Source organism: Pyxidicoccus trucidator, from assembly GCF_010894435.1.
GTDB lineage: Bacteria > Myxococcota > Myxococcia > Myxococcales > Myxococcaceae > Myxococcus > Myxococcus trucidator.
On sequence record NZ_JAAIXZ010000021.1, the window covers coordinates 115,344 to 215,649 of the forward strand.

The 100,306-nt window shown below is 69.7% G+C and carries 69 protein-coding genes and 1 pseudogene (1 of these 70 running past the window's edge); 43 read left to right on the forward strand and 27 right to left on the reverse strand.

Translation table 11 applies throughout. The annotated features are described in order from the left end of the window. On the forward strand, positions 1 to 434 hold the 3' end of the coding sequence (locus tag G4D85_RS40205) for a PQQ-dependent sugar dehydrogenase (RefSeq protein WP_164019555.1). The gene continues 868 nt to the left of window position 1, outside the view; only the last 434 of its 1,302 coding nucleotides appear in the window; its start codon lies off the left edge, out of view; it ends in the stop codon at positions 432 to 434. A gap of 64 nt (positions 435 to 498) precedes the next feature. On the opposite strand, the gene G4D85_RS40210 is transcribed toward G4D85_RS40205, so the two are convergent. After that, positions 499 to 1,236, reverse strand: a complete 738-nt coding sequence (locus tag G4D85_RS40210; protein ID WP_164019556.1) for a hypothetical protein — start codon at positions 1,234 to 1,236, stop codon at positions 499 to 501. Between the two features lie 110 nt (positions 1,237 to 1,346). Here G4D85_RS40210 and G4D85_RS40215 point away from each other — a divergent pair, with 110 nt between their 5' ends. Beyond that, positions 1,347 to 3,347 carry a CHAT domain-containing protein gene (locus tag G4D85_RS40215; protein WP_164019557.1) on the forward strand — a complete coding sequence of 667 codons (2,001 nt, stop codon included), beginning with the start codon at positions 1,347 to 1,349 and terminating at the stop codon, positions 3,345 to 3,347. Between the two features lie 2 nt (positions 3,348 to 3,349). After that, entirely contained in the window at positions 3,350 to 6,850 is a 3,501-nt protein-coding gene (locus tag G4D85_RS40220; RefSeq protein ID WP_164019558.1) for an nSTAND1 domain-containing NTPase, read from the forward strand. Here the strand turns inward: G4D85_RS40220 and G4D85_RS40225 are convergent. Further along, on the reverse strand, positions 6,793 to 8,283 hold the full coding sequence (locus G4D85_RS40225; RefSeq protein ID WP_164019559.1) for a hypothetical protein: 1,491 nt from the start codon (positions 8,281 to 8,283) through the stop codon (positions 6,793 to 6,795). The two genes, G4D85_RS40220 and G4D85_RS40225, sit on opposite strands and share 58 nt — an antisense overlap. A gap of 261 nt (positions 8,284 to 8,544) precedes the next feature. Between G4D85_RS40225 and G4D85_RS40230 the strand changes: the two genes are divergently transcribed. Then, positions 8,545 to 9,195, forward strand: coding sequence for a hypothetical protein (locus tag G4D85_RS40230; protein ID WP_205525913.1), 651 nt, complete (start codon positions 8,545 to 8,547; stop codon positions 9,193 to 9,195). Positions 9,196 to 9,237: 42 nt separating this feature from the next. Here G4D85_RS40230 and G4D85_RS40235 read toward each other — a convergent pair whose 3' ends face one another. Together G4D85_RS40235 and G4D85_RS40240 are read right to left on the reverse strand one after the other, a co-directional pair. Continuing rightward, on the reverse strand, positions 9,238 to 10,767 hold the full coding sequence (locus tag G4D85_RS40235) for a hypothetical protein (protein ID WP_164019561.1): 1,530 nt from the start codon (positions 10,765 to 10,767) through the stop codon (positions 9,238 to 9,240). 107 nt (positions 10,768 to 10,874) lie between these two features. Further along, entirely contained in the window at positions 10,875 to 12,071 is a 1,197-nt protein-coding gene (locus G4D85_RS40240; protein WP_164019562.1) for a macrolide family glycosyltransferase, read from the reverse strand. Between the two features lie 123 nt (positions 12,072 to 12,194). Between G4D85_RS40240 and G4D85_RS40245 the strand changes: the two genes are divergently transcribed. Next, positions 12,195 to 12,821, forward strand: coding sequence for a TetR/AcrR family transcriptional regulator (locus tag G4D85_RS40245; RefSeq protein WP_164019563.1), 627 nt, complete (start codon positions 12,195 to 12,197; stop codon positions 12,819 to 12,821). Here the strand turns inward: G4D85_RS40245 and G4D85_RS40250 are convergent. Beyond that, positions 12,777 to 14,366: a glucosyltransferase domain-containing protein gene (locus tag G4D85_RS40250; protein ID WP_164019564.1), complete on the reverse strand. Its 1,590-nt coding sequence runs from the start codon at positions 14,364 to 14,366 to the stop codon at positions 12,777 to 12,779. The two genes, G4D85_RS40245 and G4D85_RS40250, sit on opposite strands and share 45 nt — an antisense overlap. Positions 14,367 to 14,520: 154 nt before the next feature. On the opposite strand from G4D85_RS40250, the gene G4D85_RS40255 reads away from it, so the two are divergent. The 3 genes from G4D85_RS40255 to G4D85_RS40265 all read left to right on the forward strand — a co-directional run bounded on the left by G4D85_RS40255 (position 14,521) and on the right by G4D85_RS40265 (position 20,355). Further along, complete coding sequence (locus tag G4D85_RS40255) at positions 14,521 to 15,834, forward strand: glycosyltransferase (RefSeq protein ID WP_164019565.1); 1,314 nt, start codon at positions 14,521 to 14,523, stop codon at positions 15,832 to 15,834. A 177-nt stretch (positions 15,835 to 16,011) separates the two neighbouring features. Then, positions 16,012 to 18,540, forward strand: a complete 2,529-nt coding sequence (locus G4D85_RS40260; RefSeq protein ID WP_164019566.1) for a VIT domain-containing protein — start codon at positions 16,012 to 16,014, stop codon at positions 18,538 to 18,540. A 141-nt stretch (positions 18,541 to 18,681) separates the two neighbouring features. Beyond that, complete coding sequence (locus G4D85_RS40265; RefSeq protein WP_164019567.1) at positions 18,682 to 20,355, forward strand: ligand-binding sensor domain-containing protein; 1,674 nt, start codon at positions 18,682 to 18,684, stop codon at positions 20,353 to 20,355. Here G4D85_RS40265 and G4D85_RS40270 read toward each other — a convergent pair. Together G4D85_RS40270 and G4D85_RS40275 are read right to left on the reverse strand one after the other, a co-directional pair. Continuing rightward, the gene (locus G4D85_RS40270) at positions 20,348 to 20,686 is read right to left on the reverse strand and encodes a hypothetical protein (protein WP_164019568.1); all 339 of its coding nucleotides are present in this window, start codon (positions 20,684 to 20,686) and stop codon (positions 20,348 to 20,350) included. The two genes, G4D85_RS40265 and G4D85_RS40270, sit on opposite strands and share 8 nt — an antisense overlap. A gap of 214 nt (positions 20,687 to 20,900) precedes the next feature. Continuing rightward, the gene (locus tag G4D85_RS40275) at positions 20,901 to 22,529 is read right to left on the reverse strand and encodes a peptide-N4-asparagine amidase (protein ID WP_164019569.1); all 1,629 of its coding nucleotides are present in this window, start codon (positions 22,527 to 22,529) and stop codon (positions 20,901 to 20,903) included. 126 nt (positions 22,530 to 22,655) lie between these two features. Here G4D85_RS40275 and G4D85_RS40280 point away from each other — a divergent pair, with 126 nt between their 5' ends. From G4D85_RS40280 to G4D85_RS40290, 3 genes are all read left to right on the forward strand, one after another. After that, entirely contained in the window at positions 22,656 to 23,366 is a 711-nt protein-coding gene (locus G4D85_RS40280; protein ID WP_164019570.1) for a GNAT family N-acetyltransferase, read from the forward strand. A 124-nt stretch (positions 23,367 to 23,490) separates the two neighbouring features. Next, positions 23,491 to 26,982, forward strand: a complete 3,492-nt coding sequence (locus G4D85_RS40285) for a glycosyl hydrolase (RefSeq protein WP_164019571.1) — start codon at positions 23,491 to 23,493, stop codon at positions 26,980 to 26,982. A gap of 160 nt (positions 26,983 to 27,142) precedes the next feature. Further along, positions 27,143 to 27,409 carry a hypothetical protein gene (locus G4D85_RS40290; protein ID WP_164019572.1) on the forward strand — a complete coding sequence of 89 codons (267 nt, stop codon included), beginning with the start codon at positions 27,143 to 27,145 and terminating at the stop codon, positions 27,407 to 27,409. Positions 27,410 to 27,541: 132 nt separating this feature from the next. On the opposite strand, the gene G4D85_RS40295 is transcribed toward G4D85_RS40290, so the two are convergent. Next, the gene (locus G4D85_RS40295; protein WP_205525914.1) at positions 27,542 to 27,943 is read right to left on the reverse strand and encodes a hypothetical protein; all 402 of its coding nucleotides are present in this window, start codon (positions 27,941 to 27,943) and stop codon (positions 27,542 to 27,544) included. 149 nt (positions 27,944 to 28,092) lie between these two features. Here G4D85_RS40295 and G4D85_RS40300 point away from each other — a divergent pair, with 149 nt between their 5' ends. The 3 genes from G4D85_RS40300 to G4D85_RS40310 all read left to right on the forward strand — a co-directional run bounded on the left by G4D85_RS40300 (position 28,093) and on the right by G4D85_RS40310 (position 33,273). Then, positions 28,093 to 29,328 (forward strand): metallophosphoesterase, encoded by a 1,236-nt coding sequence (locus G4D85_RS40300; protein ID WP_164019574.1) that lies wholly within the window; start codon positions 28,093 to 28,095, stop codon positions 29,326 to 29,328. A gap of 109 nt (positions 29,329 to 29,437) precedes the next feature. Beyond that, positions 29,438 to 31,006 (forward strand): protein adenylyltransferase SelO, encoded by a 1,569-nt coding sequence (locus G4D85_RS40305; protein WP_164019575.1) that lies wholly within the window; start codon positions 29,438 to 29,440, stop codon positions 31,004 to 31,006. Between the two features lie 140 nt (positions 31,007 to 31,146). Continuing rightward, positions 31,147 to 33,273: a methyl-accepting chemotaxis protein gene (locus G4D85_RS40310; RefSeq protein ID WP_164019576.1), complete on the forward strand. Its 2,127-nt coding sequence runs from the start codon at positions 31,147 to 31,149 to the stop codon at positions 33,271 to 33,273. Positions 33,274 to 33,321: 48 nt separating this feature from the next. On the opposite strand, the gene G4D85_RS49980 is transcribed toward G4D85_RS40310, so the two are convergent. Then, the gene (locus G4D85_RS49980; protein ID WP_240359785.1) at positions 33,322 to 34,098 is read right to left on the reverse strand and encodes an FHA domain-containing protein; all 777 of its coding nucleotides are present in this window, start codon (positions 34,096 to 34,098) and stop codon (positions 33,322 to 33,324) included. 103 nt (positions 34,099 to 34,201) lie between these two features. Here G4D85_RS49980 and G4D85_RS49985 point away from each other — a divergent pair, with 103 nt between their 5' ends. Continuing rightward, positions 34,202 to 34,525, forward strand: a complete 324-nt coding sequence (locus G4D85_RS49985; RefSeq protein WP_240359786.1) for a hypothetical protein — start codon at positions 34,202 to 34,204, stop codon at positions 34,523 to 34,525. 104 nt (positions 34,526 to 34,629) lie between these two features. On the opposite strand, the gene G4D85_RS40325 is transcribed toward G4D85_RS49985, so the two are convergent. Then, positions 34,630 to 36,939 carry a thioredoxin domain-containing protein gene (locus G4D85_RS40325; protein ID WP_164019578.1) on the reverse strand — a complete coding sequence of 770 codons (2,310 nt, stop codon included), beginning with the start codon at positions 36,937 to 36,939 and terminating at the stop codon, positions 34,630 to 34,632. A 134-nt stretch (positions 36,940 to 37,073) separates the two neighbouring features. After that, on the reverse strand, positions 37,074 to 39,623 hold the full coding sequence (uvrA, locus tag G4D85_RS40330) for an excinuclease ABC subunit UvrA (RefSeq protein ID WP_164019579.1): 2,550 nt from the start codon (positions 39,621 to 39,623) through the stop codon (positions 37,074 to 37,076). A gap of 148 nt (positions 39,624 to 39,771) precedes the next feature. Between uvrA and G4D85_RS40335 the strand changes: the two genes are divergently transcribed. The 9 genes from G4D85_RS40335 to G4D85_RS40375 all read left to right on the forward strand — a co-directional run bounded on the left by G4D85_RS40335 (position 39,772) and on the right by G4D85_RS40375 (position 50,373). Beyond that, positions 39,772 to 40,293: a hypothetical protein gene (locus tag G4D85_RS40335; protein ID WP_164019580.1), complete on the forward strand. Its 522-nt coding sequence runs from the start codon at positions 39,772 to 39,774 to the stop codon at positions 40,291 to 40,293. Between the two features lie 238 nt (positions 40,294 to 40,531). Continuing rightward, positions 40,532 to 41,035, forward strand: a complete 504-nt coding sequence (locus tag G4D85_RS40340) for an RNA polymerase sigma factor (RefSeq protein ID WP_164019581.1) — start codon at positions 40,532 to 40,534, stop codon at positions 41,033 to 41,035. After that, positions 41,032 to 41,793, forward strand: coding sequence for a DUF4384 domain-containing protein (locus G4D85_RS40345; RefSeq protein ID WP_164019582.1), 762 nt, complete (start codon positions 41,032 to 41,034; stop codon positions 41,791 to 41,793). The genes G4D85_RS40340 and G4D85_RS40345 overlap by 4 nt, the downstream gene beginning before the upstream one ends. A 2-nt stretch (positions 41,794 to 41,795) precedes the next feature. Next, the gene (locus G4D85_RS40350) at positions 41,796 to 43,361 is read left to right on the forward strand and encodes a caspase family protein (protein ID WP_164019583.1); all 1,566 of its coding nucleotides are present in this window, start codon (positions 41,796 to 41,798) and stop codon (positions 43,359 to 43,361) included. A 13-nt stretch (positions 43,362 to 43,374) separates the two neighbouring features. Next, a complete protein-coding gene (locus G4D85_RS40355; protein ID WP_164019584.1) occupies positions 43,375 to 44,628 on the forward strand; it encodes a hypothetical protein in 1,254 nt (417 codons plus the stop codon). A gap of 95 nt (positions 44,629 to 44,723) precedes the next feature. Continuing rightward, on the forward strand, positions 44,724 to 46,586 hold the full coding sequence (locus G4D85_RS50470; RefSeq protein WP_164019585.1) for a hypothetical protein: 1,863 nt from the start codon (positions 44,724 to 44,726) through the stop codon (positions 46,584 to 46,586). Between the two features lie 82 nt (positions 46,587 to 46,668). Beyond that, a complete protein-coding gene (locus G4D85_RS40365) occupies positions 46,669 to 47,631 on the forward strand; it encodes a GreA/GreB family elongation factor (RefSeq protein WP_164019586.1) in 963 nt (320 codons plus the stop codon). A 256-nt stretch (positions 47,632 to 47,887) separates the two neighbouring features. Further along, the gene (locus tag G4D85_RS40370; RefSeq protein ID WP_240359787.1) at positions 47,888 to 49,660 is read left to right on the forward strand and encodes a serine/threonine-protein kinase; all 1,773 of its coding nucleotides are present in this window, start codon (positions 47,888 to 47,890) and stop codon (positions 49,658 to 49,660) included. An 86-nt stretch (positions 49,661 to 49,746) separates the two neighbouring features. Beyond that, a complete protein-coding gene (locus G4D85_RS40375; RefSeq protein WP_164019587.1) occupies positions 49,747 to 50,373 on the forward strand; it encodes a hypothetical protein in 627 nt (208 codons plus the stop codon). A 15-nt stretch (positions 50,374 to 50,388) separates the two neighbouring features. On the opposite strand, the gene G4D85_RS40380 is transcribed toward G4D85_RS40375, so the two are convergent. The 3 genes from G4D85_RS40380 to G4D85_RS40390 form a co-directional block, all read right to left on the reverse strand. Continuing rightward, positions 50,389 to 51,339 carry a pirin family protein gene (locus G4D85_RS40380; RefSeq protein WP_240359788.1) on the reverse strand — a complete coding sequence of 317 codons (951 nt, stop codon included), beginning with the start codon at positions 51,337 to 51,339 and terminating at the stop codon, positions 50,389 to 50,391. A gap of 100 nt (positions 51,340 to 51,439) precedes the next feature. Further along, a complete protein-coding gene (locus tag G4D85_RS40385) occupies positions 51,440 to 52,885 on the reverse strand; it encodes a right-handed parallel beta-helix repeat-containing protein (RefSeq protein ID WP_164019588.1) in 1,446 nt (481 codons plus the stop codon). 101 nt (positions 52,886 to 52,986) lie between these two features. Beyond that, on the reverse strand, positions 52,987 to 57,162 hold the full coding sequence (locus G4D85_RS40390; RefSeq protein WP_205525916.1) for an MG2 domain-containing protein: 4,176 nt from the start codon (positions 57,160 to 57,162) through the stop codon (positions 52,987 to 52,989). Between the two features lie 184 nt (positions 57,163 to 57,346). Here G4D85_RS40390 and G4D85_RS40395 point away from each other — a divergent pair, with 184 nt between their 5' ends. The 3 genes from G4D85_RS40395 (at position 57,347) to G4D85_RS40405 (ending at position 63,176) form a co-directional block, all read left to right on the forward strand. Next, complete coding sequence (locus G4D85_RS40395; RefSeq protein ID WP_164019590.1) at positions 57,347 to 59,482, forward strand: M13 family metallopeptidase; 2,136 nt, start codon at positions 57,347 to 57,349, stop codon at positions 59,480 to 59,482. A gap of 179 nt (positions 59,483 to 59,661) precedes the next feature. Beyond that, complete coding sequence (locus tag G4D85_RS40400; RefSeq protein ID WP_164019591.1) at positions 59,662 to 62,433, forward strand: YncE family protein; 2,772 nt, start codon at positions 59,662 to 59,664, stop codon at positions 62,431 to 62,433. A 200-nt stretch (positions 62,434 to 62,633) separates the two neighbouring features. After that, positions 62,634 to 63,176 carry a GNAT family N-acetyltransferase gene (locus G4D85_RS40405; protein WP_164019592.1) on the forward strand — a complete coding sequence of 181 codons (543 nt, stop codon included), beginning with the start codon at positions 62,634 to 62,636 and terminating at the stop codon, positions 63,174 to 63,176. 19 nt (positions 63,177 to 63,195) lie between these two features. Here G4D85_RS40405 and G4D85_RS40410 read toward each other — a convergent pair whose 3' ends face one another. The 3 genes from G4D85_RS40410 to G4D85_RS40420 form a co-directional block, all read right to left on the reverse strand. Beyond that, positions 63,196 to 63,738, reverse strand: a complete 543-nt coding sequence (locus G4D85_RS40410; protein WP_164019593.1) for a hypothetical protein — start codon at positions 63,736 to 63,738, stop codon at positions 63,196 to 63,198. A 7-nt stretch (positions 63,739 to 63,745) separates the two neighbouring features. Then, entirely contained in the window at positions 63,746 to 64,300 is a 555-nt protein-coding gene (locus G4D85_RS40415; RefSeq protein WP_164019594.1) for a hypothetical protein, read from the reverse strand. Between the two features lie 423 nt (positions 64,301 to 64,723). Then, positions 64,724 to 66,163, reverse strand: coding sequence for a M91 family zinc metallopeptidase (locus G4D85_RS40420; protein ID WP_164019595.1), 1,440 nt, complete (start codon positions 66,161 to 66,163; stop codon positions 64,724 to 64,726). Positions 66,164 to 66,453: 290 nt separating this feature from the next. Here G4D85_RS40420 and G4D85_RS40425 point away from each other — a divergent pair, with 290 nt between their 5' ends. Continuing rightward, entirely contained in the window at positions 66,454 to 71,523 is a 5,070-nt protein-coding gene (locus G4D85_RS40425) for a tetratricopeptide repeat protein (protein ID WP_164019596.1), read from the forward strand. Positions 71,524 to 71,560: 37 nt separating this feature from the next. Here the strand turns inward: G4D85_RS40425 and G4D85_RS40430 are convergent, their stop codons facing one another. Then, the gene (locus G4D85_RS40430; RefSeq protein WP_164019597.1) at positions 71,561 to 72,298 is read right to left on the reverse strand and encodes a competence/damage-inducible protein A; all 738 of its coding nucleotides are present in this window, start codon (positions 72,296 to 72,298) and stop codon (positions 71,561 to 71,563) included. 505 nt (positions 72,299 to 72,803) lie between these two features. Here G4D85_RS40430 and G4D85_RS40435 point away from each other — a divergent pair. From G4D85_RS40435 to G4D85_RS40455, 6 genes and pseudogenes are all read left to right on the forward strand, one after another. Next, positions 72,804 to 74,735, forward strand: coding sequence for a DUF1156 domain-containing protein (locus G4D85_RS40435; RefSeq protein ID WP_205525917.1), 1,932 nt, complete (start codon positions 72,804 to 72,806; stop codon positions 74,733 to 74,735). Continuing rightward, positions 74,732 to 76,108: a hypothetical protein gene (locus tag G4D85_RS40440; RefSeq protein WP_164019599.1), complete on the forward strand. Its 1,377-nt coding sequence runs from the start codon at positions 74,732 to 74,734 to the stop codon at positions 76,106 to 76,108. The genes G4D85_RS40435 and G4D85_RS40440 overlap by 4 nt, the downstream gene beginning before the upstream one ends. 5 nt (positions 76,109 to 76,113) lie before the next feature. Continuing rightward, positions 76,114 to 77,100: pseudogene (locus G4D85_RS50910) on the forward strand (SNF2-related protein); the annotation flags it as partial. 171 nt (positions 77,101 to 77,271) lie between these two features. Beyond that, positions 77,272 to 78,081, forward strand: coding sequence for a C-terminal helicase domain-containing protein (locus G4D85_RS49995; RefSeq protein WP_240359789.1), 810 nt, complete (start codon positions 77,272 to 77,274; stop codon positions 78,079 to 78,081). Positions 78,082 to 78,264: 183 nt separating this feature from the next. Continuing rightward, positions 78,265 to 79,263, forward strand: coding sequence for a hypothetical protein (locus tag G4D85_RS40450; protein ID WP_164019601.1), 999 nt, complete (start codon positions 78,265 to 78,267; stop codon positions 79,261 to 79,263). After that, complete coding sequence (locus G4D85_RS40455) at positions 79,260 to 79,757, forward strand: hypothetical protein (protein ID WP_164019602.1); 498 nt, start codon at positions 79,260 to 79,262, stop codon at positions 79,755 to 79,757. Before G4D85_RS40450 ends, G4D85_RS40455 begins: the two co-directional genes overlap by 4 nt. A 228-nt stretch (positions 79,758 to 79,985) precedes the next feature. Here G4D85_RS40455 and tmk read toward each other — a convergent pair whose 3' ends face one another. Together tmk and G4D85_RS40465 are read right to left on the reverse strand one after the other, a co-directional pair. Further along, a complete protein-coding gene (tmk, locus tag G4D85_RS40460; protein WP_164019603.1) occupies positions 79,986 to 80,642 on the reverse strand; it encodes a dTMP kinase in 657 nt (218 codons plus the stop codon). After that, positions 80,639 to 80,977, reverse strand: a complete 339-nt coding sequence (locus tag G4D85_RS40465) for a hypothetical protein (protein WP_164019604.1) — start codon at positions 80,975 to 80,977, stop codon at positions 80,639 to 80,641. Before G4D85_RS40465 ends, tmk begins: the two co-directional genes overlap by 4 nt. Positions 80,978 to 81,213: 236 nt before the next feature. On the opposite strand from G4D85_RS40465, the gene ribB reads away from it, so the two are divergent. Further along, a complete protein-coding gene (ribB, locus tag G4D85_RS40470; protein ID WP_164019605.1) occupies positions 81,214 to 82,365 on the forward strand; it encodes a 3,4-dihydroxy-2-butanone-4-phosphate synthase in 1,152 nt (383 codons plus the stop codon). Between the two features lie 7 nt (positions 82,366 to 82,372). On the opposite strand, the gene thrC is transcribed toward ribB, so the two are convergent. The 5 genes from thrC to greA form a co-directional block, all read right to left on the reverse strand. Further along, a complete protein-coding gene (gene thrC, locus G4D85_RS40475; RefSeq protein ID WP_164019606.1) occupies positions 82,373 to 83,704 on the reverse strand; it encodes a threonine synthase in 1,332 nt (443 codons plus the stop codon). 2 nt (positions 83,705 to 83,706) lie between these two features. Next, positions 83,707 to 84,279 carry a hypothetical protein gene (locus tag G4D85_RS40480; RefSeq protein ID WP_164019607.1) on the reverse strand — a complete coding sequence of 191 codons (573 nt, stop codon included), beginning with the start codon at positions 84,277 to 84,279 and terminating at the stop codon, positions 83,707 to 83,709. Between the two features lie 86 nt (positions 84,280 to 84,365). Continuing rightward, the gene (locus G4D85_RS40485; RefSeq protein WP_164019608.1) at positions 84,366 to 85,004 is read right to left on the reverse strand and encodes a protein-L-isoaspartate(D-aspartate) O-methyltransferase; all 639 of its coding nucleotides are present in this window, start codon (positions 85,002 to 85,004) and stop codon (positions 84,366 to 84,368) included. 89 nt (positions 85,005 to 85,093) lie between these two features. After that, positions 85,094 to 88,108, reverse strand: a complete 3,015-nt coding sequence (gene recG, locus G4D85_RS40490) for an ATP-dependent DNA helicase RecG (protein ID WP_164019609.1) — start codon at positions 88,106 to 88,108, stop codon at positions 85,094 to 85,096. A gap of 112 nt (positions 88,109 to 88,220) precedes the next feature. Then, positions 88,221 to 88,739, reverse strand: a complete 519-nt coding sequence (greA, locus tag G4D85_RS40495; RefSeq protein ID WP_164019610.1) for a transcription elongation factor GreA — start codon at positions 88,737 to 88,739, stop codon at positions 88,221 to 88,223. A 314-nt stretch (positions 88,740 to 89,053) separates the two neighbouring features. Here greA and G4D85_RS40500 point away from each other — a divergent pair, with 314 nt between their 5' ends. Beyond that, entirely contained in the window at positions 89,054 to 89,449 is a 396-nt protein-coding gene (locus G4D85_RS40500) for an FHA domain-containing protein (RefSeq protein ID WP_240359791.1), read from the forward strand. A gap of 23 nt (positions 89,450 to 89,472) precedes the next feature. Next, positions 89,473 to 89,871, forward strand: coding sequence for an ACT domain-containing protein (locus G4D85_RS40505; protein WP_164019612.1), 399 nt, complete (start codon positions 89,473 to 89,475; stop codon positions 89,869 to 89,871). 3 nt (positions 89,872 to 89,874) lie between these two features. Here G4D85_RS40505 and G4D85_RS40510 read toward each other — a convergent pair whose 3' ends face one another. Next, the gene (locus G4D85_RS40510) at positions 89,875 to 91,857 is read right to left on the reverse strand and encodes a WD40/YVTN/BNR-like repeat-containing protein (protein ID WP_164019613.1); all 1,983 of its coding nucleotides are present in this window, start codon (positions 91,855 to 91,857) and stop codon (positions 89,875 to 89,877) included. A 247-nt stretch (positions 91,858 to 92,104) separates the two neighbouring features. Between G4D85_RS40510 and G4D85_RS40515 the strand changes: the two genes are divergently transcribed. The 3 genes from G4D85_RS40515 (at position 92,105) to G4D85_RS40525 (ending at position 94,925) form a co-directional block, all read left to right on the forward strand. Further along, the gene (locus G4D85_RS40515) at positions 92,105 to 93,760 is read left to right on the forward strand and encodes a DUF2339 domain-containing protein (RefSeq protein ID WP_164019614.1); all 1,656 of its coding nucleotides are present in this window, start codon (positions 92,105 to 92,107) and stop codon (positions 93,758 to 93,760) included. A gap of 125 nt (positions 93,761 to 93,885) precedes the next feature. Next, a complete protein-coding gene (locus G4D85_RS40520) occupies positions 93,886 to 94,290 on the forward strand; it encodes an MGMT family protein (RefSeq protein ID WP_164019615.1) in 405 nt (134 codons plus the stop codon). Positions 94,291 to 94,373: 83 nt separating this feature from the next. Continuing rightward, positions 94,374 to 94,925: a M15 family metallopeptidase gene (locus G4D85_RS40525; protein WP_164019616.1), complete on the forward strand. Its 552-nt coding sequence runs from the start codon at positions 94,374 to 94,376 to the stop codon at positions 94,923 to 94,925. A 6-nt stretch (positions 94,926 to 94,931) separates the two neighbouring features. Here G4D85_RS40525 and G4D85_RS40530 read toward each other — a convergent pair whose 3' ends face one another. Continuing rightward, on the reverse strand, positions 94,932 to 95,354 hold the full coding sequence (locus tag G4D85_RS40530) for a peptidase associated/transthyretin-like domain-containing protein (RefSeq protein ID WP_164019617.1): 423 nt from the start codon (positions 95,352 to 95,354) through the stop codon (positions 94,932 to 94,934). A gap of 204 nt (positions 95,355 to 95,558) precedes the next feature. On the opposite strand from G4D85_RS40530, the gene G4D85_RS40535 reads away from it, so the two are divergent. From G4D85_RS40535 to G4D85_RS40545, 3 genes are all read left to right on the forward strand, one after another. Continuing rightward, positions 95,559 to 97,817: a DUF4139 domain-containing protein gene (locus G4D85_RS40535; RefSeq protein ID WP_164019618.1), complete on the forward strand. Its 2,259-nt coding sequence runs from the start codon at positions 95,559 to 95,561 to the stop codon at positions 97,815 to 97,817. Further along, positions 97,817 to 99,373 carry a mucoidy inhibitor MuiA family protein gene (locus G4D85_RS40540; RefSeq protein WP_164019627.1) on the forward strand — a complete coding sequence of 519 codons (1,557 nt, stop codon included), beginning with the start codon at positions 97,817 to 97,819 and terminating at the stop codon, positions 99,371 to 99,373. Before G4D85_RS40535 ends, G4D85_RS40540 begins: the two co-directional genes overlap by 1 nt. A 100-nt stretch (positions 99,374 to 99,473) precedes the next feature. Then, positions 99,474 to 100,181, forward strand: coding sequence for a hypothetical protein (locus G4D85_RS40545; RefSeq protein ID WP_164019619.1), 708 nt, complete (start codon positions 99,474 to 99,476; stop codon positions 100,179 to 100,181). The last annotated feature ends 125 nt before the right edge of the window (positions 100,182 to 100,306 follow it).

Consider the following 100,306-nt stretch of genomic DNA (forward strand, 5'->3'; position numbering starts at 1 on the left):
AGCAGCGCCTCTGGATTGTGGAGATGGGCCCGCGCGGGGGTGACGAGCTCAACCGCCCCGAGGCCGGCAAGGACTACGGCTGGCCCACCATCGGCTACGGCGAGGAGTACTCCGGCAAGCGCATCCACGAGAGCACCCAGGGCCCGGGCATGGAGCAGCCCGTGTACTACTGGGACCCGGTCATCTCCCCGTCGGGGATGACCATCTACTCCGGGGACCTCTTCCCCGAGTGGCGCGACAACGTGTTCATCGGCGGCCTCTCCAGTCAGGCGCTGGTGAGGCTGGTGATGAAGGACGACCGCGTCGTGGGGGAGGAGCGGCTGCTCACGGACCTGGATGCCCGCATCCGCGAGGTCGTCCAGGGCCCCGAGGGCGCGCTCTACGTGCTCACCGACGACTCCGACGGCAAGCTGCTCAAGCTCACGCCGCGCTGACTCCGCTTCGGCGTGCGGCCCGTCCCGGCACCCACCAGGGCGGGCCGCGGTACGTCGGGGGCGGCTACAGCGTGTGCGCGTCGGGGTTCTTCGGTGCCTCGCGGCGGAGGTTCTCGTCGAAGACGATGGCGGTGCCCGACACGACGGAGCCCAGCGTGGGCATGTCGTAGCTCTCCTGGGTGATGAGGACGGCGTCGGCGCCGAGGTGGCACGCCGCGGCCCGCAGCTCCTGCATGGCGCGCACCTGGTGGTTGGAGCCTCCAGTCTGGAAATGCGACTCCAGCTTCAGGTGGAGCCCGGCGAGCTCCTGGTAGCGCGCCTCGGGCTGCTTCGTGCGCAGGATGGCGAGGCGGCAGTCCGGTGGCTTGGAGGCGAGGTTGGCGAGAATGCCCGAATGTGAAATCTGCACGGGCGTGTCGAAGGCAAAGGCAATCGCCTCCACCTCGTCACGCTCTCCCTGACGCCCGTACTCCTCGGACTCGATGAAGACCCGCTCCGCGCCCACCCGGCAGGCATTCTCGCTCAGGAGTTTCTCGGCCTGTTGCCGGTCGAGCCCCGACCCCGAGAGCTCGAGCCTGGCCACCCGGCGGGTGTGACGCGCGCCCGTCAGGTCCTGCTTCACGAACTCCACGGCGCAGCCAGCGGGACGCGGAGAGAGGGACGCGGTGCGCTCCTTCACGAACACGGCGGGCGGCCGCTTGAGCAGCACTTCCTGGGCCCGGCTCGGGCCGGTGGTGGTGCAGCCAGTGCCCGTGAGCAGCGCACACAGGGCGAGGGGGAAGTGGGAGAACGGGAATCGCATGGGTTCCTACCTCGGTGAGGCGGGCTGTTTAACAGGAGGGCCCGGTGCGAATGAAGTGCCCCTTCGTCACACACTTCAGCCAGCCACTCTGCCTTTCGAGAGGGGGAAGCGTGTCCGCGAGAGACTGGCTGCAGATAGACATCGAGTGTGTAGGGGCCGAGATTCGAGCCAGGACCACGGGCAGCCGAAGCGAGCAGACCGAACCGCGCTCGTTTGGCCCGGAGCTCGCCGCCGAGAAACTGGGCCTGTTTGCCCAGCAGGTCCAGGACGCCGCGGCGCGCGCACAGCCGCTGGGGGACTCGCTGCATCAAGCCCAGGCACTCCACCGGGCCCTCTTCTGTGATGACACCCAAGGCGTCCTGCTGCGGCTGAGGGAAGCGGCGCAAAAAAGGCCGCTCCTCCTGCGGTTGATGCTCGGTCGCGATGCCTCACTCCAGGCCTTCCCCTGGGAGGCGCTTTGTGAGCCCGACACGACCGTGGGCTTCCTTGGCAACTCGGCGGACGTACTCCTGGCGAGAGGCGTGAGGTCGAAGGAGCCCTGGGCGCCTCGCGAGGTGACGGGTGCCGTCCGGATCCTGGTGATTGCGCCTTCGGAGGGGAGCGACCTGTCGGGGCTGCGGGGCGCGCTCGAGGAGCGCATCACCGCGGGAGAGGTCGAATGGCTCGATCCCCTGGTGGGCCCGCGCGCCCGCTTCTCCCAGATCTCCGAACGGATGAAGCGAGGGCCCATCCCCCACGTCATCCACTTCATCGGACACGGAACCGTGAACTCGGAGGGGGTGCCCCTGCTCCGGCTGGCGGATGAAGACGGCGAGGAGAAATGGACCGAGGTGGAGCTGCTGGCCCAGCAGCTCAAGGAGGGCTTTTGCAGATACCTGCGCCTCATCGTGCTCGAGGCGTGCGAGGGCGCCAGGCCTGGGGCCCTGGCCAGCGCGGCGGAGTGGCTCGTGCGCAGTGGCGCCGACGCGGTCATCGCCCACCTCTGGCCCGTCAAGACCGACATCGCCCGGGCCTGCTCGCGGACATTCTACCGGAGCCTCACCGGCGCGGGCTCGCGGCGAGGCGATGTCGCCCTCAGCCTCAATGAGGCGAGGCGGGGGGTGCTCGACGGATTCAGGCACAGCGCCGAGGCCTTCTCGCCGGTGCTGTACCTGCGCGGCAGCGACTCCATCCTGTTCGACTTCCAGGTCCAGCACATCGCCCCGCCGCTCCCCAGCGCCTCGGTGCCCCGGGCCGACACGCCCGCCCCCGCCCTGCACAAGCTGCTGCTCCAGCCCTTCTCGCTCGTGCTGGGAGACCGCTGGAAGGACGAGCAGGGCGTGATGGACGGCTTCAGCGAGCGGCTCCGCCAGGCCCTCGTCAAGAAGGTGGGGCCCATCCCCACTGGACTGTCCCTGAGCGCCCTCGCACAGCACTATGAGCTGCACTTCGAGGAGCAGGAGCTGGACTTCGAGATCCAGGAGGTCTTCGGGCACACCGCCGCACTGCCGCTCATCGACGTGCTGGCACGGAAGCTCACGCCCGGCGTCCACATCACACTGCTGCGGCTTCCCAGGCTGGAGCTGGCCCTCGCCGAGCAGCGGCCGGAGCTCACGCTCTATGTCATCCATCCGCCTGGGCCGGGCGGCAGCCAGGTGACGGTGCTACGGCGCGAGGGGGGAGACACCCGCTGGGAGAAAGTCCGGCAGCTGCCCGAGATCAACCCGCAGCAGCACGTCATCGTGCTCCGGCTGTACTCCGGCTACCTGCCACCGGACAAGTACATGCGTCCCCTCCTCACGGAGGACGACTATCTGCGGGGCATCCGCAAGCTGGAGCGCATGCTGCCGCTCGACCTCGCGGACTCGCTGATGGGGCAGCTGAACATGCGCCCTGCCCTCATCATGGGCCTGTCGATGCTGACCTGGCAGCACCGGATCCTGCTCTACCGGCTCTTCGGCGAGCGCCCGCTGCCGAGCGGAAGCCTGGTCGTCCTGGAGCCCGGTGAGGCGGAGCAGGAGTTGTGGGCGCGCGGGAGGATCCCCTCCGCCCGGGAGGGAGTGCAGACGCTGGAGCTGAGCGCCACGGACATGCTGAGGCCCTTGAGCGCGGCGGCCCAGGAGCAGGTGTGAACATGAATGGCGACGCGGTCCTCAATCCGTTCCCTGGCCCCCAACCCTTCCGGGCGGCGGACCAGGACCGCTTCTTCGGCCGCGAGGACACCGCCCGGAAGCTGATGAACCGCATCCTCGCCCACCCCTGCGTCATGCTCTTCGGCCCCTCCGGCTCGGGCAAGTCCTCGTTGATGCAGGCCTCGGTCATTCCCCTGCTGAAGGCGCGGCACGGCTTCCGCACCGTCCGCGTCGATGGCTGGCTGGCCGGCGAAGCCCCCCTCGAGCGACTGGCCCGGGACATGTTCGTGGACCTCGAGCTGGGCAAGACTCCCGAGGAGCTGGGCCCGCACGAGTTGCTCGGCGAGGCCATCCGGCTGGCGGAGCGGCGTTCGGAGCGGCCCATCCTCATCTACCTGGACCAGCTCGAACAGTTGCTCCTGTCGAATCGCTCTCCCGAGCAACTGCGCGAGCTGTTCGATGGGCTGGAGACGCTCGCGCGCGCGCCCGTGCGGGGACTGCAGATGGTCCTGGCGCTGCGAGAGGACTACCTGGGGCGCTTCCAGGACCGGGCTCGCGGTCACCGGGCGCTGCACGACCCGGGGTTCCGTCTGGGGCCGCTCACGGTGAAGGAGATGGCCCCGGTGGCGTGCCGGCTGGCGGCCACGGGAGTACCCCACCAGCAATGGAGCAGTGAGGAGCTCCGGGAGCTGATGCTCCAGATGCGGACGGCCGGGCAGTCCGCCACGGACGAGGCCGAGGTCCAGGCGGCCTTCGCGCAGATTGTCTGCCGCGCCCTCTGGGAGGAACGGCGGACCAGCGCGGGCATGGTTGGGTTGGTGGAGGCGGAGCCCATCCTGCACCGTTACCTGGACGCGACGCTGGACTCGCTGGGCCCCCTGAAGCCGGCCGCGCTGATGCTGCTGGAGGAGCATCTGGTCGCCAGGGATGGAAGCCGGACGCTGCTCACGCAGCAGCAGGCGGATGCCGCGCTCCCTCAGGGCGCCGCGGCGCCGGTGCTGAACAGCCTGGAGCGGTCGGCGGTCCTGCACGCGGAGCAGCACGAGGGAGGCCGCTACTTCGAGCTGGGACACGACTGGCTGGCGAAGAAGGTGCTGGAGCTCAAGCTGGAGCGGCAGAAACAGGAGAAGGCGGCTCGCGATCGTCAGACGGAGGCCCGGAGGCGCCGGCAGGAGCGCGTGGCCCGGCGCAAGCTGGTCATCATCACGACGGCGGCGGCCGGCGTGGCCCTGATGATGGTGGGCCTGTTCCTCTATGGACTGTGGGCCCGGCGCGAGGCGGAGGCGAACCAGGCGCTGGCGCAGGCGAGCGAGGAGCAGGCCATCAACCAGTCCCTCATGGCGGGGGCACGGGAGCAGATGCAGCGGGGGCAGCCCGCGATGGCGGCGAAGCTGCTCGCCGAGGTCAAGCACCCGGAGACCCTCGAGGACTGGCCTGCGCTCGCCCAGGAGGCCCTGGATTCAAACTTCCTGGAGATGACGCTCCAGGGCCTCAGCGGCGAGTCGTTCAACGCGGCGGCCTTCAGCCCGAATGGCCAGCGCATCGTCACGGCCTCGGACGACGGAACCGTCATGGTGTGGTGGACGGATGGCAGAGAGGAGGCTCAGTTGGTGGGGAGGCACAATGGCCCGGTCACCTCCGCACAGTTCAGCCAGGATGAGGAGGGCCGGTTCATCGTCACGGCATCGCGAGACGAGACCGCGCGGGTGTGGGAGCAGCGGTCCTCCGGTGAGTGGGAGGCGCGCGACTTTCCTCACAAAGGCTCGGTCCGCTCCGCCAGTCTCAGCCGGGATGGCAAGCGCCTCCTCACAGCGTCCCGGGATGGGAGCGCACGGGTGTGGAGGATCGAGGACACCAAGACGCCCCTCCAGGTGCTGCGCCATGGGCGAATCAACTTTGCCGCCTTCAGCCCGGGCGGCCAGCGCATCGTCACCACTTCGTGGGACCAGACCGCGCAGGTGTGGCGGGCGGATGGCTCGGGGCGCTTCTCCGTGCGGCAGACACTCGCGGGACACGCGGGGCCGGTCCAGTCCGCGGCCTTCAGCCCGGATGGGAAGCGCATCGTCACCGCCTCGCAGGACGGAACCGCCCAGGTGTGGCGGGCGGATGGCTCGGGGCGATTCTCCGCGCGGCAGACACTCTCGGGACACGCGGGGCCGGTCCAGTCCGCGGCCTTCAGCCTGGATGGGCAGCGCATCGTCACCGCCTCACAGGACGGAACCGCGCGCGTGTGGCAGGTCAGGGACTCGGACACCGCCGTCATGCTCATGGCCCTCGAGGGGCACATGGGCCCGGTCACCTCCGCCGCCTTCAGCCCGGGCGGCCAGCGCATCGTCACGGCCTCGCAAGATGGGTCCGCGCGGGTGTGGCACACCGACAGAATGAAGCAGCCCCTCGTCACCATGGGCATGGAGCACGAGCAGTCGGTCGTCGCCACCGCGTTTACCCAGAACGGAAAGCTCGTCACGGCATCCCGGGACGGTGTGGTGCGGATATGGCAAACCGAGCCCTCACCCCGGATGCTGGAGGAGCTGCCGAGGTCCGCGAGCGCACTGACCTCAGTGGCAATCAGTCAGGATGGGCAGCGCATCGTCACGACCTCCAGGGACCGGAGCGCGCCGGTTCGGGTGTGGCAGGCGGATGGCTCGGGGCACTTCTCCGTGGGACAGCCGCTCCCGGAACAGGCGGGGCCGGTCCACTCCGCGGCCATCAGCCCGGATGGGAAGCGCATCGTTACCGCCTCGCAGGATGGAGCACAGATGTGGTGGGCCGAGGGACGGGGACCCTCCTACGTGCTCGACAAGGTGAACACAGGCCCGGTCACCTCCGTCGCCTTCAGTCCGGACGGCCAGCGAATCGTCACGGCGTCGCGAGACAAGACCGCGCGGGTGTGGGAGCAGCGGTCCGGTGAGTGGAAGGAGAGAAGCGTCTTCCTTCACAAGGGCCCGGTCGCCTCCGCGAAGTTCAGCCAGCATGAGAATGGCCGGTTCATCGTCACGGCGTCGCAGGACGGAAAGGCGCGGGTGTGGGAGGAAGGTCGCTCGGAGCCGCTCCACGAGTTCCCGCACGAGGGTCCAGTCCTGTCCGCCGCGTTCAGCCCGAAAGGCCAGCTCATCGTTACGACGTCCTGGGACAAGACCGCGCGGGTGTGGCGGACCGACGAACAGGGACAGCCTCACGTGCTGAAAGGCCACGAGGGCCCGGTCCGCTCCGCCGCGTTCAGCCCGGATGGCCGGTTCATCGTCACGGCCTCCTGGGACAAGACCGCGAGGCTCTGGACCCTGCCGGAGGAGACGCCCACCTCCCAGATGCTCCCTCGGGAGCTCGCGGAGCGGAATACCCACTGCCTTTCCCCCGCCATGCGTCAAACCTATCTCAAGGAGGGCCCGGCGAAGGCGTGGCAGGGCTATGAGCAGTGCGAGCGCGACCACCTGCGCGTCCCGTCTCAGGCCGTGGCGCTCCGGAGTGACAGTCGCGCCGCGGGGTCTCCCAGCAGGATGTAGCCCCGGAGGTCGTTGCGGAGCATCCAACGGTAACCATGCCGCTCCGGCTCGACCGGGTCCGGCCGTCCCTCGAGGAGCGCATCCTGCCGGGTCTGGTAGTCCGCCATCAGGCCGTCGTTCACGTCCCGGTAGATTTGCATCAACGCCTCGAGCGCGACACCCGCGCGGCTCCCGTTCGCCATCACCTCCAGCACGGAGCTGATGCGCGAGGCGCGGCTCCGGGATGAGCCTTCGATTTCGGCGAAGCTGAACATCCAGGCCAGGTCGCTGTGACCGATGATGGCCAGCGGTCCCCGCGGGTTGGCCAGCGCGGCCTGGGGCAGCGCGGCCAGGAAGGGCCGCTCTCCGGGCCTGGGCAGGCTCCTCAGCACGTCCTGGAGCTGGGCCGCGTCCGCCGGCCGCTTGGCGAGCATGGACAGCCAGGAATGGAACAAGCTGCTCGAAGGCGTGGCGGCTCCGAAGCACGCGAGGCAGAACCACATCCCCCCGGGGAGGAACGGCGTGCCGCGGAGCAGGTTCGCGGAGAGCACCTGTCCGGCCCCGAGGTTGAGCGCGCCTTGCAGAGCCCGCTGCGCCTCCGCCGAGGCCCACCCCTGGGAGGGCTGCCCGAGGCCATGGCTCACCGAGAGCATCACGCCCGAGCGGGCCGCGCCCGCCGCGCGCAAGAGCGCCTCCAGGCCCGCCTGCGCATCCGAGAGGACCTGGAGGCCCATTCCCGGGCGCTTCATCCGCCACCGCGTCTCCACCTCCTTCTGGCAGGGCCCGACCAGCAGCGTCTGGCCCAGCGTCGTGGCGGCCGAGCCGTCGGGCGCGGTGTAGAGCAGGACGTCGGGTGCTTCCTTCACGGCGGCTTCCGTCTCGAAGGCCACCACCTTCTCCGCATAGGCGGTGTAGCCCCCGAGGTCCGGCAGGCCCGAGCGCTGCGCGATGTGGAGCCGGCCGACGAAGGCGCCATGGGCCAGCACGTGCTGGAGCTCGATGGAGACCTGGTGCAGGTCCCCCAGGAGCAGGAGGTACCTCGGCCGCTCCTCCTCGGGGACCGCCTCGGCGCGGTAGACCTCATCCCGCCAGCGCACCGCCGCCGCCGCGTCCTGGTCCGCGGGGACGAAGTAGCGGTACGCGGGCGCTCCCTGCTCTCGCTCCCTGTATTGAATGAGGGGAGCCACGGCCTGGAGCAGGGCCTCGCCCTCGGTGCCCTCCGGGGCGATGACGCCCCACCGCTGCGCCGGCAGGTCGTTCGGATGGGCATCCGTCCTCGCGAGTGACGGCACCTCGGCCCGCCGGGGGAGCTTCTTGGGTCTGGGCGCGTCCCACGCCGCTTCCGGCGCGAGCCCGCCGTCCAGGAGCGGTCGAAGCGTGTCGGCGCTGGCCAGCAGGAGTTGGAGGGCGGCCCCGGACCTCGACTGCGGCTCCGGCGTGCGGACGTGTGCCATGGGAAGCCTCCTCCAGCCGAAACCCATGGGCCTGGACGCCTCTTCTCGCTGGCCGCCAGAGAGGTTGGCCGGGGCACGGACGGCCCAGACCCGACCCGGCGTGCGAAGCCGCCCCCGCCCCGTGCGCGTCACACCGGGCCGTCCAGCACTCTCTCCATGTCGGAGGCTGAAATGGGAGACGCGGGAAGCGTGGCGCAGTGCAAGCAGCAACGAGCCCTCAGACTGCCCACGGTCTGCCCCGCATGCCACAAGACCCATTCGGTGGGGCTGACCCTGACGGTGGAGCCTCAGCCCCTCTTTTTTGGAGGGAGCTCGAGCGGGACAGAGCCCGCGCTCTGGACACTGACGCTGGCGTGTCCCCTCTCCGGCGAGCCCGCCGAGGTGACGTTCCAGCTCCCGGTTTCCGGCGGCGAGCGCATCCTGGATGTCCAGGTGGAGAGCGTCGCGGCGGCAGCCGACCCTGGGCCGGCCCCGGCTCGCCCCGTGGCTCCCGGCGCAGGTGGTCCCCCGGCGGACGCCTCGCCGTCGCCCGGTGGCTGGATGCATGACGAGGTCCAGGAGACACGCAAGGGGTCGGCGGCGCTGCTGCGCACGTTCGGGACGACCATGCTCTCGACGAGCACGGGCGCTGTCGCCATTCACTTCACGGTGCTGAGTTTCCTGGGGCTGGAGAGCATCGGGAAGACCTGGCGGGTGCTCACGCTCCTTCCCGCCATCGCGTTCCTGCTCTCCGCGGTGTTGTTCGTCATGACTCTGCGGCCCGTGCTCGCCTGGGTGGGGACGGACGAGCAGTTCGGTGAGCTGCGCAGGTCTCGCCTGCTTGCATGCGGACGCATCGCGAGCGCGGGCATCTTCCTGTTCCTGGGAGGAGTCGCGACGGCGATCGCCGCGTACGGAGCGCTGCTGTGGTGAAGGAGGGACGGTTCGACTCCGCTGCCTGTCCCTGAACCGCGCTCAGTACATGGAACGCCGCGTGAAGCCGGTCAGCGCGGCCAGTGGCAGCACCGAGCGCGTCAGGTACGGCAGGCGCCACATGCCGCCGTGGTTGGCGCCCTGCATGATGAGCTCCAGGGGGTGCCGCAGCGGCACCCGTGGGTCCGAGAGCGCCGCCGGGTTGCGCAGGTCATGCACCCACAGCGCCGCCATCAGCGCGTTGGTGGTCGCGGGCTCGAAGATCTCCACACCGAAGGCGGAGGCCCCCCGGAAGCCGGCGGCCAGCAGCGGGTTCTTGACCACCGAGTGCGTCGCGGTGGACGGCGCGACGTTGATGGACACGCGCTGCCCTGCCGCTCGCGAGACGATGGCGCGCCACTGTTGCAGCCGCTTGGCCAGGGCGTAGTTCGGCCCCTGCTGCAGGACGATGCAGTCCACCGTGCCGTAGCGCTGGCCATTGCTGCTCTCGATGATTCGGCAGACGTTCGGCTGGTACAGGGCGCCACGGCTCACGCCGCGCAGCGCCGCCTGTGCGACACGCCCGAGCGCCGCCCGCTGTCCGTAGCGTGAGGTCGCCGCGAGCGTGACTTCCTCGGGCACGGCGAACACGTCCGTCGGCGTCGCCATGTACGCGAGCGAGGTGCCCGGCCGCGCCTCCGTGAGCGCCGTCACGAGGGCATCCATCGCCACCGACACGCGCACGTGCCGCTCACCGTCGAGGTAGGCGAGCGAGGCCACGTCCAGGTCCCCGGAAAGGGAGCGCAGCCAGGCGGCGAGCTCCGGCGTCTGGGTGAGCAGGTCCGCGCCCGCCTCGGCGCGCACGTACTCGGCACCCTCCCCGGCCGGAGCCTTGGAGGCCACGGGTGCCAGGAGCCGGCCATTGCCCGTGGACGTGAGCTCGACGAGCCGCTGCCACACGCGGGGACGCTGGAGGTCCACGGCGGCCACATTCGCGCGCCAGCGCATCAGCCATGGAAACGGGCCCGCCTCCGAGGCCGCGCCGAGCAGCACCATCGTCCGGTCGGAGAGGTCCAGCCAGTCCGGGTTGCGCTGTACCAGTCGGAGGGCCTCGGCATGCGAGGGCTCCATTACCCCCGCGCGCTCCCACGCGTCCAGTTGCCGCAGGAGCGTGTCACCGGAGAGGCTCTGCCCCCGGTACGGCACCTCCCACGTCGCGGGCGCCGAGCGGTCCCGCCCTTCGAGCGTCGCGGTGCGGAAGCCCTCCGCCGAGGGCGTGGCCATCGCCGCGTCGACGGTGAGCGGCTGCCCGTCACGCCAGAACTGGAAGGCGCGCCGCGTCGCGTCCAGGCCGGCACGCGCGATGGCGATGGCCTTCTCGGGACTCTCCAGCGAATGCTCGACCAACTGCCGCACGTAATGCGGGTAGCGCTCGCGCCAGCGCCGCTCCGCGCGCAGCTCTCGCGAGGACCCGGCGCCCGTGGCCTCGAAGGCCGCCTCGAAGACGGCCCGCGCGGTCTCCGTCGTACTGCGTCGCCCGTCCGGGCTGGACGGGAACTGAATGCCGCTGTCACTGCCGCTCGCGCTCGTCATCCTGCCCCCTGTTCGCGGCAGCATGTACAGGCGCCGGTTGCGCCGTTCAATGGCGGAATACCCGCAGCTCCCTCCCGGGCCCGGTCGGCTCCCCGAGAGGGGCTCCGTCACCGTCGCGGGGGCAGCTCCGCCTCGATGAGGTCGGCCGCCCGCGCGGCTCCGCCTTCCTCGCGAAGCTCCTTTCGGATGGCGGCAAGGCGAGCCGTGACGCGGGCATCACCCGTCAGCTGGAGCAGGGCCCCGCGCAGCGCCTCCGGGGTGGCCTGCGCGGTGTCGAGCCGCACGCCGACGCCGAGCTCGACCAGCCGGTCGGCATTGGCGAACTGGTCGGCGGCCTGCGGCACGGCAATCATGGGCAACCCGCAGAACAACCCCTCCTGGGTGCCGCCCATCCCCGCGTGGGTGATGAAGGCGTTGGCCTGCGCCAGGACCGAGAGCTGCGGCACCCAGGGGTGCACCTCGAAGTTGGCGGGGAGCTCGCCGAGCACGGCGGGGTCGACGTGCCTGCCAATCTGCATCACCACGTGCCAGCCCGGCAGGTGACCGAAGGCGGCCAGACAGGCCCGGTAGAAGTCGGGCTGCTGGGTGAACGCCGAGCCCAGGGAGATGAGCAGCACCTTCTCCACCCCGGCCGGACGCTTCCACGTGCCCTGGTCCGAGCGGTCTCCGAAGCAGGGGCCGAGGAACGTGTAGCGCGTGGGGTCCACCCGGTCCGCGTTCGGCTGCATGGCACGGGGGATGAGCACGAGCGAGCGCCGTGGGCGGCCGACGAAGAGGTTGGAGTCCGTCTCGGCGACGCGATTCTCCGCCAGCCAGGAGGAGAACCGCTGGTAGTAGTCAACGCCGCGAGGGTCCGCCTTCAAGGCCTCCACCATGGGCGCCATGTCCTGCTCATAGCCGTCCCAGGCGACGAAGGCCGGAGAGAGCTGGATGGCGGGCCGCTCCCAGTTCTCCGCCAGGATGCGCGCCACGTAGCCGGCGATGTCGTAGAGGAAGAGGTCGGGGCGGTCCTTCTCGTAGGCGGCGCGGAGCTGCGGCAACACCGCGCGCGCGTCCTGGAGGAACACGTCGAGCTGGGAGATGGTGTCCTCCGGCCAGGCTTCGTTGGCGGTGCCCTCGCGGGGAAGAGTCGAGGTGTACGGCACCAGCTCGGCGCCCGTTCCCCGGATGCGGTCCGCGAACGAGGCGTCGTTGGCGTAGGTGACCCGGTGGCCCCGGGCGACCAGCTCGCGGATGACCTCCAGGCTCGGGTTGACGTGCCCATGGGCGGGGATGCTGACCATGGCGATATGCGCGCGGGGCATGGAATCTCTCCGGGGTAGCGGTGAGACGAGACGTTCCGTCTCGCCATGCCCAACCTTCGCCCTCGAGACCCTCCCCTGTCAAGACGAGACGTTCCGTTCCGCCTGTTGGTACGGTCCTCCCCGATGAGTGAGCCCCGGACACCGAACGCAGCCCGCCGCAGCGGGCGCTCCCAGCAGGCCATCCTCTCGGCGACCGTCGAGCTGGTAGGCGAGCTGGGCTACGCCCGACTGACCATCGAGGCGATTGCCGCCCGGGCCGGCGTCGGCAAGCAGACCATCTATCGCTGGTGGCCCTCCAAGGGCGCGGTGGTGCTGGACGCCTTCGTCGCGCTGAGCGGTGCGGACCAGGACACCGCGCTGCCCGATACCGGAGACATCGAGGCGGACCTGAAGGCGGTGCTGCGGGCCACGGCCGTGGAGTTGCTCAACCCGCGCTTCGACCTGCCGTCCCGCGCCCTGACCGCCGAGTCGCAGGCGGACCCCGCCCTGGCGAAGCAGTTCGTGGACGAAGTGCTGCGGCCCCATCTGGAAGCGATCAAGGACCGGCTGCGCAGTGCCCAGCGCGCGGGCCAGGTCGCGAAGGGCGTCGACCTGGACGTCGCCGTCGAGCTGCTCGTCGGGCCGCTCTACCACCGCTGGCTGCTGCGCACGGCCCCACTGAGCGAGGCGTACGCGGAGACGGTGGTGGACTATGCGCTGGCGGCACTACGGCCGGCGGGTGTGCTCGGCGGGCGGCGGGGACGGAAGTGACGGGCCTGCCTGCCGCCCGCGCATGTCGATGAGGACGTCGTAGGCCGGGGTGAAGAGGGTCGAAGCCGCGGCGAGGTGATAGAGCTGGCTCACGTCACGCTCCCGAGGGAAGCGCTCCCGCAGTACCGCCTCGAGCATCTCCCTGGCCACCCACTCGGCGTCCACGGACACGGAGCCGAACTCGTCCAGGTAGCGATGGGGCGCGGAGGTGTCGCGCTGCCGGGCGGTGAGGACGAAGACGCGGGGCCTCAGGCCAGGTCCGAGCTGGCTCGCGCCCTGCTCCATCACCGCCAGCTCGCGCCCCTGCGGAAGCGCGAACAGCTCCCACGCCTGCTGGTGCGCGAGCACCGCGCTCACCGCCACGAACACGCCCAGCAGCGCGGTGGCGACGCGTGGGCCGCGCGTGGGCCAGCAGCTCCCCAGCTTCAAGAGCGACGCGGCGAAGAAGACGCTCCACACGCCGCCGAGGGCATAGAGGGTGCGGTACGTGGGCCAGCGCTCGCCCGCGAGGAAGCTGACGGAGTACGCGGCGGCGGACAGGACGACCAGTCCGATGAGCCACTTCGCCGCGCCGACACGGCCCGCGCGGAGTCCCTCGACGAGCAGACCCAGCGTCACCACTGTCAGCGTCAGGACCACCATGGGCCAGTAGCCGCCCGGCGGCCCGGCGTCCGTGTCGTTGAGGGCGCTCAGGGCCAGCACGTTGGGCAGCACGTGCGCGAGGAACCAGCCCGCCTTGTCCACGAGGTGCTTCTCGAACACCATGCGCGGCGACGGCGTGAAGTAGCCCAGCGCGAAGGACAGTTTGGTGAGGACGTACGCCACGCCCAACCCGCTGCCCATGACGAACAGGTGCCGCGCCATCCAGCGCGCGGGGGCGCGCAGGTCCGTGTCCTCGCGCACCACCAGCGCCGCCGCGAGCAGCACGGCGTAGAACAGGCCACTGACCTGGTAGATGAGCGTCGCGGCCGCCATGGCCACCACGCCGCCCAGACACCAGGCCACGCCCTGCCATCCGCCACGGGAGGGCGCATCCAGCCCCCGCCGCGCCAGGGCGAAGGCCGCCACGCCCAGGACGAGGGCCACGGCCTGGGGCCAACAGATGCTCCAGGTGGCGACGACCTGGGCGGAGGGCGTGACGGTGAGGAGCGTCGCGAGCAGGGCCGCGGGGGTCGCGCGCCAGCCCTCCCGACGCAACAGCAGGAAGACGGAGGCCCCCAGCAGCCCCAGCCCCAGGACCGCCAGCATCCGCAGCCCGCTGAGCCCGTCGATGTCGACGGCCGCGCGCGTGGACACTTCCAGCAGCCAGCCGTACAGCGGGCGGCCCATGGCGGCGCAGACCCGGAAGATCTTCCCCGGCTCCTCGCGCGCCTCGCGCAGGATGGCGTAGTCGTCGCGCAGGCCGTAGCGCTGGGTGATGGCGCCGCCATAGATGACCCACGGCAGCAGGAACAGCAGGACGGCCGTACCCGTCACTCCAATGGCGCGTGTCGTGTTGCGTGTCAGCAGGGAGACCTCAAGGGACGGAGAGCCTAGCAGAGCCATGTGACGCGATGCGCCAGACGTCATCCCTCCGCCCTGCCCCCAGGTTCTGCCCGTCACTCCCGCGTCTTCTTCATGACGGTCGCCCCGACCTCGATGCGCCGGGCTCTCGTCATGCCGAGGTCCTCTCCACCGCCGCCGGGAGTACGGTCGCGCCATGGCCCGCTTCCTCCTCGCCACCATTCCCCTCACTGGTCACTTCAACCCCGGGGCGCCCATCGCCCGCCGGCTCGTCGAGCGCGGGCATGAGGTGCGCTGGCACACGGGCAGTCACTTCCGCTCCAAGGTCGAGGCCACCGGCGCGCGGTACGTGCCCATGCGGGCCGCGAGGGACGTCCACGACACCACCATCGGCGACGCGTTCCCCGAGCGCGCGGCGCTGAGCGACTTCGCGAAGCTCAAGTTCGACCTCACGCGCTTCTTCGTCGACTCCGCGCCCGGGCAGCTGGCGGACCTGGAGGCCGAGCTGCGCGACTTCCCCGCGGACGTCGTGGTCTGCGACACAGGCTTCCTCGGCGCCTCCCTCCTCCATGAGCGCCATGGGCTGCCTTGGGCCGCCTTCGGCATCACCGCCATGACTGTTGCCAGCGCCGACACGGCGCCCTTCGGGCTGGGTCTGCTGCCCGGAACTTCCCCGCTGCGCCGGCTGCGCAACCGCGCGCTCGCCTGGGCCGTGAACAACATCGTGTTCCGGGACGTCAACGCGCACCTGAATCGCATGCGAAGCGGGCTGGGCCTGCCCGCCTCGCGCAAGCCCATCTTCGACGTCCCCGTGTCGCCCTACCTCTACCTCCAGGGCTCGGTGCCGTCCTTCGAGTACCCGCGCAGCGACCTCCCCCCGCAGGTCCACTTCATCGGCCCGTTCCTCCCGGAGGCCCCGGCCGACTGGACGCCACCCGCGTGGTGGGACTCGCTGCGGGAGTCTCCGCGCCCCGTCGTCCACGTCACCCAGGGGACGCTGGCGACGGAGGAGCCCCACCTCATCCAGGCCACGCTCCGGGCGCTGGCGGACGAGGACGTGTGGGTGGTGGCGGCGACCGGAGGCCAGCCGCTGGAGTGGCTCGGCGCCGGCCCCTTCCCCGACAATGCGCGCGTCGAGCGCTTCATCCCCTACGCCCACCTGATGCCGCGCGTCTCGGTGATGGTGACCAACGGCGGCTATGGCGGAGTCCAGTGCGCCCTGGCCCAGGGCGTCCCCCTGGTGTGCGCGGGCACCTCCGAGGAGAAGCCGGAGATCGCCAACCGCATCGCCTGGTCGGGTGTCGGTTTGAACCTCAAGACGAAGACGCCCACGCCCGAGCAGGTGCGGCAGGCGGTGCGGACCATGCTCGACACGCCGGCCTTCCGGCGGAGTGCCTGGCGGCTCCAGGCGGAGATTGCCACGCACGATGCGCCCACCGAGGCCGCCATGCTCCTGGAGCGACTCGCGGAGACGCGCGAGCCGGTGCTCAACACGCGCCCGAAGGGCTGATGGGCTGAGCACCCGCCGTGTGGCCCGCCGGCCACGGACGCGTGTCCCCCGCGGACCACGGAGCCCCTGCTTCGCGCCGGAGAAAGCCTCGCGAGCGTGGGTGCCTCGCCACATTCCCCGCTGGCCCGGCGCCTGCAATTGCCTCGGACGCACCCCGAAAGCCGAGGCCTTCCCCACATGCGAGTCCTTCTCGCCACGCTCTCCGTCTGTCTGCTGTCCCTGACGGCTGCTGCCCAGCAGCCGCCCTGCCCCGCTCCCGCCGCTCCGCTCAGCACGGGCGCCATCTCCCAGGGCACGCTGGTGGCGCGGCTGCGCCAGAACACGCAACGGACCGGCTGCCCCGACTCCGCGCCGCGCACCTTCAGCCTCCAGCACACGGAGGTGGACGCGGAGGTGAGCGGCTTCCTCGCCTCGGTCACCGTCACCCAGGTCTTCGAGAACCCCTATACCGAGCCGCTGGAGGCCCTCTACGTCTTCCCCCTGCCGGAGCAGGCGGCGGTGGATGGCATGGAGCTCGTCATCGGCGAGCGCGTCATCCGGGGCGTCATCCAGACGCGTGAGCAGGCCCGCGCCACCTATGAGCAGGCGAAGGCACAGGGGAAGACGGCGGCGCTGTTGGACCAGGAGCGCCCCAACGTCTTCACCCAGTCCGTCGCCAACATCCTCCCGGGCGAGCGCATCCGCGTGCGCATCCACTACGTGGAGCGGCTGCCGTACGAGTCGGGCACCTACCGCTTCACCTTCCCCATGGTGGTGGGCCCCCGCTACATGGGCGGCGAGGCGCTGCCCTTCCGCCAGGGCGAGGGCACGTCTCCGGACACCACCACCGTCCCCGACGCCAGCCGCATCTCCCCGCCCGTCCTCCCGCCCGAGCTGCGCGCCGGCCATGACATCCAGCTCACCGTGCGGCTCGACGCCGGGCTGCCCGTCCAGGCGCTGCGCTCCACGTCGCACCGGGTGGAGGTGGCGCGCGAGGGCCGCAGCCGCGCCAGCGTCCAATTGGGCCGCGACGAGCGCATCCCCAACAAGGACTTCACGCTGGAGTACACCGTCGCCGACGCGCTCATCCGCCCCGCCGTCCTCGTGCACCGGGAGCCGGGCGCCGACCACGGCTACTTCCTGGTCATGCTCAACCCGCAGCTGAGCCCCTCCGACAAGGAGGTGGTGCCGCGCGAGCTGTACTTCGTGCTCGACACCTCGGGCTCGCAGATGGGCCTGCCCATCGAGAAGTCCAAGGCCATCACCGCCGAGGTGCTCCGCAACCTCCACCCCGAGGACACCTTCCAGGTGCTCAACTTCCACACGGAGGTGACGAAGTTCGCGCCCGCCGCGGTGCCCGCCACCCGCGAGAATGTGGCGCGCGCCCTCCCCTACGTCGCCAACTTCTGGGGCGGCGGCGGCACGGACGTGCGCATCGCCGCGCAGGAGGCCATGGTTCCGGCCAACGACCCGGCCCGGCTGCGCATGGTGTTCTTCATGACGGACGGCTACGTCGGTGGGGACGATGCCGTGCTCGCCTCCCTCCAGGAGCACCTGGGCGAGGAGACACGCATCTTCACGGCGGGCGTGGGCAGCAGCGTCAACCGCTACCTCGTCGCGAAGATGGCCGAGCTGGGCCGTGGCAGCTCCACCTTCGTCAACCTCCGGCGCCCCGAGGCGGAGGTGGCCCGCGAGTTCGAGGAGCGCATCCGCGGCCCGGTGCTCACCTCGCTGCGCGCGGACCTGGATGGACTGCCGGTGGCGGACGTGTACCCCAAGGCGCTGCCCGACCTGTTCAGCGGCCAGCCGCTGTTCCTGGTGGGGAAGTTCCAGGGAACGGGCGGAGGCGTGCTGCGGATTACCGGCCGCGTGCGTGGCGTGGAGCGTCGCTTCGAGGTGCCGGTGCGCTTCCCCGAGGCCGCCCCGGAGAACGGCGCCCTGCGGAGCCTGTGGGCCCGCCAGCGGATTGAAGAGCTGACGGTCCAGGGCTACCGGCAGGAGACGCCCGAGGTGGTGCAGGGCATCACCGCCACCGCGCTCCAGTACGGGCTGATGAGCAAGTACACCTCCTTCGTGGCGGTGGAGCAGGTGGCGCGCGTGGAGCCGGGCACCGACTCGGTGAAGGAAGTGGTGCCGGTGCACCTGCCCGAGGGCGTGTCCTACGCGGGCGTCTTCGGTGAGCTGAGCCGCGAGGAGATTCCGCCGGGCGACCCCATCATCAGCGTGCGCGCCCCGCGCGACGCTCGCCGGGTGACGGCGTACTTCCCCTTCGGCCTGGTGAAGCCGCTCACCTTCGACACGGTGTCCGGCGCCTGGCGGGGCCGCTTCCTGGTGCCGCTGGCGGTGAAGGACGGGTACTACGAGGTCATCATCGCCGCGGAGCTTGCGGACGGCCGCGTGGTCCGCCGCGAGGTGCGCTACCGGCTGGACTCGAAGGGCAATGACTTCGACGTGACGCTGTCCTCGGCGGAGCTTGTCCCAGGTGGCCCCCTGAAGCTGGACGTGGACGCGGTGGAGACCACCAAGGAGGTCAGCGTGTACGGCGAGCTGTTCGGCGAGGAGCAGCACCTGCTGGAGACGAAGGACGGCCTGCGCTTCTCCCGCGAGCTGACGGTGCCGGCGGAGGCCGCGCCGGGCGAGTACGAGCTGGTCTTCGTCGCCCGGGACAACGCGGGCAACCGCTTCGAGCGCCGCGAGAAGGTGCGGGTCCACGCCGCGGTGGAGTAGGCCCCTACCCGTCCGGGCCTCCTTCCAGGGGCCCGTGACGTGCTGGCCCCCGGCCGCACCTGTGGCCGGGGGAGGACACACCTGCCTTCGGCCTCACAGGGGCGCGGGCGTGGCCCGGAGTTCGCAATCGGAGGCGTCGCCATGTCCATTGCCCTCGCTGTCGTCACCGCCGCGTCCCTGGCCACCACCGTCACCAACACCGAGACGGTGCATGACCTGGAGTCCTTCTCCGGCCACGTCATCGCCTGCACCGAGGGGGGCCTGGAGCTGTTCACCCCCTCGGGCATGCCCGTCCATGTGCTCACCGTCGAGGACGGGCTGCCCAGCCACTTCTGCCGCGCGCTGGAGCCCGCCGGAGACCAGCTCTTCGTCGCCACGGACGAAGGGGTTGTCTCGCTCGATTTCCGCTTCCAGGTGCGGCCCGTGCTCGACGCGCGGTGGCACACGCTGCCTGCCGCGGACGGCGCGAGCGCTGACGCGTACGTGGCCCGGCTCGGCCAGCTTGCGGCGGCGCTCCCCCAAGGCTCCACGTACACCGCGCTGTCCCCGCGCTTCGCGGGCACGGCGGATGGGTACGTGCGGGAGCTGGGCACGGCGCGGATGTGGCCGGTCCCCGGGCCCGTGCGGATGCTCGCCGAGGAGCACCGGGGCCTGAAGGTGGGGACCAGCGAGGGCGCGTTCTTCATCGACGCCGGTGGGAAGCTGGCCTCCGCGGGCGACGTGCCCGTGGGGCCACTGGCCTATGCGCGCACCGACGGACTGTTCATCCTGGGCTCACAGGGAGATGTGAGCGCGTGGGACGGGGAGCTTCGCGTGGGCGCTTCCACGCGGACCGCCGGGCTGCCCGTGGGTGCCACGTCGATGAGCGTCTCTCCGGACGGCTCCACCTGGGTGGGGACCCGCGACTCGGGAGTGCACCTGCGCTCGAAGGCGGGCTGGCGCCGGGTGACACCGACGGGCCAGCTCTGCGGCAACCATGTCACCGCGCTCACCCGCCACAAGGGGCGGCTCGTCGTGGGGACCTTCGACCGGGGCGTGTGCTGGCAGCGCGATGACGGCCGCTGGCAGTCCTTCCGCACGCCCGCGCTCCCCAGCAACCAGGTGCTCGGCATCAGCAGTGACGGAGCGCGACTCTACGTGGCCACCACCTACGGGCTGGGCCTGTACGACGGGAAGGTGTGGACGCAGCTGGCGTTCGGCGGCCGGAACCCGGTGGGGCTGGGCAAGCTCTCGGTGCTCGCGGCGGCCCGGCTCGACACGGGCGTGGCGCTCGTGGACGGGCGTGGTGCCTCCGTCGTCGCGGAGGGTGGACAGACGCTCTCACTGGTGGAGCGACTGCCGCTGCCGGAGGGCTGGAGCGAGCACCCCTCCGTGGCGGATGGCGCCGGCCGCTTCCTGTGGGTGGCCAGCGAGGACCGGGGCCTGCTGCGCTGGGACGGCGCGCGGTGGCAGCGCTTCCATGACGGGCGCGACCTCACGGACAACTGGGTGACGGCGCTCTCCACCGACGCCGAGGGCCGCGCCGTCGCCGGCACCTGCCAGGACGGGTTCAACTACTTCGATGGCTCGAAGTGGACGCGGGTGGGCGCGGCGCAAGGACTGCCCTCTCGCGCCATCGTCGCCACGGCGCTCGTGCCCGGGGGCGCGCTCATCGGCACGCTGCTCGGCGCCGCGCACTACGACGCCGCGAGCGGCACCGTGCGGCCACTTCCCCGGCTCGCGGATCCGCGCGTCTATGCCATCCTCGTGGAAGGTGACTCCACCCTCTTCGGAACCGAGGGCGGGCTGTCGTGGCTGGGAAGGGACGCTACATGAGGATGGCCCTGAGCCAGTGCGCAAAGGGCCGGTAGATGCACATCAGGCACGGCGTAACGACCACCGAGGCCGTCAGCACCAGCCCGGCGATCGCAAATCCCCTTTGACCTGACCGAAGCCCATTGACTCCGAAGATGAACGCTCCCAGCAGGAATGGAAGCGCAAGGAACTCCAGAACAATCCCAACGGTGAAGCCGTATCCACCCAACAAGAAGAGGACGGCAGGAGCCCCCAGCATGAAGGCCAGCACCCCGAGGACGAAGCTGATGATGGCGCTATACGGCCACGCGACCGGGCCTGGCGTCTGGGTCTCTGTCATGTCACCGGCCATGAGCAAGCTCCGTACCGGTTTGTAAGTCCTTGAATCTCCATGCAAGCCAGGGCGGCCCGTCAACGTTGTTGTCACCCGGTGTCCGCGGAGGTGACACCGGGAGCGGTCCTGACGTCTCGAGGCGCGCACCTCGAGACGCCAGGCCCTTCACGCACCGGAGGTCAGCACTCGCTGCCCGGCACCACGCTCGCGGCCCTCCACGGGAGGGGCTGGCTCAGTCGCAGCGCTGGACGTCCGCGGTGACGAAGCCGTTCCGGGTGGAGATGCTCCGGTCGTAGCAGGCGCCGTGGTCCCCGGTCAGCGTGTAGCGATGGGTGGAGGTCCCCACCGCGTTCCGCTGCGGGCGTGGCACGCCCAGGTTGTAGGCGGCCTCGCCGGTGTAGACATCGCTGAATTTCCGATGCGCCAGGGTGAACGGTCCCCACTTCGTGCGCGTGTCCTCCGCGTCGTTGACGGTGATGGTCGTGGTGAGCCGGTTCTCCGGCGTCAGGCTGATGAGCCCGTCGAGCACGAAGCGCTTCTCGGACCGGTCCACCGTCGGGAAGAGCCCCCGGCCGTGGACCGTGACGGTGCTGGTGTCATTCCAGGTGGCGGTGAGCCCATCCGGGTTCTCCGCGTCGCCCAGCCAGCGGTGCATGCTCGAGTTGGACACGGACTGCTCCACGGTGGTCACCACCCTCCCGTGCGAGGTCCGCAGGTAGCCGGAGACGCGCAGGTGATGGCTGCCCTGCGTGTCCACCTGGTGCCAGCCGTCCACCAGCGTGTGCGTCGACACATTGGCCACCGGCCCCACCTGGTGCACGAGCAGGCCGCCCGTGACTTGCGAGGCGCGCGCGTCCCGCCAGACAAGCACGTTGGTGGGCAGGTCCCAGCCAGGGCGTCCCTCCGGGACACCGAGCACCCGCACCGTGAGCTGGTGCGGCTGGCCGTCGGTCAGCAGGCCGACGAACGGCGTGAGGTCATAGCGGATGGGGCGGATGTCGAAGGCGCGCGGCGCCGGCAGCACGTACCAGAGGAACGGGTTGGACCAGCCGCCCGTGTAGACGTGCGGGAAGGGCATGGCGATACCAGCCACCCTGCCGTCCACTTCAATCTGGACCTCGCGGTACGGGCCCGCGTCGGCGGGGCACGAGTACGGCACCACGGTGGGCGCGGTGATGTACCAGAACTCCTCGCAGCCTCCGCCCGAGCCCGTCGCGTACACCTCGGCGACGAGCCGCTCGGTGTTCCGGGGCACCGTCACTTCGCCAAGCTGTGCGCTGCCCTCGCGGCGCGGGTTGGTCAGCGGGAGCACGTCGCTCGCCGTGTCGGCGGGCTTGTAGCGGCCCTTCGCCGGGTAGAAGGTCAGGTAGACCTGCACGTCCAGCACGCCGGTGTACGTGTCGTTGACCACGTTGCCAATCAGCATCCAGACGGGCTGGGGCCGGGCCAGCAGGGGCGCGTAGGCGGTGACGTCCTTCTCCACGGACCAGGCAATGCCCTCACGGGAAGGCTCGGGCGTGGACGTCTTGAAGAGGGTGACGCCACCCACCTCCAGGTGCCCGAGCCGGTCGTACTGCACGCCCTGCACCTTGCCTTCCAGGCGCAGCACCACCTGATGCCAGGGACCGGGGCAGTCCGCGGGCGGGGTGAAGGTGCCGGTGTAGGGCGTGAAGTCATCGAACTGCTCGTTGACGATCTGGACGGTGCACGAAGGCGTCGCGGGCCGCTCCACCGGGGGCGCGGCGGTGCGCGGGTCGTCCCAATCGGTGCCGAACTCGGGGGGCGGCTCGGCGGCGAAGGCAGGGGGCACCGCGCAGAGCGCGAGGCCCGCGACGGCAAGCACAGCGGAGAGACGTTTCACGGGTTTCTCCAGGTAGACAAGGACTGCGGGGAGACTAGGCGCCGACGGATGCGGGGGCAACGCCGGACACTGCGCCCCATTTTCAGAGAATTTTGCATCAATCGTTGCTTCGCAGGCTCTCGCTCCATGGAGGCGGCGCTGCTGCCTTCCATCATCTCCCCGGAGCAAGCCCTGACGACCTTTTCCTCAGGCCATCAATCGCAAGCAATTGCACCCATCCGGACGCAACCGGACGCCATGACTCACGCCATTGAGGTAAGAGTCCTCACGAGTCAGGAGGATCTCAACAGCTACCGAAGGCTGCTTTTCGACGTGTATATCAACGAGGCCGGCTGGAAGTTCAATCCAACGAATCCTTCTGGAATCCGGGTCTCTGGCCATCAACTGCTTGATGACCGGGATGACATCGCCACCTGCTTCGGTGTCTTCAGCCAGGGTAGATTGGTCGGTGGCGCCAGGCTCTGCGGGAGATATCAGGATCGATTCGAGATTCATGGCTATCAACCCGAGCGGGACCTGGCCTTCCTCGACCTCCCCAACCTGGTCGAGGGGAGCAGAGCCGTCCTGCATCCCGGATTCAGAGGCACCGGCGTCTTCATGTTGCTGGTGCTGCATGTCTTTGAGTTCTGCAGGCGCAACCACTTGTTCATTTTTACAATCCCCAGCGCGCAGTCGGTGATGCGGCTCTACAAGCGGATAGGAATGCCGGCGATCGAGGGCTGCAGGTTCCGGTTTGAACCCGAGGACCCGGAAGAAGCGCAGTTGTTCCTCGCTGATTCAGAGGACGTGTTGGACACCGTCATCAAGAAGCTGGGTCAGCTCCTCCGCGCGAGTTGAGGGGCGGGGTCGGGTGTGGGCTGGGGCGCGGGACGCTTCTGGCGCGCGGGAATTCACACCTGGGCGCGGCGAGCGTCTCCACCAGGACAGCGTTCCATGAACGTTGACCTTCCCAGGAGAGACCATGAGCTCGGATGCGCCCCTGCGCGTCGGCAAAGCCAGCATCTTCAGCTCCTACCCCAGCTGGCTGCCCGTCAAGGTGATGCCGAACTTCGACGGCACACAGGGGCCCGCGAACCCGATCGCGGGACGCCCCGTACCGACGAACAAGTGGTTCTCGCCGCTGTTCTGGTGGACGAACAACCTGGACTACGACCCGTACGGTGACAACGGGTCGGCGATCGCACTCCGCCCCATGCCGGCCATGCTCCAGGTGTCTCCCTGGGGGCTCATGCTCACCTACCGGCACACCCCCGAGAGCAAGTGCGGTGGGGCGGGCGATGCCTCTCCCTGTGGTTGGCCCGGCAGCGCCTCGAAGATGGCGTGCAGCAACTGGACGAACTGGCGGTTTGATCGCGACCCCAACGCCATTTTTGCCTCGATGGTGATCTCCGTCGAGAAGCTCATGGTGGACCGGGAGAAGACCCCCTACTTCGTCAAGGCCTCGGACTTCGGAGACTGGGATGCCACCCTGGAGTGGAATGACGGCGAACGCCGACTCCAGCTCACCGGGTTGGCCGGCGGCCCCATGCTCTACGGCACCGCCTCCGGAGGGGAGCTGGAGTTCCAGCTGCCCGCCGCCGACAACCAACACCCGATCACCTTCTACGACGGACACGGAAACAGCCTGGGCCAGGCCTACATGGGCGCGACCGGCCCCAAGCTGACGGCCTCGACAGACGGCATCCTCGGCATGACGTTCAAGACGCTCGAGGGCGATGTCGTGTCCTATGCGATCTTCGCTCCCCGGGGGACCACCTGGAACTTCACCCAGGGCACCACGGACCACAGCAAGGCGCCCGAGCGTGGCGGCTATCTGTCCATGCTGAGGTCCACCAACCTCGCGGCGGGCCACCAGCCCATCCACTTCTCGGTCGCGGTGCTGCCGCCGCCCGCGAAGGACGGCATCTCCCTCAACGCGCTCAAGGCCTTCGCCGACGCCGCCGGCTGCCACATCTCCAGGACTGTCTTCACCTGGGATTCGTGGGACACGACCCAAGGGACCATCACCACCCACTACACGTTCGACGTGCAGGCACACACGAGCGCGCTGCCCACCCCGAACCCCTCCATCCTCACCACCCTGTTCAAGCCACACCAGGCGCTGCTGGAGGGGGCGGGCGGCCCGGTCGCCTACGTGCTGGACGAGGATGGCAAGCCGTACAGCTACAACTCTCCTCGGGGGCCGCTCAAGCTCGTGCGCCTGCCCGTGGACGCCGCCTCCAGCACCGCTCGCTACTCCGTCACCTATCCGTACTACGGCTATGTGCCGGCCCTTCCCGACCTGTCGTTGAGCTGCGACGAGCTGTCCGCGCTGAAGACCTACCTGTCAGCCGATTCCCGGCAGACTCCCTCCGGCACTGCTGACTTCCTCTCCGACGAGCAGCCGGATGCGTACTCGACGGGGACCAAGCTCTATTACAAGGTGATGCAGACGGTCCTCTGGCTGCAGCAACTGCAGCAGGTCGACAGCATCCCGGACTTTCGCGTCCTGGGGCAGACCGTGGGCAAGGAGCAGGCCATTGCCCTGCTCGTGGACTTCCTCAAGGCGGAGCTGGAGAACTTCTTCTCCGCGACCCGGCCCAGGGAGCTTGCCTACCAGTGGCACTTCTTCAATCCGGACCCGGGCGACTCCCGCGGCTTCGAGAAGAGCGCCGACGCCACCCCGCTGCCCCAGCGCTTTCCTTGCTGGCCCGGCGCGCACTGCAACCCCGATGGCGATCCACTGCTCGAGACGGGCCCCTCCTGGAAGCTGACGAAGCAGGCGCTGGTTGAAGCTCAGCGCGCAGGGAAGAACCCCTACCTCGTGCTGCGGAATCTCGACTTCACCGTCAACGCGTTCGCCGCGACGGGCCCAGCCAAGGACATGCTGCTTCACTACGCCTGGAAGGCAGGGAGCACGAAGCAGGCGCAGAACGTCAACATGTATGTGTTCTACGCGCCGTCCGGGAACAAGGCGTCGCCCGACAATCCGCGAGAGTGGACCCAATGCATCTGGGCGGACCAGTCCTGGGTGCTCAACAACCAGGGGATTGGCGCCTTCATGGACATCCCCAAGGCCGAGACACCGTGGCGGCTGGGCCAGCTCCCCTACAACGGGACGTCGACTTGCGCCCCTCACCAGATTCCCGCCGGCAAGTACGACCTCATGCTGGTGTTCGACTGTGGGGCCGATTGTGGCGCCTTCCCCAGCATGTGCGGCGCCGGCAACCCTCCGGTGAAGCCCAACATCGAAGCCTGGGGTGACTGGGAGCTGACGGTGGGCCCCGTCCACCTCCAGGGCAAGCCCTACAAGTTCATCGCCTACAACCGAGAGTGGAACTCCTTGCTGGGCAACACCTCGTGGTACGGGTCGATCGAAAATCTCGCCGACCACCACTTCGGCTGGGGCTACCTGATCAAGGCGGCGGCGCTGGTCGCCCAGTTCGACACCCGCCTCGACCCGGACACGAAGAAGCCCTGGTGGGACGTCGAGCAGGGCTGGGGCGGAATCGTCAACCTGATGGTCCGGGACGTGATGGACTGGCGCAAGCCCGGTGAGCCAGCTCCCGCCGGCCTGTCGTTCGCGCGCTGCAAGTACCTGAACCCTGTCGAAGGGCACATGTACGCCAACGGGCACGGCAACAGCGGCGATGGAAACGACGAGGAGTCATCGTCCGAGGCGGTCAACTTCGCGGACGCCTGCATCGAGTGGGGCGCGGCTACCGGGCAGAACGACATCCGAGACGTGGGCATCCTGCTGCGCTCCATGTACGCCCAGGCCGTGCCGATGTACTGGTTCAACGTCGATGGGGACGTGCTGCCGTCCACAACGGCGAAGGAGCCGTTCCCGATTGCCGGGCAGATCACTGGCGCCGGCAATCGCCATGACACCTACTTCTCCGGCGGCGACAGCGACGCGGGGTGCCCTTCGCGCAACAGCGACGTGGTCGCCATCGAGACCCTGCCCGTCACCGCGGGCACGCTCCGACTGAGCCTGTTTACTCCCCAGCTGAAGGTGGCCTGGCAGACGGTGGAGAACGCCGGCGGCCCCTACTGCGGCGCTTCGGCCAAGTGCTATCTCTCGACGTTGCTCTCCTTCCAGGCCCTGTTCGACGCCGACTCCGCGAAGGCGTCCTTCCTCGCGAGGGCGAGTCCGGACCAGCCGTTCACAGCCTGGTACAACTACCTCCCCAGCACCCAGGGGTTGAAGCAGCCCGAAGACCACTCCTATGCGACGACCTACGCCTTCATCCTGAGCCTGGGGCGGCTGGGCGCGGCGAAGGCCGAGCCGCTGGCGAGCCTGGACTCGAACCCCTTCTACATGCCAATGGCAGACGGCTCGCTGCTCGTCTACAACCCTACGTCGGCACCACGCTCGTACCGCATCGGTGGCAGGTCCGTGACGGTCCCCGCGCTGCGCTGTGCGCACGTCGACTCGACAGGCAATCCCGTGGACTCATCCAGGACCTGCTGACGTTGGCGGCCACGATGGCCGCAGGGTGTACGGAGCCCCCTGCGAAGTCGAGGGCGACCCAGCAGCGATTCCAGGTCCTTCTCCTCTTTCCATGAGTCTGTCTTGTCTTTCGAGGAGGGGTGGCTTCCCTTGCATGGGGTCGAAGTGGTGGAGTCCGCGCATGCTCGAAATCTTCGCCCTCATTTCGCTGTGTCAAAAACTGGCGGCCATCGCCAAGGAGAAGGGCCGCACCAAGGCGTGGGCGGCCCTGGGAGCCCTCTTCTGGTTCCTGGGAGAAATCGTCGGCTTCGTCATCGGCGAAGTCATGGGCCTGGGCATGGGCGGCTACCTGGTGGCCATCGCCTTCGCGTGCCTGGGTGCCTACGTGGCGTACACCATCGTCAAGGCGCTCCCGGAAGCGCCTGTCTCCGTCACCCCGGCCCTCTGACCGGCTCAGGGCTTGACCACGCGGTCGTATTCGGCGCCGAAGTCGCTCGGGCGGATGCAAATGTTCCCTCCTCGGTGGTGCAACTCAGGAACGAACGAACGAACGAGGCGAGCCATATTCCCGCCTGAGTGACTACGGCGTCACTTCGGGGCTGCTCGCGGCATTCATCACGAAGAGTACGCCCAGCACGAGCCCGACTACCGAGAGACCAATCGCGATCAGGTCCAGCTTCAAGCCCTGCCGGCCGCGCTTGTCGTTGGTCGCCATCGAGACCAGGTCGATGCCCGCGAGCAGGATGGCCACCAGCCCCAGGGGCGCGCATGCGAGGGAGACGAAGCCCAGGATGCCCGCGATGACCGCCAGCCACGAGCCGGTAAAGGCAGACGTCCGGCGCGCGCAGTCGGGGCATTGGCGCTCGTTCTCACGGAGGACTGCGCAGGCCGGGCACATGAACGTGCCGCAGCGTGGGCAGACTGCATCCGCGACGTTCTCAGGGTCCCGGGGGCAGCGGGCTTCGGGCATGGGCTCGGTCAACGCGGTCGCTCCAGGACTTCGCAAGGGACGGCATCGTAACGCCAGCGTCGCGGGATGCGCCTCATCCCCGGAGTGCGAACAGACGCCACGGCGCGGGGGTGGTGCAACGGGATCCATGACGTCCCGCCGCCGCATGGTAGAAGCAGCCCATGTCGACGCTCGTGCCTTCCGTCGCCTACCTCACCGACGTGGAGGGCCTCTGGAAGAAGCTGACCCGCTTCTGTGAGGACAATCCGCTCGTGTCCCTTGAGGACGGAGAGCGCCTGGTGGTGAAGCCGGGCGCGACCTTCGTCTTCGGGGGAGACGCCATCGACCGGGGCCCCGACGGGCGGCGCGTGGTGCGCACGCTCCTGGAGGCCCGGCGCCGGCAGCCCTCGCAGGTGGTGCTGCTGGCGGGCAACCGCGACATCAACAAGCTGCGGCTGGTGCGCGAGCTGCGGGGCCACCCGCTGGCCCGCACGCCTCCGGAGATGCGCAGCGCGCCCCGGCCCGTGCTGCTGCGGTGGATTTTCGAGAACACCATGGGCGCGCGCGGAGCCTTCGACTTCCGCAAGGCCGAGCTGGCCCGCTCCGGCGCGCCCGTGAGCGACGAGGACGTGGTGGACAGCTACCTCGAGGACCTTGGTCCCGGGGGCGCGCTACGTGACTACCTCTCCGCGTGCCAGCTCACCTTCCGCGTGGGCCCGACGCTGTTCCTCCACGGAGGACTGCACGAGGACAGCCTCGGCGCGGTGCCCTCCCGGGAGCGCGTGGAGGGCGTGGACGCCTGGAGCGAGGCCCTCAACCAGTGGTACCGCGACCAACTCGCGGCCTTCTCCGAGGAGCGCTTCGAGGCGGATGGCCGGCCCGCCTGGGAGGCCGTCATCGCCTATCAGGCGCCCACTCCGGGCCAGCGCATCAACACCGGCAGCGTCGTGTACGGGCGCATGGCCAACGAGCGCAACCACCCCACCCTGCCCTCGCCGGGCCTCATCGAGACGCTCGCGCGCTCGGGCATCCACCGGGTGGTGGTGGGCCACACCCCCAGCGGCGACTGTCCCTCCCTGCTGATTGACGACGGCTTCGAGCTGCTCCTCGCGGACAACTCCTATGGCCGGGTGGAGGGCGCCTCGCGCGTCTTCCTCGCCGGGGACCGGGTCCAGATAGAGGGTGAGGTGAAGCTGGACGATGGGCGGCTGGAGCAGCTCCGCTTCGAGCACGTGCTCGGCGACACCGCGGGCCCCCTGGGCCGGCAGCTCGCCGACACCGGGCACCTGGTGAAGGGGCCCCTCCTGAGCGGGGAGTGGCTGCTGTTCCGCGCGCTGCCGGAGTTCCGAATGGAGCAGCTCGCGGTGGATCCAAGCACGCTCGTGGGGCGGGCACTCGGCCCGGCACGCGCCCCCTGAGCGAGCGTTTCCTCCACCGCACACACCCCGAGCGTGCGGGCGGTGGAGTGGAGGTGATACAGCGGCCCTTCCCCCGCATCTCCCGGGCCGCTCGGGCATCAGAGCTTCCATGCCGCACTTCCACTCCCGCTTCGTCGAATCCACCCCCGGAGACCCGCTCAGCGACCGCCGCCCGCGTCAGGTGCAGGGGGCGCTCTGGTCCAAGGTCCAGCCGACGCCCGTGCCCGCCCCCCGGCTGGTGGCCTGGTCGCCCGAAGTGGCCCGGCTGCTGGGACTGGACGAGGCCACGCTGCGCTCCCCCGAGGCAGTGCAGGTGCTGGCAGGCAACGCGCTCTGGCCGGGAATGGAGCCGTACTCCGCCAACTACGGCGGGCATCAGTTCGGCCGGTGGGCCGGGCAGCTCGGGGATGGCCGCGCCATCGTCCTCGGCGAGCTGCTGACGCCCGACGGCACGCGCCAGGAATTGCAGCTCAAGGGCGCGGGGCCCACGCCCTACTCCCGCCGTGCCGATGGCCGCGCGGTGCTGCGCTCGTCCATCCGTGAGTTCCTGTGCAGCGAGGCGATGCACCACCTGGGCGTGCCCACCACCCGCGCGCTGTCGCTGGTGGCGACGGGCGAGCCGGTCATCCGGGACATGTTCTACGACGGCAACCCCGAGGCCGAGCCCGGCGCCATCGTCTGCCGCGTCGCTCCGTCCTTCCTCCGCTTCGGCAACTTCGAGCTCTGCGCGAGCCGCGGAGACGTGGCGCTGCTGAAGCAGCTGGCGGACTACACGCTCAAGCACTTCTTCGCGGAGCTCGGCGCGCCGTCGAAGGAGACGTACGCGGCCTTCTACCGCGAGGTCGCGCGACGCACGGCGAAGCTCATCGCCCACTGGCAGGCCGTCGGGTTCGTCCATGGCGTGATGAACACCGACAACATGTCGATTCTCGGCCTCACCATCGACTACGGCCCCTACGGCTGGGTCGACGACTTCAACCCCGGCTGGACTCCCAACACCACCGACGCCGAGCAGCGGCGCTACCGCTTCGGCAACCAGCCCGCGATTGGCCTGTGGAACGTCGAGCGGCTGGGCGCGGCGCTGATGCCCCTCTTCGAGGAGGACGAGTCCCTCGTCGAGGCGGGACTGCTGGAGTACCAGCGCACCTTCGAGGTGGAGGCCGGCAGGCGTTTCGCGGCGAAGCTCGGGCTGTCATCGCTACGTGACGAGGCCGACGTCGCGCTGGTGAACGGCTGCTTTGCCTGGCTCGCGGCGGAGGAGACAGACATGACTCGCTTCTTTCGCGGGCTTTCCAGGGTCGTAACCCAGGCGGCGGCGCCTACCTCCCTGCCCCCGGTGGTGCGGGAGACCTTCTATGGAGAGGTCCCCGAGGCCCACGTGGCGAAGGGCGTCGAGTGGCTCGCGGCCTGGTGGAACCGCACCCGCAGTGAAGACGCGCCCCCCGCGGAGCTGGCGAGGCGACTGGACGCAGTGAATCCAAAGTACGTCCTGCGCAACTGGCTGGCGCAGGAGGCCATCGACGCGGCCCATGCGGGCGATGACGCCAAGGTACACGCCCTCCTGGACGTGATGCGTAGGCCCTTCGACGACCAGCCCGGACACGAGGAGTACGCGGCGAAGCGCCCGGACTGGGCCCGCTCGAAGCCGGGGTGCTCGGCCCTCTCCTGCAGCTCGTAGGCGAGGGGTGGCCCCCCAGGCAGCCAGGCGTCACGGCGTGAGGAGTCCCGCGCGGATGTAGGCAAATCCTCGCCCGATTTCTAGGGAGGCCGGTAAGACCCATTTACAGACACACCCCCGGGGGTCGAGCATACACCTCCATGGATTCGCACCACCTCCTTCGCCGGCTCCTGCGCCTTGCCACCCTGGGCTGCGCGCTCTTGCTGCACTTCGTCCTGACTCCCGTGGCCCAAGCAGCCGACGCGGGGCGTCCTGTCGCCCTGCTCGACGGCTGGCATTACCGCTGGGGTGACTCGCCCGTGGGAGCGGATGGCGTTCCCGTCTGGGCCAAGGAGTCCGGCGACCTGCAGGGTTGGCGCCCGACGCCGGCGGCCAAGCTGCCTCCGGACCGTGGCGACAACGCCTTCCTGTGGCTCAGCATCCCCGTTACCGATGGCGGCTGGACCGAGCCTGCCCTCTACCTGGGTGAAGTCGCCTCGGCGTTCGAGGTGTATGTGAACGGCCAGCGCGTCTTCGTGAGCGGGCAGCTGAAGCCGTCCGGCAACGAGGTCCGTGAGAACCTGACGTGGCACCTGGTGCCCCTGCCGCACGAGGCGCTCGGCAAGCGGGTGCTGCTGCGCATCCAGTCCACCAAGCCCACCATCGGCGTGGGCCAGGGCGCCCGAGTGGGAGCGCGGCACGAGCTGCTCGCCGCCCTCACCCGTGACAACCAGGCGCCCTTCGCCATGGGCATCCTCCTGATCGCCGTGTCCCTTGGGGCCGGCGGAGCCTTCGCCCTGCACTGGCGGCGGCGCATGCTCGCGGGACTGGCCGTCTTCTCCTTCAGCGGAGGCCTCATCCTGATCGGCCTGAGCGGCCTGCCCGCGGCCGTCTGGGATGCGCCTGCCCTCTCGGCCCGGGGGACGACGCTGGGCATCGTCCTGCTCGTGCCGGGCCTCATGGCGTTCGTCTCGGATGCCATCCTCGAGAACCGGAGGAACTGGTTCCAGCGGGGCTCGGTCTGGTACTCCGCCCTTTCCCTCGTCTTCGCCTTGATTGCCGTGGTGGACCACGGCACCGCCCAGGTCGTGCAGGTGGTCGCCCTGCCCCTCGCGCTCCTCATGCTGCTGGTCGGCCTGGGCGTCGCGTTGGCCGAGGCGTGGCAGGGCAACCCCGACGCCCGCTTCTTCGTCCTGGGGCAGGCGGGCCTCGTCATCTCCATCGCCATCACCGTGCTGCCCGTCCTTGGCGTGGTGGACACGTCGGTCGGCAACGTCACTCACTGGGGCTACGTCGCGCTCACCCTGTCGCTGCTGGCGGTGGTCGCCCGCCGGGCCATCCAGGTGGTCACCGCGCTGGAGACGCACACCCGCCAGCTCGAGGCACGTCAGAAGGAAGTTCGCAGCCTGGCGGAGCGCATGAACACCGGCGCCGGCGAGCTGGCTACCGTGGTGCAGCAGCTGCGCTCGTCGAGCGACGAGCAGACCGAGGGCGTCAGCCGGCAGGCCGCGGCGCTCCAGGAGGCGGAGCAGACGGTGCGGGAGATCCGCCGCAGCTCGCAGATGACGGCCGAGAAGGCCTCCACGCTCGCGGCCTCGGCCGAGGGCGCCGAGCAGGTGGGCCGTGAGGGCATGGCGGCCCTGGAGAAGACGCTGTCGGACCTCGCGGCCATCCGCTCCGAGGTGTCCGAGATGGCCCGGCGCATCCTCGCGCTCGATGACCAGACGCGGGAGGTCTCCGGCATCGTGGACTCGGTGAAGGACCTCGCGGACCAGTCCAACATGCTGGCCATCAACGCCGCCATCGAAGCCGCGCGCAGCGGCGAGAGCGGCAAGGGCTTCGGCGTGGTGGCGCGGGAGATGCGCGGCCTCGCGGACCAGTCCATCCGCGCCACGCACCGCATCCGCGAGGTGCTCGACGGCGTGAGCACCAGCATGCGCGAGGCCGCCCGGTTCAGCGAGAAGGGCGACGAGCGCGTCCGGCTGAGCCTGGACGCCGTGCGCACCTCCAGCGCCCAGTTCCAGGAGCTGGCGGTCATCATCGCGGACACCGGCTCGAGCGTTCGGCAGATCTCCGCGGCGGTCAGCGCCCAGGATGCCGGCACGCACCAGATGGCGCAGGCCATCCAGGAGCTGTCCGGTCAGATGCAGCGCACGCTGAAGACCGTCCAGGAGACGCAGGAGGCCACCCGCTCCGTCCAGCTGCTGGCGGAGAGCATGTCGCTCATGGCCGACCAGACGCTCGGGGCCAACAACGGGACGGTCGCTCCCACCGCCCAGGCGCGCTGAGCCTCACCTTCGGGCACCCTCCTCGTGGGAGGGTGCCTCGCGCCGGTGTCAACGCAGGGTGAAGGTCACCCGGATACCGCCGAGCAGGTACTCCTCCCCGTCGGAGATGAGCCGGCGGGTGATGCGGGTGTGGTCGAACCAGGTGCCGTTCGAGGATTCGAGGTCCTCGATGAAGAACTCGGCGCCTTCCCGCACCACGACGGCGTGCTCGCGTGAGACTCGCGCGGACTTCACCATCAGGTCGCAGTGTGCTCCGCGGCCGATGATGAAGCGATCCCGCGCGATTCGCACCGGCTCCCCCTTGTCGAGCTGGATGTGCAGCGGCAGCCCCGACACCGTCTGGACGATGATGGTGGTCTCCACGGGAGCCGCGGGCTTCGGCCGCGGAGTGCCCTCACGGGAGCCCTGAGCAGCCGACGGGGTGGGCGCCTTGGCGGCCAGGGACTCATCGCCGTCGGGAGCCTCGTCGCCTTCGTCCGCCTCATCGTCCGACGACTCCTCGTCGTCCGAGTCTTCCTCGTCGTCCGAAGCGTCTTCCTCGGCCGAGTCCTCCTCGGCGGCGGAGCCCTCCGCGTCGTCCGAGTCTTCCTCGTCCGAGTCGTCGGCGTCGTCCGAGTCTTCCTCGTCGTCCGAGCCAGCGTCCTCGTCGGAGCGCTCCTCGTCATCCAGCTCCTCAGCGTTGTCCTCCTCCTCGTCCTCGTCCGCCTCTTCGCGAAGACGCTCGTCCAACGGCGCCACCAGACGATCGACGTCCTGGAGGATGTCGCGGACGCGAGCCGCCACCTCCAGCCGCGCGCCCGCCACGTCGGACGGTGCCTTCTCCACGGGCCGCGCGTCTTGCTCGCGAGGCGCAGGAGTATCCTCCTCGGAGGGCTTGACCCCGGGCGCGGTTGCGGAGACCGGCTCCGTTGCAGCGACAGGCGCGGCGATGGCGGCGGTCGCCGACGCCTGGGGCGAAGCGGCCAGCGCTCGTGCCGGCTGTGTCCCGCCCGGCGCCGACGCCTGGGGCGAAGCGGCGGACGTCGAGGCCTGCGGCGACGCAGCGCTCACTGCCGCCTGGGACGAAGCGGCGGACGCCAAGGCCTGGGGCGAAGCAGCGCTCACTGCAGCCTGGAGCGAAGCGGCGGGCAACGAGGCCTGCGGCGTCGCGGTGCCCACCGACGCCTGGGGCGCACCAGTGGACGCATCCAGGAGGCTGACCTGGGTGGGCGTGATGAAGCCAAACTGGCGCGCCAGCGAGAAGATGGCCTGATTGAGCAGGACGTCGCGGTCCACGCCCATCTCTCGGCTCATCGTCTCCAGTGCGGTCCAGAGCGGGTCCGCGACAGCGACCAAACGGGAAGTGCGGTTCATGGCTCAGCTCCCCCTCAGGTTGTCCTGCCAGGGCGAAACATTGGACGCGTTGATCAACCACATGAACATCGCCTGCATCTCGGCATACTGCTGCTCGGCGATGCCCACCAGATTCGGGTGGAGCGCATCGATGTCCACCCCCTCGAACTCGAAGCCCGCCGCGCCCGACATCTGCGCGCCCCTCCCGCCCATCACCCGGCGATCCCTGCAGCGCCACAGTCGCTGGCTGGCCATGCCGGCGGCATGACCGAAGTCTTTCGGAGGCGCCACCGCCTTCGGCATGACGACGTCGCGCTCTCCACACGCCCACAGCAACCACGTGAGCGCGTTCCAGTCGGCGCGAGCCCCCCGGGCAAGGTCCGGGAGCCCCATCTGAGCCAGGGAGAGCGTCTCATCGATGGAGACCGTCTCCTCCTCCTCGTTCTCGAACTCATCCACGGCCAGCTCCACCGGCCCGCCAGGCAGCAGGGCGGACAGGTCTGGCGGCATCCACGGGAGGATCGCCCCGGGCTTGAAGTGCTTCAGCATCGCCGCGCGCAGCTGCTGCAACCGAGTTGCGTACTTCTGGACGATGCGGTGGATGTCCGTCAGCTCCTGCGCGGGCGCCTCGGGGAGGCCGTCATACGTCGAGTGAGGCTTCTCCTCCGCCGGCCAGAACCCGCTTCGGCGGTAGAGACTCCGCGCGTACGTCCCGACAAACGTCGCGGTGGCGGGCTCCACCGTCGCCAGCCCCTGGGCATCCAGCAGGGCGTGCTGGTCGAGCCCCATGTTCAGCAGGACGAGGGCCCGGGTGAACAGCCAGGCCTTGCGCTCCGGCTGGAGCAGCAGCGCCGCGTTGATGAAGTCGAGCGCCGCGCGGGGGCGGTCGGACTGGTCGAGCAGCACCGCGTACCCGCGAAGCAGCATGCCCGCATCGCCACCGCGCATGAGGGTGTCGGCCATGGGCGCCCAGCTGTCCGCGGCGTTCTCCAGGGTCTGCCCCGCGATGGCCTCCGCGTTCTCCGGGGCGCACGGCAACGTCAGCCGGGCCAGCAGCTCCGACAACTCCTCCACCCGCTGCTCACAGGCCGCCGCGCGAGCCGTCGCCAGCACCGCTTCACGGTATCGCTTCGCCGCGAGGCACGTGTCGGCGTGCTCGCGCCACGCGCTCGCCGTCCTGGGCAGGTTGGAGAAGACGGGCGACTCCTTCAGCTCCTCCTCGCCCTGCGCGAGGCCCAGGTCCCGCGTCGTCACCACCTGGCCGGCCGCATCGAGCAGCAACCAGACACCACACGCCTGGTTGTCTTCGCACTGGCCCTGATCGAAAGCCACTCGCGGGTCCAGATACTCGCCTTCCGCGCGTGAGCGGTAGCGGCCGGTGCGCGTGCCGTGGACGTACTCGACCTCCCAGACGAGCTCCCCCTCTGGCGTCCAGAACCGGCACAGCCCGTGCCGCTCCCCGTCCTTGTCCAGCTGGACGTGGGCCCACTGGCCCTGGTCCTCGCGGAACTCGGCCTCCGGAGGGAGCCCCTGGGGCCGGTCGGGGTACGGCTCGCCCGTGGTCGGCACCACGCGGCGGCCCTGGCCGTCGAAGTGCGTCACGCCCACCACCCGGCCATGGTCGTAGACCATGATGGTCTTCCGCACCTGTTCCGAGACGCCGTTCTCGTGCATCCGCTCGGTGGTGAAGCCGTCGGTGGCGTACCAGGTGCGCGGCCCGTGGAGGTCTCCCTCCACGAACTGGCCGTCCTGGGAAACAGCGCCGCCCTCGTGGAAGCGCTGGAACGGGCCATGCGGCTTGCCGTGCTCCATGTTCGACGCGTTGCAGAGCGTGCCGTCCGCGCGCCAGTACTTCCAGGGGCCGTGCTTCTCGCCGTCCTCGTCATGGCCGCCGTGGGCCCACTCCTGGTCGTTCTCGTCCCACTCGGCCTCGGGGGGGACACCCGGCGGGGGGATGCCCTGCTCCGTCAGCTTCTTGTTCTCCTCGGCCCTGCTCACCATGGCGGAGTCGAGCGCGCTCAGCGACCGGACCAGCGCCTCCAGCCGCGCCTTGGGCAGCGCGCCGCTCGAGCGGTGCACGACGAGGCCGTCCTTGAAGGCGATGAGGGTGGGAATCGACTGGACGTCGAACTTGCCGCCCAGGTCCGGGTGCGCCTCGGTGTCCACCTTGCCGAAGACGGCCTCCGGGTGGGCGGACGCGACGGCCTCGTAGGTGGGAGCGAAGGCCCGGCAGGGACCGCACCACGCGGCCCAGAAGTCCACCAGGACCAGGCCTGGCTTGCCTGTGGTCTGCTCGAAGTTCTCGGCCGTCAGCTCGATGGTGTGCTCGCTCAAGGGGGCTCCAGACGAGGGGGGCGCCGTCTTCTAGTGGAAGCCCCTTCCTCACACCAGCGGCCACCACGCCCCCCGCGCCACTCCTCGAAATCTTGAAGCGCGAGAGTGCCGGCGGGCCTGCTCTGGACGGGGCCTCAGCCCACGACGCTCGCCAGGAACGGCGCCGTGCGGCTCGCGGACGCCCTGGCGACCTGGGCGGGCGTGCCGGACACCACCACCCGGCCACCCTCGTCACCCGCGCCCGGGCCCATGTCGATGACCCAGTCGCTCGCGGCCACCACGCGCATGTCGTGCTCGACGAGGATGACGGTGTTGCCCGCCTCGACCAGCCCATCCAGCTGCGTCATCAGCTTGTCCACGTCGGCGGGATGCAGCCCCGTGGTGGGCTCGTCCAGGATGTAGAGCGTGTTGCCGCGCTGAACCCGCTGCAGCTCGGTGGCGAGCTTGATGCGCTGGGCCTCGCCGCCGGACAGCTCGGTGGCGGGCTGGCCCAGGCGCAGGTAGCCCAGGCCCACCTCGCGCAGCACGCCGAGCGAGCGCAGCACCTGCGGCTCGTCCGCGAAGAACGTGTGGGCCGCGTCGACCGTCATCCCCAGCACCTCGGCGATGTTCTTGCCCCGGTACTGAATCTCCAGCGTCTTCGCGTTGTAGCGGGCGCCGTGACACGCGGGGCATGGCGCATAGACGCTGGGCAGGAAGAGCAGCTCGACGCTCACGAAGCCCTCGCCCTCACACGTCTCACAGCGGCCCTTGGCCACGTTGAAGGAGAAGCGCCCGACGTCGTAGCGCCGCGCCCGCGCCGCCGGAGTCGCCGCGAAGAGCTTGCGCACGCTGTCGAAGAGCCCCGTGTACGTCGCGAGGTTGGAGCGCGGCGTGCGTCCAATCGGCTTCTGGTCGACGCGCACCAGTCGCTTGAGGCCCTCCATCCCCTTAGCGATGCGGCCGCCCGTGGTGAGCACGACGGAGCGCTCCAGCTCCTCGCCCTCCTCCTCGTCCAGCGGAACTTCATGGCCGAGCTGCTCGGCGACCAGCTCCACCAGCACCTGGCTGACGAGGCTCGACTTCCCCGAGCCGGAGACGCCCGTCACCGTGGTGAAGACGCCCAGCGGGAACTCCACGTCCAGGCCGTGCAGGTTGTTGCGGGTGACGCCTTCCAGGCGGAGCCAGCCCCGGGGCTCGCGCGGGGTGCGACGCAGCCGCGTCCCGGCGCCGAAGAGGTAGCGCCGCGTCTGGGACGCCTCCACGGCCGCGAGCCCTTCGAGTGGACCACTATAAAGGATGCGCCCGCCCTTCTCGCCCGCGGCCGGTCCGACGTCGACAATCCAGTCGGCGTTCCGGATGACATCCACCTCGTGCTCCACCACGAACAGCGAGTTGCCCGAGCCCTTCAGCTGGTCCAGCGCCTTCAGCAGCGACTCGGTGTCCGCGGGATGGAGGCCCGCGGAGGGCTCGTCCAGCACGTACACCACGCCGAACAGGTTGGAGCGCACCTGGGTGGCGAGCCGCAGGCGCTGCAGCTCCCCGGGCGAGAGCGTCGGCGTGCTGCGCTCCAGCGACAGGTAGCCCAGGCCCAGCTCCGTCAGCACGCTGATGCGCGCCAGCAGGTCCTTGGCGATGCGCGCGGCGACCAGCGCCTTCTCCGGGTGTTCCCGGGCCAGCTTCGCGGCCCCGGGCGCCGTGCCGTCCGCCGCGGGCCGGAGAATCTCCGCGACGCGCTTCAGCGGCAGCTGGGACAGCTCGCCGATGTCGAGGCCCGCGAAGGTGACGGACAGCGACTCGCGGCGCAGCCGCTTGCCCTCGCAGACGCGGCACGCCCCGCTCACCATGTACCGCGACACGCGCTTCTTCATCAGCGCGCTCTGCGTGGTGGCGAAGGTCTGCAGCACGTACTTCCGGGCGCCCGTGAAGGTCCCCATGTAGCTGGGCGGTTCCTTGCGCTTGAGGGCGCGACGCGTCTCCTCCGGGGTGAAGCCCGCGTAGACGGGGACGGTGGGCTGCTCGTCCGTGAAGAGGATCCACTCCCGGTCCTTCTTCGGCAGCTCGCGCCAGGGGCGGTCCACGTCGTAGCCAAGCGTCACCAGGATGTCGCGCAGGTTCTGGCCGTGCCACGCGGGCGGCCACGCGGCGACGGCGCGCTCGCGGAGGGTCAGCGAGTCATCCGGCACCATGGACTGCTCGGTCACCTCGTAGACGCGGCCCAGCCCGTGGCAGTTGGGACACGCCCCCGCCGGCGTGTTGGGCGAGAACGCGTCCGAGTCGAGGTGCGGCTGATGGGGCGGATACGTCCCGGCGCGCGAGTACAGGAGGCGCAGCGAGTTGGCGATGGTGGTGACGCTGCCCACCGACGAGCGGGACGTGGGAGAGCCCCGGTGCTGCTGGAGGGCCACCGCGGGAGGCAGGCCGTCGATGGAGTCGACCTCCGGCACGCCCGCCTGGTCGATGAGCCGCCGGGCATAGGGGGCCACGGACTCGAAGTACCGGCGCTGCGCCTCCGCGTAGAGCGTCCCGAAGGCCAGCGACGACTTGCCCGAGCCGGACACGCCGGTGAAGACGACCAGGGCGTCTCGGGGGATTTCGACATCCACGTTCTTGAGGTTGTGCTCCCGGGCGCCGCGGACGCGGACGTAGCCCGTCCGGGTGTCGCTCGAAGCCTCGGGTGGCTGAAGGTCGCGGAGTTTGCGCATTCGCACTGTCATTGAGGGTGGTGCTGACGCCGGTGGAACTCCCGCCCCCCATACCCGCTCGCACGCCCTCCGGGCGGGCCATCGTGGAGGTGCGCCCCCCGCTCTGGTAGATGGGCGCGGTTGTCCCCCCTCTCACTGGAGTTCCAACATGTCCCGGCTTTCCCGCCACGCGCTCGTGCTCGCCCTGCTGCTCACCTCCACCTCCGCCCTGGCTGGGGAGCAGTGGGTGCAGGCACGGACAGTGCTCAACACGTGCGGCTACTTCAGCACCTCGCAGGCGGAGATCACCTTCGCCTACCGCAACCAGGACCTGCCCTGGGGCACCAGCGTGTTCCTCATCTACGGCTGGGGCGGGATGTCGGGCACCACCCCGTTCGCCTGGGCGCCGGCGGCGGTGACTGTCGAGGCGCCGGCAACGGCCCCGTACCACTGGGGCACCACGGTGACGGGCGTCATCCGGGCGCGCTCGTCGACGTCGTACACGAGCATCAACTACGTCTGGAAGGTCGTCCTCCCGGACGGCAGTGAGTTCTACGAGAAGGGCAATGGCTCCACGTACGGCTACTACGCCGCGGACTTCTCGCAGGTCCCCATGCCGTGCACCACCACCTCCGGGACGTTCATCGGCACCCCGACGCCGCTGACCATCACCACCGTCGTGAAGAACTGACGAGGCGTCCGTAAGGCCGGCGCCCGCCGTGGTGGCGGGCGCCCTGGACGTGCCAGTGATACGCCCCGCGTGGCTGGCCCCCGTACGCCCGATGGCGGATGCTGTGGGGCCGTGTCGGCATCCCGGCTGCTGAAAGAGGGGGGTTCCCATTTTCCGGTGGTCGGGCGGTCTTCTCTCCAGAAGGAGTGCACCGCCGTGAGTCCCATTGCCCGGAAGGCCAGACCTGGAGGCGCGCGCCATGGCTGACGCGTGGCTGGGTCAGCTCTACGAGCGCTATGGCTTCCTCGTGCACCGACGGTGCATGCAACTGGTCCGTCGCCCCGAGGACGCCGAGGACGCGCTCCAGGAGACCTTCCTCCGGGTGAAGCGCTACGGCCCGCCGCGCGAGGGCGAGGCCACGCTCGCCTGGCTCTACACGGTGGCAGCCCGGTGCTGCTTCGACCTGATGGAGAAGCGCGGCCGTGAGCCCGTGGCCGAGGAGTCCCAGCTCGCCGCCCTGGAGGAGCGCGGCGGCGGCTCCACCGAGGACGCGGACCGGCGCGCGCTGCTCGGCGCCGCGCTGCGCACGCTGGACGGCAAGACGCGCACCATCGGCGTGCTCCACTACCTGGACGGCTACACGCAGGAAGAGGTGGCCGAGCAGACGGGCTTCTCGCGGAAGACTGTCGGCAAGAAGCTCAAGACATTCGAGGACCGCATCCGCCAGCTCTTCGGCGGACGCGGCAACGAGGCCCCACGATGACCGCTCCCCTCCCCCCCTCTCCTCGCGGGCCCGAGTGCCCTCCCGCCGCCGTGCTCGAAGCCCTCTCGGCCGGCGAGCCCACGCCGGACGCGACGCGCGCCCACGTGAAGGGGTGTGCCGCATGCGGCGCGCAGCTCGACGCGCTCACCACCGGCCGGGACGCCTTCCTCCGCGCCCGCCCGACGGACCGCTTCCTGCGCCAGCTCGAGCGCCGCGAGGAGGCACCCGCCCGCGCGCCGTCGCCCTGGCGCCGCCTGTTTCCGGTGCTCGCCGCCGTGGTGCCCGTGCTCGTGTTGGTGCTGGTGGTCGGCCCCCGCCTGCTCCAGGAAGGCCCCGGTGTCACCTGGAAGGGAGACGCCTTCCGCGTGGTGGCCGCACGCGCGGGCGCGGAAGCCGCCCCACTGGCCCAGGACAGCACCGTGAAGGCGGGAGACCGGCTGCGCTTCGCCTACGAGGCGCCCGAGGCCGGGCACCTGCTCGTGCTGGAGCTGGACGGCCGGGGCGGCGCGAGCGTCTTCCATCCGTTCGACGGCACGACCTCCGCACCGCTCGCCGCCGGCCAGCGCGACTTCCTGCCCGGCAGCGTGGAGCTGGACGACGCGCCGGGCACGGAGTGGCTCTTCGCCGTCTTCTCCCCGCGCCCGCTCCAGGCGGAACCGCTGCTCGCCCAACTGCGTGAGCAGGCGGGCCGCGCCGCGCCCACCCTCACCTGCGACGGCTGCCGCGTCTCCACGCTGCGCCTGCGCAAGGCTCCCTGACCATGCGGTGGCTGTCCCTGCTGCTCGTGCTCCTGTGGCCGGCCCTGGCGCCGGCGGAGACCGTGCGCCTGCTCGTGTCCATCGGCGCCAACGTGGGAGACCCGGACGACGCGGTGCTGCGCTTCGCGGATGACGACGCGGCCCGGGTGCGCCAGCTCTTCGTCGAGCTGGGTGGCGTGCGCGCGGACCGGGCGTCGGTGCTGGTGGATGCATCGGCGCAGGACGTGCGCCAGAAGCTCGCGGAGGTGGCGGGCCGCATCGCCGAGCTGCGTGGCGAAGGCCACGACCCGGTGCTGGTGGTCTACGTCTCCTCGCACGCGAAGGCCGGGATGCTGCACCTGGCCGGCACGCACCTGCCGCTCACCGAGCTGCGCGACACCGCGCGCAAGGCCGGCGCGCGCCTCACCGTGGTGGTGGTCGACGCGTGCGAGAGTGGCACGCTCGCCCAGAAGAAGGGCGGCCGCGCTGCGCCGGCCTATGACGTCGCGCTGGAGAAGCTGCCACTGCACGGTCAGGTGGTCATCTCGTCGAGCGGCCCGGCGGAGCTGAGCGAGGAGTGGGACTCCCTCCAGGGCTCGCTCTTCACACACCACCTGCTCACGGGCCTGCGCGGCGACGCGGACGCGGACGCGGATGGCAAGGTGTCCCTCTCCGAGGCGTACACGTATTCCTACCGGCGCACGGTAGCGGGCGCGGCCGGTGCGGGGCAGCACCCCGCGTACGCGCTGGAGCTGGCCGGCACGGGCGAGCTGGTCCTTACGGAGCCCTCGGTGGCGCGGAGCGCGCTCGTCTTCCCCGCCGCCGCGTCGGGGCGCTACGTGGTGTCCAGCCGCCCCCGCCCGGACGTCGTCGCCGAGGTGGAGAAGCAGCCCGGCCGTCCCTTGCGAATCGCGGTGCCTCCGGGGCGCTACCTCGTGCGCAAGCGCGCCGGGGCGAGCACCGGCCTGCTGGAGGTGGAGCTGCCCTTCGGCGGCGAGCGGCAGGTGAACGAGTCCGCGCTGGAGTGGCGGCGCTACCAGGAGGTCGCGGTGAAGGGCGGCGCACTGGAGCTCAAGAGCGCGGCGGTGCTCGCGCTCGGGCGCGTGGAGGGGGCGGCCATTCCCGGAACGGGCACCCGCGTGTCGGCCGCGCTGGGCTACCGGCACACGCAGGGCGCGTGGTGGGCGCTGGGCACGGTGTCGGGTACACGCGCCCGCTACCGGGGCGTGGGGCTCGGCATCACCGAGGGCGCGCTGGGGCTGGGCGCGTCCGCGGGCTACCGCTGGCTGGAGTGGGCGCTGGTGCCCCACGTGGGCCTGTCCGTGGAGCTCACGGGCCTGCGGCAGTCCTTCCTGCGTGACAGGGAAGAGGACATCCAGGACACGATGGGCGTGCCCCCGCTGGCCCCGCGCAGCGCGCTGGGCGTGGCGGCCGGCCCCGTGGTGGGCCTGGAGGTGCCGCTGCCCGGTCCCACCTTCGCGCTCCTCCAAGGGCAGCTGCTCGTGCGCTACCTGCCGCCCTCCAGCGAGGGAGTGGCTCCCCTGCGCCTCGCGCCGCTCGCCTCCGCGGGCGCGGGCTTCCGCTTCTGAGAGGACACGTCGCATGCGCCGCCACCCCCTGGGGCTGCTCTCCCTCCTCCTCGTCGCCGCCTGTGGCCAGCCCGTGGACACGACGTACGCGGGCGAGCCCCTCGTCACCCTCCGGGGCCAGGCGAGCCTCTCCGCGGCCGACCGGCCCGATGGCCCGGTGCGCCTGACGCTGGCGTGGTACCCGACCGTGGTGGACGACACCGCCGCGCCGCCGAGCGCGCCCGCCGCCATCCTCACCGAGGACGTGCCCTTCAAGGCCACGTTCCCCGCGGACTTCGCGCTGCCGCTCCATCAGCCGCCCCCGGAGCATGCGCGCGTGGCGGTGGGGGGCAGCATCCGAGGGCGCGCCGCGACGGGATTCCTGCTCGCCTACCGCGACGTGAATGACAACCAACGGCTCGACCCGATACCGGCCGATGGTGGCACGGCGACGAGGGACAGGGTGGTGGGTTCCTCGTGGGGTGGGCTCGACTCGTACGTGGTGCTGTACCTCGAAGAGGCGCAGGAGCCGGACACGGGGCTGCGGCGCGGCTTCAACCTGGTGCACCTCACGCCGCAGAGCGGCGGTGTGGTGGCGCTCAACACGCCCATCCCCCTCGCGCTGAGCGCCGGGAGCGGGCTGCTGGACCTCCTCGCGTGCGAGGCCGCGTGGGACGGGCTGCCCGAGTCGGAGCTTCCCTGCGGGCTGTCCTTCGAGCCACCCCCACCGCCGCCCGGTACGCTGCGTGTCGAGGGCGTGGTGTCACTCGAGGGCCGCACCGCGTCCGTGGATGTCTACGTCACGCGCGATGACGAGCGGCTGAGTGATGCCACCGTCACCCTCGGTGGACGCACCGTGCCGTTCGAGGTCAGCCACTTCGGCCACTACCTGAAGGAGGCGGACTCCTCGCTGCTCACCGAGGGCGGCACCGTGGAGCTGGTGGTGCGCTGGGGAGACCTCGTCACCCGTCGGCTGCTCACCGTGCCCGAGGGCTTCACCGTTACCGCACCTTCCGACGGAGCGCGGGTGCGGCGCGATGTGGAGTTCGACGTGGCCTGGACAGCCGCCACCGGCGCAATCGCCTACAGCGCGCTGTTGGTCGCCCCGGACGACATGCTGCTGTACCAGGCCTATGTGTCCGAGACGACCGCGAGCCTGGGCCCCGTGTCGTACGAGGGCCCCGCGACGCTGCGGGTCGCCGCCGAGTCGCGGCCCTCGGAGCAGGACCTGCTGGGCTCTCTCGCCGTGCAGAACGTGCGCACCCTGTCGCTCACCGTGGTGCCCTGAAAATAAAGCGGTTCCCAAAAATAATGGGTCGCCCGGTCTTCAAGACGTGAGCGCCTCGGACCTCCGGGGCCTCTCTCTCGAACCGGAGCTTCCAGATGACCGCGACGTCCCGCAGCACCCGCAGCCTCCTGATGTGCGCCCTCTTCTCCCTGTCCGCCTGCGGAGACAGCGGCCCCCAGCCCAAGCCGCCTCCGAGCCAGGAGCCGCCGCCCGTCGAGACGCCGAAGGCCACCCTCCGGGGGCAATTCACGCCGACGTCGGGCACCGAAGTGAGCGGCCCCGTGCGCCTCGCGCTCGCGTGGTACCCCTCCCTCCTCTCCGAGCAGTCCGGCCCGCTGAGCAACCCTCGCGGCATCCTCACCGAGGGCGTGGCGTACTCGGGCGGCTTCCCCACGGACTACACCTTCAACGTGACGAGCGCGCCGCCCTCGGAGGCGCTCGTGCAGCTCGGTCAGGGCCTGAATGGCAAGGGCGCCGTGGGCATCCTGCTCGCCTACAGCGACCGCAACGGCAACGCCACGCTGGACACCATCCCCGCGGATGGCAAGCCGGTGGACCGGGTGCTGGGCGCGTCGCTCGCGTGGACGCAGCCCCCCGCGTTCATGGTGGTCTACGTCGAGTCCAAGCAGTCGCCCACCGCCGGACTGGAGCAGGGCTTCAACCTGGTGCGCCTCACCGACAACCTCTCCTCGGACGTGGTGCCGCTCACCACCCCCATCCCGATGGCGCTGCAGGACGACAAGCTGCTCGACGCGTTCGTCTGCGAGGCGGCATGGGACGACACCACGGAGCAGGCTCCGTGCGGTCTGGGCGATGAGGAACCCGTGGAGAGCGCGCTCCAGCTGGCGGGCGAGTTCCACATCCACGGCACCCGGGCCGATGTGTCGCTGGAGGTCCTGCGAGATGCGCTGCCCGTGCAGGACGCCCGCGTCTCCGTGGGAGGCCAGGACGCGACGTACGACGCCGCGCTGGGCCGCTACACGCTCCGCCTCGACGAGGCCTCGGCGCTGCTCGACAGCGGGCTGGTGACGGTGACGGCGCTCCAGGGCGACGAGGAAGTCGCGCGGACGGTGGTGGTGCCCGCGGACTTCCGGGTGTCCTCGCCTACCGTGCCCATGAGCTACAGCCCCGGCGCCGACATCCATGCGGCATGGACCGAGGCCCAGGGCGCGTCCCGCTACGAGGTGGCGGTGGTCGCCGACGACCAGGTGCTCGCGTCCGGGGTGACAGAGAACCGCTGGTTGAAGCTCGCCCCCAGTGCGCACGAGGGCTCCGCGGTGCTGCGAGTCACAGCGGTGTCCGCGACGGAGGAGAACGCCGGGCTGGTGGTGCGGCGGGTGTTCGAGATGCCGCTGGCCTTCACGGCGTGCGACAGGGTGACGGAGGGCAGCGGCCTGACGGTGGACGGTGAGCTCTCGCGGTACCCGGCGGCCTTCTTCGGCTGGGAGTCGAGCGAGGTGCGCGCCGAGGTCAAGGACCACGGGGTGCACGTGACGGACGCGAAGGTGACGATTGCCGGGTGGAACGTGCCGTACGTGAACCAGATGGGTGCCTTCCACAACGGCATCATCTCGATGGGACCCGAGAGGCTGGGCGACACGCTGGAGCTGCGGGTGATGCGCCAGGATGAGGTGCTGTGCCGCACCCTCCATGTGCCGGGTGCCTTCGACCTGACGGTGGAGGCCGAGGCCCACCGCCCCTCCGGCTCGCCCCTGGCGGTGCGTTGGACGCAGTCTCCGGGAGCCGTGCGCTACGACCTGCGGCTCAGTGAGTCGTATGACTCGCCCCTCTACTTCGCGAGCACCAACGAGCTGGAGTACACCTTCGAGAAGGTCGACCACGTCGGTATGCTCAGCCTGCGCTTCGCCGCCGTCGCGCAGCCGGCGCACAACGACACGCTGGGCTGGATGGACGTGATGCGGGTGGTCCCCGGCGGCGCCACCTTCACGGAGCAGTGACGGGTAGCTGACGCAAATCGGTGGGTGGAGGTGCCCCGCGAGGCAGGGCACTCCCACCCACGTCCCGTTGTAGCCTGCGGGCATGAGTCCACGAACCGCGCTCCTGCTGCTCTTGTGTCTCAGCGTCTCCCACCCTGCCTCCGGTCAGGACGCGGGGGCGGAGGATGCAGCCAGGGCCCAGGCCGAGCATGTGGCCCGGCTGGAGGCCGAGGACCGAGCGAAGGCCCGGGCGCAGGCCGAAGCCGAGAAGGAGGCACAGGCACAGCTCGAGGCGCGCATCCGGGAGATACGGGGCCTGTTCACGAGGCTCCAGGTGGAGAGCGCGACGCCCCCTCGGATGGATGTGCGGAACCCGGCGCGTCAAGCCGGCTGGTCGCGGCTGCAGTCCTGGGAGCTGTCCACCGACAAGGACACCCGGCTGCGAAAGCTCATGGTCACCAGCCGCGAGGGCGCCAGCGAGCGGGAGCGCCAGTTCTTCTTCCAGAACGACGTGTTGTTCTTCGCCTTCTATGCCACCACCCCGAAGGGCGGCGGCAAGGCGCGTGCGCCGGCCGAGGAGCGCCTCTACTTCCAGGGGAAGGACGCGGACATCATCCGGTGGCAGCATGACGACAAGATCCAGCCGCTCGATGGCCACGCCATCCGCTGGGGCGAGCAGGCCCGGCACGATGCCAGGGTCACCGTCGAGCTGGCTTCGGCCCAGGACGGCGCGAAGAAGTTCGAGCCCATCACCTGCATCGTCGGCACCACGGACTGCCGGATGGATGGGATGCTGTGCGAGACGACGTACGCGCTGTTCCCGCCCGCCGGGCTGCCCGTGAAGCCCGAGCTCTGCATGAGCTACCCCTGGTACGCGGGAGGCAGCAGGAGCTGCGCCTTCTCCCAGTCAGGGGACACGCTGGAGGTGACCAAGGGCGGCGAGGAGGAGTGCGGCGACGTCGAGGACTGCGAAGGCCGGTTCTCGGACGTCACGACGCTGCCCCTGCGCCGGGAGATGGGGCGCGTGGTGGAGTGCAGGGGCCTGGGAGACGAGCCCACCCGCTGACGCGCCTGCCCCAGCGCACGTCGTACCCACCCGGGATGTAGCGCCGGAAGTCACAGCCCGGCCCGGCCTGTGACCTGTGGCGCTACCCGGCACGTCGCCGGGCCGTGCCTTCCCCTCCCGGATGGCCGTGGGGCCGGATGGCACCGGGACTGCAAACGCGCACCCCGTGGCGCGTCCCAGTTCCCATCAAAAGCCAACACGGCCACCCAGCCCCGAGTTCCCCGATTGGGCAGGAGCCCTGGTAGCTTCCGCCGGCGTGAGCGACACCCGGGCCCTCCGATTCGGCAAATACGAGCTCCTGGAGCGCCTGGGCAGCGGCGGAATGGCCGTCGTGTACCGGGCGCTCTACACCGCGGCGCCGGGCGTCACGAAGCCCGTGGTCATCAAGCGCGTGTTGGGCACGTACGCCGAGGACCCGGCCTTCGTGCAGATGTTCCTCAACGAGGCGCGAATCTCGGTGGGGCTGAGCCACGGCAACATCGTGCAGGTGTTCGACTTCGGTCAGGTGGACAACGAGTACTTCCTGGCCATGGAGCTGGTGGATGGGCACACGCTGGCCCGGGTGCTCAAGGCCGCGAAGGCGAAGGGCCTGGGCGGCATCCCCGTGCCGCTCGCGGTGGGCATCGCCCTGGAGATGTGCCGGGGGCTGCACCACGCCCACACCCGGCTGGACGCGAAGGGCGAGCCGCTCGGCGTGGTGCACCGGGACCTCTCTCCGGACAACGTCCTGCTGAGCTACGAGGGGGAGGTCAAGCTCACCGACTTCGGCATCGCCAAGGCGCGACTCAAGGGCCGGCCGGAGACGGAGGTGGGCATCGTCAAGGGCAAGTACATCTACTTCTCGCCGGAGCAGGCCCGCGGCGAGACGCTGGACGCGCGCTCCGACATCTACACGGTGGGCACGGTGCTGTACCAGATGCTCTGCGGCCAGCGACCGGTGGATGGCGCCAACGAGTTCGAGATCATGCGCCGCGTGTCCGAGGGAGCGCTCATCCCTCCCCTCACGCTCAACCCCGCGCTGGACTCCGACCTGCAAGGCATCCTGCGGCTCGCGCTGGCCACCTCGAAGGCCCAGCGCTACCTCAGCGCCGAGGCCCTTCAGCAATCCCTGTCCGACTGGATGGGGGCCCACGCGCCCCGCTTCCCGGCCAACGCGCGCAAGCACTTCATGGGCTGGCTCTTCCAGGAAGAGCTCACCGCGATGAAGCGCGCGCCCCAGCTTCCGGCGGACTTCCTCTCGCTGCTCCAGTCCTGGCGTGGACGGAGCCCTCCGGCGCCCGCGGCAGGGGCGCCCCGGGCCCTGACGCCATTGAGCCCACCCCGGGCTTCACCGGCCGGGAGACCCGCGCTGGTGGAAAGGAGCCCGCAGGTGGATGCGCCGCTGGCGCCTGTCCCTGCCCGCGCGTCCGCTTCCGCGACGCCCTCCGAGCCCTCGACCCGCCCGAGCCTGAGCTCTCGATTCCGGGCGCGCCTGCTGCGCCGCTCCGCGCTCCTGGGCGCGCTCGTCGTGGGTGTCCTGGGAATGGTGGGGACGACCGTGTTCTGGGTCGGGCACGCCCGGAAGCCCCCGGAGCCCACTCCTCCGTCCGCGCTCCCGGGCACCGCGTCCAGTCCGTCCGGCGCCGAGCCTCGCGCGCCGGAGCCCTCCACCGGGACGCCCGAGACCGCGACGCCTGAGACAGGGACGCCCGTCCTCGCGACGCCCACGCCGGCGGCACCGTCCGCGCCGGAGCCCGCGGCCCAGGTGCCCTCCCCCGAGGACGAGACGCGCATCGCGCTCGAGAACGGCCTGTATTGGATTTCGCGCGCGGACGACACCCGGGCCATGGGGTGGTTCCAGCAGTGCCTGCGACACGACAGGTCGCAGGCCCAGTGTCATCTGGAGCTGGCCCGCATCTACAAGCGCAGGGGCAACCGCCAGGACGCAATGAAACACTTCACGCACCACCTCGCGCTGGAGCCCGAAGGACCCTCGGCGGAGGAGGCGCGCAGATACATGAAGCTGTACGCAGGAACGGACCCTCTGTAAGGCCGTTCGGCCACACGCCAGGCCCACTTTTTTCCGTGCCTCCGCGCGAGTGGTGCAAGCCGTTGTGTCCAGGTTAGACAGACGGAATGCCCCCATTCCTCTCGCGTGTAGTGAGCGCTGTCGCGTGCGCCGTTTTCCTGTCCGCGGGCCTGACGGCCTGTGGTGACGACGAGGTCAGCTCCGACGAGCAGGCCCGGCTCGCGTACCTGGGACTCGACGAGTCCATCAGCAAGGCCCTGCAGCTTGGCTTCGACGGCTTCAATGCCGCGTCGAGCGCGAACATCCCCCCGCAGTCCACCCCCGGCAACACGTCCGGAACGCTGCTCATCTCCGGGCAGGTCGACCAGGGGGCCTCCGCCAACAAGGGCATGCGACTGCGCGTGGGGATGACGAGCTACTCCGACGGGGAGATCGAAGTGGGCGAAGACGAGGACCCGGTGAACATCACCTACGCGTCGACCCCCGAGACGGCGACCCAGCCGCAGCTGGACCTCAATCTCCGCGACATCCCCAATGGCACCTTCACCGGCACGCTCACGGGCACCTTCCAGATGACGGGCGACCTGGCGGGCGGCGTCACGCTGAGCCTGACTCTCGCCGGTGACATCGAGGACGACGGCACCGGCAAGGTGCGCCGCGTGGCAGGCAGCACCACGGTGACGGGCACCGCCACGTCGGGCGACGGCGAGTACAACGTGAACCTCACGCGGTAGCTGCCGCGCGCGGCGTCACGGGTAGCGCACGACGCCCGTGGGCTCGGGCTCCGGGAGCGGGATGAACTCCGTCTCTCCGGGGACCGGGCCGAAGCGACTGGCCCGCCAGTCTTCCTTCGCCTGCTCGATGCGCTCCCGCGAGCTGGAGACGAAGTTCCACCAGATGTGGCGCGGCCCATCCATGGGCTCGCCTCCGAAGAGCAGGACCCGGCCACCCGCCGCGCCCGGGCCCGTGAGCACCACCTCCGCGCCGGGCCGCAGCACCAGGAGCTGGCCCTTTCCGTAGACCTCGCCCCCGAGCTCGACCCCGCCCTCCGCCACGTACACCGCGCGCTCCTCGTGGCTCGCGGACACCTGGAGGCGGGCGCCGGCCGCGAGCACCGCGTCCGCGTAGAAGAGCTCCGACGGCGTGCTCACCGGCGAGCGGACGCCATACAGCCCTCCAGCAATCACCCGCACCCGAGTGCCCGCGTCCTCCACCACTGGCAGCGCGTCCGCGGGCGTGTGGGCGAAGCCGGGGGCGCTCTCCTCGAGCTGCTTGGGGATGGCCACCCAGATTTGAATGCCGTAGAGCCGCCCGCCCGTCTCGCGCAGGCCCGGGGGCGTGCGCTCCGAGTGGGCGATGCCGCGTCCGGCCACCATCCAGTTCACCGCGCCGGGCTGGATGGTCTGCACCGTCCCCAGGCTGTCGCGGTGGAGGATTTCCCCCTCGAAGAGGTACGTCACCGTGGCCAGGCCGATGTGCGGGTGTGGCCGCACGTCCAGCCCGTGCCCCGAGCGGAACACCGCCGGCCCCATCTGATCGAAGAAGATGAAGGGGCCGACCATGCGGCGCCGCACCGAGGGCAGCGCCCGGCGCACCTCGAAGCCATCACCGAGGTCGCGCGTGCGCGGCACGATGATGGTCTCCACGGAGGACCCGGGATCCGGGTCGACAAAGGGCTCGTCGGGCATCTGCCAGGCCATGTGCTCACGCCTCCGGGGATAATGTCGCTCGTGTCGTGCCGGGGGGCACGCACGCCCGGAGGGTTATCGCGCGCCGCCCGCCTTCCTGCACGAAGAACAGTCAGGGCACCGTGACGGATGTTCCATCCACGCCAGAGACGCTCTTCCACGCCGTCAGGTCCTGGACCTCCTTCGGGTCGGCCTTGAACAGCCCGCCCCGGGAGTAGCGGTTCCGGTCCATGCGCAGGCCCGGGCGGTGCTTGCCCAGCCTCACGAGGTTCCGCCCCCGGACGACGTTCTCCTGGACCGTCAGGTTCTCGCTGGGCGCGTTGTTGGCCCCCAGGCCGAGCATCATCCCGTAGCCCTCCGTCTTGTCGATGGTGTTGCCCTCCACCGTCACGTCCCGGGCATTCTCCACGCGGATGCCGACACCATCGCCGCCGCCCTCCTTGGAGATGTTGGTGATGCGGTTGTCCTTCACCTCCACTCCGGTCGGGCTCGGCTGGTTGCCGTCCTTCACACCGCCGACGGAGATACCCCGCCCCGAGTCGGAGATGCGGTTGCCCTCCACGAGGACGTTGCGCGCGGAGTAGTGGACGACCACCGCCTCCCCCGCCGAGCTGCGGGACTTCCGGAAGCCATGCATGTCGTTGTCGCGCACGACGACGTCGCGGCACGTCTTGATGTCCACCGCGTTCTCGTCGCTCGAGTAGAGGCGGTTGTCCTCGATGACCACCCCGCGAGCGGGCGTCTGCCCGGCCCCGTCCGGCTTGAGGCACTGCACCGAGTCACCCGAGTTGTCGTGGATGTCGTTGCCACGGAGGGTGATGTCCCGCGAGGTCGCCTGGACGACCACGCCGTGCGAGTCACCCTGGGGCTTCTTCCGGAAGTCGTGGATGTGGTTGTCCTGGATGGTGACGCCGCGCGCCCCACCGTACGTGGTGACTCCGCCACCCAGCGTGCCGTGGTGGATGTGCGAGCCGGCCAGCACGGAGCCCTCGGTGTTTCCCTCGAAGACGACGGCGAAGCGCGACTGCCCCTTCACGTCGATTTCGAAGCCGTCCACCACCCAGTAGGGCTTGCGGACCTGCACGAGCGCGCCCCTGGCTCCGGGGAAGATTCTCGCGCGTCCCGAGGCTCGCAGGGTGATGGGCGCGTCCTTCCGCCCCGCCTTCACGGAGCCGTCGATGACGACACTCTCGGCGTAGTCTCCCGGCTGGACCTGGATGGCCTCCCCCGGCCCCACCGCCTTCAACGCGCGGCCGATGGTGCGGAACGGCGCCGACTTCGAGCCCGCGGCCTTGTCCGAGCCCGAGGGGCTCACGTACCACTCCCGCGAGAAGTCCTTCGGGAGCGAGCTCCGGTGCCTGGTGGACACCTTCACCTCCTCGTCCGGGCCAGAGCCCCCCGTCCCCTCCTCCGTCCCCGCGCCGCCCAGGGACTCTTCGACTCCGGCCACCTGCTCGTCCACGGTCCGCTGCACCTGGCTGCAAGCGCCAAGCAGGACGGTGATGAGCCCCAGACCCATCCAATGCCAGGAACTGCCCACCCCACGGTTCATCGCCATGTCCCTCCTCCTGTCCGGGAGGAGGGAGGACGCCTCGGAGCGGTTGTGACGGGAGAGCCGGAAGGGCGGCGTGCGCCCGTCCGGCCGGCTCCCCACGAGGACTACGGCCTGGGCGCGATGGCGACCTTCACGCCCTCGCTCCACGTCTTGTGCTCGTCCGCGTAGTACAGGTACGCGCGGCTCGCCGGGCCCGTGTACGTGCCGGGCACCGCGGCCACCAGGGACAGCGGCACGTCGATGCGCTTGCGGGGCTCCATGCCGCGCCAGTAGAGGACGACGTCGCGCCCGATCACCTCGTACGCGTCCACGACCTTCCGCTTCACCAGCTCCTTGAGCTGGTCATGCCGCACCTCCAGCCCGCCCGGCACGCCGAAGATGGCCACCGCCGTGGGCAGCCGCTGGCCCGTGCGGTTGGCAATCATCACCCGCGCCTCGGTCGGCTCGCCCTCGGTGAGCTCCGTCTTCGCCAGCGTGACTTCCAGCGCCACCTGGGTGTCCTTCGAGCTGTCGGGCACCAGCGCGCTGTAGGTGACCTCCACCGAGTAGGGCAGCTCCGCGCCACCCTCCATGCGCAGCTCCACGCGGCGCCCGCCCGCCCCGAGCAGCCCGCCCACGTCGGGGAGCTTGAGCGCCTCCTGCGTGGACCCGTCGAAGCGCACCGGCTCGCCCACGGGACGGCCCTCCACGTAGACGCGCACCAGGCCCGGCGTGAGCTTCGACGCGCGCAGCTTGTCGTAGGCGATGATGGCGCGCAGCGCGAGCACCGTGCTCTGCGTGGCCCCGTAGCGCCCGCCGTCGCTCGACTCCGCGAGGTACTTCATCGCGCGCTCCACGTTGGCCACGTAGGCGGGCTCGCGCATCCAGGCCAGCACCGCCAGCGCGGTGGTCTCGATGTTCAGCGTATCCCCCGAGCTGCCGACGATGGACTGCGTCCCGCCGCCCACCACACCGTTCTGCTCTTGCAGCTTCGCGAGCCGGCCCATCAGCGCCTTCGCCTCGCCCTTGTCCCCCGCGAGGAACAGCGTGTTGGCCGCCAGCGCCAGCACGTAGCTGTTGGTGCTCTTCGCCGCCGAGGCCTTCACCGAGGCCACCTCGCGGGACAGCTCCTTGGCCTGGGCGGCCGGCTGGCCCGCGCTCTCCAGCAGCGTCCAGACGATGTACGCGTTCGAGGTGTCCGGGTCCTCCACCCACACGTGCAGCGCGCGGCGCTTGCGGTTGAAGCCCCCCTGCCCGTCGCGCTGCCCCAGCAGCCACTCCCGCGTCCGCTCCAGCATCGCGCTGTCCACGTCGCGCACCTGGCGCATGTCCGTGAAGTGGAGCAGGCCGAACGCGGTGAGCGCCTCGTGGCCCGGGCTCTCGCCGAACCACTCGTAGCCCTTCTCCCGCGTCTCGTAGCCCACCAGCCGCTGGTAGCCCCGCTCCAGCTTCTCGCGCGCATCCACCACCAGCGCCGGGCTCACCCCGGTGTGCGTCTGGAAGTACTGCTGCGCCATCGTCATCGGGTACGTCGTGGAGCTGGTCTGCTCGAAGCAGCCGCTCGGCTCCTGGATGAGGCGGGCCAGGGACTCCGTCATGTTGGCCAGCGGGCCCGGGTACACGGCGATGGACGTCCGGATGCTGCCCGGCACCACGCTCTCCGGGAGCACCACCATGTGCGACACCGGCTGCTTCGGCGACACCAGCCCGCCGAACGAGACGCGGCCCGGGAAGCCACGCGGCTTGATGGACAGCGTGCGGGTGACGGTGTCCGTGTAGTCGCCGGCGCGCGCCGTGAGCTTCACGTCCACCGGCCGGGCCTCCTGGCCAATCTCCAGCGAAAAGAGCTGACGGGCCCGCGCCTGCGACGCCAGGTCCACAGCCCCGCTCCCGGCGACCTTCACGTCTCCCTTCAGCTCGACCTTCACCCCGGCGCCCGTCAGCGTCGACTCCGTGCCGTTCACCAACGCCACCGGCAGCCGCACCACGTCACCCGAGGTGACCTCCAGCGGCAGCTTCGGCTCCGCGTAGAAGGGCTGCACCGACTCCAGCTCCGCCACCGCCGAGCCGAGCGCGCCGTCCGCGCCCACCGCTCCGGCGAAGGCCTTGAACGTCGTCACCGAGTCGCTCATCCCGAAGGACACACGGACCTCACCCGTCCGGGCATCGGTGCGCACGCCCGCGTTCCAGTAGAGCGTCTCCGCGAAGTCGACCCGGTCCCCCTGCTTGCGGCCCGGCCGCACCATGTGCGCGTACTCACGGACGTAGGCGGCCTGCGGCAGGGCAATCCTCTCGTCGAAGTCCCTGTCCCGCTTCCGCCGCGCCACCTTGGCCCTCGGGGCCTCCTCCTCGGCGAAGGCCATCCCCGCCGCCGCCTCCTCCTTCGCGGCGGCCATGGGGACCTGCTGGAGAGCGGGGCCCGCGGGCATGGGGGCCTGGGGTGCGGGAGCCGCCGCCGCGAGCTGCACGGGCGCCGGAGCCGCGGGGGCGAAGTCATCGACGGCCCCTTCCGCTTCGCGCTCTTCCATCCGCTCCGGGATGGGCTCGTTCGCGGCGGGCCTGGCGCCCCCCTTCTTCGGCATGGCGACACCCGTCCCCCGCCCGGAGGAGGGACGCGGGCGCTGATTGACGGGCTCCTGCGGCCAGCGCACCGCGAGCACGCGCATCGCCGCGTCCCCGTGACGGGCGAGGAAGCTCTTGCTGTCGGCCAGCGCGAACCGCCGCCAGCCCTGCGTCCCCAGCAGCAGGTCCACCGCCAGCCGGGACTTCGGGTGCTTCGGGTCGAGGTAGAGCTGCGCGTCGGCCAGCTCCTTCACCTCGGACTCCAGCAGCACCATCACCGGGAGCTGGGGCAGCTGGTCGCGCTTCTCCTGGAGCTCCAGCACCGCGTCGTCGGTGACGGTGAGCATCACCAGCGCCGAGACAGGCTGCCCGTTCCGCGTCGTCCGGGCCGTCAGCTGCACCGGGCCGCCGGGCACGTAGCGCTTGCGGTCCGCCTTCAGCTCGACGGTGACCTCCTTCGAGGGCTGCCGGAACACCAGCCGCTCCGCGAGGGGCCTGCCGTCGTGGTCCCACACCGTGGCGACGAGCACGCCGTCCGCGTCGCCCGGGTCCAGCGTCACCGGCCCGCCCTGCCCGCCCTCGAGCACCGCCGAGGCGACCCTCACCTCGCGCTGGCTCAGCGTCACCGTCGCCCGGCCCACGTCCCGCAGGCCCACGTTGAGCTGCACCAGCTTGCCCGCGGGCACCACGTCCTCACGGACGCGGAGGACTGCGCCCGTCGACTTCACCTCGGGGAGCGGGAAGGTCTTCCGGATGCCCGACGGCGCGTCGATGCGCAGCGCGTACTTCGCGCCGGCCTTGGGAGTGAGCTCGAAGCGGCCACGCCCCTCGTGCTCCGAGCGCACCCGTGCCACCACCTGGCCGGTGCCGACCTCCACCACCGCGCCCACCAGGTCCGCCGGCTTGCGCGCGGGCGTCTTCGCCTCGAAGTAGATGCGCGAGGCCAGCCCCGCCACCAGCTCGCCGCCCTCCGGGTACATGGCCAGGTCCAGCGTCTGCAGGAGGATGGGGATGGTCTTCGCCGCCGTCTCCACCACGCCGCCGTCCTGGATGGCGAAGGCGAGCGTGCCCTCACCGCGCTCCAGCGCCCCGGGCAGCGGGAAGCGGACGGTGCAGCGGCCCTTGCCATCCACCGTGCACGGCACCGTCGCCACGGTGGCGCCGTCGACGAGCGCGGTGGCCGTGACCTTCGCGCCCTCGGGCACGCCGCCCTCGGCGCGCTTCACGTCCAGCGTGGCGCTGACGGTGTCGCCCGGCCCGTAGCCGTCGCGGAGGAACTCAATCTGCGACTTGAGCCGGGGTGCCCGGTACGCGCGCACGTCGAACTTGCGCTCGGCGGGTGCCGCGCCGGTCCAGGGGTAGGTGATGCGCAGGGTGTACTCACCGCCGGGCTGGCCTTGAGGAATGGCCCAGGCAAAGCCCCAGACCGCGTCCTGCGTGGCCACCATGCTGGTGGAGACCACGTCCCCCTTCGGCCCCCGCAGCTCCACCTGCGCCTGGACCGCGCCCCCGTAGGGCTTGCGGCTGAGGGCCTCCAGCACCAGGCCGCGCGCCAGCACCTGCTCTCCCGGACGGTAGAGCGGCTTGTCGGTGGTGACGAAGGTCAGGTACCGGTCCGCGCCCCCGAGAGAGCGGGTGGTGGCCCGGGCCGCGAAGACGCGGGGGGACACCAAGACGAGGAGGAGGAGGAACCCCAGGCTGAAGAGCGCGCCGAGCGCACGTGGGACATGGAAGGTCATGGCGTCTCTCAACGGGCCAGCGGGTTGGAAGTTCTCGACATCCGACATTCGGGGCGGGATGAAATCGCCCGTTCCCCTGTTGGCACAACCCCTACATGCGCCAGACCGTCTATATCCCCAGGTCTCGAAGGCCCCGGGGGCCCCCCTGGGCCGGCGCAGTGGTCTCTCGTTCAGGAGCTTCACCTTGAAATTCCACCACCGACGTATGCCGGGTGCCGCGCGCGGAGTGCTGGTCGCCTGTGCCTCCGCGCTGTTGACCTCGTGCGCGTCCTCCGCCCCAGCGGAGAAGCCCGCCACGCCCCCTCCGGCGGAGAGCCCCGCTCCCGCCCCCACGCCGAAGCCCACCTACGGCACCTTCGGCTTCGACCTCGACGGCATGGACAGGTCCGTCAAGCCGGGCGACAACTTCTACCGTCACGCCAACGGGACCTGGCTCGACAAGACGGAGATTCCGGCCGACCGCTCCACCTACGGCATGTTCACCCGGCTGGCGGAGCAGGCCGACCAGCGCACCCGCGAGCTGATTGAGGCGCAGACCCAGGCGCCCGAGGGCAGCGAGGGCCGGAAGATTGGCAACGTCTTCGCCAGCTTCCTCGACGAGGCCGCCATCGAGGCGAAGGGCGTGGCGCCGCTCAAGCCCGAGCTGGACCGGATTGCAGCCCTCTCCAACAAGAAGCAGCTGTCTACCGAGCTGGGCAAGGGTCTGCGCGCGGATGTGGACGCGCTCAACACGGGCGACATCACCACGGACCGCATCTTCGGCCTCTGGGTGACCGAGGACCTGAACGACCCGACGCGGTATGCCCCCTACCTGCTGCAGGGCGGACTGGGGCTTCCGGACCGCGACTACTACCTCGTCGACAGCCCCCGCTTCAAAGAGGTCCGTCAGGCGTACCAGCAGCACATCGCCAACATGCTGAAGCTGGCGGGCCTGTCCGAGCCGGAGGCCCGGGCTGCCCGGGTGGTCGACCTGGAGACGAAGCTCGCCAAGGCGCACTGGTCCCCGGTCGAGTCGCGCGACATCACCAAGACGAACAACCCCTGGCCACGCGAGCAGTTCGCAAAGAAGGCCCCCGGCCTCGACTGGAACGCGTACTTCACCGCCGCGGGCCTCGCGCAGCAGCCGCAGGTCCTCGTCTGGCAGCCGAGCGCGCTGACGGGCATCTCCAAGCTGGTGGGCAGCGAGCCGCTCCAGGCCTGGAAGGACTACCTGTCCTTCCGCGCCATCTCCCGTGGCGCGCCCTACCTGTCCAAGGCCTTCGTCGACGAGAGCTTCGCGTTCAACGGCAAGACGCTGGCCGGCGCGAAGCAGCTGAGAGACCGCTGGAAGCGCGCCATCGACGTCACCAACTCCGCCATGGGCATGGCCGTGGGCCGGCTCTACGTGGAGAAGCACTTCCCGCCCGAGGTCAAGGCCGCGGCGGACACCATGGTCCGCAACATCGTCGCCGCGTTCGGCCAGCGCGTGGACGGACTGACCTGGATGTCGCCCGAGACGCGGGCCCGCGCCCGGGAGAAGGTCAACACCCTGCAGACCAGCATCGGCCACCCGACGAAGTGGCGGGACTACTCGGGGCTGGAAGTCGTTCGCGGTGACGCCTATGGCAACGCGGAGCGCGCGTCGCTCTTCGAGCTCCAGCGCAACCTGGGCAAGCTGGGCCAGCCGGTGGACCGGACCGAGTGGTACATGGTGCCGCACCTGGTGAATGCGCTGAACTCGCCGCAGCAGAACTCCATCATCTTCCCCGCCGCCATCCTCCAGCCGCCCTTCTTCGACGCGAACGCGGACCCGGCCGTCAACTACGGCGGCATCGGCGCCATCATCGGCCACGAAATCGTCCACAGCTTCGACGACATCGGCGCGAAGTTCGACGCGCACGGCAAGCTGGCCAACTGGTGGACGAAGGAGGACGAGGCCCGCTTCGAGGCCGCGGGCAAGGCGCTCACCGCGCAGTACAACGCCTACAAGCCGCTGCCCGACCTGTCCGTCAATGGCAAGCTGACGCTGGGTGAGAACATCGCGGACCTGGGCGGCGCGCAGGTGGCCTATGACGCCTACAAGCTGTCGCTCGGAGGCAAGGAGGCGCCGGTGATTGATGGCTTCACCGGCGACCAGCGCTTCTTCCTCGGCTTCGCCCAGGTGTGGCGCAACAAGTACCGCGAGCAGCTGCTGCGCCGCGTCCTGATGACGGACGGGCACTCGCCCGGCGAGTACCGCGCGGCCACGGTGCGCAACCTCGATGCCTGGTACCAGGCCTTCGACGTCGCGCCCGGGCAGCAGCTCTTCCTCGCGCCGGAGCAGCGCATCCGCATCTGGTAGCGCCCAGGTAGCTGCGGACCCGCCCGGGGACGGTGGAGACGGCGCCCCCGTCCCGCTCCCCAGGCGGGTTCTGTTCAGCAATCAACAATCTTGCCTACGCTCGGGGCGCGCGTAACCCGCGCCTCCGTGTGCCTCCGTATCCCGGAAGGCACGACGTCCGACACCTCGAGCGAGGCACCATGCAGACCCCCAGCACGGCCATTGGCCGTGGCGTATCCACCTTGATGTTCGCGGCGATGCTCCTCGTGAGCAGCACCGCCTCCGCGGCCCCCTTCACCCTCTTCGAGAGTGGCCAGGTCCGGCCCCTGGCGCTCTCTCCCAACGGGCAGCTGCTCTTCGCCGTCAACACGCCGGACAACCGCCTGGAGATCTTCCAGGTGGGCAGCGGCGGCCTCGTCCACCGTGGCGCCGTGTCGGTGGGCCTGGAGCCCGTCGCCGTCGCCGCGCGGACCAACAACGAGGTCTGGGTCGTCAACCACCTGTCCGACAGCGTCAGTGTCGTGCGCATCGACGCGGGCGGGACTGGCGGCGCCGTGGTGCGGACGCTGCTCGTCGGCGATGAGCCGCGCGACATCGTCTTCGCCGGGACGGGCCGCAAGCGCGCCTTCATCACCGCCGCGCACCGGGGCCAGAATGCGCCCTTCGACCCGCAGCTCACCACGGAGGGCATCGGCCGGGCCGACGTCTGGGTGTTCGACTCGGACAACCTGGGCACCACGCTGGGCGGCAGCCCGCTCACCATCATCCCCCTCTTTGGAGACACGCCCCGCGCCCTCGCGGTGACGCCGGATGGCTCGCGTGTCTACGCGGCGGTGTTCCACTCCGGCAACCGCAGCTCCGTGGTGCACGAGAGCCTCGTGCCCAACGGCGGCGAGGCGGCCGGCGGCGTTCCCGGGCCCAACACCAACTTCCAGGGCGTGCCGGCCACCGAGGTCTCCGTCCTCGTCCGGTACAACGGCCAGGACTGGCTGGACGTGCTGGGCCGCCCGTGGACGCAGCAGATGCCCTTCTCCCTGCCGGACAAGGACGTGTTCGCCATCTCCGCCACCGCCAACCCTCCGGCGCAGGTGTCGGGCGCGGCGGGCTTCTACACCGGCGTGGGCACCATCCTGTTCAACATGGCCGTCAACCCCGTGAGTGGGAAGGTCTACGTCAGCAACACCGAGGGCCGGAACGACCTGCGCTTCGAGGGCCCGGGCACCTTTGCCGGCGGCAGCCTCCGGGGACACACCCACGAGAGCCGCATCACCGTGCTGGGCTCGGGCGGCGTCGCGCCCCGGCACCTCAACAAGCACATCGACTACAGCGCCTGCTGCGCCCCCGTGCCCAACACGGAGAGCGAGAAGAGCCTCGCGCAGCCGCTGGGGATGTCCGTGTCCTCCGACGGCGCCACCCTCTACGTCGCGGCGTTCGGCTCGTCCAAGCTGGGCGTGTACTCCACCGCCGCGCTGGAGGCCGACACCTTCGTGCCGAGCACGGCCAACCAGATTGAGCTGAGCGGTGGCGGCCCTACCGGCGTGGTGCTGGACGAGGCGCGCGGCCGGCTCTACGTGCTGACGCGCTTCGACAACTCCATCTCCGTGGTCAACACCACCACGCGCCAGGAAGTCGCGCACCTGCCCATGTTCAACCCCGAGCCGGCGAGCGTGGTGGAGGGGCGTCCGTTCCTCTATGACGCGCGGCGGAGCTCCAGCCACGGCGACTCGTCGTGCGGGAGCTGCCACATCTTCGGCGACTTCGACAGCCTGACGTGGGACCTGGGCAACCCGGATGGCGCCGTGAAAGCCAACTTCAACCCCGTCGTTCCCGTGCTGCCCGAGTTCGGGCCGGACGCCACCTTCGGACAGGACACGTCCTTCCACCCGATGAAGGGCCCGCTGGCCACGCAGAGCCTGCGCGGCATGGCGAACCAGGGCCCCATGCACTGGCGGGGTGACAGGACGGCCGGCGACTCGGCGCCGAGCGTCCAGCCGAACGGCGGAGCCTTCGACGAAGTCGCTGCCTTCAAGCAGTTCAATCCCGCGTTCATGGACCTGCTCGGGCGCAGCGCGCAGCTCACCCCGCAGGAGATGCAGAAGTTCACCGACTTCGCGCTGCAGATCACCTACCCGCCGAACCCCATCCGCAACCTGGACAACGCGCTGACGGCGCAACAGCAGGCGGGCCGGGACTTCTTCGTCAACACCACGAGCTTCTTCCAGGGCTCGTGCGAGTCCTGCCACCGGGTGGACGTGAATGCCAACCCGGGCGAGGGCCCCTTCAAGGGCTTCTTCGGCACGGACGGCAAGTCGTCCTTCGACGCGGAGCCGCTGTTCCCCAAGGTGCCCCACCTGCGGAACATGTACCAGAAGGTCGGCATGTTCGGCGCCGGGTTCCCCTTCGGCAACTCGCCCGCGGACACGTTCCTCGGAGACCAGGTCCGCGGCATCGGCTTCAACAGCGACGGGGCCATCCCCACGCTGTTCCACTTCAACAGCGGCTTCGACTTCCACCCCGTCTTCAACGCCGTGGGCATCCCCGACTCGCCCGAGGGCTTCGCGGCGAAGAAGAACATGGAGCTGTACATGCTGGCCTTCGAGAGCAACCTGGCGCCCATCGTCGGGCAGCAGGTGACGCTCAGCGCCAACAATGGGGCCGTGGCCGGCCCGCGCATCGACCTGCTGAAGCAGCGCGCGGACGCGGGCGAGTGTGACCTGGTCGCGAAGGGGCGTGCGTCTTCGTATGACGCGGGCTTCCTGTACCTGGGCAGCGGGCAGTTCGCGGTGGACCGGGCGGCGCTGCCCCACGTCGCCGACGCGGCGCTCCGGCAGGCCGTGGTCCAGCACAACGGCGTCCTGACGTTCACCTGCGTGCCCCCGGGCTCGGGGCCGCGCATCGGCATCGACCGGGACCTGGATGGCGTCCTCGATGGTGACGAGGCCGCGACGCTGAGCGCTCCCACCGCGCGGTGAGACACCGCTGACACGACGGCGACCCGCCGACGCGCATCACGACACGGCTGCTCCGGTGCTTCCGGAGCAGCCGTTGTTTTTTCTCTCGCGGGACTCCTGTAGGACGTCACCCGGTGCTCGCCCGCCTGGAGACGGTCTTCCAGGCCTGGCAGGCGCATGAAGGCCGCCCCCACCGCCGCCGCGCAACCTGGAGACCGAACATGATTGCCCCTGGACCGACGCTCGAGACCGCCCGCCTCATCCTGCGCCCCACCGCGCTGGAGGACCTGGAGGGCTACGCGACGCTCGCGGGGGACCCGGAGTCCGCGCGCTTCATTGGCGGCGTACAGCCGCGAGCCATGGCGTGGCGGGCCATGAGCGCCATGGCCGGCTCGTGGGCGCTGCAGGGCTTCGCCATGTTCTCCGTGCTGGAGAAGCCGACGGGCCGCTGGGTGGGGCGCGTGGGCCCGTGGATGCCGGAGGGCTGGCCGGGCACGGAGGTGGGCTGGGGCCTGCTGCGCGACGCCTGGGGCAAGGGCTACGCCACCGAGGCCGCGACGGCGGCCATCGACTGGGCCTTCGACACGCTCGGCTGGACGCAGGTCATCCACTGCATCGCCCCGGAGAACACCCCGTCCGCGGAGGTCGCCCGCCGGCTGGGGTCGAAGCTCATCGGCCCGGCGAAGCTGCCGCCGCCCTATGACACCACCGTGATTGAAGCCTGGGGGCAGAGCCGCGAGGAATGGCGGGCGCGGCGGAAGTAACGGAGCCCCGGCGCGGCCTTCAGAGCTCGCGCGGCCCGGTGTCGACGAGGCGCTGCGCCGCGAGCGCCGGCCCGTAGGCGGGATACTGGAAGTCCTGTCCCGCCACGTCCCGGCCCCGGTAGAAGTGCAGACCCTCCACGTCGGGGAAGAAGCCCCACTGGAGGCGCACGCTCCGAATCGAGTCCGCGCTCACCGCCCTGCGCACCCCTTGCGAGTAGGGCACCCACGTCTTCGCGGGGAAGGCCACCCGGATGAACTGCTCCCGCGAGGCGCCCGGGGCCAGCCGGCTCACACATGGCACCTCGGGGAACTCCACCATCAGTCCCGCTGGAACAGGGTGCAGCTTCCGGGAGAGGACGAGCACCCCACCCTGCTCCTCCACGTAGGCCAGCGAGGCATCCAGCCGGTAGTGGCCGGAGGGCTCGGTGTGGAAGAGCCGGTCGAAGACCCAGACGACCGCGGGCCCCGTATTGCGCAGGGACGCCTCGACCTGGAGGGCCTCCGCGGTGCGCTCCACGCGCCCCAGTCGCAGCTCGACGGTATCGGTTCGGAAGTCCGCCATGGTGTCCTCAGGGATTGGTGCGTGCGGGCAGTGGCAGCGGTCCCGCCTCGGCGACCTGCTGCCCGGTGACGGCGCTACCATAGCGCGGTGAGCGGCAGGCTCGGCCCTTGTCATCCTTCGCGTCGTGGAAGCGCAGGTCCGGCGCGTCCGGCAGATAGCCGATGAGCAGCCGCACGGAGCGCACGGTGGCCAGGTCCACGGGGCCGCCCTTGCGATACGGCACGTCCTCGGTTGGAGGCAGGGGCACGCGAAGCTCTCCCGTGAGCGTCTCGCCGGGAGACAGCCGCCGCACGCAGGGCACCTCGGGCGACTCCACGTCCAGGTCGTCAGGCACCGGCATCAGCGCCCGCGACAGGACGAGCACGCCGTCGCGGAACTCCACGTACGCGCGCTCGGGCTCCAGGTGGTAGTGGCCGGCGGAGCTGGTGCGGAAGAGCTGATCCAACACCCAGACCGGGGCCTTGCCCACGCCGTGCAGCGAGTAGCGCACCACGAGCGCATCCTTCGTGTGCCGCACCTCGGTGACGCGCAGCAGGCGGCTCGAGTCCTGGGCCTCCGCCATGGGCTTCTTCCCTTCCGCGCGCGTCGCGGCGGGCTGGCCCCAGGCACAGGTCCCGACCGCGACGAGGATGCAGGGAAGGATACACGCCGCCGCTCGTGCCGGATGCCTCAACTCACCCCCCTCGGACTGAACGCTCGTACCAGCCGGCACCAGGTCTACCTGCCGGCGGCCCCGTTCCTCATCTCTCGCCAGCCTCGATGATGCACGGGCTTCCGGACTCAGCCCTGTAGGGCCCGCTCAAGCTCCGGCGTGACTGCTTGTCCCGCCCTTCCGGGCGCCGGGCAGTACGGCGAGCCGCCCGTGGAACGAACGTTCCCTCCAGCGGTGTGCCGGGGCGGGAGGGGCGAGCCTCCCGTAGAATGAACGTTCCTTCCAGGTGCAGGGCGGTACGGGCGCACCGCCTCTCAGGGATGCCGTGCTGGCTCAGTACTCGGGACGGGGAGGCAGGCCGAGCTGCTCGCGGATGCGGTTCTCGCTGGTGTGGCCCGGGTGCTGGTCCGGCGTCGACGCGTTGGCGTCGTGGTCGTACGGCAGGCCCACCGCCGCCAGCTCGCGGTTGTTCACCCCACCCGTCGTCCCGGGGGCCAGCGTGCCGGTGGCGTAGTTGTAGGCGTGCACCATCTCGTGGAAGAAGCCCACGATGGGCGGGCGGTTCTGCCACTCCTCCGCGCCGCCGCCGAGCACCGTGCGCTCGGGGTTGTAGTTGATGTACGCGTCCGAGCCGGTGCCCGGCGTGCCATCCGCCTGCAACCACGCGTTGGGGCGGTCCGTCGCGCCCGCGGAGTTACCGTCCCCCGAAGCCGCCTGGCGGATGGTGGTGGTGTGGCCGCTGTTGTCGAGCGCCAGGAGCATCTCCTGCCCCGCCGGCATGGAGCGCAGGGCATCCAGGTCGGACTGGACGCGGGCCTGGAAGGCGGCATCGCCCTCCACGGTGACGGAGCTGCCGACGGCATTGCCCGCGGCGTTCCGGGTGCTCAAGTCCACCGTGGTGACGGTGTCCCCCGCGCGGTTCCGCGCCGTGCCGCCGACGGTGTCGTCGGTCTGCGTGTACAGCGTGTCGTTGCCAGCCCCGCCGTTGACCCGGTCCGTGCCCTCGCCCGCGGCGACCACGTCGTCCCCGACGCCACCGTTCAGCGTGTCGTTGCCACGGCCGCCCATCACCTGGTCGTTGCCGGCGCCACCGTTGAGGGCGTCGTTGCCCTCGCCGCCGTCCATGTAGTCACGGTCCGCGCCGCCCAGCATCGTGTCGTTGCCGCCCAGGCCGTACATGACATCGCGGCCCGCGCCACCCACGATGCGGTCATTGCCCGCCCCGCCCTGGATGTAGTCATCCCCGTCGCCACCCTCGAGGGTGTTCTGGCCGCCGCCGCCGATGAGCGTGTCGCTGCCGTTGCCACCGTCGATGCGGAGGTTCGCCGTCACGTCGGCGTCCACCGCGATGCGGTCATTGCCCTCGCCGCCACGGATGGTGGCGTTCCTCGCCTGCTCCGCCGTCAGGTTGACGCTCTGGCCATCGGAGGTGATGGTCAACCCGCCGTCAGGACCGCGGGACACCGTGGCCTGGTTGTTCCCCGTCCCCAGGTCCACCACCGTGTTTCCGGCACGGTCCGTGGTGACCTGCGGGCCCGAAGGCGCCGGAGGAGGCGGGGGCGGGCGACGCGCGCCTTCCAGGTCCAGCTTGCCGCTGTTGCGCGGGGTGGCGTCGAAGCCGTCCGTGGCGAGGCGGTTGCGAAGCTGCTGGGCCGCCCGGTCCTGCTGGGGCGCGACGTTCGCCGGCTTCGCCGTTTCGACGCGCGGCTCGGCACGGGGCTGGGTCCGCTGCGTCGAAGGGGTACTGCCACCACCGATGCGATTCGCGCTCATGGCATTCCTCGTACGGCGAGTCCCATCCGCCGCGGCCCCCGGGTGATACAGGCGGGGCAAGTGTAGTCCTTGATGGGTTATCGGCCGAGGAGCGCCCGAGTTGCGCCCCCACATGGAGCGGATGAAGCGTGGCACCGGGTCCCCGAAGCCTCCCGGCCGCCTGCTTCCTGAGGGTCCTGGCACCCAAATCGTCAGGAAAGTCGGGAAGTTGAGAGACCGGCCAAGCGCGTGTTACGACCACCCCCGGCCAGTCGTCCCTCCCCCGCATTGGTCATTCGGAGCCGGTTCCCATGAGCGAGCACAACGAAGTCCCGCGGCCCCCTGCCCCCGTGGCTCCCCCGCCCCTGCCCGGGACTCCGGCGGCAACGGCCACCGAGACGCTCGCCCAGTCCGCCACCCAGCTGCCCGCTCCCGCCCAGAACACCAGCGCGGAGGACGAGGCCCGTGAGCGCATCGTCTCGCTGGAGCGCGAGGCCAAGGCCCTCGCCACCACGGACCCGCAGGCCGCCGCCCTCCTCTTCCATGAGGTGGGTCTGCTGTGGGAGGAGCCGCTGAAGAACCCGCGCAACGCCGCGGTGGCCTTCCAGAGCGCGTACAAGCTGGCGCCGAAGTACCTCGTCAACATCCGCGCCGCCCGCCGCCTCTTCGCGGACGTGGGCAACTGGCAGATGGTGCTGCAGCTGCTGGACGCGGAGCTCGCCGCCACCGGGGACGTCCGCCACCAGGCCGCGCTCCTCTTCGAGAAGGGCATCGTCCTCCAGGAGCGCCTGTCCCGCGACGAGGAGTCCACCGCCTGCCTCAAGCTGTGCCTGGAGCGCCGGCCCACCGACGTGGTCGTCCTCACGCAGCTGGAGTCCGTCTACGCCGCGCGCAACGACGCGCCCGCGCTGGTGGAGGTGTACCGGCTGCTCTCCGCCGCCGTGCAGCAGCCGTCGCTGCGCGCGCACTACCTCACCGCCGCGGGCCTGCTGATGGAGGAGCGCCTCAAGCTGAGAGACCCGGCCGCCGTCCTCTACCGCGAGGCCTTCGCGCTGGACCGCTCGGACCTACAATTGCTGGCGGCCATGAAGCGGCTGTCCGAGCGCGAGGGCCGCACCGACGAGCTGCTCGACGTGCTCGCGGCCGAGGCCGCCGCCCTGGGCCCGCAGGCGGCACCCGCCTATCTGCAGATCTCCAAGGTGTGCGAGCGCGCGGGGCGCAGGGAGGAGGCGCTGGCCGCGCTGCTGGACGCGCGGAGCGTGGCGCCCAACGAGCCGCTGGTGCTGAGCGAGCTGGCCGGCATCTACGAGACGCAGGGCCGCTACGAGGAGCTGGCGGACGTGCTGCTGGCGCGCGTGGGTTCGCTCAACGACGAGAGCGAGCTGGTGGCCACCAACCTCCGGCTGGCCGCGCTCTATGAAGAGACGCTCAAGCGCGAGTCGGACGCGGCGGCGCGCTACCAGGCGATTGTCGCGCGCATCCCCGGCCACGCGGCGGCGCTCGCGGGTTTGGGCAAGCTGTACTACCGGATGCAGAACTGGGAGGGGCTGGTCTCCGTGTTCGACGCGGAGGTCGCCGCCGCCGAGGACGCGAAGCAGAAGGCCGCCCGCATGTACAAGGCGGCGGAAATCCTGGAGGAGCGGCTGGGCCGGCAGGAAGACGCCATCACCCGCTACAACACCTGCCTCCAGCTCCAGCCGGGCTACCTCCCCGCGCAGAAGGCCCTCACCCGCCTCTACGAGCGCCAGGGCCGCTTCGCGGAGCTGGTGGCCATGTACGAGCAGGACCTGCTCCAGACGTCCGACCGCGATCAGCTCATCACCACGCTGAACAAGATGGCCGTGGTGTACGAGGACCGCCTCGGCGACCTGGACCACGCCATCGAGTGCATGAAGCGCATCCTCGACCTGGCGTCGGACCACCTGCCCACCATCCGCAACCTGGCGCGGCTATACGAGCGGGCCGCGCGCTACCGCGAGCTGCTGGAGACGAACGACCTGGAGGCGTCGCTCGCCGGTGACACCAAGCAGGTGCTGTCGCTGCTGCACCGCAACGCGGAAATCCTCGACGAGCACCTGAAGGACCGCGCAGGCGCCATCTCCGCCTACGAGCGCGTGCTGGCGCTGTCCCCGTCCTACCTGCCCGCGCTCAAGGCGCTGGGCCGGCTGTACGCGCAGGACTCGCGCTGGGCGAACCTCATCGACATGTACCGGGCGGAGTCGGAGTCCTCTCCGTCCACCGACCAGGCCGCGGCGCTCATCTACAAGATTGGCGAGCTGTACGAGCAGAAGCTGCAGATGGAGAGCGAGGCCATCGCCTCCTTCCAGGAAGCGCTGATGCTGGCGCCCAGCTACTTCCCGGCGCTGCGCGCCCTGGCCCGCATCTACCGGCTGAACGGCGCCTGGGAGAGCCTGGTGGAGGTGCTGCGCTCCGAGGCCGCCAACCGCACGGACCCGCTGGAGCGCGCCAACGCCCTCTACCAGGCGGCGACCATCTGGGAGGACCAGCTCAAGCGGCCGGAGCTGGCCATCGACACGTACCAGGAGGTGCTGCGCCTGACGCCGGGCCACGCCGCCACGCTGCGCGCCCTGGAGCGCCTGTACCTGGCGCAGGACAACGTGAAGGAGCTGGTGTCCATCCTGGACCGCGAGACGCAGGTGGGCGGCACGCCCACGGCCAAGGTGACGGCGTACCTGAAGCTGGCGAGGCTGTACCTGGACCGCTTCCAGGAGCCCTCGCGCGCGGCCCAGTGCAGCGAGGCGGTGCTCGGCCTGGACCCGGGCAACCTCACCGCCCTCACGCTGCTGGAGCGCATCCGCGCCTCGGACCGCCCGCGCCGCGCGGAGCTGCGCCAGCGCATCGCCGAGCGGGTGAACGACCCGCGCCTGGCCACCGCGCTGCGCCTGTCCGCCGCGCTGGACCTGGACAAGACGCCCGCCGAGGGCACGCTGGAGGCGTACAAGCGCGCCTTCGAGGCCGACCCGGGCGACACCCGGCTGGCCTTCGTGCTGGAGCGCGGGCTGCGGCAGGCGGGGGATGCGACCGGGCTGGCCCGCCTCTACACCATGCGGCTGGCGGCGGCGCAGGACGCCGACGAGGCCCTGGAGATGCTGCTGCGCACCGCCGAGCTGGCGGATGGGCGATTCAACGACCTGGACCGCGCGGCGGCCCTCTACCGACAGGCGCTGGAGCTGCAGCCGCAGTGCCTGCCCGCGATGCAGGGCGCCCGGCGCGTGGCGATCAAGCGCGGAGACTTCGCCGGAGCGCGCGTCGCCCTGGAAGCCGAGGCCCACGTCAGCAAGGACCCGCGCGGCGCCATCGACGCCCTGCTTGCCGCGGCGAAGCTGGCCGCGGGAAAGCTGGGGGACTCGGACGGCGCTTCGGCGCTGTACCGGCAGGCCCTGGAGAAGGACCCGCTGCACCCGGGCGCGCAGGCGGGCCTGGAGGAGCTGCTCGCGCAGCGCGGCGGCTCGGCGGACCTTGCGGCGCTGCAGGAGCGGCGCGCCGAGGCAAAGCTGGCGCTGAGGGATGGCACGGCGGCGGCGACGGCGTTCATCGGCGCGGCGCGGCTGTACCACTCCGCGCTGCATGACCGGCCTCGCGCGCTGGCCCAGCTGGAGAAGGCGCTGGCCGCGCAGCCGGGCCACCCGGAGGCGCTGGAGCTGCGAGGCACTTTGCTGCTGGAGGCGCAGCAGTACGCCGAGGCGGCGGCCATGCTGAGCCAGCGCGTGCAGCAGGGCGGAGACCCGCGCGCCATGGCGCAGCTCCACCTGACGCTGGGCACGCTGTACGCCACACACCTGAACGACGCGAGCCGGGCGGCAGCGCACCTCCAGACGGTGCTGGCCACCCTGCCCCGCCACCTCGATGCGCTGGAGCGGCTGGCCGCGCTGCACGCGCAGGGCCGCAACTGGGCGGGCGCGGTGGACTGCCTGCACAAGCTCTTGCAGCAGGAGCTGCCCGTGGAGGTGCGCGCGCGCTTCACGCTGGAGCTGGCGCGCACCTATGACGAAGGCCTGGGCGATGCGGCGGCGGCCACCCCGCTCTACCGCCGCGCGCTGGAGCTGGCGCCGGGCAACGCGGCGCTGGTGGAGCGGCTGGTGGTGCTCTACGAGCGGGCGCGCAACCTGCCGGAGCTGGCGCAGTTGCTGGAAGTGCAGGCCCAGGCGCACATGGCCGTGGACCCGAAGCGCGCGGCGACGATGCGGATGCGGGTGGCGGACCTCTACTCGGGTCCCCTGTCCGAGCCGGCCCGGGCCACGGCGCTCTACCGGCAGGTGGTGGACGGCGACGGCACCAACCTGACGGCGCGCGCGGCGCTCGCGGAGCTGTACGCGCGCGACACCACGTCCGTGCCCATGGCGATTGAGGAGCACCGGCAGATCCTCCGCCAGGACCCGACGCGGGTGGACAGCCTGCACGCCCTCTTCAAGCTGTGGGAGGGCCTGCGGCAGAACGACAAGGCCTTCTGCGCGGCGTCGGTGCTGCACTTCCTGCGCGCGGCGAACGAGGTGGAGGTGGCCTTCTACACGGATGGCCGCACCCGGCTGGCGCAGGAGGCCCGTGAGACGCTGAACTCGACGGACGTGGACTCGGTGCTGATGCATCCGGCGGCGCGCGGACCGCTGCTGGAGGTGCTGCGCGCGGTGGGAGACCAGCTGGAGAAGGTCTACCCGCCGAGCTTCGACATCGTCGGCGTCAACCCCAAGGCGGACAAGCTGAAGCCGGACTCCGCGGTGTTCAAGGCCATGCGCACGGTGGCGCAGGTCTTCGGCGTGGAGGACTTCGAGGTGTACCAGGCGCGGCGCGGGCTGACGGTGCTGGAGACCACGGAGCCGCTGTCGGTGTGCATCGGCCAGGACGTGGTGCGGCGCTTCAACGCGCGGGAGCAGAAGTTCCTCCTGGGGCGCGCGGCGCTGGGCCTGCTGAACAAGGCGGCGGTGCTGGAGAAGCTGTCGCAGGGCGAGACGGCGGACCTGTTCGGCAACTCCATCCGCATCCACGCGCCGCAGTTCACCGCGCTGGGGCGGCGCAACGACGAGTCGGTGAAGCAGCTCAAGAAGGCGTACCCCCGCAAGGCCCTCAAGGCGCTGGAGATTCCGGCGATGGCGATGGGCGACGTCCAGAAGGTGGAGCTGGCGCCTTGGCTGGACGCGCTGGACTACTCGGCGGACCGGGCGGGCATGCTCCTGTGCGGCGACGTCTCCGTGGGCCTGGGCATGGTGCTGCGCGAGGACCCGAACTTCGCGGGCGCTCGCATGGACGGCGCGGAGCCCGTGCTCCAGGCCGTGCGCGACGGCGAGCGGCTGCGCATGCTGCTCGCCTTCGCCTTCACCGATGACTTCTTCCGGCTGCGCCAGCGGCTGGGGCTGTCGCTGTAGTCGTCCGGCACGACGGCGCGGGCGGCGGGACCTTTCCCTACTCCCGCCGCACCACCGCGCCCTCCGGCAGGCCGCCGACGATGCGTGCCAGGGCCTCGTCCACGGGGCCTTGCTCGCCGGACTCCACGGTGACCTTGACCCGGTAGTCCTTGCCCGGGTCGAACTCCGGGTAGGAGCCGATGGCCACGTGCGGCATGTCCAGCGCCACGTGGTCCAGCACGGCGGCAATCTCGCTCTCGCCCAGGCGCAGGTAGAGGTTGATCAGCACCACCGGCGTGCCGCTCAGGCGCCCCAGCACCGTCTCCAGCTGCATCCGGAAGAGCTGGGGCACCCCGGGCAGCAGGTACACGTCCTCCACGGTCAGCACGGGGTACCAGGTGCCCGCCTGGGGCAGCAGCACGGCCCCCTCGGGAGCGTCCGCCAGGCGCATGCCCTCGGGCGTCACCTGCCCACCGGGCGCCTGCGCGGTGATGAGCTCCACCATCTCCGCCAGCCGCACCACGGGCCGGCCCATGGCCAGGGCCACCGCGCGCACGGTGACGTCATCGTGCGTGGGGCCGATGCCGCCGCTGGTGAAGACGTAGCGCGCCTTCTGGCGGGCCCGAGACACGGCGCTGACGATGGCGTCCACGTCGTCCAGGACGATTTCCACCGAGTGCAGTGGAATGCCCACCTCGCGCAGCCGCTTGATGAGGTGGGGCCCGTTCAGGTCCGTGACCTTGGCGGTCAGTACCTCGTTTCCGATGATGACCGCTGCTGCGCCGGTGCGCTCCATGGGAGGGCGGACTCTAGCGCAAGGCCCCGGGAAGAAGGGATTGCTTTAGGGTCCATTGCGTACTCTGGAGCACGGCGTGCGCTGACAAGCTGGGGAGCGAGGCCTTGAGAATTATGGCGAGCGGCTCCTCTACTACGCCGATGAACAAGTGCGGCCTATTGGCAGCGGCAACGTAACGGCCACCTTCCAGCCCCTTGTTGCCTAGGCATGAAGCGCCCATGCGCCTCCGGAAGGACGATTTCGGACAGCACATATTTGACCGCTGCTCGCTGGTGCTCTTGGAGAGCCGGAGCCCCACAATGAATCTCACTATCGTGCCACCGCGCGCCGCAGTGCATCGCCGCAGCGTGAGCCCGATGGGCGCCGTCCCCGGCGCTAACGCCCCAGTCATGCCTTTCACCCGTCGTCATTGCTGAGGTGGATTCCTCCTAGTATCTTAGGCCGGCCGATGACTAAGCCCCTTCTTCATGATGCTGACTTGGCCCCAGCCCTTGATTCAGCGTCGTTGATCGAAACCGACTTTCCGTTTAAAGAGTTCTCGAAGATAGCCGCAGCAGATCGCCGCGCGAGAGACCCCGTCTACTCCGCCCACCGATGGTGGGCGCGCCGACCGCCGGGGCTGATGCGCGGCATCCTGCTCGCAGCTTCACTCCCTGCAGACACAGTTGCTGAGGATTTCTGGAGCGCATACGAAGGAAACACGCGTCCGCTGCAGAACCTCAAGGTCCATGACCCTTTCGTGGGTGGCGGCTCAACCCTCGTTGAAGCAGCACGTCTCGGAGCGATTGCCTCAGGCACGGATGTGGATCCGCTAGCTGTGGCCATTACAAGCTACGAACTCAATCCTGCACCATCGTCGCACTTGGAAGATAGCGGAGCGAAGCTCCTCAGCGCATTGAAGCAGCGGTTCGGTCGCTTGCTCCAAGGCCCCTCTCCTCAGTGGACTCCTCTTCACTATTTCTACATTCACGAAGTCGAGTGTAGGAAATGCACCAAGCGCGCGCCCCTGTACCGCACTCCTGTCATCGCGAAGGACACTGGTCGGCATGGAGCGGTCGTCCGAAATTCCGCTCAAGTCGTCTTCTGCCCGGATTGCTTTGAACTGAAGGAGCTTGGCCGTGCAGACCAGAAATGGTTCACATGTTGCCGCCGCGTGAAGCTTAATCAAGGAACCTACTTCGCACAGCGCTTCTCCTGTCCACACTGTGGCACTGCGGCGCTCCATAGCGAACTGCAGACAGGAGCTGCATCTCGGCGGCTAATCGCAATCGAGGAAACCTCCTCAACTGAATACAGAAGAATTCGTCAACCTCGCGATTGCGACCTGCGCCGCCTAGCTGCCAGCGCCCGTTACATTAGGCACCACGCTGACGCGCTCCATCTACCCGAAGGAACGTTTACAACTGATCGCGTCGACCAGCGTCCATTGAGCTTCGGAATCACCCAGCCGCGCCAGCTATTCACGGACCGGCAGCTTTGTGTTTTTGGCTCTGCATTCGCTTGGGTCAACGTGCAAGAGCTTTCAGAAGAAGTAAAAAATGGCCTTCGCCTCGCGCTCTCAAATGCGCTCGCAACAAACAACAAGCTCTGCGGGTATGCCACAGAGTACGGGCGCATCGCCCCCCTCTTTAGCGTTCGCAGCTACTCCCTCCCTGCCCTTGCAGTCGAGCTTAATCCGCTTCACCCAACGGCGGGGCGCGGGACAATCGCACGAAGCATCGAGCGAGTCGCACGCACAGCTGATGTGAGTGTGCGCCGATATTCTTGGTCGCCGCGCAAGCGCGCAGTCCATCCAATCCACGTCACATACAATCCGACGCAGCAGACGAGCGCAGTGCACTGTGAAGACGCGCGCATGGCATCGAGTGATTCAGAGGCCACAGTGGACTTGTGCGTCTTTGACCCGCCGTACTTCGATTATATCTCATACAGTGAACTTTCTGAATTCTACCGTTTCTGGAGCCGGAACCTAGAGCTCGGTGGCGAGCCGCTCCTTCCGCGAGGCGATGACCGGCCATCCGCGTTTGGGAAAACCTTCGGCGTCTGCCTTCAAAGTGCGCTGCATCGGCTGAAGCCGAGGCGTCCAATAGCATTCACATTTCACTCCGCCGATCCTTTGGCTTGGAAGGCCGTAGACATCGGCTTGGGCATCGCTGGTTTACTCGTCACTGCAATGTGGCCTGTTAGAGCAGACGGACATATGGGGCATCACACTGAGGAAGGAAACTGCGAGTGGGACATCGTAGTGGTCTGCCGCCGCGCTGCCGAAGTGATTCATGCCATTAGTCAGACAAAGATCTCCGATTGGACCAATGCAGTGCGTCCTCTGAAAGTGTCTGAGGCGGACCGCCTCAACTTCAAGCTGGCACTAGAGGTTTGGAATAGCCGTCGCGGAACCATGAATGGCCGACCCATAACAACAAGGAACAATGGATGAAAAGGAACCCGAAGGCCACGACGGTCGAACTCCGGGACGTAAGCGAAAAGCTCAAATTGGTTGAGCGCCACTGGATCAATGGCAAGAAACAAGAACTTCCTGTCTATCGAATCCCCATTGAACATCTTTATTTCAACATTGGGAACGGTCGATATGCCGATAGGATGCTGAAACTGCGCCATGATCATCCAGGCGTCGCCATCGATCCACGCCAAGAGAAGTGGAAGGACGAGATTGAAAAAATGCTCGCGGGAGAGCACAAAGACACCTCCCGAGACAAGGCCGCATTTGAGCGGCTGATGGAAGATATCGATGGGCGGACTCAATTGCGGCCTGGCGTCGTGTTATTCGATGGCGGGGTTCTGGACGGAAATCGGCGGTTGGCCACGCTTCGCCGGTTGTTGAAGGGAAAAAAGAACGAGGGCAAGTACCGCTATTTCGACGGGGTGATTCTGCCGCCCAATACATCTGCGGAGGACAGGTGGCAAATTGAAGCCGGCTTGCAACTCGGCATGAACGAACGTTGGGACTATTCTCCGATCAATGAACTCCTCAAAATCCGTGAGGGGCTAACAATGTATGGGCAGATGATCTCGGCAAACAAACTGCCAGGAAAACGCCCTGTTGAACTCGTCGCGAATGCCATTTACGGGAAGTCCGCTGCCGACGTCGAAGAGATGGCGGGGCGACTGAACCTGATCGACGAATACCTGCAGTTTATCGATGATGAGGGCGCGTATGATCGCGTAGGGGAGCGCAGCGAAGACTTCCTTGAGGCGCGGAGGATCGTGACTGCAGCGGAGAACCAGCAGCGCTCGCCACAGGAGATCGCTCGCTTGAAGTTTGTCCTCTTCTACCTCATCCATGGGGACCTAATGGACAATTTCCAGTTGCGGTACGTGTACGTCGCGCTCGGCGGGGACCCGAAAAAGCGTGGGAGAAAGTACGAGGCAAGGCCTGAAGCATTGAAAGAGTTTCTCGAGCGGTTCCCCGATAACAAGGCGCTACGAACCAACGTCTTGCCCGGCAAGTTGCAGACAGTTATGCCGAAAAAGGGGTTCTCGACCGGCCCGCAGACTACGGCAATGAAGCGCGCGGTGACGAAGAATGATGCGGAGCTAGCTCGTGAATCCTCGGCCGTTCGTGGAGATGCGGCCGCCGCTGTAGAGCGATTCACCCGAACGATTGAAACTGCGAATCGCACGAAGTCAGCGCGCCAATTGGCGGAAGCGGTTAGGGCGGATGCAATTAATCTCCAGCGTGCCCTGTCAGCTCCGGAAATCACTCTTTCGGAAGCGGACCGCGTCTCCATTAAGAGTTGCGCCGAAGCAGCGTTTGAGACCCTCCAAGCCTCTCTTAAGCAAGTGAACTAAACACAATGTTCACGCTTGGTCGCCGACATGACGGAATCTCAGTTCGTTGGGAATCCACGGACACTGAACTGTCGCGCCTTTTCCGCGACGAACTGCTCCTTCGAGGCTTATCCAGGACCGAGGAGTGGGCCGATGGACTGGTGGTGTCCCGATACAGAAACGAACTGGAGACGCTAGAATTGGTTTTGTCTGCAGTTCGAGACATTGGGGGCAAGGTCTCGACAGACTCCGCAGTGGCTGCATTTCAGGCCGAAAAAAAGGCCGAGCGCGAACTGTTGCGCCGCGCGCGCAAGGCGAAGCCCAGGGGGCGAGTGTCCTCCACGCTTCCAGAGTTCGAGAGTGGGCGAACTCTTCTGCCATATCAACAGGCAGCTGTAGCTCGGCACCTTGCGTGCTGGAATGCTGCCGACTTCTCCGTCCCAGGCAGCGGAAAAACCACCGTCGCCTATGCCTACTGGGCTCATGCCCGTCGCGAGGAGCCGCGCCTCGGGCTGTGGGTCATCGGTCCGCTGAGCTGCTTTCGGCCCTGGGAGGATGAGTTCGCAGCTTGTTTCGGCCGTTCACCACGAACCCTACGTATCAGCGGAACAGCGAGTCAACGTGCGCGACTTTTTTCACATGCAGACGACGCGGACCTAGTGCTGGCGAGCTACCAAAGTGCGTGGAGAGACGTGACACGTTTCACCGAGGTGATGGCACGTCGCCCGTGGCTACTCGTCTTAGATGAGGCGCACTACATCAAGTCGTCCACCGGCGTAGTGGCACAGGCGGTGCGAGAGCTCGCGCCGTACGCTGCGCGGCGGCTCGTTCTCACCGGGACGCCCATGCCCCGGTCCCCTGTGGACCTCTGGAGTCCATTCACGTTCCTGTGGCCAAGCCAGGAGTTACTCGGGAACGCTGAGCACTTTCAAATCCGGTGTCGCCGGCCTCCGGCGGCTGTCATCCCTGAGCTGCGCAACGAACTCGGTCCGTTCTTCCATCGAACGTGCAAGTCAGACCTGGGACTAAAGCCACCTCAAGGCCGATACCCCGTGCTTCCGGCAGACTCGGTTCCAGCTTCGCAACGCCTACTGCTGCGGTTGCTTGAGCGTCGCACGCTCCAAGAAGCCGAGTATCTGTCGGACCGAGACAGGCGCTTTCTTCAACGCTGGCGTCGCGCGCGCATGATTCGTTTGCTCCAAGCAGCTAGCAATCCGCTGCTCCTCGCAGAAGCGCTGACTGCGGACGACCTCTGGCTTGCAGATACGGAAGACGCTCCTTCGGAATTACCGGAGGACGAGAAGGCACTATCTCTCAACGCCAAGAGCGATCTCGCTGCTGCACTTAGGCAGTACGCGAAAACGCGGACGTCTCCCGCCAAGGTGCGCTTCATCGAAGAGGCATGCCGTAAGCTCGTAGCCGAAGGACACAAAGTCGTCATCTGGACCGTGTTCCTAGGAAATGTCCGCTATCTCGAGAACGTGCTCGCGGACTTGAAGCCGCTGAGTATTACGGGCTCAGTGCCACTTCAAGAAGGGGATGAGAATTGCGAAGAAGAACTGTCACGCGAACAGCGTGTGCAGTTGTTCAAGCAAAATCCTGATCGCCGCGTTCTCATAGCGAACATGGGCGCATGCAGTGAGTCGATTTCTCTTCACAAGACGAGCCAGCACGCGCTGTATCTTGAACGCAGCTTCAATGCAGCACAGTTCGTTCAGTCGCTGGATCGCATTCATCGCCAGGGAATGCCTGCCGGGACAACTGCGAATTTCATCATTCCGAGCATCCCGTGTGCAATAGAGCGTGTTTTGAACAGGAGATTGATGGAGCGACAGCGTCTTCTTTACGCCTTGCTCGACGACCCGATGCCCGTTGTGGGCTTCGACGATGCTGATCACAGCGGCGTGTTTGACGTCGATGAGTACCATTCGATTGACGAAGTCTTTGCAGAGGTGCTGCACGAGATCCGGCGAGACGCCAAGGGCAGCCGGTGAGTTTGCCTAGGAAGGCTCAGACTGAAGATCCTCTACGTTGGCCAAGACGCTCATCCAATGCCGCTATGTTCGGCGCCTATGTACTCCCTGTTAGCTTGTAAAATCGAGGGGTTGACGCTCCGTCAGAGCGTCCATGTACACTCCCTAACAGTAAAAATCTGAGGGTAGCGGAGCAGTCGTGCTATGAGCCCCGGAAACCAACGCCCAGCCGAGCATCAGACGCTCGTGCTGGCACCGAATCTGGGGGACCTCGCGATGAAGATGCGGCTGCTCGGCGTAACTTTCACTCCGGGAGAGGGAATCTCGCTCGACGACTTCCAAACGTACCTTCAGAAAATCAGTGGGCAGACACTGTCCTTCGGGGGGCATGACCGCATTTACCGAACGAAGACCGACGGCAAGTACAACGTCAGCCTGTTGGTTACGATCAAGGACCAGAAGCGCTTCTTAGAGTTGAAGGCGCAGAATAGTGGAAAACTGCGTGTCGAGGTTCGCGAGCTCATGGAGGGCACGCTGGGGATGGAACTCAATTACCTCGTCCAGTACCGGGAAACCGGAACGAGCCTCTATCTGCACTATCACCACTCGTGCGCGCTGAATCAGTTCGCTGCGTTTCTCGGTGACCGCTATTCAGATTACAAGTCGGCGCGGATCGAACACGACACCAAAGCAGCTGGTGGCGAGGGCATCGCCAACTCGAAGAAGGTAGCCATCCGGAAGAAGTACAAGGGTTCACTCACGCATGTGCAGCTCGTTACGGACGAAGACCTTGACGACCTGATGCAGCAAATGCACGCAATCAAGAGCTTCGAGTTCACGGTCGCATCAGTCAGGCCGGACGATCCGGTCTTTGCCCCCGTTTCGAAATATGTCCGCAGGCGCGTCGAACGGGTGGTATTCAACAGCGATTACGGTGTGAGCGCGATTGCATCAGGGATCAAAAAGATTACAAGGCTCGCCTCGCCGGATAAGGGCAGGGTCATTGGCGTGGACGAGAGCGGCGTCCAGCAGATTGCGAACCTGCTGAATAATTACGAAACATTCGGCGAGTACGAGTTCGACGAGGAAGCCCGACACTTGACTTTCGAACTCGACGAATTCCACCACTCTCCGATGATTAAGAAGATGAAGAAAGTCATCGAGGATCGCCCTGCAGTATTCACATCACCGGTGAAGCCATGAAAATAGTTTTGGCAGGAGCCGCGATGGTTGGTGTAGTGGTGTTTGCCATCATTTCGGGCCTGCACTTTCACCTAGGCTTAGATCTCGACACATTTCATGACAAGCTGCGAGGAAGCTTCTTTACAGGGTTTCTCACGCTTGGCGGGTTTCTCTTCAGCTTGAAGACATTCATTGTCATCAAGATGAAAGAGGGGCTCTACGACCATCCAAACTACCGAAAGAACTACGCGGAGAAGATGGCTTTGCTCAAGGGACCGGTGACAATTTTTACGCCACTTCGCAATTTAACGGATCTTCTATTTGCAGCCATCGTCTCCTCGCTGACAACCTCCCTGCTCCAAGTAACGCTGGGGCTCTCGTCGAGGTGGTGGGCTGTTGGGATCTGTTTGGCTTCAATTGGGGTCACCCTCGTTTTCCTTTCAGTGGCGCTCTTTCAGATCAAGAGCAACCTCGACGAGTGGTTCAAATACCTCGACGAAGACGCCAAGAAGTGATGTTGCCCAGTTTCGTGACTCTGCCGCACTTCACGTGGTTCCCAAGGGGCTCAGGCAGACACAGCATGCTGTAACTAGAGCAAACGCACCGTAGGAATGGAAAAGCTGTACCCAATCCTTTGATACTGGATGTGTCGGGTGAGGCGCGACGGATCGGGGGACGTCCGCCGCATTGCGCAGATGGGTGCCCTAAGCCTTTGGTCCATCCCAGGTTTTGGTAGTCGCGGCTCAGCGCTTCCGGCCGAGCAGCTTGCGAATCTCCTTCATCGACGCGTCCGTCACCGCCTCGATGCCCTGCTCGCCGTCGACGTGGACGATGCGCTCGCGCTTCGCGCGCAGCTTGATGGCGGCCACGTACTGCTTCGCAATCCGCCGCTGTGCCTCGTCCGCCTCGAACAGCTCCGGCGCACCACCGCGGGCCGCGCGCCGACGAGCCGCCACCTCGGGCGCCACGCCGACGAAGAGCGTCAGGTCCGGCGACACCGCGCACGCATTCACCGCGTCCACCCACTCCATGGGCAGCGACGCCCCCTGGTACGCGAGCGACGACAGCACATAGCGGTCACACAGGACGACCTTGCCCTCGGCCAGCGCCGGCAGCACGCGCGCCGAGAGGTGGTCCGTCCGGTCCGCCGCGAACAGCAGCGCCAGCGTCTCCGGAGACAGCGGCCCCGCGCCACCGGGCATGCCCAGCCGCCCCGTGAGGGCCTGACGAATCATGGTGCCCACGGGCCCGTCGGAGGGCTCGCGCGTGGTGAGCACGCCGTGCCCCTCCGCGCGCAGCAGGGCCGCCAGCCGCTCCACCTGGGTGGTGGTGCCGGCGCCGTCGAGCCCTTCCAGGACGATGAACCGCCCCTTCCGGACGGCCTTCTTCGCGGCGCTCACCGGGGCAGCAGCGCCGAGGGGTCGTCCAGGCGCAGCTGGCGTCGCAGCTCCAGCATCGTCTCGTAGCCCTTCAGCTCCTCCACCAGCACCTTGCGGCCGGCGACGTAGTTGCGCAGGGCGTACACCAGCAGCCCCAGCGACAGCAGGGCCGCGCCCCACGCCAGGAAGGGCGTGCGGAGCGAGTCGTAGAACAGCTTGCCCGACGCGCCGCCAATCAGCAGGGCGGCAATGGTGGAGATGCCCGAATGGGCGAAGTGCGTCGTGCTCTGGCGGACGGACAGGCTCTCTTGAAGCTGGTCGAGCTGGGTCCGCAGTTCCTGGGTATCAGCGCTCATCACGGAGCCGCGGACCCTACATCAGCCCGCCCCACCCGTCGAGTCGCCACCCTGCTCCCCCACCGACCGTCGGCCCTCCAACGGCCTGCTCCCACCTGCCAGCTCCTACCTGCCTGCTCTCACCTGCCTGCTCCCAGGCGAGCCCCGCCGGGCTCATCCCCTCCATCACCTGTACGCACAGGGTCCAACAGGTTGCCTTGCGAGCCCGGGGCCCGCGCGCTACATGCGCCCAGGACATGCAGCCCTCCCGGCGGACCGACCCTTCCATGAGTCACGACACCCAGCTCTCCTCCATCGAGGACGCCATCCGCGACATCCGCGACGGCAAGTTCGTCATCGTCGCCGACGACGAGGACCGAGAGAACGAGGGTGACCTCATCATGGCGGCGGAGAAGGTGACGCCCGAGCACCTCGCCTTCATGGTCCGCCACACCAGCGGCATCGTCTGCCAGCCCATGCTGGCCGAGCGGCTGGACGCGCTCCGCCTGCCGCAGATGGTGGCGGACAACACCGAGTCCCACCGCACCGCCTTCACCGTCTCCGTGGACTTCCGGCACGGCACCACCACCGGCGTGTCGGCGGCGGACCGCGCGAAGACCATCCGCGCGCTGGTGGACCCGAACAGCAAGGCGGACGACTTCCTGCGCCCCGGCCACATCTTCCCGCTGCGCTACCGCGAGGGCGGCGTCCTGCGCCGCGCCGGCCACACCGAGGCAACGGTGGACCTCTCCCGCCTCGCGGGCCTGGAGCCCTCCGGCATCCTCTGCGAGCTGGTGAAGGACGACGGCACCATGATGCGGATGCCGGACCTGATGACCTTCTCCCGCGAGCACAAGCTGGCGGTCATCACCATCGCCGACCTCATCGAGCACCGCCGCCGCAAGGACCGGCTGGTGCGCCGCGAGCCCGGCCAGCACACCGTCACCACCCGCTACGGCGAGTTCACCGCCCTCACCTACACGTGGCTGCCGGACGGCGTGAAGTCGCTGGTGCTCGTGAAGGGCGACCCCGCGGCCCGCCCCAGCACGCTGGTGCGGCTGCATGCCGCGTGCGCCCTGGGCGACGTGTTCGGCTCGCCGTCCTGCAACTGCAACGTGCTGCTGGACCAGTCGCTCGCCCGCATCGCCCGTGAGGGCAACGGCGTCCTCGTCTACCTGCCCGGCATGCACGGCGACGACTTCGGCATCAACCACAAGCGCAACACCGACGGCAGCAGCGGCCCGACGAGGGGCCCGCAGGAGTCGCGCGACCTGGGCATGGGCTGCCAGATCCTCAACGACCTGGGCGTGCGCTCGCTCCAGGTGATGACCAACACGGACATCACCTATCGCGGCCTCGCGGGCTTCGGCCTCACCATCGACAAGCGCGTGCCGCTGCTCGCCGACTGACGGAACCTCAGCCCAGGTCCGCCAGCGCTTTCCGGACCGCGTCCAGGTTCGCGGGCAGCTCCACCGGGGGATTCGCGTAGCGGCTCGTCACGTCCGCCAGCGCACTCCGGTGGTAGCCCACCTTGAAGTCCGCGAACTTCAGCCCGTGCGCGGTGGCCACCACCGCCACGCTCGCGCCCTTCGCGATGACGCCCTGGGCCACCAGCTTCTCCACCGCCGCCAGCGCCACGCCCGTCTGTGGACAGGTGAAGGAGCCCTCGCGGTCCGCCCGCGCCGCGGCGTTGGACAGCTCGGACTCGGTGGCCTCCTCCACCACGCCGTCGAAGGCCTTGAGGATTCGCACCGCGCGCTTGAAGGACACCGGGTTGCCAATCTGGATGGCCGACGCCAGCGTCTTCTCAGCCTGCATCGGCACCAGCTCCTGGAAGCCGCCCCGGAAGGAGCGGGCCAGCGGGTTGGCGCGCTGCGCCTGCGCCACGGCGATGCGCGGCCGCTTCGTAATCAGCCCCAGCTCCAGCATCAGCTCGAAGCCCTTCCCCAGCGCGCTCGCGTTGCCCAGGTTGCCGCCGGGAATCACCACCCAATCCGGCGGCTCCCAGCCCAGGTCCTGGCACAGCTCCACGGCGACCATCTTCTGGCCCTCGATGCGCAGCGAGTTCATCGAGTTGGCCAGGTACAGCCCCGTGTCCGCCGTCACCGCCTGCACCAGCTTCATGCAGCCATCGAAGTCCGTGTCCAGGGACAGCACCCGCGCCCCGTTGGCGATGGGCTGCACCAACTGCGCGAGCGACACCTTGTCGCGAGGCAGGAACACCACCGCCGGAATGCCCGCCGCCGCGCAGTAGGCGGAGAGCGCCGCGGACGTGTCCCCCGTGGACGCGCACGCCACCGCGCGCAGCGGCACGCCCTGCGAGCGCATGTGCTTCACGGCGGAGACCAGGACCGTCATTCCCCAGTCCTTGAAGCTCCCCGTCGGAGAGACGCCGCACTCCTTCAAGTCGAGCGCCGCCAGCCCCAGCTCGGACGCCATGCGCGGCAGCGGCTTGAGCGGTACGCGCCCCTCGCCCAGCGACACGATGTCCTCGGTGGGAAGCTGCGGGAAGGCCCACTCCTGCTTGCCCCACACGCCCGAGGCGTCCGGCAGCCGTGACGCGCCGAAGCGCGACTCGAAGCGCCGCTTCCACATCACCGCGGGCACGCCGCGCAGGGCGGCCACGTCGTGCGACACCTCCAGCAGCCCGCCACAACGCGGGCACCGGTACACGACCTCCAGCAGCGAAGCGCGGAAGTCACAGCCCTCGCTGCACGCGTACTCCGCCCGGAACTTCGGATCCGGCATGATCATGCGTCCACCCTGGACCGCGTCCCACACTCCGAGCAAGCCTTACCGGGACGCGTGGGCGTATGGCACGTCGGACAGGGTGCCCAGGCCTCATCATCTCCCCCGGGGCGCTTCGCTCCGGCCACGGCGGTCGCCGCCAGGCGCGCGCGCGGCAGCCGCATGCCGCAGTTGTCGCAGAGCATCCCCTGCGCCTGCACATTGCGGCAGTACCGGCAGACCACGGAGCCCACGGGCGCGGCGGTGCGCACGCCGTCGTCCTGCGCGCGGCCGGTGTCCAGCTCCAGCATGGGCGCCACGGGCACCGCGCCGGTGGCTCCCGCCCGCGTCAGCTCCAGGTCGGGCACCACCTGGGCCGGCAGGTCCGGGCCGGCCTTCAGGCGCGTCACGTCCAGCTCGGGCAGGGCGGCGACCTCGACGGCCGCGCGGCCTCCCGCGTGCGGAGTCAGCTCCAGCTCGGCCAGCGGCGCCACGGGGGCCGCCGCATCGACGGCCGGCGCGGGGAAGACCCGGCCACAGACGTCGCACTCGGTCCCCTCGGGCTGCACGTGGTCGCACATCGGACAGATGATCATGATGCGCGAACGTTAGCGGGCCGCCGCTCTCGGGAGCAACGCGACTTCCGGCCCTACCGAAGCATTCTGGCGGCCAGGCGCCCGGCTCACTCCTGGGACAGGGCCTGTCCCGTCATGGGGACGAAGCGCACCGGGAGCAGTCGCTCGACGAGGGGCAGCTCGCCCGGATGGCGGGAGCGCCGGATGCGCAGCAGCTCCTGCGTCCCTCCCATGGGGCCCACGGGGATGACCATGCGACCGCCGCGCGCGAGCTGAGCCACCAGCGGGAGGGGCACGTCGCTGGGAGCGGCGGCGGCCAGGACGCAGTCGAAGGGCGCCTGCTCGGGCCAGCCGAGCGAGCCGTCTCCGAGGCGGAAGTACACGTTCTGGAGCCCCAGCCGCCGCAGCAGCCGCCGCGCGGAGCGGGCCAGCTCGGGGACGATCTCCACCGTGAACACCTCGCGGCACAGCAGGGAGAGCACCGCCGTCTGGTAGCCAGAGCCGGTGCCAATCTCCAGGACGCGCTCATACCCCTGGAGCTGGAGCGCCTCGGTCATCAGCGCCACGACGTAGGGCTGGCTGATGGTCTGCCCGTAGCCGATGGGCAGCGGCGCGTCCACACCGGCCTCGCCGCGCACACGCTCCGGGACGAACTCCGCGCGATCCAACCGGGCAATCGCTTCCAGCACCCGCCGGTCCTGGATGCCCTGCGCCTCCAGGTATGCAGCGCGTCCCCAATCACCCATGCCGATACCTTAGTCACTGAGGAGCAGGCAGGCATGCTCCCACGCCCCCCCTGCGGCCCTGCCCGGCGCCAGCGGAGCGGCCTCGCGCCCTACCCCACCCGGGCCAGCGCGAGGCGGCCTTCCCACCGCTCCTCCAGCGCCTTCACCAGCCCCTGGTTCTCACGGGTCTTCAGGTCCGGGTCCTTCTCCAGGATGCGCCGGGCCTCCACCTGGGCCATGGACAGCAGGTCTCCATCCCTCGCCAGGTTGGCCACCGCCAGCTCGGGCAGGCCGCTCTGCCGCGTGCCCAGGAACTCGCCCGGCCCGCGAATCTCCAGGTCCTTCTCCGCGATGATGAAGCCGTCGCTGCTCCGCTCCATCACCCCGAGCCGCTCGGTGGACTCCCACGAGCGCGCGGCGCCGGCCACGAGGTGACAGTAGCTCGCCGCCGCGCCACGGCCCACGCGGCCCCGGAGCTGGTGCAGCTGCGACAGGCCGAAGCGCTCGGCATGCTCCACCACCATCACCGACGCGTTGGGCACGTCCACCCCCACCTCCACCACGGTGGTGCAGACGAGGAGGTCCAGCTGCTTCTCGCGGAAGGCCTCCATGACGGAGTCCTTCTCCTCGCCCTTCATCCGTCCGTGGAGCAGGCCCACCTTCGCCTGGGGGAACACCTGCCGCAGCTTCTCCACGCCTTGCGTGGCGTCCTCCAGGTCGAGCTTCTCGGACTCCTCCACCAGCGGATAGACGATGTACGCCTGATGGCCCTTGGCCAGCTCCGAGGCCACCGACTCGTACACGCGGGCGCGCTGCTTCTCGTTGAAGACGCGCGTCGTAATCGGCGTGCGCCCCGGCGGGAGCTGGTCGATGACGGACAGGTCCAGGTCCCCGTACAGCGTCATGGCCAGCGTGCGGGGAATGGGCGTGGCCGTCATCACCAGCACGTCCGGCTTCGGCCCCTTGCTCATCAGCGTGTGGCGCTGGAGCACGCCGAAGCGGTGCTGCTCGTCGATGACCGCGAGCCCCAGCCGCTGGAAGGTGACGTCCTGCTGGATGAGCGCGTGCGTGCCCACGGCCAGGTGGATGTCCCCCCGGGCCACGGCGTCGCGCCGCTCGCGCTTGGACTTCGCCGTACCCGCCGCGCTCAGCAGCCCCACGCGGTAGCCCAGCGGCTCCAGCACCTTGCGGAAGGTGCGCTCGTGCTGCTCGGCCAGAATCTCCGTGGGCGCCATGACGGCCACCTGGTAGCCGTCCTGCAGCGCGACGAGCGCGGAGATCATCGCCACCGCCGTCTTGCCACTGCCCACGTCGCCCTGCACCAGCCGGTTCATCGGCTCCGGGCGGGCCATGTCCTTCGCAAGCTCCTCCACCACGCGGGCCTGGGCACCGGTGAGCTGGAACGGGAGCGCGGCGCGGGCCTTGTCCAGCCGGGGCGCGGACACGTCGAACGCGATGCCCTCCTCCGCCTTGATGCCCTGGCGCTTGAGGGCCATGCCGAGCTGGAGGAAGAACAGCTCGTCGAACGCGAGGCGCCGGTGCGCGGGGCTCTGATGCGAGTCGAGCGCCTCCAGGTCGGCATCACCGGGCGGGAAGTGGATGAAGCGCAGCGCCTCCGGCAGGCCCATCAGCTCGAGGCGGCGGCGCAGGTCCGCCGGCAGCGGGTCCTCCAGCGCGTGGGCGTGTTTCTCGCCCACATTGGCGGCCAGGTCCCGGAAGGAGCGCTGCTCGGCGCGCTCGAAGCCTGGGTAGATGGGGACGATGCGGTTGAAGTGGACGGAGGAGGAGGACTCCAGGTCCTCGGCGGGCTCGATTTCCGGGTGCGCCATCTCCCGGCCGCTCATGGTGGCGCGCACCTCGCCGGAGATGACGATGCGCTTGCCCACGGTGAAGCGGCTCTTCAGCCAGGGCCCCGCGTTGAAGTACGTGGCGGCGATGCTGCCCGAGCGGTCCCCGATGACGGCGCGGAACACGCGCTTGCCGCCGCGCCCGGGCACGAAGTCCGCGACCTTCACCACGCCCACCGTGACGCCTCGCTGGCCGGGCTCCAGCTCGGCGATGGTGCTCAGCCGCCGTCGGTCCTCGTAGCAGCGCGGCAGCAGGAAGAGGATGTCGCCCAGCTGGCGGAGCCCCTTCTTGTTGAGCGTCGACACGAGCCGGGGGCCCAGCCGCTTGTCCAGCGTCTTCAGCGGCATGGACAGCGGCCCCGTGCGAGGGGCGATGGACAGCAGCTTCGCCTCGGAGCGCGAGGCCTCGGCCGCCGCCGCGCGCTTCTTCTTCCGCTCCGCCTTCTCCTTGCGCAGCTTCGCGCCAGGAACGATGGCCTCGGGCACCGCGTCGAGCGTGGCCTGCTTGAGCGCCTTGGCGCCGCGCGTGGCACCGGCAGAGGGAGGCGCGGCGTGGGCGCCGGGCTGGCCGGTGCGCGTGCCTGGTGCGGCGGGCAGGCCTGCGGAACGCACGCCCGGAGCCACCGCGGGGGACGATGGCAGCGCGGCTCCGCCCGCCAGCGCCAGTGCATCGGAGCGAGCTGACAGCCCACGTCCCGCCACCGGGGAAGACACGGGCGCACCGGACGCCGAGCGCGGGGGATGCACGCCTCCGACATCCGCCCCGGAAGGGCCGACCTTCCCCCGGAGCCCCGTGGGCACGGGCTCGACGGACTTCCACGGGGGGACATAGCCCGGAGGCGTCACCGCGCCGGCCTCGTCGTCCACCACGGGCAGCCCCTGGGCCGGCGTGACGCGTGGCCGTGACTTCGCCACGGGGGCCAGCCCCTCGTCCGGTACCGACGCCCGCCCAGCGCCACTTCGCGAGCCCTGCCCCGCACCGGCAGGGAGCCTGGCCTCCGCGCCGACGCCCTCCAGCTCCGCCGGCAGCTCCACGCCGCTGAGCCTCAGGCCCGCCACCACGCGCCGGAGCGCGGCCTTGCGGCGCTCGGGCGCGGGGTCGTCCACATAGGGCAGCGCCGAGCGCAGGTGGTCCAGGGCCTGGGCATTGACGCCGCCGGCCCCCGCGAGGGCGTGCTCGAGCACCGGGCGCAGCGACTTCACGGTGGCGAGCATCGCGAAGTCGCGCTGGCACGCATACCGGAGAGGAGTAACGAGGCTGGCGAGCGGATGGTTCACGCGCGGGTTCCGTCGCTCATCCTACGGAAGAGGGGTGACGTCTCCCAGAAAACGAGACCGGGGGAGCGAGCCCGTGCCCGCTCCCCCGGCAGCTCCCCGAAGGGACGTGTGCTCAGCTCTCGCCGGACGGCGTGCCCTCGTCCGGGTCCTCGAAGCGAACGTTCGTGATCTCCAGCTCGCGCGTGCCGCCCGGGCTCTGCACCGTCGCGATGTCGCCCACCTTCTTGCCGATGAGCGCTCGTGCCACCGGTGAGGTGACGGCAATCCACCGCTTCTTCAGGTCGGCCTCCAGCTCGCCGACGAGCCGGTACGTCACGGGCTTTTCCGTCTCCGTGTCCATGAGGTCCACGGTCGCACCGAAGACGACCTTCTCGCCGCCCAGCTTGCTGGTGTCGATGACCTCCGCGCGGGCAATCCAGTCGTTGAGGTCCAGGATGCGGCCCTCGATGTGCGACTGCTTCTCCTTGGCCGCATGGTACTCCGCGTTCTCGCGCAGGTCCCCGTGGGCGCGGGCGACCTCGATCTCGCGCGAGATCTTCCCCCGCTCGACGGACTGGAGGTGCTTGAGCTCATCCTTGAGCTTACGCAGTCCGGACGGGGTCATCGGGATGTTGTCGCTCCCGCTGCTCATCGAAACAGCTCCTTCCACCACTCCCAAGGTTCAATAGACAAAGGGCCGGTGCTCCTCACGGAGTCCGGCCCCCACGAAAGGCCCAATGTAGGGAACCACTGACAAGTTGGTCAACGAAAGCCGTACAGGGAATGACCGATACGCTGTGCGCACGCCCGGCGACCCGGTAGTCTGCCCGCGTGCTGTCCGTCCAGGAACTGCGCGCGCTTGTCGCGACCCTTTCCGCTCCTGCCTTCCTGCGTCAACTCGGGCCCTTCGCTCTCATCCAGCGGCCCCCCTCTGACGCGTCGGCCGCGGTGAACGCCCCCACCCGCATGGCCTCGTCCGAGGACATCCAGGCGGGAATGCTCGCGCTCCTGTTCGAATTCGAACACCTGCGAGTGGCCACGCTGCCGCCGCTGCTGGCCACGGACCGGCTGCGCATCGGCCGGCGCATGGACTGCGACCTGGTCATCGACGACGCGTCCGTCTCCAAGATGCACGCGGAGCTGCGCTGGAACGAGGCCGAGCAGCGCTGCACGGTGCAGGACCTGGGCTCCACCAACGGCACCTTCCTCAATGCCCAGACGCTGGGCCAGCGGGAAGCGGCGCTGCGAGATGGCGACATCCTGAGCTTCGGCAACGTGCAGTTCTGGTACCTGCTGGCGGGCACGCTCCACGAGCGGCTGCGCTCGGGCGAGGCGACCGGGCTGGGCTCGCGCAGCGGGTGAGCGCAGGAGGCAACGGGACGCACATGGCCGGAGAGACGAGCCTGGACGTGTTGCTGAAGTCGATGCGGCCGGTGCTGAAGGACGGCGAGTTCGTCTTCTGCACCCTGCCCCACCCGGCCTCGCCGGACCTGGGTGCACTCGGCCCCGTGGGCCTCTTCCACGAGGACGAGGGGCTGACGCTCATCCTCCGCCGCGAGCGCGCGGACGCCGCGGGCCTCGCGTATTCGGGCACCTTCCGGCTGGTGACGCTGTCGGTGCACTCCAGCCTGGACGCGGTGGGCTTCATGGCCGCCATCTCCACGCGGCTGGCGGCGCAGGGCATCGGGGTGAACCCGGTGGCCGCGTACTTCCACGACCACCTGTTCATCCCCTCGGCGCGGGCCACGGAGGCCGTGGCCCTGCTGGAGTCCTTCGCGCGCTGAGCGTCAGTTCTTGCGGAGGACGGCCGAGACGCCCCCGAGCCAGACGTCGGAGGCAGCGGGGGCCCACAGCGCGTTCAGGGGCCGAGCCATGCCCGTGCGCTCGGAGACCCACTGCGCCCCGCTGCGCTTCAGCAGCGTGCCGTTGTCGCCCACGGCCCAGACCTCCGTGGCGGAGACACCCCACACGGCATTCAGCCGGACCTGCGTTCCACTGGCCACGGCGCTCCAGGCGGTGCCGTTGAAGTGCAGGAGCGTCCCCTCCGCGCCCACGGCCCACAGGTCCGAGGCGCCCGTGCCCCAGACGCTGAGCAGGTCCTTGTCGGTGCCCGAGGTCATCGGGCTCCAGGCGCTGCCGCTCCAGAGCATGATGGTGCCCGCGCTCCCGACCGCCACCGCCAGCGACGGCCCCTGGACCCAGACGTCGTTCAGCGTCGCCGTGACGCCCGTGGCGATGCGCGTCCAGCCCGTGGCGTCACGGTGCAGCGCCTCGCCCGCGAGTCCCACCGCCCAGATGTCCGTGGCCGAGGAGCCATGGATGGCCATCAGTCCCTGGGGATCCAGCGTCGGCTCGTCGGCGAAGCCCGTGCCGTTCCAGCGGACGATTTCGTCACCGCTCTGGGAAGTCACCATCCAGACCTCGGACGGCGACGCCGCGTACACCCCCTGCACGTTGGCCCGCAGCAACTGGATGGGCTCGGACGAGGTCCAGCCGCCCCCGTTCCAGTGCAGCACGCGGCCCTCGTTGTCCACGGCCCAGACGTCGTTGGCGCTGCTGCCGTGGATGTCCAGCACCGTGCTCACCCGGCGGTTGGGGGCCGTCGTCGACCAGGCGGAGCCATTCCACCGCTCGAGGTGACCATGGCGGCCGAAGAGCCACACGTCATTGGGGCTCGCGCCGGCCATGGTGCCGTTCTGGCCAGACGACAGGCGCAGCCACGAGGAGCCATCCCACCGGTAGCGCGGGCCCTCGCCCGCGACCAGCATCGTCTGCGGGGCCGCCGCGAACACGTGGAAGAACTGATCCGAGATGCGCAGGCGCTCCTCGAGCCCGGTGGTGGAGACGCGGTACACGATGCCGTAGTCATCGCAGAAGAGGCAGGGGTCTTCGGAGGTGACCGCCCAGACGTCGTTCGGGCCCGTCCCCGTCACCTCGTACAGCGGCAGCGTGGTGTTCGTGCTGATGCTGGCGAGGGCATTCCCGTCATGGTGCCGCACGGTGCCGCCCTCTCCCACCAGCCACACGTCCTCCGGGCTGCTGCCCCACACGTCGTTGAAGCGCTGGGTGGTGCCCGCATCCACCGCCTGGAAGCCGCTACCGCGGTTGCGCACCACGGTGCCAGCCGCGCCCACCGCCCAGAGGTCGCTCGAACCCGAGGCCCAGACGGACTGGAGGTGCTGACGCGTCCCCGCGTCCACCGCGGAGAAGGCGCCTCCCGACGAGCGCAGCACGGTGCCGTCCCTCCCCACGGCCCAAGTCTCCGTGGCAGAGACGGCGTGCACACCGAGCAGCTCGGAAGTCGTACCGCTGGCGACGCGCGTCCACCGCGTGCCATCCCAGTGCTGGATGCGGCCGGACTCCCCCACGGCCCAGCCATCCTGGGTCGCGAGGAAGTGCGCGTTGTTCAGGGTGTAGCCATGTGGCAGTGGGTACTCCCAGCACCAGCCGTCCTCGCTGCACTCGCGACTCGCGGCGGGAATCGCGCAGGAGGTGGGATTGCCCCGGCCTCCACACACCTCCGGCTCCACGCAGAAGCCACAAGGGGTGCCACCGTCGCTTCCCGCATCCCCGCCCGAGCCTGCATCGGTGCCCGCGTCCTCGACGGGAGGAGGCTCATCGGGATCCGGCTCACAGCCGCCGAGCGCCAGGGCCCCCATCACCAGGAGCGCGAAGGACAGCGCCGTCGCGCCCGCGCGCGACCTGTGCTGCTCCGGGCCGGGCCGCGTAGCGGATGCCGCACCTGCTGCGAAGAGGTTGTCGCGGGACATGGGGTCTCCGTGGCGACTGCGAGGACAGACCGGTGGCGCGGCGTGCGCCCCGGCTCCACTTCAGGGATGTATTGCAAGCAACGGTCCTGGGTGGATCGCGAAGCCCGGCGTCTGGAGTTCGCCAGGATGCGTCAGTCGCTGGAATTGCATGGGTCGATTGCGTCAGGCTGCGCCGCATCAACACCACGGGAGTTGCCAACGGGCGCCGGGGCCGTGTCGGTGCCCTCGTTGACGAGAGGTCGAGGGAATGGCGGTCGAGGGTGAGGAGCAGGAGCTGCGCGAAGCCGTTCGCAAGCTGGAGTCGGCCGTGGCCTCCCTGGAGGCGCGGCTGTCCCGCCTGGAAGCCTCGGGCGTCCGGGCCGAGGCCCCGCCTCCCGTCTCCACCGTGGCCGTCGCCACGCCGCCCGTCGCGCCCGCTCCCGAGCGGAGGGACCTGGAGGCCCACCTCGGCACGTACTGGCTGAGCCGACTGGGCATCGTCGCGCTCATCATCGGAATCGCCTATCTCATCACCTACCGCTTCGGTGAGCTGGGCATGCTGGCGCGCGTGGTGGCCGGGTACGTGCTGAGCGCGGGCCTGGGCGCATTCGGCGTGTGGCTGGCGCGGCGGCACGAGCTGTTCGGGCGCATCGTCTTCGGCGGCGGACTGGCGCTGGCCTACTTCGTCACCTACGCCCTGCACTTCCTGCCCTCCGTGCGCGTCATCGAGAGCCAGGCGCTCGCGCTGGTGCTGCTCGCGCTGCTCGTCATCGGCATCGTGGTCATCGCGCACCGGATGCAGTCGGAGACGGTGGCCGGCGTCGCGCTCTTCCTCGGGCTGCACACGGGGATGCTGAGCGAAATCACCACCTTCACGCTGTTCTCCACCACGCTGCTCGCGGCCGGCGCCCTCTTCTTCCTGGTGCAGAACCGCTGGGTGGTGGTGCCGCTGTCCAGCCTGGTGGCGGTGTACTCGACGCACATCGTCTGGGCGCTGCGCGACGACGGCGTGGCCCCCGGGGCTCCGGAGCGGGAGCGGCTGCTGCTGAGCCTCGGCTTCATCGTCCTCTACTTCCTGCTGTTCTCCGTGGCCCTGCTGGCCCGCCCGCGCGAGCTGTCCATGCGCGCGTGCCTCGCCTTCGCGCTCCTCAACTGGGTGGGGCTGGCGCTGCTCGGCGGCTACGAGGTGGCGCGGTGGAGTGACGACCACCTCTTCACCTTCTTCGTGACGCTGGCGCTCGCACAGGGGGCCTGTGCCGTGGCGGCCCGCGCGAGGCACGCGCCCGGCGCCCTCTTCCACGCCTACCTGTCGCTCACCGCCATCACCCTCGCGCTGGCGATGCCCGCACGGCACGAGGACGCGAAGCTGGTGGCCGCATGGGCGGTGACGGGCCTCGGCACCGGGCTGGCCGCGCGTGGCGCCAACTCGCCCGTGCTGCGCTGGGTGGGCGTGCTCATCCTCTTCACCGCGCTGGGCACGTGCGAGGCGCTCACGCCCGACCACAGGCCCCTGTTCGCGACGCTCTTCCTCTTCTTCGTGTTCGTGGAGCGCGCTGGCACCGTGCTCTGGCCGGGCACGACGCGGCCCGAGGTCCACCGGGGCGACTCGCTCCTGCAGGCAGCCTGCGCGGCGGGCTCGGGGCTGGCCCTCGTCGGACTCGTGGGCGGACTGATGCCGGAGGGGCTGGTGACGCTGGGCTGGGTGGTGGCCGCCTTCGGCCTCTTCGCCCTGGGCTTCGCGGTGCACGAGCGCTGGTACCGGCTGGCCGCCCTCGCCGTCCTGGGACTCGCGCTGCTGCGCCTGCTGGTGGTGGACCTGGGCAACCTCCCCGCCGACCAGCGCATCCTCACCTTCATCCTCCTGGGGGTGATGCTGCTGGTCATCTCCTACACGTACACCCGCCTGAGGCACCGCAAGAGCTGACAGCCAGACAGCAGCAATCGGACGCGGGACGTCCATGAAACCCCACCCGCCCGGTTGTGCTCTTGACTCCCAACCCGCCACACGGCATTTCGACGGTGGAGACCTACACGGGCCAGGAGGGCTCCATGTCCACGTCAGCGCGCGACGAGCGCGACTATTTCGAGCGCATCTACACCGTCGCCGACCAGGTGCCTCGCGGCCAGGTGGCCACCTACGGAGACCTCGCCACCATCGTCGGGGAGGGCTGTGATGCCCGCATCGTCGGGCACGCGCTCGGGGCCCTGGGCGCACGCGCGAAGACGGTGCCGTGGCAGCGCATCATCAGCCGCACCGGCGGCATCAGCACGTCGGGCCACGGCCAGCGCGAATTGCTGGAGGCGGAGGGCGTCGCCTTCGACGAGAAGGGCCACGTGCGCATGGCCGCGCACCACTGGGAAGGGCCGAGCGAGGAGTGGGCCCGCGCCCACGGCTTCCAGCCGCTGCCCAGGCGCCCGGGGAGCGCGCCCGACCCGCAGCTGCGGCTCTTCTGAGAGAGCGCCTGCTCCCCCGCCTGCTTTGCCTCTGGGAATAGACGCGAGAGAGTCAGGCCCTGGCCAACGGGTCGGATTCCAACATGCCGCTCGCGTTTCTCCGCTGGAGTGTCCTGCTCCTCCTGTGCCTCGTCGCGTCCTCCGCTCTCGCTGGTGAAGCGAAGGTGCGCCGGACGAAGGCGAAGGCTAAGGGCACGAAGCTCGTCCGTCTCAAGGGCGGCGAATTGCTCCACCATGCCGCCGCCGCGGCGTTCCAGCGCATGAGCACGGAAGCTCGCGCGGAGGGAGTGTCGCTCCGGGTCACCAGCGGCTACCGCTCGCGCAGGGAGCAGCGCTGGCTGTACGACCGCTACCGCAAGGGCCTGGGCCCGAAGGCCGCGCGGCCCGGGCGCTCCAACCACCAGCGGGGCCTCGCGCTGGACCTCGTCGTGGGCGACGTCACCACGCCCACGTACGACTGGCTCGCCTCCAATGCGTGCCGCTTCGGCTTCCGGCGCACCGTGCAGTCGGAGCCGTGGCACTGGGAGTACCGCCCGCGCACCACCCGCGCACCCGAAGCGGGGCAGGACTGCCTGGGCCGCGACGTGGGAGTCGAGACCGCGCCCGAGCCCGTCGCGAACAAGGACGCGAGCTGAGCGGCGCTACAGTCGCTCCAGCGTGACGTCCAGCACTCGCGCCTCGTAGCCACAGTTGCAACAGGCGCCCACCACCAGCATCTCCGGCACCGTCACCTGCACGGACGCGGGCTTGTAGCCCGTGGCCCGGACCTCGAAGGCGTAATCGCCGGGGGCGTAGACGTCTGGGGTGCACTCGGTCGCGGAGGAAGCCGCACCACAGTGGCCTTCGAGACCGGCCAGCACCGCCTCGGGCGTGGGGTCCCCGAGACCGCCGGTGACTCGCACGGTGATGGCGGGCGGACAGGGGCCGCACATCACTCCCTCACAGGAACGCTCGGAGGGAGGGCCGTCCTCGCCATCCGCGAGCGTGCGTTCGAAGGCCGAAGGAAGGTCACACCCGCCCAGGGCGAGCACGGTGAGCAGCGAGAAGGCAACGGTCCGGACCATGCCTGGGGTGGAAGCAACTCACATACCGGGCGCCCACCTCATGAACCGCGCGAAACTCCAGGCGTCCGTGCACCAGGCCCCCCTCAGAAATGCGAGGCGCCAGCGGTTTTCCGGCAGCGGGGCCGCACGACAGCGCTGTGCCTGCATGCTTTCCGGCAGCCATCTCGACTAGGGTGGGCTCTCTTCTTCGGGTGAGGGGGGCTCATGCTCGTCGTGCCATCCATCCTGGATGCTGTCACCGTCCATGCCGAGGGCGCGCTATGCACTCGCGTGGCCAACGTGCCGGCGGAAGGTGGTCGCTTTCCCACGCAGGTACGCATCAACGGCCTGCCACTGTCTTTGCGCGCCGGTTCGCTTCGGGCGTCCGTGCTGCACGGCCCACCGGGGCTCGCCGTGCGCGACATCCGCCCCGCCTTCGACGTGCAGCTCCCACCCGAGGTGGACGTCCCCTCCGAGCAACATGCGCTGGAGGAGGCCCGGGCCCGGAGCGCCAGGGTGGCGGCGTCGCTGCACCTCGTGAAGCGCGAGCTCGACGCCCTGTCGAACCTCACTCCCGCCTATCCGGTCCGGAAGAAGGAAGAGCTCCAGCCACGCGACGCGGCCCTGCCCGCCCTGCTATCGCTCACGTCGCTGGTCGACTCGGAGCTGGGCGTCCTCCAGGCGAAGAAGCTGGACCTGGAGCGCCAGCAGCGCGACGCGGAGGCGGAGGTGAACCTGCGCCAGCAGCGCCTGAGCGAGGCCTCCACCGCGGTGCGCGGCCAGCGGGCCCGCGTGTACCGCGCCGCCATCCTCACCCTGGCCGGCGTCTCCGGCGTGGAGCACCCCGCGAGGCTCACGCTCGAGTACGCGGTGCCGGGCGCGCGCTGGGTACCCACCTACGACTTACGGCTGCCCCGCACGCTGGAGGAGGGAACGCTGCGGATGCGCGCCTCCGTCCTCCAGCGCACCGGCGAGGACTGGTCGGGGGTGAAGCTGTCGGTCTCCACCGCCGACCTGGAGCGGCGCGCGGAGGTGCCGGAGCTGAAGGCGCTGCGCATCGGCCGGCGCCAGCCGCCCCCCGCGCGCTCCGGCTGGCGTGAGCCCCCACCCGGGCTGGACGAGCTGTTCGCCGGATACGACACCACGCGCAGCCCCGCGAAGCCTCAGCCCCCCCTCGCCGAGCCTGCTCCGTATCGCGCCGAGGAGGAGCTGGCCCGGAACAAGGGAGGCCTGGACCTGTCGGAGCTGGCTGACGAGGCGCCGATGCTGGAGCGCCGTCGCCCCGTCTCCAAGGAAGAGCTCTTCTCGTCCACGGGCTCCTACCCGGCCGTTCCCGCGGCGCCCATGGCGGAAGCCCCCAAGTCCTCGGGGTCCGTGGGGTCGCGCCCACGGGCGGCGATGCCCTCGCGCTCCATGGCGCCCAAGCCGAAGAAACGCGGCGGAGGCCCCCCTCCCCCGATGGAAGCGTACGACGAAGAGGCCGAGATGGATGCGCCCTCGGACCTGCTGGGCGAGGGGGGCGGCGTTGCTCCCGGCGGTGCACTGGGTGGAAACGGTGGCGCGGCGGAGGAGCGGCAGGCCTCGCGGCTGGAGCCGTCGGACGCGCTGCTGGACTACGACCGCCTGGAGCTGGCGCCCGCGGAGGATGCCGGTGCGCGGGGCCGCCTGCGTCCCCGCCCCGCCCATGTCACCCGGGAGCTGTTGGCGCTGGCGGCGGTCCACGTCCACATCGACATCACCACGCTGGTGGCCGTGAGCGAGCAGGAGGTCTCCACCGTCTGGCAGGCGTCTCCGCCCGCGTGGTCCGTCCCCCCGCGCCAGTCCTCGCCGCACTTCGATGCGCGCTTCGACGTGGAGGCCCGCGCGGACGTCCCCTCGGACGGGGCGTGGCACACGGTGCCGGTGCTGTCCGTCCCCGTCGGGCTGTCCGCCGAGTACGTCTGCGTGCCGTCGGTGGAGACGCGCGCCTTCCGCACGGTGCGCGTGGAGAACCGGACGCCCTACCCGCTGCTGGCCGGACCGGTGGACGTCACGCTGGGCGACGAGTTCCTGATGACGTCCCCGCTGCCCACCATGGCGCCCGGCGCGACGCAGCGACTGGGCCTGGGCGTGGAGGAGTCCATCAAGGTGGCGCGCAACACGCGCTTCGACGAGGCGACCGGCGGCATCTTCGGCGGCGCGACGATGCTGACGCACCACGTGTCGGTGGAGCTGGCCAACCGGCTGGCCAACCGCGTCCTCGTGGAGGTGTGCGAGCGCGTGCCGGCGGTGCCCGTCGGCTCGGAGAAGGACATCAAGGTGGAGGAGACGGAGGTGGCGCCGCTCTGGCAGAAGCGCACGCCGCTACCGGGTGAGACGCAGGTGGAGGGCGAGCGCGCGTGGCGCGTGGTGCTCCAGCCCGGCGAGGCGCAGACGCTGAAGGCGACGTGGACCGTGAGAATCCCCGCGAGCAAGATGCTCGGGGGCGGAAACCGGAGGACATGATGGGCGCTCCCCTTTCCCTTCCCGTGGTCAAGGTGACCATCCTCGAGGACCGGGCGCTCGTCGAGCGGCGCGGCGAGGTGCCCCTCGTCGCCGGTGCCCAGCGCCTGGTCATCGAGGGACTCTCGCCGCTGGCGGTGGACCGCTCCCTCCAGGCGAAGGTGGCCGGTGGCACCGTGTCCCAGGCGCGCATCCGCCGCGCCGTGAAGCCCCACCGCCCCGAGGCCCTGCGAGAGCACCGCACCGAGCTGGGCCGCCGCGTGGCGGAGCTGGAGCAGGAGCTGCGGCGCGCCGAGGCGGAGGAGCAGCGGCGGGGCCGCCGGTACGGCCTGCTCCAGGGCGCCCACGAGGACGTCTATCGCTCCATCGCCGAGGACGCGGGCCGGGGCAAGGACCGCCCCGAGGTCTGGCGGTCGCTGCTGGACACCGTCCGCCAGTCCATGGACGCCGCGGACGCGGCGCTCCGCGAGTCGAACCGCGAGGTCCTCCAGCTCAAGGAGCGGCTCCAGGAGGCGCGGACCGCCCTGGCGCGCACCGAGGGGCCGGAGTCGAAGCTCGACGTCCATGCCGAGCTGGAGGTGGGCCACCCCGCCGGGGGCTCCGCCATCCTGTCCGTCACGTACCTGGTGCCCTGCGCGGCCTGGCGCCCGGCCTACCGCGCCACGCTGGAGCGCGGTGACAAGGGTGAGGCGGTGACGCTGGAGTGCGAGGCCGTGGTGTGGCAGCGCACCGAGGAGGAATGGAAGGACGCGGAGCTGGCCTTCTCCACGGCGCGCCCCACGCTGGGCGCCACGCCGCCGCGGCTGATGGAGGACTGGCTGTGGCTGCGCGACAAGACGGAGCGCGAGAAGCAGGTGGTGGAGGTGGCCATCCGCGAGGAGGTCATCCAGACCACGGGCGAGGGCGGCGCGGCGAAGCGCGAGGAGGGCCTGCCCGGCATGGACGACGGCGGCGAGCCGCTGACCCTGGCGGCGCAGCACCGGGCCACCGTGCCGTCGGACGGAGAGCCGCACCGCGTGCCGCTGTTTCGCTTCACCGCGAACGCTGCTTCCGAGTTCCTGGCGTGCCCGGAGCTGTCACCGCTGGTGCACCGGGTGGCGCGCTTCGACAACACGGGCCCCTCGGTGCTGCTGGCGGGGCCGGTGGACCTGGTGCGCTCCAGCGGCTACGTGGGCCGCGCGCAGCTGCGCTTCACGGGCCGGGGCGAGCGCGTGAAGCTGGGCTTCGGCAGCGAGGACTCGCTGCGCGTCGCGCGCAAGGTGGACGAGGAAGTGGAGACAAGCCGCCTCACCGGCCGCCGGGTGCGCACGCAGCGGGTGAAGCTGTTCCTCTCCAACATGGGCGCCCGGCCCGAGTCCGTGGCCCTGGAGGAGCGGATGCCCGTGTCCGAGGTGGAGTCCGTGGAGGTGATGTTGCTGAGGGAGCTCACCAAGCCAGGTCCGGTCCGGGTCAGCGATGACGGTATCGTCCGCTTCGAGCTGGCGGCGCCTCCCCGCTCCCAGCAGGAGCTCTCGTTGGCCTACACCGTCACCAGCGCGTCCAAGGTGGCCGGACTCTGACGCTGTCCCGGCCGGTCCTTCCACCGGGCAACAGCTGTTTGGGAGGGGCCCTTCCACCGTGGTAGGGCCCGTGACTATCCCCTTGGGTGGAGGAACCCCCATGCGAATCGCCCCCACGCTGTGCTCCCTTGGACTGCTGGTGTCGCTCGGGCTGCCGCTGGCCGCCTCGGCGGCGGATGCGCCCCCGGAGGAGGAGGCGCCACGCAGGCCACCGCAGTTCGCGGTGGAGCTGGGTGGCTTCATCACCCGGATGGAGCACCCGACGGCGCTCGTCCCCACGACGCGGGCGCTGGTCCGGACGGTGGAGCCGCGGAACACCGCGGTGCGGCTGTCGGGTGGGTTGCACTTCAACATCCTCCGGGGCTCGAACCGGAATGACCTGTGGTGGATCAACGGCGTCGACTGGTACTTCGCCGACGACGTCCAGGTGCTCGCGTTCCGCCCGGGGCTGGAGAAGCGGTTCCCGCTCACGCGAGAGCTGACGCTCGGGGTGGCCGCGTTCGGGAGCGGGGCCGAGGTCTCCCTCCCCACGGGACGCATCTCCCAGAACCAGCCGGATGATCCGAACAACGGCCCCATGCTGGGCGACAACTACTACGAGGCCCGGACGCAGCGGTGGATCTTCGGCGCGGGCGGACTGGCGTCCTTCCACTACTCCTTCGGGCGCTGGGTCTACATGCGTGTCCAGGGCGGCTACACGCAGTACTTCAAGAAGGCGGAGGGCTTCGAGGGGAACTCCACCCTCAATCAGTTCTCCGTCTCGCTCAGCGGGCCCTTCGCGGGCGCCATGCTGGGGTTGAGTCTCTGACTCGACTTTCGCTCTTTTGGAGCGAGGGGGCGAGCGCTGCGGTCTACGCCGCGCGCCCCTGGGGCGGCGTGGCGCGGGAGGCGGCGCGTAAGTTGGCGCGAAGTCGACGCGGCGAGTGCCAGCGG

Coding starts and splice junctions, on each gene's coding strand:
- G4D85_RS40235 (WP_164019561.1), bottom strand. CDS start 10,767: ATGACGAGCGCGAGCGGCAGTGACAGCGGCATTCAGTTCCCGTCCAGC.
- G4D85_RS40305 (WP_164019575.1), top strand. CDS start 29,438: ATGCCGCACTTCCACTCCCGCTTCGTCGAATCCACCCCCGGAGACCCG.
- G4D85_RS40225 (WP_164019559.1), bottom strand. CDS start 8,283: ATGGCACACGTCCGCACGCCGGAGCCGCAGTCGAGGTCCGGGGCCGCC.
- G4D85_RS40505 (WP_164019612.1), top strand. CDS start 89,473: ATGGCCGGAGAGACGAGCCTGGACGTGTTGCTGAAGTCGATGCGGCCG.
- G4D85_RS40545 (WP_164019619.1), top strand. CDS start 99,474: ATGCGAATCGCCCCCACGCTGTGCTCCCTTGGACTGCTGGTGTCGCTC.
- G4D85_RS40425 (WP_164019596.1), top strand. CDS start 66,454: ATGAGCGAGCACAACGAAGTCCCGCGGCCCCCTGCCCCCGTGGCTCCC.
- G4D85_RS49985 (WP_240359786.1), top strand. CDS start 34,202: ATGGCGGCGGTCGCCGACGCCTGGGGCGAAGCGGCCAGCGCTCGTGCC.
- G4D85_RS40430 (WP_164019597.1), bottom strand. CDS start 72,298: ATGGAGCGCACCGGCGCAGCAGCGGTCATCATCGGAAACGAGGTACTG.
- G4D85_RS40480 (WP_164019607.1), bottom strand. CDS start 84,279: ATGATCATCTGTCCGATGTGCGACCACGTGCAGCCCGAGGGGACCGAG.
- G4D85_RS40350 (WP_164019583.1), top strand. CDS start 41,796: ATGCGGTGGCTGTCCCTGCTGCTCGTGCTCCTGTGGCCGGCCCTGGCG.
- G4D85_RS40380 (WP_240359788.1), bottom strand. CDS start 51,339: ATGGCCTGGCAGATGCCCGACGAGCCCTTTGTCGACCCGGATCCCGGG.
- G4D85_RS40345 (WP_164019582.1), top strand. CDS start 41,032: ATGACCGCTCCCCTCCCCCCCTCTCCTCGCGGGCCCGAGTGCCCTCCC.
- G4D85_RS50470 (WP_164019585.1), top strand. CDS start 44,724: ATGACCGCGACGTCCCGCAGCACCCGCAGCCTCCTGATGTGCGCCCTC.
- G4D85_RS40440 (WP_164019599.1), top strand. CDS start 74,732: ATGAAAAGGAACCCGAAGGCCACGACGGTCGAACTCCGGGACGTAAGC.
- G4D85_RS40310 (WP_164019576.1), top strand. CDS start 31,147: ATGGATTCGCACCACCTCCTTCGCCGGCTCCTGCGCCTTGCCACCCTG.
- G4D85_RS40375 (WP_164019587.1), top strand. CDS start 49,747: ATGCCCCCATTCCTCTCGCGTGTAGTGAGCGCTGTCGCGTGCGCCGTT.
- G4D85_RS40535 (WP_164019618.1), top strand. CDS start 95,559: ATGCTCGTCGTGCCATCCATCCTGGATGCTGTCACCGTCCATGCCGAG.
- G4D85_RS40255 (WP_164019565.1), top strand. CDS start 14,521: ATGGCCCGCTTCCTCCTCGCCACCATTCCCCTCACTGGTCACTTCAAC.
- G4D85_RS40500 (WP_240359791.1), top strand. CDS start 89,054: ATGGCCTCGTCCGAGGACATCCAGGCGGGAATGCTCGCGCTCCTGTTC.
- G4D85_RS40515 (WP_164019614.1), top strand. CDS start 92,105: ATGGCGGTCGAGGGTGAGGAGCAGGAGCTGCGCGAAGCCGTTCGCAAG.
- G4D85_RS40405 (WP_164019592.1), top strand. CDS start 62,634: ATGATTGCCCCTGGACCGACGCTCGAGACCGCCCGCCTCATCCTGCGC.
- G4D85_RS40365 (WP_164019586.1), top strand. CDS start 46,669: ATGAGTCCACGAACCGCGCTCCTGCTGCTCTTGTGTCTCAGCGTCTCC.
- G4D85_RS40465 (WP_164019604.1), bottom strand. CDS start 80,977: ATGAGCGCTGATACCCAGGAACTGCGGACCCAGCTCGACCAGCTTCAA.
- G4D85_RS40530 (WP_164019617.1), bottom strand. CDS start 95,354: ATGGTCCGGACCGTTGCCTTCTCGCTGCTCACCGTGCTCGCCCTGGGC.
- G4D85_RS40525 (WP_164019616.1), top strand. CDS start 94,374: ATGCCGCTCGCGTTTCTCCGCTGGAGTGTCCTGCTCCTCCTGTGCCTC.
- G4D85_RS40385 (WP_164019588.1), bottom strand. CDS start 52,885: ATGGCGATGAACCGTGGGGTGGGCAGTTCCTGGCATTGGATGGGTCTG.
- greA (WP_164019610.1), bottom strand. CDS start 88,739: ATGAGCAGCGGGAGCGACAACATCCCGATGACCCCGTCCGGACTGCGT.
- uvrA (WP_164019579.1), bottom strand. CDS start 39,623: ATGCGCAAACTCCGCGACCTTCAGCCACCCGAGGCTTCGAGCGACACC.
- G4D85_RS40290 (WP_164019572.1), top strand. CDS start 27,143: ATGCTCGAAATCTTCGCCCTCATTTCGCTGTGTCAAAAACTGGCGGCC.
- G4D85_RS40415 (WP_164019594.1), bottom strand. CDS start 64,300: ATGGCGGAGGCCCAGGACTCGAGCCGCCTGCTGCGCGTCACCGAGGTG.
- G4D85_RS40510 (WP_164019613.1), bottom strand. CDS start 91,857: ATGTCCCGCGACAACCTCTTCGCAGCAGGTGCGGCATCCGCTACGCGG.
- G4D85_RS40270 (WP_164019568.1), bottom strand. CDS start 20,686: ATGGCCGGTGACATGACAGAGACCCAGACGCCAGGCCCGGTCGCGTGG.
- G4D85_RS40210 (WP_164019556.1), bottom strand. CDS start 1,236: ATGCGATTCCCGTTCTCCCACTTCCCCCTCGCCCTGTGTGCGCTGCTC.
- G4D85_RS40520 (WP_164019615.1), top strand. CDS start 93,886: ATGTCCACGTCAGCGCGCGACGAGCGCGACTATTTCGAGCGCATCTAC.
- thrC (WP_164019606.1), bottom strand. CDS start 83,704: ATGCCGGATCCGAAGTTCCGGGCGGAGTACGCGTGCAGCGAGGGCTGT.
- G4D85_RS40300 (WP_164019574.1), top strand. CDS start 28,093: ATGTCGACGCTCGTGCCTTCCGTCGCCTACCTCACCGACGTGGAGGGC.
- G4D85_RS49995 (WP_240359789.1), top strand. CDS start 77,272: ATGATTCGTTTGCTCCAAGCAGCTAGCAATCCGCTGCTCCTCGCAGAA.
- G4D85_RS40285 (WP_164019571.1), top strand. CDS start 23,491: ATGAGCTCGGATGCGCCCCTGCGCGTCGGCAAAGCCAGCATCTTCAGC.
- G4D85_RS40485 (WP_164019608.1), bottom strand. CDS start 85,004: ATGGGTGATTGGGGACGCGCTGCATACCTGGAGGCGCAGGGCATCCAG.
- ribB (WP_164019605.1), top strand. CDS start 81,214: ATGCAGCCCTCCCGGCGGACCGACCCTTCCATGAGTCACGACACCCAG.
- G4D85_RS40245 (WP_164019563.1), top strand. CDS start 12,195: ATGAGTGAGCCCCGGACACCGAACGCAGCCCGCCGCAGCGGGCGCTCC.
- G4D85_RS40455 (WP_164019602.1), top strand. CDS start 79,260: ATGAAAATAGTTTTGGCAGGAGCCGCGATGGTTGGTGTAGTGGTGTTT.
- G4D85_RS40260 (WP_164019566.1), top strand. CDS start 16,012: ATGCGAGTCCTTCTCGCCACGCTCTCCGTCTGTCTGCTGTCCCTGACG.
- G4D85_RS40220 (WP_164019558.1), top strand. CDS start 3,350: ATGAATGGCGACGCGGTCCTCAATCCGTTCCCTGGCCCCCAACCCTTC.
- G4D85_RS40340 (WP_164019581.1), top strand. CDS start 40,532: ATGGCTGACGCGTGGCTGGGTCAGCTCTACGAGCGCTATGGCTTCCTC.
- G4D85_RS40450 (WP_164019601.1), top strand. CDS start 78,265: ATGAGCCCCGGAAACCAACGCCCAGCCGAGCATCAGACGCTCGTGCTG.
- G4D85_RS40355 (WP_164019584.1), top strand. CDS start 43,375: ATGCGCCGCCACCCCCTGGGGCTGCTCTCCCTCCTCCTCGTCGCCGCC.
- G4D85_RS40335 (WP_164019580.1), top strand. CDS start 39,772: ATGTCCCGGCTTTCCCGCCACGCGCTCGTGCTCGCCCTGCTGCTCACC.
- G4D85_RS40410 (WP_164019593.1), bottom strand. CDS start 63,738: ATGGCGGACTTCCGAACCGATACCGTCGAGCTGCGACTGGGGCGCGTG.
- G4D85_RS40280 (WP_164019570.1), top strand. CDS start 22,656: ATGGAGGCGGCGCTGCTGCCTTCCATCATCTCCCCGGAGCAAGCCCTG.
- G4D85_RS40400 (WP_164019591.1), top strand. CDS start 59,662: ATGCAGACCCCCAGCACGGCCATTGGCCGTGGCGTATCCACCTTGATG.
- G4D85_RS40540 (WP_164019627.1), top strand. CDS start 97,817: ATGGGCGCTCCCCTTTCCCTTCCCGTGGTCAAGGTGACCATCCTCGAG.
- G4D85_RS40240 (WP_164019562.1), bottom strand. CDS start 12,071: ATGCCCCGCGCGCATATCGCCATGGTCAGCATCCCCGCCCATGGGCAC.
- G4D85_RS40420 (WP_164019595.1), bottom strand. CDS start 66,163: ATGAGCGCGAATCGCATCGGTGGTGGCAGTACCCCTTCGACGCAGCGG.
- G4D85_RS40250 (WP_164019564.1), bottom strand. CDS start 14,366: ATGGCTCTGCTAGGCTCTCCGTCCCTTGAGGTCTCCCTGCTGACACGC.
- G4D85_RS40390 (WP_205525916.1), bottom strand. CDS start 57,162: ATGACCTTCCATGTCCCACGTGCGCTCGGCGCGCTCTTCAGCCTGGGG.
- G4D85_RS40265 (WP_164019567.1), top strand. CDS start 18,682: ATGTCCATTGCCCTCGCTGTCGTCACCGCCGCGTCCCTGGCCACCACC.